General features: G+C 66.8%; 101 protein-coding genes, 4 tRNA genes and 1 rRNA gene (1 of these 106 running past the window's edge). 80 read left to right on the plus strand and 26 right to left on the minus strand.

Annotated features, from left to right (window positions below; all coding sequences use genetic code 11):
* From rrf to B5F70_RS01970, 12 genes are all read left to right on the plus strand, one after another.
* A 5S ribosomal RNA gene (gene rrf / locus B5F70_RS01915) occupies positions 1 to 87 on the plus strand; the annotation flags it as partial.
* Between the two features lie 107 nt (positions 88 to 194).
* The gene (gene coaE, locus B5F70_RS01920; protein WP_087203888.1) at positions 195 to 842 is read left to right on the plus strand and encodes a dephospho-CoA kinase; all 648 of its coding nucleotides are present in this window, start codon (positions 195 to 197) and stop codon (positions 840 to 842) included.
* Positions 832 to 1419: a lytic transglycosylase domain-containing protein gene (locus tag B5F70_RS01925; protein WP_087203889.1), complete on the plus strand. Its 588-nt coding sequence runs from the start codon at positions 832 to 834 to the stop codon at positions 1417 to 1419. The genes coaE and B5F70_RS01925 overlap by 11 nt, the downstream gene beginning before the upstream one ends.
* A gap of 16 nt (positions 1420 to 1435) precedes the next feature.
* Complete coding sequence (gene uvrB / locus B5F70_RS01930) at positions 1436 to 3691, plus strand: excinuclease ABC subunit UvrB (protein ID WP_087203890.1); 2256 nt, start codon at positions 1436 to 1438, stop codon at positions 3689 to 3691.
* A 66-nt stretch (positions 3692 to 3757) separates the two neighbouring features.
* A complete protein-coding gene (locus B5F70_RS01935) occupies positions 3758 to 4411 on the plus strand; it encodes a hypothetical protein (protein ID WP_087203891.1) in 654 nt (217 codons plus the stop codon).
* 80 nt (positions 4412 to 4491) lie between these two features.
* A complete protein-coding gene (locus B5F70_RS01940; protein WP_087203892.1) occupies positions 4492 to 5340 on the plus strand; it encodes an Mrp/NBP35 family ATP-binding protein in 849 nt (282 codons plus the stop codon).
* Between the two features lie 64 nt (positions 5341 to 5404).
* A complete protein-coding gene (locus B5F70_RS01945) occupies positions 5405 to 6715 on the plus strand; it encodes an NAD(P)/FAD-dependent oxidoreductase (RefSeq protein WP_241145870.1) in 1311 nt (436 codons plus the stop codon).
* Positions 6699 to 8387 carry an FAD-dependent protein gene (locus B5F70_RS01950; protein ID WP_087203894.1) on the plus strand — a complete coding sequence of 563 codons (1689 nt, stop codon included), beginning with the start codon at positions 6699 to 6701 and terminating at the stop codon, positions 8385 to 8387. The genes B5F70_RS01945 and B5F70_RS01950 overlap by 17 nt, the downstream gene beginning before the upstream one ends.
* 180 nt (positions 8388 to 8567) lie before the next feature.
* Positions 8568 to 9038 (plus strand): helix-turn-helix transcriptional regulator, encoded by a 471-nt coding sequence (locus B5F70_RS01955; protein ID WP_087203895.1) that lies wholly within the window; start codon positions 8568 to 8570, stop codon positions 9036 to 9038.
* A 4-nt stretch (positions 9039 to 9042) separates the two neighbouring features.
* Positions 9043 to 9384 (plus strand): hypothetical protein, encoded by a 342-nt coding sequence (locus B5F70_RS01960; protein ID WP_087203896.1) that lies wholly within the window; start codon positions 9043 to 9045, stop codon positions 9382 to 9384.
* 69 nt (positions 9385 to 9453) lie between these two features.
* Positions 9454 to 9753 (plus strand): hypothetical protein, encoded by a 300-nt coding sequence (locus B5F70_RS01965; RefSeq protein ID WP_087203897.1) that lies wholly within the window; start codon positions 9454 to 9456, stop codon positions 9751 to 9753.
* Positions 9754 to 9844: 91 nt separating this feature from the next.
* Positions 9845 to 10165 carry a YbjQ family protein gene (locus B5F70_RS01970; protein ID WP_087203898.1) on the plus strand — a complete coding sequence of 107 codons (321 nt, stop codon included), beginning with the start codon at positions 9845 to 9847 and terminating at the stop codon, positions 10163 to 10165.
* Here the strand turns inward: B5F70_RS01970 and B5F70_RS01975 are convergent.
* On the minus strand, positions 10162 to 10797 hold the full coding sequence (locus tag B5F70_RS01975) for a DUF6796 family protein (RefSeq protein WP_087203899.1): 636 nt from the start codon (positions 10795 to 10797) through the stop codon (positions 10162 to 10164). The two genes, B5F70_RS01970 and B5F70_RS01975, sit on opposite strands and share 4 nt — an antisense overlap.
* Before the next feature lie 59 nt (positions 10798 to 10856).
* Positions 10857 to 11612, minus strand: a complete 756-nt coding sequence (gene gpmA / locus B5F70_RS01980) for a 2,3-diphosphoglycerate-dependent phosphoglycerate mutase (RefSeq protein WP_087203900.1) — start codon at positions 11610 to 11612, stop codon at positions 10857 to 10859.
* Positions 11613 to 11780: 168 nt separating this feature from the next.
* On the opposite strand from gpmA, the gene B5F70_RS01985 reads away from it, so the two are divergent.
* The 3 genes from B5F70_RS01985 to hemH all read left to right on the plus strand — a co-directional run bounded on the left by B5F70_RS01985 (position 11781) and on the right by hemH (position 14042).
* Complete coding sequence (locus tag B5F70_RS01985) at positions 11781 to 12518, plus strand: DUF3793 family protein (protein WP_158094902.1); 738 nt, start codon at positions 11781 to 11783, stop codon at positions 12516 to 12518.
* 64 nt (positions 12519 to 12582) lie between these two features.
* Complete coding sequence (locus B5F70_RS01990; RefSeq protein ID WP_087203902.1) at positions 12583 to 13002, plus strand: flavodoxin; 420 nt, start codon at positions 12583 to 12585, stop codon at positions 13000 to 13002.
* A gap of 8 nt (positions 13003 to 13010) precedes the next feature.
* Entirely contained in the window at positions 13011 to 14042 is a 1032-nt protein-coding gene (hemH, locus tag B5F70_RS01995) for a ferrochelatase (protein ID WP_206383477.1), read from the plus strand.
* A gap of 71 nt (positions 14043 to 14113) precedes the next feature.
* Here hemH and B5F70_RS02000 read toward each other — a convergent pair whose 3' ends face one another.
* The 3 genes from B5F70_RS02000 to B5F70_RS02010 all read right to left on the minus strand — a co-directional run bounded on the left by B5F70_RS02000 (position 14114) and on the right by B5F70_RS02010 (position 23063).
* Positions 14114 to 19090 carry a fibronectin type III domain-containing protein gene (locus B5F70_RS02000; RefSeq protein ID WP_087203903.1) on the minus strand — a complete coding sequence of 1659 codons (4977 nt, stop codon included), beginning with the start codon at positions 19088 to 19090 and terminating at the stop codon, positions 14114 to 14116.
* A 365-nt stretch (positions 19091 to 19455) separates the two neighbouring features.
* On the minus strand, positions 19456 to 21231 hold the full coding sequence (locus tag B5F70_RS02005; protein ID WP_087203904.1) for an ABC transporter ATP-binding protein: 1776 nt from the start codon (positions 21229 to 21231) through the stop codon (positions 19456 to 19458).
* On the minus strand, positions 21231 to 23063 hold the full coding sequence (locus B5F70_RS02010; protein WP_241145871.1) for an ABC transporter ATP-binding protein: 1833 nt from the start codon (positions 23061 to 23063) through the stop codon (positions 21231 to 21233). The genes B5F70_RS02005 and B5F70_RS02010 overlap by 1 nt, the downstream gene beginning before the upstream one ends.
* Before the next feature lie 79 nt (positions 23064 to 23142).
* On the opposite strand from B5F70_RS02010, the gene B5F70_RS02015 reads away from it, so the two are divergent.
* On the plus strand, positions 23143 to 24132 hold the full coding sequence (locus tag B5F70_RS02015) for an AraC family transcriptional regulator (RefSeq protein ID WP_087203905.1): 990 nt from the start codon (positions 23143 to 23145) through the stop codon (positions 24130 to 24132).
* A 108-nt stretch (positions 24133 to 24240) separates the two neighbouring features.
* Here B5F70_RS02015 and B5F70_RS02020 read toward each other — a convergent pair whose 3' ends face one another.
* Positions 24241 to 24948, minus strand: a complete 708-nt coding sequence (locus tag B5F70_RS02020; protein ID WP_087203906.1) for an aquaporin — start codon at positions 24946 to 24948, stop codon at positions 24241 to 24243.
* 139 nt (positions 24949 to 25087) lie between these two features.
* A complete protein-coding gene (locus B5F70_RS10970; RefSeq protein WP_275532069.1) occupies positions 25088 to 26386 on the minus strand; it encodes a methylated-DNA--[protein]-cysteine S-methyltransferase in 1299 nt (432 codons plus the stop codon).
* 132 nt (positions 26387 to 26518) lie between these two features.
* On the opposite strand from B5F70_RS10970, the gene B5F70_RS02030 reads away from it, so the two are divergent.
* Both B5F70_RS02030 and B5F70_RS02035 read left to right on the plus strand, forming a co-directional pair.
* On the plus strand, positions 26519 to 26737 hold the full coding sequence (locus B5F70_RS02030; RefSeq protein ID WP_256363442.1) for a helix-turn-helix domain-containing protein: 219 nt from the start codon (positions 26519 to 26521) through the stop codon (positions 26735 to 26737).
* A gap of 36 nt (positions 26738 to 26773) precedes the next feature.
* Positions 26774 to 27691 (plus strand): DUF5131 family protein, encoded by a 918-nt coding sequence (locus B5F70_RS02035; protein ID WP_087203909.1) that lies wholly within the window; start codon positions 26774 to 26776, stop codon positions 27689 to 27691.
* 30 nt (positions 27692 to 27721) lie between these two features.
* On the opposite strand, the gene B5F70_RS02040 is transcribed toward B5F70_RS02035, so the two are convergent.
* The 5 genes from B5F70_RS02040 to B5F70_RS02060 all read right to left on the minus strand — a co-directional run bounded on the left by B5F70_RS02040 (position 27722) and on the right by B5F70_RS02060 (position 32169).
* On the minus strand, positions 27722 to 28426 hold the full coding sequence (locus B5F70_RS02040; RefSeq protein WP_087203910.1) for a GNAT family N-acetyltransferase: 705 nt from the start codon (positions 28424 to 28426) through the stop codon (positions 27722 to 27724).
* Between the two features lie 151 nt (positions 28427 to 28577).
* Complete coding sequence (locus B5F70_RS02045; protein ID WP_087203911.1) at positions 28578 to 29585, minus strand: aldo/keto reductase; 1008 nt, start codon at positions 29583 to 29585, stop codon at positions 28578 to 28580.
* A gap of 46 nt (positions 29586 to 29631) precedes the next feature.
* The gene (locus tag B5F70_RS02050; protein ID WP_206383478.1) at positions 29632 to 30231 is read right to left on the minus strand and encodes a histidine phosphatase family protein; all 600 of its coding nucleotides are present in this window, start codon (positions 30229 to 30231) and stop codon (positions 29632 to 29634) included.
* A 121-nt stretch (positions 30232 to 30352) separates the two neighbouring features.
* Positions 30353 to 31231, minus strand: a complete 879-nt coding sequence (locus B5F70_RS02055; RefSeq protein WP_087203912.1) for an aldo/keto reductase — start codon at positions 31229 to 31231, stop codon at positions 30353 to 30355.
* A gap of 68 nt (positions 31232 to 31299) precedes the next feature.
* Positions 31300 to 32169, minus strand: a complete 870-nt coding sequence (locus tag B5F70_RS02060) for an aldo/keto reductase (RefSeq protein ID WP_158094903.1) — start codon at positions 32167 to 32169, stop codon at positions 31300 to 31302.
* 174 nt (positions 32170 to 32343) lie between these two features.
* Here B5F70_RS02060 and B5F70_RS02065 point away from each other — a divergent pair, with 174 nt between their 5' ends.
* From B5F70_RS02065 to nudC, 4 genes are all read left to right on the plus strand, one after another.
* Complete coding sequence (locus B5F70_RS02065) at positions 32344 to 33189, plus strand: LysR family transcriptional regulator (RefSeq protein WP_087203914.1); 846 nt, start codon at positions 32344 to 32346, stop codon at positions 33187 to 33189.
* A 633-nt stretch (positions 33190 to 33822) separates the two neighbouring features.
* Complete coding sequence (locus B5F70_RS02070) at positions 33823 to 35094, plus strand: ammonium transporter (protein ID WP_087203915.1); 1272 nt, start codon at positions 33823 to 33825, stop codon at positions 35092 to 35094.
* Between the two features lie 56 nt (positions 35095 to 35150).
* A complete protein-coding gene (locus B5F70_RS02075) occupies positions 35151 to 35489 on the plus strand; it encodes a P-II family nitrogen regulator (RefSeq protein WP_087204095.1) in 339 nt (112 codons plus the stop codon).
* A 77-nt stretch (positions 35490 to 35566) separates the two neighbouring features.
* Positions 35567 to 36688: an NAD(+) diphosphatase gene (gene nudC, locus B5F70_RS02080; protein WP_241145873.1), complete on the plus strand. Its 1122-nt coding sequence runs from the start codon at positions 35567 to 35569 to the stop codon at positions 36686 to 36688.
* A gap of 92 nt (positions 36689 to 36780) precedes the next feature.
* Here nudC and B5F70_RS02085 read toward each other — a convergent pair whose 3' ends face one another.
* The 3 genes from B5F70_RS02085 to B5F70_RS02095 all read right to left on the minus strand — a co-directional run bounded on the left by B5F70_RS02085 (position 36781) and on the right by B5F70_RS02095 (position 39716).
* Complete coding sequence (locus B5F70_RS02085) at positions 36781 to 37938, minus strand: iron-containing alcohol dehydrogenase (RefSeq protein WP_087203916.1); 1158 nt, start codon at positions 37936 to 37938, stop codon at positions 36781 to 36783.
* Between the two features lie 87 nt (positions 37939 to 38025).
* Entirely contained in the window at positions 38026 to 38400 is a 375-nt protein-coding gene (locus tag B5F70_RS02090; protein WP_158094904.1) for a nuclear transport factor 2 family protein, read from the minus strand.
* Between the two features lie 278 nt (positions 38401 to 38678).
* Positions 38679 to 39716 carry a calcium/sodium antiporter gene (locus B5F70_RS02095; RefSeq protein ID WP_087203918.1) on the minus strand — a complete coding sequence of 346 codons (1038 nt, stop codon included), beginning with the start codon at positions 39714 to 39716 and terminating at the stop codon, positions 38679 to 38681.
* Positions 39717 to 40002: 286 nt separating this feature from the next.
* Between B5F70_RS02095 and B5F70_RS02100 the strand changes: the two genes are divergently transcribed.
* From B5F70_RS02100 to B5F70_RS02255, 32 genes are all read left to right on the plus strand, one after another.
* Positions 40003 to 40365: a NifB/NifX family molybdenum-iron cluster-binding protein gene (locus B5F70_RS02100; RefSeq protein ID WP_087203919.1), complete on the plus strand. Its 363-nt coding sequence runs from the start codon at positions 40003 to 40005 to the stop codon at positions 40363 to 40365.
* A gap of 77 nt (positions 40366 to 40442) precedes the next feature.
* Positions 40443 to 40982 carry a flavin reductase family protein gene (locus tag B5F70_RS02105; protein WP_241145874.1) on the plus strand — a complete coding sequence of 180 codons (540 nt, stop codon included), beginning with the start codon at positions 40443 to 40445 and terminating at the stop codon, positions 40980 to 40982.
* 8 nt (positions 40983 to 40990) lie between these two features.
* Positions 40991 to 41989 (plus strand): DUF389 domain-containing protein, encoded by a 999-nt coding sequence (locus B5F70_RS02110; RefSeq protein ID WP_087203921.1) that lies wholly within the window; start codon positions 40991 to 40993, stop codon positions 41987 to 41989.
* Between the two features lie 190 nt (positions 41990 to 42179).
* Positions 42180 to 45047 carry an excinuclease ABC subunit UvrA gene (gene uvrA / locus B5F70_RS02115; RefSeq protein WP_087203922.1) on the plus strand — a complete coding sequence of 956 codons (2868 nt, stop codon included), beginning with the start codon at positions 42180 to 42182 and terminating at the stop codon, positions 45045 to 45047.
* Between the two features lie 94 nt (positions 45048 to 45141).
* A complete protein-coding gene (locus B5F70_RS10455; protein ID WP_143753902.1) occupies positions 45142 to 46380 on the plus strand; it encodes a C40 family peptidase in 1239 nt (412 codons plus the stop codon).
* A 14-nt stretch (positions 46381 to 46394) separates the two neighbouring features.
* The gene (ybaK, locus tag B5F70_RS02125) at positions 46395 to 46883 is read left to right on the plus strand and encodes a Cys-tRNA(Pro) deacylase (protein ID WP_087203923.1); all 489 of its coding nucleotides are present in this window, start codon (positions 46395 to 46397) and stop codon (positions 46881 to 46883) included.
* 5 nt (positions 46884 to 46888) lie between these two features.
* Positions 46889 to 48838, plus strand: a complete 1950-nt coding sequence (locus B5F70_RS02130) for a murein biosynthesis integral membrane protein MurJ (RefSeq protein ID WP_087203924.1) — start codon at positions 46889 to 46891, stop codon at positions 48836 to 48838.
* Between the two features lie 144 nt (positions 48839 to 48982).
* Positions 48983 to 50971: an excinuclease ABC subunit UvrC gene (gene uvrC, locus B5F70_RS02135; protein ID WP_087204098.1), complete on the plus strand. Its 1989-nt coding sequence runs from the start codon at positions 48983 to 48985 to the stop codon at positions 50969 to 50971.
* A 286-nt stretch (positions 50972 to 51257) separates the two neighbouring features.
* Positions 51258 to 52868, plus strand: coding sequence for an ABC transporter substrate-binding protein (locus B5F70_RS02140; RefSeq protein ID WP_087203925.1), 1611 nt, complete (start codon positions 51258 to 51260; stop codon positions 52866 to 52868).
* A 139-nt stretch (positions 52869 to 53007) separates the two neighbouring features.
* On the plus strand, positions 53008 to 53973 hold the full coding sequence (locus B5F70_RS02145) for an ABC transporter permease (protein ID WP_087203926.1): 966 nt from the start codon (positions 53008 to 53010) through the stop codon (positions 53971 to 53973).
* Between the two features lie 3 nt (positions 53974 to 53976).
* A complete protein-coding gene (locus B5F70_RS02150) occupies positions 53977 to 56040 on the plus strand; it encodes a dipeptide/oligopeptide/nickel ABC transporter permease/ATP-binding protein (protein WP_087203927.1) in 2064 nt (687 codons plus the stop codon).
* Positions 56041 to 56880, plus strand: a complete 840-nt coding sequence (locus tag B5F70_RS02155; RefSeq protein WP_087203928.1) for an ABC transporter ATP-binding protein — start codon at positions 56041 to 56043, stop codon at positions 56878 to 56880.
* A 191-nt stretch (positions 56881 to 57071) separates the two neighbouring features.
* Positions 57072 to 57992 carry a dihydrodipicolinate synthase family protein gene (locus B5F70_RS02160; RefSeq protein ID WP_241145875.1) on the plus strand — a complete coding sequence of 307 codons (921 nt, stop codon included), beginning with the start codon at positions 57072 to 57074 and terminating at the stop codon, positions 57990 to 57992.
* A gap of 67 nt (positions 57993 to 58059) precedes the next feature.
* Entirely contained in the window at positions 58060 to 59022 is a 963-nt protein-coding gene (locus B5F70_RS02165; RefSeq protein WP_087203929.1) for an ROK family protein, read from the plus strand.
* Between the two features lie 51 nt (positions 59023 to 59073).
* Entirely contained in the window at positions 59074 to 59760 is a 687-nt protein-coding gene (locus B5F70_RS02170) for an N-acetylmannosamine-6-phosphate 2-epimerase (protein ID WP_087203930.1), read from the plus strand.
* Between the two features lie 226 nt (positions 59761 to 59986).
* Positions 59987 to 60922 carry an RNase adapter RapZ gene (gene rapZ / locus B5F70_RS02175; RefSeq protein ID WP_087203931.1) on the plus strand — a complete coding sequence of 312 codons (936 nt, stop codon included), beginning with the start codon at positions 59987 to 59989 and terminating at the stop codon, positions 60920 to 60922.
* Between the two features lie 12 nt (positions 60923 to 60934).
* Positions 60935 to 61858, plus strand: coding sequence for a DNA-binding protein WhiA (whiA, locus tag B5F70_RS02180; RefSeq protein WP_087203932.1), 924 nt, complete (start codon positions 60935 to 60937; stop codon positions 61856 to 61858).
* Between the two features lie 167 nt (positions 61859 to 62025).
* Positions 62026 to 63051: a type I glyceraldehyde-3-phosphate dehydrogenase gene (gene gap, locus B5F70_RS02185; RefSeq protein ID WP_087203933.1), complete on the plus strand. Its 1026-nt coding sequence runs from the start codon at positions 62026 to 62028 to the stop codon at positions 63049 to 63051.
* 148 nt (positions 63052 to 63199) lie between these two features.
* A complete protein-coding gene (locus B5F70_RS02190; protein WP_087203934.1) occupies positions 63200 to 64399 on the plus strand; it encodes a phosphoglycerate kinase in 1200 nt (399 codons plus the stop codon).
* Entirely contained in the window at positions 64389 to 65159 is a 771-nt protein-coding gene (tpiA, locus tag B5F70_RS02195) for a triose-phosphate isomerase (RefSeq protein WP_087203935.1), read from the plus strand. Before B5F70_RS02190 ends, tpiA begins: the two co-directional genes overlap by 11 nt.
* Entirely contained in the window at positions 65159 to 66724 is a 1566-nt protein-coding gene (gene gpmI, locus B5F70_RS02200; RefSeq protein WP_087203936.1) for a 2,3-bisphosphoglycerate-independent phosphoglycerate mutase, read from the plus strand. The genes tpiA and gpmI overlap by 1 nt, the downstream gene beginning before the upstream one ends.
* A gap of 223 nt (positions 66725 to 66947) precedes the next feature.
* Entirely contained in the window at positions 66948 to 67802 is an 855-nt protein-coding gene (locus B5F70_RS02205) for a transposase (RefSeq protein WP_241145876.1), read from the plus strand.
* Positions 67803 to 67965: 163 nt separating this feature from the next.
* Entirely contained in the window at positions 67966 to 68220 is a 255-nt protein-coding gene (gene secG / locus B5F70_RS02210; RefSeq protein WP_087203937.1) for a preprotein translocase subunit SecG, read from the plus strand.
* 326 nt (positions 68221 to 68546) lie between these two features.
* Complete coding sequence (locus B5F70_RS02215) at positions 68547 to 70208, plus strand: ABC transporter substrate-binding protein (protein ID WP_087203938.1); 1662 nt, start codon at positions 68547 to 68549, stop codon at positions 70206 to 70208.
* 234 nt (positions 70209 to 70442) lie between these two features.
* The gene (locus tag B5F70_RS02220; protein ID WP_087203939.1) at positions 70443 to 71480 is read left to right on the plus strand and encodes an ABC transporter permease; all 1038 of its coding nucleotides are present in this window, start codon (positions 70443 to 70445) and stop codon (positions 71478 to 71480) included.
* Positions 71481 to 71492: 12 nt separating this feature from the next.
* Complete coding sequence (locus B5F70_RS02225; RefSeq protein ID WP_087203940.1) at positions 71493 to 72446, plus strand: ABC transporter permease; 954 nt, start codon at positions 71493 to 71495, stop codon at positions 72444 to 72446.
* On the plus strand, positions 72446 to 73573 hold the full coding sequence (locus tag B5F70_RS02230) for an ABC transporter ATP-binding protein (RefSeq protein WP_087203941.1): 1128 nt from the start codon (positions 72446 to 72448) through the stop codon (positions 73571 to 73573). The genes B5F70_RS02225 and B5F70_RS02230 overlap by 1 nt, the downstream gene beginning before the upstream one ends.
* Positions 73574 to 74593, plus strand: coding sequence for a dipeptide ABC transporter ATP-binding protein (locus tag B5F70_RS02235; RefSeq protein WP_087203942.1), 1020 nt, complete (start codon positions 73574 to 73576; stop codon positions 74591 to 74593).
* A 180-nt stretch (positions 74594 to 74773) separates the two neighbouring features.
* Complete coding sequence (locus B5F70_RS02240) at positions 74774 to 76459, plus strand: ABC transporter substrate-binding protein (RefSeq protein WP_143753903.1); 1686 nt, start codon at positions 74774 to 74776, stop codon at positions 76457 to 76459.
* 145 nt (positions 76460 to 76604) lie between these two features.
* Positions 76605 to 76694, plus strand: a tRNA-Leu gene (locus B5F70_RS02245).
* A 113-nt stretch (positions 76695 to 76807) separates the two neighbouring features.
* On the plus strand, positions 76808 to 79213 hold the full coding sequence (locus B5F70_RS02250) for a SpoIIE family protein phosphatase (protein ID WP_087203944.1): 2406 nt from the start codon (positions 76808 to 76810) through the stop codon (positions 79211 to 79213).
* A gap of 33 nt (positions 79214 to 79246) precedes the next feature.
* Positions 79247 to 79981 carry an anti-sigma factor antagonist gene (locus B5F70_RS02255; RefSeq protein WP_087203945.1) on the plus strand — a complete coding sequence of 245 codons (735 nt, stop codon included), beginning with the start codon at positions 79247 to 79249 and terminating at the stop codon, positions 79979 to 79981.
* Positions 79982 to 80122: 141 nt separating this feature from the next.
* On the opposite strand, the gene B5F70_RS02260 is transcribed toward B5F70_RS02255, so the two are convergent.
* Positions 80123 to 80196, minus strand: a tRNA-Cys gene (locus B5F70_RS02260).
* 43 nt (positions 80197 to 80239) lie between these two features.
* Positions 80240 to 80315, minus strand: a tRNA-Gly gene (locus B5F70_RS02265).
* A gap of 138 nt (positions 80316 to 80453) precedes the next feature.
* Between B5F70_RS02265 and B5F70_RS02270 the strand changes: the two genes are divergently transcribed.
* Entirely contained in the window at positions 80454 to 81374 is a 921-nt protein-coding gene (locus B5F70_RS02270) for a putative ABC transporter permease (protein WP_087203946.1), read from the plus strand.
* Positions 81375 to 81550: 176 nt separating this feature from the next.
* Positions 81551 to 81625: transfer RNA gene (locus B5F70_RS02275), tRNA-Val, on the plus strand.
* A 468-nt stretch (positions 81626 to 82093) separates the two neighbouring features.
* On the opposite strand, the gene B5F70_RS10585 is transcribed toward B5F70_RS02275, so the two are convergent.
* Both B5F70_RS10585 and B5F70_RS02280 read right to left on the minus strand, forming a co-directional pair.
* Complete coding sequence (locus B5F70_RS10585) at positions 82094 to 82258, minus strand: hypothetical protein (RefSeq protein ID WP_158094905.1); 165 nt, start codon at positions 82256 to 82258, stop codon at positions 82094 to 82096.
* Positions 82259 to 82277: 19 nt separating this feature from the next.
* Positions 82278 to 83450, minus strand: coding sequence for a helix-turn-helix transcriptional regulator (locus tag B5F70_RS02280; RefSeq protein ID WP_087203947.1), 1173 nt, complete (start codon positions 83448 to 83450; stop codon positions 82278 to 82280).
* 245 nt (positions 83451 to 83695) lie between these two features.
* Here B5F70_RS02280 and B5F70_RS02285 point away from each other — a divergent pair, with 245 nt between their 5' ends.
* The 4 genes from B5F70_RS02285 to B5F70_RS02300 are packed head-to-tail and all read left to right on the plus strand — an operon-like array spanning position 83696 to position 85483.
* Entirely contained in the window at positions 83696 to 83995 is a 300-nt protein-coding gene (locus B5F70_RS02285; RefSeq protein ID WP_087204100.1) for a PadR family transcriptional regulator, read from the plus strand.
* Positions 83992 to 84690, plus strand: coding sequence for a DUF1700 domain-containing protein (locus tag B5F70_RS02290; protein WP_087203948.1), 699 nt, complete (start codon positions 83992 to 83994; stop codon positions 84688 to 84690). Before B5F70_RS02285 ends, B5F70_RS02290 begins: the two co-directional genes overlap by 4 nt.
* Positions 84691 to 84702: 12 nt before the next feature.
* A complete protein-coding gene (locus tag B5F70_RS02295; protein ID WP_087203949.1) occupies positions 84703 to 85008 on the plus strand; it encodes a hypothetical protein in 306 nt (101 codons plus the stop codon).
* 10 nt (positions 85009 to 85018) lie between these two features.
* Positions 85019 to 85483 (plus strand): GNAT family N-acetyltransferase, encoded by a 465-nt coding sequence (locus B5F70_RS02300; RefSeq protein ID WP_087203950.1) that lies wholly within the window; start codon positions 85019 to 85021, stop codon positions 85481 to 85483.
* Positions 85484 to 85544: 61 nt separating this feature from the next.
* Here the strand turns inward: B5F70_RS02300 and B5F70_RS02305 are convergent, their stop codons facing one another.
* From B5F70_RS02305 to B5F70_RS02315, 3 genes are all read right to left on the minus strand, one after another.
* Positions 85545 to 85895, minus strand: a complete 351-nt coding sequence (locus B5F70_RS02305) for a DUF2200 domain-containing protein (protein ID WP_087203951.1) — start codon at positions 85893 to 85895, stop codon at positions 85545 to 85547.
* Between the two features lie 243 nt (positions 85896 to 86138).
* Positions 86139 to 87449: an L-serine ammonia-lyase, iron-sulfur-dependent, subunit alpha gene (locus B5F70_RS02310; RefSeq protein ID WP_087203952.1), complete on the minus strand. Its 1311-nt coding sequence runs from the start codon at positions 87447 to 87449 to the stop codon at positions 86139 to 86141.
* A gap of 144 nt (positions 87450 to 87593) precedes the next feature.
* Positions 87594 to 88436 (minus strand): HAD family hydrolase, encoded by an 843-nt coding sequence (locus tag B5F70_RS02315; protein ID WP_087203953.1) that lies wholly within the window; start codon positions 88434 to 88436, stop codon positions 87594 to 87596.
* A 247-nt stretch (positions 88437 to 88683) separates the two neighbouring features.
* On the opposite strand from B5F70_RS02315, the gene B5F70_RS02320 reads away from it, so the two are divergent.
* The 6 genes from B5F70_RS02320 (at position 88684) to B5F70_RS02345 (ending at position 96358) form a co-directional block, all read left to right on the plus strand.
* On the plus strand, positions 88684 to 89904 hold the full coding sequence (locus B5F70_RS02320) for an argininosuccinate synthase (protein WP_087204101.1): 1221 nt from the start codon (positions 88684 to 88686) through the stop codon (positions 89902 to 89904).
* A 105-nt stretch (positions 89905 to 90009) separates the two neighbouring features.
* Positions 90010 to 91437 carry an argininosuccinate lyase gene (gene argH / locus B5F70_RS02325; protein ID WP_087203954.1) on the plus strand — a complete coding sequence of 476 codons (1428 nt, stop codon included), beginning with the start codon at positions 90010 to 90012 and terminating at the stop codon, positions 91435 to 91437.
* 136 nt (positions 91438 to 91573) lie between these two features.
* A complete protein-coding gene (ndk, locus tag B5F70_RS02330; protein WP_087203955.1) occupies positions 91574 to 91990 on the plus strand; it encodes a nucleoside-diphosphate kinase in 417 nt (138 codons plus the stop codon).
* A 6-nt stretch (positions 91991 to 91996) separates the two neighbouring features.
* Positions 91997 to 94060, plus strand: coding sequence for a TetM/TetW/TetO/TetS family tetracycline resistance ribosomal protection protein (locus B5F70_RS02335; protein WP_087203956.1), 2064 nt, complete (start codon positions 91997 to 91999; stop codon positions 94058 to 94060).
* 435 nt (positions 94061 to 94495) lie between these two features.
* The gene (locus tag B5F70_RS02340) at positions 94496 to 95683 is read left to right on the plus strand and encodes an SLC13 family permease (protein WP_087203957.1); all 1188 of its coding nucleotides are present in this window, start codon (positions 94496 to 94498) and stop codon (positions 95681 to 95683) included.
* A 168-nt stretch (positions 95684 to 95851) separates the two neighbouring features.
* Positions 95852 to 96358 (plus strand): hypothetical protein, encoded by a 507-nt coding sequence (locus B5F70_RS02345; protein WP_087203958.1) that lies wholly within the window; start codon positions 95852 to 95854, stop codon positions 96356 to 96358.
* Positions 96359 to 96406: 48 nt separating this feature from the next.
* Here the strand turns inward: B5F70_RS02345 and B5F70_RS02350 are convergent, their stop codons facing one another.
* Positions 96407 to 97405, minus strand: a complete 999-nt coding sequence (locus B5F70_RS02350) for a VanZ family protein (RefSeq protein WP_087203959.1) — start codon at positions 97403 to 97405, stop codon at positions 96407 to 96409.
* Positions 97406 to 98040: 635 nt separating this feature from the next.
* Complete coding sequence (locus B5F70_RS02355; protein ID WP_241145877.1) at positions 98041 to 99045, minus strand: BadF/BadG/BcrA/BcrD ATPase family protein; 1005 nt, start codon at positions 99043 to 99045, stop codon at positions 98041 to 98043.
* Between the two features lie 122 nt (positions 99046 to 99167).
* Between B5F70_RS02355 and B5F70_RS02360 the strand changes: the two genes are divergently transcribed.
* From B5F70_RS02360 to ruvB, 5 genes are all read left to right on the plus strand, one after another.
* Positions 99168 to 99530: a desulfoferrodoxin family protein gene (locus B5F70_RS02360; RefSeq protein ID WP_087203960.1), complete on the plus strand. Its 363-nt coding sequence runs from the start codon at positions 99168 to 99170 to the stop codon at positions 99528 to 99530.
* 111 nt (positions 99531 to 99641) lie between these two features.
* Positions 99642 to 101594, plus strand: coding sequence for a hypothetical protein (locus B5F70_RS02365; RefSeq protein ID WP_158094906.1), 1953 nt, complete (start codon positions 99642 to 99644; stop codon positions 101592 to 101594).
* 138 nt (positions 101595 to 101732) lie between these two features.
* On the plus strand, positions 101733 to 102257 hold the full coding sequence (ruvC, locus tag B5F70_RS02370) for a crossover junction endodeoxyribonuclease RuvC (RefSeq protein ID WP_087203962.1): 525 nt from the start codon (positions 101733 to 101735) through the stop codon (positions 102255 to 102257).
* Positions 102254 to 102871 carry a Holliday junction branch migration protein RuvA gene (gene ruvA / locus B5F70_RS02375; RefSeq protein ID WP_087203963.1) on the plus strand — a complete coding sequence of 206 codons (618 nt, stop codon included), beginning with the start codon at positions 102254 to 102256 and terminating at the stop codon, positions 102869 to 102871. The genes ruvC and ruvA overlap by 4 nt, the downstream gene beginning before the upstream one ends.
* Positions 102871 to 103941, plus strand: a complete 1071-nt coding sequence (ruvB, locus tag B5F70_RS02380; RefSeq protein ID WP_087204103.1) for a Holliday junction branch migration DNA helicase RuvB — start codon at positions 102871 to 102873, stop codon at positions 103939 to 103941. The genes ruvA and ruvB overlap by 1 nt, the downstream gene beginning before the upstream one ends.
* A gap of 90 nt (positions 103942 to 104031) precedes the next feature.
* Here ruvB and B5F70_RS02385 read toward each other — a convergent pair whose 3' ends face one another.
* Positions 104032 to 104931, minus strand: coding sequence for a nucleotidyl transferase AbiEii/AbiGii toxin family protein (locus tag B5F70_RS02385; RefSeq protein ID WP_087203964.1), 900 nt, complete (start codon positions 104929 to 104931; stop codon positions 104032 to 104034).
* A complete protein-coding gene (locus B5F70_RS02390) occupies positions 104928 to 105545 on the minus strand; it encodes a type IV toxin-antitoxin system AbiEi family antitoxin domain-containing protein (protein ID WP_204557974.1) in 618 nt (205 codons plus the stop codon). The genes B5F70_RS02385 and B5F70_RS02390 overlap by 4 nt, the downstream gene beginning before the upstream one ends.
* Positions 105546 to 105683: 138 nt before the next feature.
* Between B5F70_RS02390 and B5F70_RS02395 the strand changes: the two genes are divergently transcribed.
* From B5F70_RS02395 to B5F70_RS02430, 9 genes are all read left to right on the plus strand, one after another.
* Positions 105684 to 106298 carry a recombinase family protein gene (locus B5F70_RS02395; protein ID WP_087203966.1) on the plus strand — a complete coding sequence of 205 codons (615 nt, stop codon included), beginning with the start codon at positions 105684 to 105686 and terminating at the stop codon, positions 106296 to 106298.
* Between the two features lie 266 nt (positions 106299 to 106564).
* Positions 106565 to 107146, plus strand: a complete 582-nt coding sequence (locus B5F70_RS02400) for a hypothetical protein (RefSeq protein ID WP_143753904.1) — start codon at positions 106565 to 106567, stop codon at positions 107144 to 107146.
* 264 nt (positions 107147 to 107410) lie between these two features.
* Positions 107411 to 107950 carry a transcription termination/antitermination NusG family protein gene (locus B5F70_RS02405; protein ID WP_241145878.1) on the plus strand — a complete coding sequence of 180 codons (540 nt, stop codon included), beginning with the start codon at positions 107411 to 107413 and terminating at the stop codon, positions 107948 to 107950.
* Positions 107951 to 107983: 33 nt separating this feature from the next.
* Positions 107984 to 110023 carry a sugar transferase gene (locus B5F70_RS02410; RefSeq protein ID WP_158094907.1) on the plus strand — a complete coding sequence of 680 codons (2040 nt, stop codon included), beginning with the start codon at positions 107984 to 107986 and terminating at the stop codon, positions 110021 to 110023.
* Positions 110013 to 111068, plus strand: a complete 1056-nt coding sequence (locus B5F70_RS02415; protein WP_087203970.1) for a polysaccharide biosynthesis protein — start codon at positions 110013 to 110015, stop codon at positions 111066 to 111068. Before B5F70_RS02410 ends, B5F70_RS02415 begins: the two co-directional genes overlap by 11 nt.
* A complete protein-coding gene (locus B5F70_RS02420; protein ID WP_087203971.1) occupies positions 111068 to 112291 on the plus strand; it encodes an NAD-dependent epimerase/dehydratase family protein in 1224 nt (407 codons plus the stop codon). Before B5F70_RS02415 ends, B5F70_RS02420 begins: the two co-directional genes overlap by 1 nt.
* A 1-nt stretch (position 112292) precedes the next feature.
* Positions 112293 to 113408 (plus strand): glycosyltransferase, encoded by a 1116-nt coding sequence (locus B5F70_RS02425; RefSeq protein ID WP_087203972.1) that lies wholly within the window; start codon positions 112293 to 112295, stop codon positions 113406 to 113408.
* The gene (locus B5F70_RS10460) at positions 113409 to 114329 is read left to right on the plus strand and encodes a hypothetical protein (RefSeq protein ID WP_143753905.1); all 921 of its coding nucleotides are present in this window, start codon (positions 113409 to 113411) and stop codon (positions 114327 to 114329) included. It abuts the gene before it with no gap.
* Positions 114326 to 115343, plus strand: partial view of a glycosyltransferase gene (locus B5F70_RS02430; RefSeq protein ID WP_087203973.1) — the 5' portion only. 119 nt of this gene lie beyond the right edge of the window; 1018 of the gene's 1137 nt are visible here — the first part of the coding sequence; its start codon is at positions 114326 to 114328; its stop codon lies beyond the right edge, outside the window. The genes B5F70_RS10460 and B5F70_RS02430 overlap by 4 nt, the downstream gene beginning before the upstream one ends.

Genomic DNA, 115343 nt, shown 5'->3' on the forward strand with positions numbered 1-115343 from the left:
CGGACCCGTTCCGAACCCGGAAGCTAAGACCCCTCGCGCCGATGGTACTGCGGGGTGAGCCCGTGGGAGAGCAGGGCGCCGCTGACCGGTGGACGGCACCGGGCCGTCCATATGATTGCCATAAAGGGCCTCTGGTTTCCAGGGGCCCTTTTGGTTTATAGTGGCATGTTGCGCTATCCGTTAGGAGGCTCTCGTTGTTTACCCTCTTCGTTATCGGTAATATCGCCTCCGGCAAGAGTACGGCGGTTCGCTATCTGGCGCGTCAAGGCGCGCGTATCATCGATTTGGACCAGGTCGCAAAAGACCTGTATGTGCCCGGGTCTGCGGTGGTGAACGAACTTCGCGATGCGTTCGGTTCCGCTATCTTGGATGCTGCCGGCGCCATCCGCCCCAAAGTTCTTGCAGACCGCGCCTTTGCAACCAAGGATGACGCGCGTCGCCTTAACGAGATCGTATTGCCGCGCGTACATGAGCGTCTCTCGGCGATGCTCATGCCCTCATGCTGTACAGTGGCGATGCCGTCGAACTGTCTTCTCACCGTGGTGGAAATCTCGCTCGCTGCTTCTTTCACCTATGCGTTCCCACTGGCTGATGAGGTCATGGCTATCACTGCGCCAGTCGAGATGCGTCGGCGCCGCGCCATCGAGCGCGGTATGGACGGTGAGGACTTTGATAGCAGGGCCGCGCTTCAGCCCACGGAGGACGAGCTCTGCGCTCTCGCGTCTGTGGTCATCGACAACACTGCCGCTGATGATTCGTTGTTCTCTGCTCTCGACGCATGGCTGGAGCAGCATGGCCTTCAAGCCGATCAGCCCTCTTTAGGATTAGACGATGCGCAGTAGAATTCGCTTCTTCACCTGGTACCGCATCATCCCTCTTCTGCTCGCTGCCCTTATGGGTGGCATCTCGCTTGCCTACGCGCAGGGGCCAGCGTTTGTCTTTCAGTTGCTGTACCCGCTTGAATACCAGGATTACATCGCTGCCTCGAGCGACCGGCATGGAGTTGATCCCTGGCTTATCGCCGCGGTGATCGATACGGAGTCAAATTGGGACCCGAGTGCGCGCTCGTCTAAAGATGCGCTGGGGCTCATGCAGCTCATGCCCGAGACCGCGCAGGACATGGTTCGCTTCGGCCTTGTTGACGGCACGAGCTTCGATCCGCAAAATCTGGCGGACGCTGAGACGAACATAGAGTTCGGCACGGCATACCTCTCGTATCTCATATCCTATTTCAACGGCTCGACAGACCGTGCCATCGCGGCGTATAATGCCGGCCTTTCCAATGTGGATGATTGGTCCGAAATCGATACGGTCCTGCATAACGCCATCGGCTTCCCTGAGACGCAAGCGTACCTCTTTCGGGTTAATAACGCTTGGACGCGGTATAAAGAGCTTTATGGAGATGCCTTTGGTGCGTGACGTGAGGTGAGCGAACGTGGAGAAGTTTGAGGTTGAGCGCGTCGGCGGCGAGTTGAGACGCTTCGGCGTAGCGGGAGATCCCGTCCAGTTCCAAGTCGTTTCTCCGTTCGAACCCTCCGGAGACCAGCCCCAGGCAATCGCCTCGCTCGTGCAGGGCGTGAACGACGGCGACCGCTATCAGGTGCTGCTGGGCGTCACCGGTTCGGGTAAGACGTACACCATGGCGAAGACCATCGAGGCGCTCGGCAAGCCCACCCTTGTTATGGCGCCCAACAAGACGCTCGCCGCTCAGCTCGCGAGCGAGCTCAAGGAGTTCTTCCCGCACAACGCCGTCGTCTACTTCGTCTCGTATTACGATTACTATCAGCCTGAGGCCTATGTGCCGCAGTCCGACACGTACATCGAGAAGGATGCCTCCATCAACGAGGAAGTGGAGATGTTGCGCCACCAGGCGACGGCCTCTCTGCTCTCGCGCCGCGACGTGATCGTCGTGGCGAGCGTCTCGTGCATCTACGGCATCGGTTCCCCAGAGGACTATGCGGGCCTCGCCCCCAACGTCGACAAGAAGACGCCGCTCGAGCGCGATGATTTCATCCACACCCTCATCGACATCCAATATGACCGCAACGACTTCGACCTGGCGCGCGGGACGTTCCGCGTGCGCGGCGACGTGGTGGATGTGTACCCGCCCTATGCCGAGCATCCGCTGCGCTTCGAGTTCTTTGGTGACGAGGTCGAGCTCATCGCCGAGATCGACGAGGTCACCGGCGAGATCCTGCGCGAGTACGACGCCATCCCCGTATGGCCCGCCTCGCACTACGTGACGGAGAAGCCCAAGGTGACGGCCGCCCTCAAGACCATCGAGGAGGAATGCGAGCAGCGCGTGGCAGAGCTCAAGGCCGCCGACAAGCTGCTCGAGGCCCAGCGCCTGCAGCAGCGCACCGACTACGACCTCGAGATGCTCGAGACCATGGGATTCTGCAACGGCATCGAGAACTACTCGCGCCATCTCGACGGGCGCCGCCCGGGAGAGCCGCCGTTCACACTCATCGACTATTTCCCCAAGGACATGCTCTGCATCATCGATGAGAGCCACGTGACGGTGCCGCAGATACGCGGCATGCACGAGGGCGACCGCTCGCGCAAGGTGACGCTCGTGGAGCACGGGTTCCGCCTGCCCTCCGCCCTCGACAACCGCCCGCTGCGCTTCGACGAGTTCGAGGCGCGCATCCCGCAGTTTATCTACGTCTCGGCAACGCCGGGCGATTACGAGCTGCGCGTCTCGCAGAACAACGTGGAGCAGATCATCCGCCCGACGGGGCTTCTCGATCCCAAAATCGACGTGCGCCCCGTGCGCGGTCAGATCGACGACCTGCTGGAGGAGATCCGTGAGCGGACGGCGCGCCATGAGCGGGTGCTCGTGACGACGCTCACCAAGCGCATGGCGGAGGACCTGACGGACCATCTGCTCGACGCCGGAGTCAAGGTCAACTACATGCACTCCGACACGGCGACGATGGACCGCGTCGACATCCTGCGCGACCTGCGTATGGGTAAGATCGACGTGCTGGTGGGCATCAACCTCCTGCGCGAGGGCCTCGACCTTCCCGAGGTGTCCCTCGTGGCGATCCTCGACGCGGACAAAGAGGGCTTCCTGCGCAACCGCCGCTCCCTCATCCAGACCATCGGCCGTGCAGCGCGCAACGCCGACGGCGCGGTGGTGATGTACGCCGATACCATCACCGATTCGATGCGCGAGGCGATCGACGAGACGAATCGCCGTCGCACCATCCAGATGAAGTTCAACGAGGAGCACGGTGTCGAGCCGAAGACCGTGCGCAAGGCCATCAACGACATCTCGAGCTTTATCGCCGAGGCGACGGAGAACGTGGGCAAGCGCGACCGCAGCCGCGGCGACTCGTTGGGGCACGGGGCGTTCTTCACCCCGGCGGGCGAGGGCGCCGCCGACGAGGCGCCGGGCTCGGTCGTATCGGACGGGCAGCAGCTCGCCGAGGAGCTCGCGAACCTGCCGAAAGACGAGCTCGCACGCATCGTCGCCACCATGGAGGAGGATATGCGGAGCGCTTCGGAGGCCATGGACTTCGAGGAGGCGGCGCGGCTCCGCGACGCCATCGTCCACCTGCGCGCCATGGCGGAGGGGACGAGCGAGAGCGAGGTCATCGAGCTCTTGCGCCGCGATGCGCGCAAGGGGAGCGTCTTCGCCTCCGGTCGCAAACGGCAGGGGGCGCGTGCGAAGCGCGCGAAGCACTGATGGTATACTGGACGGAGGAATAGCGCGCGGACACCCGCCGCGCTCAGGGGAGATAGAGGGGTCCCGATGAACGAAGAGTACATGCCCGCGTACCGTCCGGTGGATATGAAGGGGCTGGCGTCGAAGCTCGCCGGCGCCACATGGAGTCTGATCGCGCTCGCCGCGCTGACGTTCTTCTGGGCGGTCTACATGTTTGTGACGGCGCCCATGGGCGGTGCCGGCGGTCTTCTGCCCACCCCCGTAGAGGGTCCGGACGGTCTCGCCGCGGCCCTCGCGTGGTGGGCCGTCGTCGCAGGTTTCTGCGCCTCCATCGGCTCGCTCGCTCCGCGCGCACCCCGTGCGCTCGGTTGGGTGGAGCCGGTGCTCGGTATCGTGCTGCTGCTGGCGGGGCTCTGGGGTATCTGGTCCACGCCCCTTCTGGGCACGTATGCCGAGATGCACACCATCGCCGGCGTGTATCTGGCCGTCTATCTCGCAGCGGTGGCGATCGAGCTGTATCGTCGTGACGAGCAGAAGTGGTATATCGAGCTCGTGGTGGCCGCGGCGGTGCTCGTCATCGCGCTCGCCGGCGGCGTGAACTTCGCCGCGGCGCCCGGACAGGTGGGCATCTTCGCCCTCGCTTTCTTTGTGGCGGGCTGGGGCTTTGTGTACGGCGCGCTCAAGCTGTCGGGTGCCTCGGCTGCTGCCGAGGGGCACGTCGCCGAGGCGCTTCTCGCCTAACGCCTCGGGTATCATTAGCGCGTACCTATGAGCGAGAGCGCCCAGACGGGGCGCTCTCGATGTGTATGAGGAGGAATCGCATGGCTGAATGCGAACACGCGGCGGCCGCCGGCGGCAAGAAGGCGCCCCAGCAGTTTGAGGAGAACACCCTGTCGGAGGCAAAGCGCGTGATCGCGGTGCTCTCGGGCAAGGGCGGCGTGGGCAAGTCGCTCGTAACGGGTTCGCTCGCCGTCGGGCTCGCGCGCCGGGGGAACAAGGTCGGCATCTTGGACGCCGATATCACCGGCCCCTCGATCCCCAAGATGCTCGGCATGAGCGGGCGGCACGCGAGCGGTATCGGCAACCTGCTGCTGCCCGAGGTCTCCGAGACGGGGATCAAGGTCATGTCCTCCAACCTGCTGCTCGCCAACGAGACCGACCCCGTGCTGTGGCGCGGCCCGGTCATCGCGGGCGCCATCCGCCAGTTCTGGAGCGACACCTCCTGGGGTCCGCTCGACTACCTGCTGGTCGATATGCCCCCGGGTACGGGCGATGTGGCGCTCACCGTCTTCCAGTCGCTGCCGGTGGACGGCATCGTGGTGGTGACGAGCCCGCAGGACCTGGTCTCGATGATCGTGGCCAAGGCCGTCAATATGGCGGACAAGATGCACGTGCCCGTGCTCGGCATCATCGAGAACATGAGCTACATCACCTGCCCCGATTGCGGCAAGAAGATCGAGGTCTTCGGGCCGAGCAAGCTCGACGAGGTCGCGGCGGGTTACGGTGTCGAGGTGCTCGGGCGCCTGCCCATCGACCCGGCCCTCGCCGGTGCATGCGACGCGGGCGCGCTCGAGCAGGCGCTGCCGGAGAACCTCCTGCCCGATGCGGTGGCGGCCTGCGAGGCCGTGGCGCCGCACGAGGGCGAGGGCGCGGCGAAGGCGACGGAGTAGAGCGACGCGGAGGGCGGCCCCGGCGGCATATCGCATGCGCCGCCTTCAGGTGAGGAGGGCCGGCGTGGCGGATGCCGAGGAGCGGACATACGACGTAGCGGTCGTGGGGGGCGGCGCTGCCGGACTCGCGGCGGCGCTCGCCGCGGCGCGGTTGGGCGCGCGCACAGTGGTGCTGGAGAGCGATGTTGCCTGCGGGCTGTCCATCCTCGCAACGGGCAACGGCCGGTGCAATCTCTCGAACAGCGACCTGGACCCCGTGCGGTACCGGTATCCCGACGTCGCGCGCGCCGTGATGGGTCCGCGCCCCGAGGAGGCGCTCGCGGCGTGGTTCGCCTCGCTCGGTCTCGCCACCGCGGAGGAAGAGGGGCGCCTCTATCCGTACAGTCGCCGTGCCGAGTCGGTGCGGGACGCGCTCTTGGCGGCGTGCCTGCGCGCCGGGGTGTCGCTTCGCTGCGGATTTGAGCTCACGGGCGCGTCCCGTGCGGCCGAGGGCGCGGTCTGGCGGCTCTCGGGCACGGTGCCCGCGGGGCCCGTGCGCGCCAAGCGCGGGCACGATGCGCGCGCCGCCCTGCGCGCGCGGCGCCGGGCACTCGAGGCGGCCCCGCGAAAAGATGAGGGTATATCTGCGCGCGCCGTGGTGCTTGCGCCCGGCGGGCGCTCGGCGGCGCTTTGCCGGCTCTTTCGGCTGCCGCACGAGGAGGAGCGGCCCGTGCTCTGCCCCGTGGCGGGAGCCTTTACGGCCGCGCCCGACGCCCTCGGTGCGCTCGATGGGGTCCGCGTCGAGGCAGCCCTTGGGCTCCAGGACGCGCGCGGACGTCATGCGTCGCCCTGGCGCGAGGCGGGAGAGGTGCTCTTCCGTCCCTACGGCATCTCAGGCATCGTCGCGTTCGACGCGTCGCGGCGCGTGACCGCAGGCGACGTGCTCCTGCTCGATCTCTTCCCGTCCTTTTCCGAGGAGGGGCTCGCGGCTCTTCTGGATGCGCGCGCGGCCGTGCTCGGCTTGCCCGCGGCGGGCTCGCTCACCTGGTACGACGGCCTTGTCGCCCGCCCGGTGGCGGCCCTCGTGGACGCGGCGGCGAAGACCCATGATGCCCGCGGCATCGCGCGCGCGGCCAAGCGCCTGCGCTTTGCTGTCACGGGGCTTGCCGACGAGCGCGCCGCGCAGGTGCGTCGCGGCGGTATCCCTTTTGCGGCGGTGGACGAGGCGACGCTCGGGTTGCGCGAGGCGCCCGGGCTCTTTGCGGCGGGCGAGGCGCTCGCCATGGATGCGGATTGCGGCGGCTTCAACCTGGCGTGGGCGTGGCTCTCGGGTATCCGCGCCGGCGGGGCTGCTGCGGCGACGGTGCGAGGGGGAGCGCATGCTCGAGGTCTCTGATGTGCGGTTGCACCTGGACGAGGGGGTCGACGAGGGGGCGTGTCTTGCCGCAGGTCGGCGCAAGGTCGCGCGCCTGCTGCACGTTGCCCCTCGGGAGCTCATGGCAATAGAGCTCAGGAGGCGCTCCATCGACGCGCGCAAGAAAAACGACGTGCACCTCGTCTGCACCTTCCGGGCGGCGCTCGCCGATGCGGTGCGGGAGCGGGAGGTTCTCGCCCGCCTGTCCGACGAGGAGGGGAGGCGGGTGCGTGCGGTGGCCCCCGAGGCGCCGTCCTTCCCCGTATATGCGGGGGCGCGCCCGACAAACCGTCCCGTTGTGGTGGGCGCCGGGTGCGCGGGGCTCTTCGCCGCGCTCGCGCTCGCCGAGGCCGGGCTCGAACCGCTGCTCATCGAGCGCGGTGACGATGCGGAGCGGCGCGGCGCGGCGGTGGCGCGCTTCATCCGCACGCGCAGGCTCGACCCCGAGAGCAATATCCAGTTCGGCCTCGGCGGCGCGGGGACGTTTTCGGATGGCAAGCTCACCACCGGCACGAAGAACCCCGCGCACCGGCTCATCCTGGAGACGTTCGTGGCCGCCGGAGCCTCCCGCGATATTCTGTGGGATGCCAAACCGCATGTGGGCTCAGACGTGCTGCCGCAGGTGGTGACGCATATCGTGGCGCGCATCCGGGCGCGCGGCGGCGAGGTGCGCTTCCGGGCGCGCCTCATCGATATCGAGCGCGCATCAGACGGCTCGCTCCGATCCGTCACGGTCGAGCACCGCGAGCCCGCGCCGGCGGGCGATGCCGGCGCGCCGCCTTCTGAACCCGCGACCGTCGAGCGCATCGCCTGCGACCGGATGATACTCGCCTGCGGGCACTCGGCGCGCGACGTCTTCGAGCTGCTCTCGCGGCGCGGCTTTCATCTCGAGCGCAAGACGTTCGCCATGGGGGTGCGCATCGAGCATCTGCAGCGCACCGTCGACCGGGCCCAGTACGGCGCGGCGGCGGGCCATCCGGCGCTCGGCGCGGCGCCGTACAAGCTCGTTGCCCATCCGCGCGACGGGCGCTCGGTCTTCTCGTTCTGCATGTGTCCCGGCGGAGAGGTGGTTGCCGCCGCCTCGGAGGAGGGCGGGGTCGTCACCAACGGGGCGAGCGAGAGCGCCCGCGCGGGCAGAAACGCCAACGCGGCGCTGCTCGTGAACGTGAACCCCGTCGACCTGCCCGGCTCCTCACCGCTTGCCGGCGTGGAGCTGCAGCGCACGTGCGAGCGCGCCGCCTTTGCGGCGGGCGGCGGCGACTACAGCGCGCCGGCGCAGCTCCTCGGCGATTTTATGGCCGCAAGGCCGAGCACGGGACCGGGCTCCGTGCTTCCCACCTACCCCTTGGGCGTCGCCTGGACGGCGCTCGACCGCGTGCTGCCGCCGTCTATCGCCGACGGCTTGCGGGCGGGCATCCCGCTTCTCGAACGGCGCCTTCGCGGCTTTACCGCCCCCGACGCGGTGCTTACCGGTGTGGAGTCGCGCTCCAGCTCGCCGGTGACCGTGGTGCGCGACCGCACGTGCGCGGCAGAGGGCGCGCCCGGAATCTACCCGTGCGGCGAGGGCGCGGGGTATGCGGGCGGCATCATGAGCGCGGCGACCGACGGCATCCGCTGCGCCGAGGCGCTCATCGCGTCGCTGCGACCTCGTTGACCGTGACGCTCCCAAGTACGCTCGCAGCGGTGCGACCGGCGGCTCTGAGCCGGCTCTGTGCGGGGTGGCCGCGCCGCGGGCAAGCGCATTGGCCGCATTGCCGGCGTATCTGGCGCCCGGGTGCGCGCGTTTTCGGGCACAATCGGGGTGGCGGCATCGCGCGCAAGGGAAGGAGGCCCCATGATCGCAGACAAGCTCGTTGCGCTGCGGCGCAGGGCGGGCATGAGTCAGCAGGAGGTCGCGCGGGCCATCGGGGTGAGCAGGCAGACGGTTTCCAACTGGGAGCTCGCGCAGGGCGCGCCGGCGCTCGACAAGGCGGCTGAGCTCGCGCGCCTGTTCGGCGTGACCATCGACGACCTCGCACGCGACGACGTCGAGATCATGGCCACCCGGGGACCCGCTGCGCCGCGCGACGTCCATGTGCTGCGCGCGCTCGTGGGCAGGACGGCGACGGTGGAGCTCAGCGACCAGGTGCTGAGCGAGGCGACCATCTTGGAGGTCGGCGAGGTGTGGCTGCGCGTCTCCTGCGAGATAAAGCGCGCCGCCTTTGGCCGGCCCAAGGTCGAACGGGCCCGCACGGTGCGCCTGATCGACCTCGGCGAGGTCTGCGCCATCGTGATGGACGGTCCCGATGCCGGTGGGGAGGCGTGACGCCATGGAGAGCTTCTACACCACCATCGCCATCTTGACGTTCGGTCTCGTAATCTACCTCATGTTCTCGATGCCCACCAAAAAGGAGGTGCGCGCCCTTGCCCAGCCGGAGGTAAACCGCCGCCGCATTGCGGCGCTTCGCGAGGAGCTGGCGGCTCGCCTGGGAAAGACCTGCACGCTCAATCTGGACGAGGTGCATGGTGTCGTCGGCGCGGGTGCGCTCACGGGCGAGATCGTGGACGTGGATGACGAATGGGTCCTCGTGCGCGTGCCGGGGCAAAAGGGCTCTCGTCTCGTCGCCATGCGGCTCGGTCACGTCAGCGGACTGGAAGAGCAGGGGGACTGAGCGCGCCCCGCGGGCCGACGGCGTCGTATCATAGAGCGTCGAGATATGCCGAGCCGGAGGGGAGAGCCCGTGGACGAGCGCTATACCGACCTCAACGCCCGCATCATCGATCAGTGGGTCGAGGAGCGCATCATCCGCGGCCTGCCGTTCAACCCGCTGCGCGACCCCGGCCTCATTTCGGAAGAGGAGCTCCCCGACTGGGGCGTGCAGTTCTCGCATACGCTTGATGAGCAGATCCGTGGGCAGATCCAGGCGGGTCTGCGCCTGCTCGATCTGTACGAGGACACCAACGGGGGCGAGAGCCGCCTGCACAGGCTCGGTATCCCCACGTTCTGGGCGACGCTTGCCGAGAAGCCGTCGGAGGTGTGAGGCGAATCCCGAGACACCGGCATCGCGGCGTGCCGTACGGGGTATGCTGCGGGTAGCTATCTGTGTGCCGGACGCGAGACGGGAGGCCCCCATGATCGTCACCACCACCAACTCCGTCGAGGGATATCGGGTCGAGGAATACCTCGGCGTCGTCGCCGGCGAGGTCGTCTCGGGCATCAACATGTTCCGCGATATCGGCGCGGGCTTGCGCAACATGTTCGGCGGTCGCTCAGCGGGCTATGAGGATGAGATGCAGAGCGCGCGGCAGGAGTGCCTCGCCGAGATGGGGCGTCGTGCCGAGGAGCTCGGGGCGAACGCGGTCATCGGCGCGTCGCTCGGCTACGAGACGTTCGAGGGCATGATCATGACGGTGGCCTCCGGCACGGCGGTGCGCATCCGGCGGGACCGCTAGGGGCAGGCCATCGCAACGAGCATGGACGCGAACATGATGGTGAAGACGAGGTTGCTCCAACCGCCGAAGAGCACGCAGCGCGCGGGCTGCGGGGCGTGCATCCAGACAAGGCCCAAGAAGCTGGTCGCTACGGGCGTGAGGACGACGAACCAAGCAGGGAGGACGGTCTGACCGAGTACGATGCCCGCGCCCAGGAAGATGAACCCGGCGTACAGGGGTATCGTTGCCAAGCGCATGACGGTCAAGATGTTGGCGGAGACTTCCTCGTAAAGGTCCTCGTGTCCCGCTTTGGCGATGATGGAGAGGTAGACGTACTGCGCATGATAGGCGCCACCGCAGATGAGCGCGAAGGAGAGGAGCACCGCCGCCGCGATAAGAAGCCAAGCAAACTCGCCCCGCGCGATGAGGGGAAGAGCAAGAAAGCCCGTCACGTACAGAAAAGCGGCAACGGGGCCGAGCGCCCCGCCCGCGCGCACGCGGGCGGTGGGGATATCGCGCATGATGCGCATGTACGGCTTGAGCGTACCGTCCATGTCATAGGCGCCGAGGGTGAAATAGAGCAGCATGTCGCCGGCGAACATCAGGACCGAGCCTATGAGGCCGAGGGCGATGAAGGTGATGACGAGCGGCATGGCATCTCCTTTCGAAGGGGGTGGGGTGTCCGATAGGGGCGGGTGCGGCAAGCGGCGCGCTAGTGCGCCTTCCCCTGGTTCGCCACGGCGTCTATCTTGGCTGCGATGACCGCCGGGTCGCCGAGGTAACGCTTGCCGAGCACGTTCATCTGCGTGTCGAACGTGTAGACGAGGGGTATGCCCGTGGGGATGTTCACCTCGAGAATCTCAGTGGGTGAAAGATGCTCGAAGCGCATGACGAGCGCGCGCAGGCTGTTGCCGTGCGCCGCGATGAGCACGCGCTTGCCGGCGCGCATCTCGGGCAGGATCGTCTCCTCGAAATAGGGCCAGGCACGTTCGACGGTGGTTTCGAGGCATTCGGCAAGTGGGAGCTCGTCTGCCGGCACATCACGGTACATCGCCTGCACATGAGGGTCGCGCTCGTCGCCGGCCTCGAGTGCCGGAGGCATCACATCAAAGCTGCGGCGCCAGATCTTCACCTGCTCGTCGCCGTACACCGCCGCGGTCTCCGCCTTGTTCATGCCCTGGAGCGCGCCGTAGTGGCGCTCGTTCAGCTTCCAGCTCTTCACGACGGGGAGCCAGGAGCGGTCGAGCTCATCGAGCACGATATCGAGGGTGTGGATGGCACGCTTGAGCCGGCTCGTGAAGCAAAGGTCGAAGTCGAAGCCTTCGGCTGCGAGCTCCCGCCCGCCCGCTGCGGCCTCTTTGCGTCCGGTGTCGGATAGGTCGACGTCGGTCCAGCCGGTAAAGAGGTTCAGGCGGTTCCATTCGCTTTCGCCGTGGCGGATAAGCACGAGCTGCATCTGGTCTGACATGGGCTCCTCCAAAAAGATAACCATGGTTAACTAAATTGACTATACCCGCGTTACCGGGGGACGGTGGCCGTATGCGAAAAAAAGATAACTGAGGGTAACTTTTTGCTGCGCGCGAGAAGCAGGTCTGCTATGTTATCCATGGCTAACAGCAAAGGGACGGGAGATGGCATGGAACGGTCGATAACGCGAGGGGAGCTCGAGGCGGCTCTGGTCCGCTCGTGCGCGCCGGTGCTCCTGGGCGTAAAGCCGGCGAATCTCTTCACCTTCTGCGGGTGCTTTGGGTGCGGGGGCGCCGACGGCGACACCTCCTCATGCCCGTCCCCCGTGGCCCCGTCAGACGATGCGCGCTGCGCGCGGCGCCGCGACGCCTTGTCGCGGCTCGTGCGCGACCTTGACGCGACGCTTACGCCGTATGGCATGCGCTGCCGCGTTATCGCGTGGCGCTCTTTTGGAGCGCTGGTCTTAGCGTACCGCCCGACGCTGGTGGAGCGCTGCCTCAAGGATGCGGAAGTGGCCCGGGAGCTCTCCTGCCTGGGCTATCCCGCACGGCTTGGACCGGTATCTGTGGCGTCGTCCCGTCCCTGCGGCCCGCAGGGGCCCGCGCGCGCCGGGGACGCCTTGGACGGCTGCGTCGAGCACCTCGCCAGGCGGTTTGGCGAGCGGGGCGTGCCGCATGAGGTGGGGTACTTCTTGGGCTATCCCGCGGCCGACGTGCGCGGCTTCGTCGAGAACGAGGGGCGCGACTATCTGTGCTGCGGTTGCTGGAAGGTATATGCCGACGTGCGGGGCGCCATGCGGCGGTTCGCCCGCTACAAGCGCTGTACGCGACGCGTGCTGCACCTCTACGGCACGGGAGTTCCGCTGACCGAGCTGGCACGCGATCCGGCGTGCGCGCAAGTCGCCTAAGAGGCGTCAAGCAGGTATCTCAGGTCGGCATGGGGCCGGCCTCCGATAAGAAAGGACAACCGATATGAGCAAGGTGGCAGTGGTGTTTTGGAGCGGTACGGGCAATACCGAAGCCATGGCGGAGCTCGTCGCTGCGGGTGCGCGCGATGCGGGCGCCGAGGCCGAGGTCATCGCCTGCGCGGACTTCTCCTCATCCGACCTCGACGGCTATGATGCCTTCGCCTTCGGATGCCCCGCCATGGGCGCCGAGGAGCTTGAGAGCGAGGAGTTCGAACCTATGTGGGATGACGTCGAGCCGGAGCTCCCGGGGCGCAAGGTCGCCCTGTTCGGCAGCTACGATTGGGCGGATGGCGAGTGGATGGACCTCTGGCGCGAGCGCGCCGAGGCGGCGGGCATCACGATTGCCGACACCGTCATCGCCAAGGACTATCCCGATGAGGACGCGTCGGTCGCCTGTCGCGCGCTCGGCGCCGCGCTCGCATAGGGGGCGCGATGGGTGAGCGCGGCATGGGCCGCGCGGGCGTGCTGATGGTCAACACGGGTTCTCCCGCGGCGCCGACGGCACCGGCGGTAGCCGCCTATCTGAAAACGTTTCTCATGGACGAGCGCATCCGGCCGCTGCCCGCGCCGGTTTGGCGGGCCATACTCGACCACATCATCCTGCCGCGCCGGAGTCCCGCCTCGGCCGCAAAGTATGCCTCGATCTGGACGGAGGCGGGCTCACCACTCATCGTAGGATGTTGCGCGCTCGCCGCCCGCGTCGAGCAGGCGTTGCACGCAGGGGCTGCCGCCACGGAGCCGTGGCGCGACGCAGCGGTCCGCGCGGCCATGGTGTACGGGGAGCCGGGCGTTGAGGCGGCTCTGAGGGAGCTGCGCGCGGCGGGCTGCGGACGGCTCGCAGTGCTGCCGCTCTATCCGCAGTCGGCGTACTCCACAACCGCGGCGGCGCTCGATGCCGTCGCACGCGGGCTCCAGCGGATGGGGTGGGAGCCGCCCCTCACGGCGGTCGAGAGCTATGGCGACGATGCGGGGTATGTGGATGCCGTCGCCGCCTCGATTCGTGCGGCGGGCTTCGACGCGGCCGGGGACTATCTGCTGCTTTCGTTTCATGCGGTGCCGCTTCCCGATGTGGATGCCGGCGACACCTATCCGCAGCAGGTCGGCAAGACGGCGCGCGCGATCGCCGCCCGTTTGGGGCTGGATGAGGGTGCCTGGTCGTTTTCCTACCAATCACCCTTCGAGGACGGCCGTCGCTGGACGGGTCCCAACACGGCGCGCACGGTGCGCGCGCTCGCGCAGCGCGAGCCGCGGCGCCTCGTGGTCGCCTGCCCGGGTTTTGCCGTGGACTGCCTCGAGACGCTCTATGATGTCGAGCAGGTCATGCTGCCGGCGTACCGCGAGCAGCGCGGCGGCGATGCTCCCGGGCTCGTGTACGTGCCCTGCCTTAACGACGCGCAAGACCATGCTCGGGTGCTCGCCGACATCGTCTGCCGCGCCTTGGCAGGCGATGGCACCGTGGGTTAACGCAGCGGGGCGGGCGCTCCAATGAGCGCCCGCCCCGTCTCAGGTTCTCGGGATATCTGCGCTAAGCGCTGCTACGAGCGGCGCCTTATGCGTGCGCCGGCAGCGAGAGCCGACAGGCCGGCGAGCGCCGGGACAAGCGATAGCAGCGCGCTTGCGTCGCCCGTAGCCGGGATGGTGGACGGGTCGTGCCCGGTGCCGTTCCCAGAGCCGCCGCCAGGGGTGGTGCCGCCATCGCCGGAGTTGCCGCCATCGCCCGGCTGCCCGCCACCGGGCTCATCGGGCGGATTGGGCGCCACGTAGTCCGGGTCCTCGGCGCCGCATGCGGCGCAGACGCCCTCTTGGTAGTCATGGCCCTTGGCGGGGACCTCCACCTCGATGCTCGTCGTGTAGTCCGCGCCGTCCAGGTTGACCGTGGCGGTGAGCGTGGCCTTGCCCGTCTCGGTGCAGGTCGGCTCGACCAGGGTCGTGGACGCAACCTGCGCGCTCACCGTGCGCGTGCCGCCGCAGTCGGGGTCGGTGCAGGCGAAGGTCGCCTCAGCCGTGGCGTTGTCGGCCCCCCAAGCCCACGTGGGCTTATCGTTCCATGTGTGCACGTGCACCTTCTCGAGCGTCACTTCGATGGACACATCGTCCTTCACGGTGAGGGAATCGCCCGACGCGAACTCCTCGCCGTTGACCAAGAGGGAGGTGAGCAGATAGCCGTCCTCGGCCGTCGCGCTCACGGTGATGACGTCGCCGAAGGCCAGCGCATCGTCGCCCGGCGTCACCTGCTGGTCCGCGCGCTCGACTACGATCGAGCCGTGCTCGAGGTCGGCGGGGACGGTGAGGTCGAAGCGCTCGATCTCGTTGAAGTAGGCGTCGACCGAGCTCTTGGCGCTCATGGCGATCTGATGGGTGCTCTCGGTGACGAGCTCCTCCTCCACAGGGGTGAACGTCGTGACCGTGCCCTGCGTCACGCCCCATTTGAGGAAGCGGCTGTCTTGGCCCGCGGTGGCCTTGAGGTCGACCACGGTATCCGGTACGAGCCCGGTGCCCGACGCGACCTGCGCGCCGTTCGCCGTCGCCGTGACCGTTCCTGAGCCGCCCGCCTCGCTCACCGCGGCGTACTCGAGCATGTAGAGCACGTCGGGCTCGAAGGCGGCGCCGACGGTCAGGTTATCGAGCACCCGCAGGGTGACGGATGCGAACTCGTCGCCATAGCTCTCGAGGGCATCTGTCCAGCCCACGAAGCGGTAGTACGTGTCCGGCGCGGCCGTGAACGTCAGCTCGGTGCCCCGGACCACCGTGATCGTACCGTCCTCATCGGGCGTGAGGGCCTGCGTTCCGTCCGAGACCGCGACGGAGCCGCCCGTGAGCGCGGGAATCGTCACCGTGCGCGCCACGGAGGGGTCGTCGACGGGCACGAAGACCGCCTCGATTGCGTGCGCGCCCTCGTACGGGGTGAAGGTCAGCTCATTGCCCACGGCGCCGATGGCCTGCTCGCCCGATGCGTTCGTGATGACCCACTCCTTGAGGACATAGCCCTCTTGCGGCGTGGCGGTGAGCTTGATCGGGTTGGACACCATCGTGCCCGCGGCGTCGAGCGGGGTGCCCGCCTCCGTCACCGCCTCAACGGTGCCGATGACGTTGCCGTCCGCATCGGTGACGGTAGAGGTGTAGCTGATCTCGCTTTGGTCGACGACCTTCGCGCTGGTCACCGTGATGGTGGCGTCGTTGACGATGGAGAAGTTGAACGCGCCGTCCGCCATGTTCACGGACTGGGGCTCCTCGCCTACCTGCGTCAGGGTGACATCGGTCACGATGTAGCCCTCGCGCGGGGCGACCTCGATGTAGACGATGGTCTCCTCGGGGACGCTCTCCCCGCTCTGGATGGGAACGTTGCCGAGGTGGGTCGCTGTGACCTGGACCTCGTCCGCGTTGAAGTCGAGCGTGAGGGGCACCATGCGCTTGGGCGTCGTAATCGTGGCCTCGTTGGACCAGACGCTCTCCGTGCTCCCGCTCACCGAGGTGACGACGAAGGTGTAGGCGGTGTTGGATGCGAGTCCGTCGACCTGGTATTCGAGCGTGTCCTTAGGCAGGGGGCTCTCCGTCAACTTACGGTAGGTCCCGTCCGCCTCCTTCTGGTAGACGTGATAGCCGTCGATAGCGGTGCGTCCGGCAGCCGAGGGATCGCTCCAGGTGAGGGAGGCGCTCGCCTCGCTGTCAACGGTCGCCTCAAGGTCGCCCACCGCCGGGGCGGGCGCGCCGATGTTGGACACGTTGTAGCCCACGACGAGGGCGTTTCTGCCCGCAAGGCCGAGGTCGACCTCGTCTTTGCCGAGGGTCCACGTGAACCCGTAAGAGCGCGTGACCGCCTCGGGGATGCCGTACTCCTCGCTCAGGTACTTCGCATCGAGATCCTGTACCGTGCCGCTCGTCTCCGTCTCGCTCGAGGTGGTCTTGGAGGTGCTGTGCCCGCTCATCTCCTCGAGACTGTAGTTGACGCCGGCCATCACGGAGAACATGCCGAGGTTGGCGCCCGTCGTCGCGGAGATCTCAAACGAGAAGCCCGTCTCCTGCTCGATGGTCTCCGTCGTCGCCTCGCCGCTCGTGCTCGCGCTCGACGTCTCGCCGCCGTTGTAGCCGAGCTGGTAGGTGTTGAGGCTCAGCTGGTCCATATCGCTGGCGTAGCCCCAGGGGTTGCCCTCCTGGCCCAGGTAGCCGAGGTTGAGCTTCTTCATGGCGGTGAACGTGTCGTCCGTGCCCGCCGTCTCCTCCGCCATCATGGCGTTGTAGACGTCGACGAAGTTGTTGTAGTCGTCCACGGACATCTGCACGTAGGTGGGTGTCTTGGGCACCGAGATGGTGAGACCCGCCTCCTCGAGGTCGACCCACTGCGTGCCGTCCTCGCTCATGAGCTGGTAGTTGTAGTTGAAGACGGGCGTGCGGTAGAGCACCACGCTGTCATAGGCCTTGGCGGTGAAGCTGTCCGTGACGGAGCGCGTGAGCGTGTTCTCGAAGCTCCGGGTCCAGCTGTTGGCGTAACCCGCCTCGACCTCCACGTTGACGGCGGGGGTCTCCACGCCAAAGGCGCCGCCGATGCTGTAGGACTTGCTCTCGGAGGTGCCCTCCGTGTACTCGTAGGTGCGCGTGAAGGCGTAGGTGGTGGCGCCGGCGTCGTTGCCGATGTCGATCTCGTCGAAGTAGGGCGCCATCTGGAGCACCGTGAGCACCTGCGGGTCGGCGTATACGTAGGACTTGCCCGTGTAGCGCGCCATCACGCCGTCGTCGTCGCGGTCCATGGGCGTGATGACGAGGTTGGTGTGGTAGCCGCCGCCCGTGTTGGAGATCAGAAAATCGCTGGTGACGTCGAAGAAGCGCGTCTGGTCCGTGCCACCCTGGCTTCCCACGGGACCGCCCTTGCCGTCGTAGTTGGCGCCGCCGATCATGCCGAGGCGGTAGTAGTAGTCGTTCTGGTGCCGGTCCTTCATGACGATCACGTACATGACCTGCTCGTAGCCCCACTCGTTGCCGTCGAAGTTCCCGGCCACGACGGACTGCACGTAGTGCTCGTCGACTACTTGGCTGCCCACTCCGTCATCGTCCTCGTTGAAGACGCCGGGGGTGTGCAGGCGCTCCGGCGTCGATGTGCTCAGGTCGAAGAGCGCACCGCCCATGAAGACGTATTCGGCGGCGCCCCCTCCGTTCATGGCCACGCACTCGACATCCAGTGGGGAACGGCGCTTCTCGCCTCCCGTTCCGCCGGCGAACCACGCGTTGGAGCCCACCTCAGAGAGGTTGGTCGTGCTCGCATCCTCTCCCGGATGTGCGAACGAGCCGTCCTCGCGGGCGTTTAGCGTGATGATGACCCAGTTGTTGCCATCAATGTCCCATTGGTGGTCCACATCCACGTCGTAGGAGTTCGACTTGGACGTGATGGTGTTCTTGGACCCTGCGACCACGATCTCGTCCACGCCGTCCCCGTCGATGTCGCCGGCGGCAATGCCCGGCGCGGCAGGAGCGGTCATCTTATAGCGATCGCCGTCGCGATCCTCGCGCCGGAGTTGGCAGAAGCCGCTCTTTTGGTTGTCAAAGACCGTGCCGCCATCGCTCGCGCCGTAGGCAACGTTCAGCATCGGGAAGTAATAGGCGCAGTCCCAGCTTCTGCCCCTCGCTCCGCCGTTTATGTACGACACGACGGCGAGGTCGTCGATGCCGTCGCCGTTGAAGTCCCCGGTGGCGAGGTCGGCGGACATCTTGTCATGCTCATAGGTGCTGTCGTCGAGCTCGTGACCGTGATTCTCCTCCACGTACTTCCAGTGCAGGAGAGACTTGTCCCGCTCACTCATGCAGGAGATCGTGTTCGAGCCCGCGTCGTAGGAGAGCTGTGCCAGGCCGTACGTGTCGCCGTTGGTCAGCACGTGCGCCACGAGCGTCTCGCGTCCCGAACCGTCGTAGTCGCCGGCGGTGATGGCGATGTAGTTTCCACCGGTCCAGGCTTGGATCCCGCTCAGCCAGCCGGCGTTGTCCTCAAAGCGGTACGTGGCACTCTCGTTGCCCTGCGTGGTGTCGACAACCACGATGACGATATCGTCCTCGCCGGTTGCGTCATGGCCGATGTAGGCGACGTGGTCCTTGCGCCCGCTGCCCGTGGGGTCAAAGGCCACCGACTCGACGTGGTACAGCTCCTTGAGCACGTTCACCGCGCTATCGCCGTAGAGCCCCGTGCTCTCAAAGCCGTTCGCGTCCTTGCCGTCGACCCCGAGGTTGAGGCCGCTGTCCACCCGCGTGTCGTACCAGCCGAGGTCGACGGTGTTCCCGTTGTCCTTGTTGCGGTACACCATGAGCTCGCTCTCGGCGTTCAGCAAAAACGGCTGGTTCAAGAGCTGCCCATAGGGGTTCTCGGTGCTGTTCTCGTCAAAGCCCGCCGGTTTGACCCGATCCATCTCCAGGATGGAGTCAAACCGGCCGGCCCCCTCGTCCGCCAGGGCGGGCGCGGCCGCAAAGGCCGTGAGGGGAAGCGCGAGCAGTAGGGCCAGTACCGCCGCGCGTGCAAAGGGCCTCCTCATATCTCACCTTTCTCTCGGAAGCGCCCGATATCCGGGCGCTAAACCCCTCAAGTCTTGCTTGAATCAAGCGATTTGCCATCAGCCGTTTGCGGGGAAAAATGGGTGAGGTGCGAGGCAGAAAACCGGCCGGAGATGCCGCGATAGCGGGTGCGGTTGCGGGTTTTGACGGCGTTTGATGCCGCGATGGTGCACTGGGGACGGGTCGGGGGCCCGTTTGCCGTCGGCGATGAGTGCTCTGCGGTGCGGAATTCTATTCGCGCTGGCGAACAGTTTGAGGGAGGCCACGTGTGCCCCGATGCCGCGATATGCGCCCCCGGCGCGCCCCAATTCCGGGCGCGCCGGGGTCCTTCCTGCGAGCCGCAGCGCTACAGCGTCCAGGTGGAGGACTCCGCCTGGAGGCGCACCATGCGTGCGAAGAGGCCTCCTTGCGCCAGCAGCTCGGCGGGCGCGCCCTGCTCGACGACGCGGCCCCCGTCGAGCACCACGATCTTGTCGGCCGCTTGCACGGTGCGCATGCGGTGGGCGATCACAATGACGGTCTTGCCGGCGAGCAGACGGGACAGCGCCCGCTGCACCTCCGTTTCATTCTCGACGTCAAGCGATGCGGTCGCCTCGTCGAGGAGCACGATCGGCGCGTTCTTGAGCAGGGCGCGCGCGATGCTGATGCGCTGGCGCTCGCCGCCGGAGAGCTTGGATCCGTTCTCGCCGATGAGGGTGTCGTAGCCCTGGGGCAGGCGGCTCACGAACTCGTCGCAGTTCGCCGCCCGGGCCGCGGCGAGTACCTCCTCGTCGGTCGCATCGCGTCGACCAAGGCGGATATTGCCCATCACGGTGTCGTCGAAGAGCGTCACGTCTTGGAACACGACCGAGAAATCCCCGAGCAGCACCTCGGGGTCCACCGTCGAGACGTCGACGCCGCCCACCGTCACGGTGCCGGAGCTTGCATCCCAGAGCCGGCAGCTGAGCCTCGCGCAGGTCGACTTGCCGGAGCCCGACGGCCCCACGAGTGCGGTAACCTCGCCCTCGCGCGCGATGAAGGAGACGTCCTCGAGCACCTTCTCGCCGCCGCGTTCATAGGAAAAGCCCACGTGCTCGAACACCACGTCGTGACCGACGGGGTCGTACGCCGCGCCACCCACCGCCAGGGGCTCATCGAAGAAGCTCTTCATGCGCGCTGCCGCGGTGCGTGCCGAGAAGAGCTCGGCGATGAGCATGAGCGCCTGGTCGAAGGGCGCGTAGATGCGACTCACCACCAGAAGGAAGCAAAAGAGGGTGAGAAAGTCACATGTGCCCTCGAGCACCAGCCCGGCGCCCGTGAGCAGCGTGGTGGCAAAGCCCAGGCGCAGCACGATCTGCGCGCCGTTGACGGCGAGGCCGCAGGCGAGCTCGCCGCGGATGGCGGTGCGCTCCGCCGTGTCGACGCTCTCGTAGATGTGCTCGAGATAGCGCTCCTCCTGATTGGTGGCGCGCACCTCGCGTACGCACTCGAGCGCCTCCTGGATGAACTCTGAGGTGCGAAGTCCGGCCATGCGCGTCTTGTGCATGAGCGGCTGGAGGCGGGAGCGCACCCCGAAGAGCATGAGCAGCGCCACCGGCCCCGACCACATGGATGCGACCGCGAGCCGCCAGTCGAAGGCAAGCAGGCACGCGAAGGCGATGGCCATGGTGGCGTAGGCGCCGTAGAGTTCGGGCAGCACGTGGCTGTAGGCGTGTTCGGTGGTCTTGACGTCACCCATGAGCGTTTCGGTAAGGTCGGCGAGATCGCGCCGCCCAAAGAACGAGAGCGGGAGCTTGCGCAGGCGCTCGGCCAGCGCGATGCGCTGCCTTCCGCTCTCTTTGTAGATGACGCCGTACTGGTAGTAGTAGGCCAGCCGTTCGCACGCAAAGAGGACGGCAAGGTAGACCGCGATTGCGGCCGCCCAGCCCGCAGGGTGGACCGCAAGCGGGTCGAAGCGGAGCTCGCCCCAGGGGCCCAGCTCCGCCGTCCCACCGGTGAGCCGCGCCGCGATCGCGCTCATGATGACGTAGGTGAACCCCACGCTCGCAAAGACCACGAGGTTGGAGACGGTGGTCCAGATCGCCCCCAAGCGCACGTTTCTCACGCCCTCGTCGGTGAGGGCGTACTTCTCCTTGATCGACATCAGCGCCCGCTCCCTTCGGTGCTCTTGATCTTCCAACTTACGGCCTGCTCGTAATCGGCCCACATGCGGGCGTAGAGGCCGCCTGCGGCCAGCAGTTCCTCGTGCGTGCCCTGCTCGACCGCGCGCCCGCGGTCGAGGACGATGATCCGGTCGGCGCGGCGGACGGTCGAGAGCCGGTGGGCGACCATGAGCACGGTGCGCGACGTACCGTCCCTCCCGCGCGCGAGACGGCCGAAGGCCGCTTGGATTTTTGCCTCGTTCTCGGGGTCGGCGAACGCCGTGGCCTCGTCGAGGACCACGATGGGCGCGTCCTTCAAGATGGCGCGGGCCAACATGAGCCGCTGCGCCTCGCCTCCGGAGAGGTGCGCGCCCGCCGCGCCGTACACGGTGTCCACGCCGTCGGGCAGCTTCTCGATGATGTCCTGGCACTGCGCCGCCTCGAGTGCCGCCATCACCTCAGCGCGCGTCGCCTCCGGACGCGCCGCGCGCACGTTTTCGAGTATCGATTGCGAGAAGAGCCGGTTCGTCTGGAAGACGAAGGCCACGCGGTCCATGAGGTCGGCGGGATCCATGTCGCGGACGTCCACGCCGCCCACGAGGACGCGCCCCGCGCTCACGTCCCAAAACCGGGGCACGAGGCTCGCCGCCGTGGTCTTGCCGCCGCCGGAGGGTCCGATGAGCGCCACCGTGGAGCCGGCGGGAATCTCGAAGCTCACCTGGTCGAGCGCGGGCTCGTCGGCACCTGTGTAGGTGAAGCTCACGTTCTCGAAGCGGATGGCGTTGTCCCGTGGGACCCGCGGCGTCGCGGGCGCCTCGATCACCGGCGCGGCGAGCACCTCCTCCACGCGCGCTATGGCGTCGGCTGCCGACTGGAACGCCTCGGACATGAACATCACACGGGTCATGGCCGTGGGGATCACCGCCGAGAAGATCGCGTAGAAGGCGAAGTTCGCGGCGAAGCGCGCAAGGTCATGCTCCCCCGGTGCGAACAGCACCGCCACCGGCACGAGAAATGCCGCCGCCGCGCTGATGACGGTGAGCGAGAGCGACTGAGGGGTCTGACACCACTTCACGGCGTAGTCCTGTGCGAGTCGCGTGAACTCCTCGATGGCGTCGTGGAACGCGCGGAACGAGTAGACCGTCTGCTGGAACACCTTGACGACGGGGATGCCGCGCACGTACTCGGTCCCGGTCTTGTTCATCTTCACGAGCGAGCCCATGTAGCGCGTCATGAAGTCCATGCCGCGCCCTCCCATCATGTAGAACATGCATGCAAGGGAGATGACGACGGGGATGAGGCACGCCGTGCCCAGCCGCCAATCGAAGAGGAAGAAGAGTGCGAGCATCCCGACGATCATCGCTACCGAGCCGGCCGTGTCGGGCAGTTTGTGGGCGAGCAGCCCCTCGGTTTCGAGGGCGCAGCCGTCCACCACCCGCCGGAGCGCACCCGAGGCGTGCGTGTCGAAGTAGCCAAGACTCGTGTGCATCAGATGCTCGACCGCACGCTTGCGCATGGCGGATGCGCAGCGGAAAGCTGCCAAGTGCGTGCACATGAGGCCGGCGAAGTAGAGCGCGATCGACCCCACGGCGAGGCCGAGAGCCCACCATCCGTACGAACCCACCGCGGTCGCCTCGCCCCATCGGGGTGCGACGGCGATCAGGTCTCGGGCGACGAACCAGATGCAGATATACGGCCCAAAGCCGACGAGCATCGAGGCGGCGGAAAGGGCGCAGCCCAGATACGTGAGGCGGCGCCTGGTGCCGGCGAACGCGAGCAGGCGGGCGATGGGGTGCGGTGCGCGGACGGAGCCGTCCCCGGAATCGGTTTCCATGAGAACCTCCTAACACTTGTTCCGGTACGCCGGCTACCGTATCATACGAGTAATCCAAGGCTAACTATTGGAGGGGAGTTTGGGACGAATTCGAAACGCTGCCGCGCACGATCCGCTGAGCGACCTGTACCTGCCCCAGATCGAGCAGTTCCGCATTCCTCTCGTCGAGCGAGGCGCCGCGCTGACGGGCTCCGCATCGCACGAAGACGCCGACGCCCGGGTGGTCGTGTACCGCATGGACGCCTTCGGGGTGGTGACCTCGCACCGTATCCGCGTCAAGCGCGCCATGCCGTTTGTGGAGCGCGGCGTCCCGGGCCTGTGCGTGACCACGCTCTCGGCAGACAGCCTTGCGCTCTGCCCCGTGGCGCGGTCCGGACGCCCCCGAGCGGCGGGCAACGTGGCCGTGTTCGGGCAGGAACGGTATGAGCGGAGCTGCCCGTTGCGTGCGGGAAGCGTGCAGGATGCCGTGTCGGTCACCCTGCTGCCGGATTGGTTTCGCCGATGGGAGGGCCCCTCGGAGGCGGCGGCGCTCAGGCTGATAGAGACCGCCGCCGAAACCTGCGTCAACGGGCCGGAGCGCTCGCTCGATGCCCTGTTGCGCTCGGTGACGCCGCTCTTTGGCGGCGCGCTCGCCGACGAGCGCAGGCTATTCCGGTGTGTGGAGAAGGTGGCGGCGCTCACGGTCGCCTGGTATGTGGAGCGCGAGCGCGCTGAGGCGGCTTGCGGCACACTCGGCCAGGCGCGGCTGGTCCGTGCGGCGCGCCATCTGGTGCTGCAGCATCTGCAAGAGGACCTCTCGCTCGCGCGTATCGCCCACGACCTCTTGGTAAGCCGGACCCGGCTTTGCGAGGCGTTTCGTCGCGAGACGGGGGAGGGGCTGGGGTCCTACGTGAAGCGGGCGCGCATGGAGCGGGCGGAGGCGTTGCTCGCGGTGGGGGCCGTGCCCGTTGCCGAGGTGGCTCGCGCGGTCGGGTACGGCCGCACCGCAAGCTTCACCGTGGCCTTCGAGCGCGCCCACGGCTGCTCTCCGAGTGCGTGGCGGCGCTCTTCACGTGTCGTACGGCCGTAGCGCGCCCGATCGGCACCATAAAGCGGCCCCGACCGCAGGTGCGATCGGGGCCGCTTGTCGGCGCTGCGCGGTGCGAGACGGTTGTCCGCGCGATGCTGTTCGGTGCGGTTAGGCGGTCTTCTTCTTGAAGAAGGAGAAGATGCCGGCGGCCAGGGCTGCGCCCGCGAGCGGGACGGCGATGAAGACCCAGACCTGGCCCATGGCGGCGGCGTCACCGCAGAGGGCCATCACGAGCGCGGGGCCGAAGCTGCGCGCGGGGTTGACGGAGGTGCCGGTCAGCGGGATGCCCATGATATGCACGAAGGCGAGGGTGAGGCCGATGATGATGCCGGCGTAGGGCGCGGTCTTCTCGTTGGCGGTGGATCCGAGCACCGAGAGGACGAAGACGCAGGTGAGGATGACCTCCACGATCACGGCGCCCACGGCGGTGAGGCCGGTGGAGGAGAGCTCGCCGTAGCCGTTGCACCCGAGGCCCGTGGCGAGCACGCCGCCGAGGTCGGCGAGGTCGATAACGAGGGCGAGCGCCGCCGCGGCGACGATGGCGCCTGCGAACTGCGCGAACCAGTAGCCGATGAACTCCTTCTGGCTCAGGCGCTTATCGAGAAGAAGGCCGAGCGACACGGCGGGGTTGATGTGGCAGCCCGAGACGTCACCGATGACGAAGGCCATGGCGATAATCGATAGGCCGAAGGCGAAGGCGATGCCGAGGTTGCCGAGCGCCGCCCCGGCGACGGCGGCGCTGCCGCAGCCGAAGAACGTGAGGGTGAAGGTGCCGAGCGCCTCGGCTGCGTACTTCTTGAGAGAGCTTGCTTCCATGTACATCCTTTCGTAGGCAAACCCAGCGGCAGGCGCATGTGCGCCGCCGCACACAGGGTTGCTATCGTACGTAAGGACGCGGGCGATGTCATCGCTTTCGCCCGGCTCTCAATGAACCGTTGAGGCCTCTGCTCGAGGGCTACGAGGCTTCTTTGCGCCCCTCGAGCGCAAGCAGCGCCCGCTTGCGCTCGAGTCCGCCCGCGTAGCCGGTGACGGCGCCGTTTGCGCCGAGCACCCGGTGGCAGGGGACGATGATGCTGAGCGGGTTGCGCCCCACCGCCCCGCCGACGGCGCGCGCCGAGGTGCGCGTGCCGAAGCGCTCCTCGAGCTCATGGGCGAGCGCTCCGTAGGTGGTCGTTCCCCCGTAGGGGATGGCACGCAGGAGCTCCCACACGCGCTGCTGAAACGGGCTTCCCAGAAGGTGGAGCGGCGGCAAGGGCGGCAGCGCCTCCGGTGACGTGCCGGCAAAGTAGGCGTCGAGCCAGGCGCGCGCCGCTTCGAGCGCGCTGCGGGCCGCGTCCACCGTGCCGTTTCCCGTTGTCGGGGCGGCCTCGGTGCGCTCGGTGTCGCCGAGTGCGCGCCGCGTCGACCCGAACTCGCCGAAGTGCGCCTGCCCCTCAAACCATGCGCCGGCAAGGCCCTGCTCGTCGGCGGCGAGCACGAGGGGGCCCAAGGGGGATGGGTAGGTTGCGGTAATCACGGGTCTCTCATCTGTCTTCTTCTGGGCCTTCGGGCTCGTCTCGGTGCGCGCGCCGGCTTTGCCGGGGGCGCCGGCGCCGCGCGCGGAGGGGCGCTTCTTTGGGCTTGCCGGCGCTCGGTCGATGAGGTCGGGCAGCGCGCCGCCCGCGATGGCCCACAGGTAGAGGCTCGCCGTGCTGCCAAAGGGGGAGTAACGGCGCCGGTACCGGGCGAAGAGCCGGGGCGTGATGCGGCGGTGGTGGTAGAGCATGCGGAGGCCCCGCTGGATGGCGAGGTCGTCGTAGGAGAGGACATCCGGCCGCTCCAGGCAGAAGAGCAAGATCATCTCCGCGGTCCAGCGGCCGACGCCGCGGATGGTCATCAGCTGGGCGATGGCCTCGTCGTCGGGCATCTGGCGCACCGCCTCGAGGTCGAGGGCGCCCGTCGCCGCGCGCTCCGCGACATCGACGAGATGGTCCGCCTTGCGATACGTCATGCCGAGCTCCTGGAGCGCGTCGCGCCCGGCGCCGCGGACCGTCTCGGGCGTGACCTCGCCCAGGCGCTCCCGCATGCGCGCCCAGATGGTCGCCTGCGCTTTGGTGGAGATCTGCTGGCCGATGATATGGTGCACAACCGACGAGAAGAGGTCGGGGTCGACGGTGCGCCGCACGGGGCCGATGCGGTCGATGGCGTCGGCGAGGCGCGCGTCGCGCGAGCGCAGGTGGGCGAGCTCGCGTTCGCCATAGGTGAAGTACGCCACGGTCTGCTCCTCACAAGCGGGTGCCCATGGTTGAGATGGCGTCTTCATCATAATCGTTTGCCGGGGCGCCCCGTGCGCCGGCGGCCCTAACCGAGCGCGCCGATCACGGCCGCGGCGTCGCCGTCAAGGAGGATCGGGGAGCTGCAGCGAAGCGTCGGCCATGTGTCGCAGAAGGTGCTCACGAGCCAGCTGCGCGCCATGGAGGCGGACGGTCTCGTGCACCGCGAGGTGTTTGCCGAGGTGCCGCCGCGCGTCGAGTACTCGCTCACGCCCCTGGGGCGGAGCCTCGAGCCCGTTATCGAGGCCCTCAGGGTGTGGGGCGAGGGCTTCAAGGCCCGCATGGGCGCGTGAGGCCCCGGGGCAACGAGCATAGCCGGGGGTAACCGCATGCACGATATCTGGAACCCGTGGCACGGCTGCACCAAGGTGAGCGAGGGCTGCGACCGGTGCTACATGTACACGATGGACCGCGCCCGCGGTCTCGACGGCGCCCTCGTCCGCAGGAACGCGAGCACGTTTCGCTATCTGCTTGCAAAAAACCGCGACGGCAGCTTCAAGGTGCGCGCGGGCGAGCTCATCCGCATCTGCATGACGTCGGACTTCTTTGTGGAGGAGGCCGACCCGTGGCGCGCCGAGGTGTGGGACATCATCCATGCGCGTCCTGACGTGCGGTTCTTCATCCTGACGAAGCGTCCGGAACGCATGGCGTCGTGTCTGCCCGCGGATTGGGGCGCGGGCTGGAAGAACGTGATGCTGAACGTCACGGCCGAGAACCAGCGCCGGGCCGAAGAGCGCATCCCCATCCTGCTCGCCACGCCCGCTCGCCATCGCGGCATCATGTGCGCGCCGTTTCTGGGACCCGTCGACGCGGAGCCCTACCTGGCGACAGGTAAGATCGAACAGGTCATCTGCGGAGGGGAGAATTACGACGGCGCGCGGCCCTGCGACTTCGCATGGGTGCAGGCGCTCTCTCGGCAGTGCCGTGCGCACGATGTGACGTTCGCCTTCATCGAGACGGGAAACGTGCTGGTAAAGGACGGGCGCACCTACCGGTTGCGCGGCAAGGCGCTGCAGGCGGAGCAGGCGTACAAGGCAGGTGTCGCGCACCGCGGGCGCCCCATCGTCTGGGAGCTCACCGATCCGTTGGGTATGCCCGTGCCGGAGGAGGAGCTCTACCGGCCGCGCTACCGGGCGCGCTGCCGCCTGTGCGGGAGCCGTCTCATCTGCAACGGCTGCGCCAACTGCGGGCAGTGCGGCGAGGCAGCCGTCCCCCTCATGACAGAGGAGGAGCTGGCGCAAGCGTAGCGGCCCCCGCCCTTCGCACGCGGTGAGGCGCTATCCGCGGTCGCGCGCCGCGAGCGGCACGCGGTAGACGTACATCTCGGTCGGCAGGGCGGCGAGGTCCCGGGGGCCGCGGCGGTGGGCGGCGACGCGGGCGAGCCCCAGGCGCTCGTAAAAGGGCCAGTCGCAATCGGTGTCGGTGCAGAGGAACGCGTGCGCGGCCCCGCCTTGGGCAAGGAGCGCCTCCATGCGGCCGAGGAGCTCCCGGCCGATCCCCTTGCCGCGCGCGGCGGCGCCCACGGCAAGGAGCACGACCTCGGCCGCTCCGGCAAGGCCCGCTTGGGCGATGAGCGCGCGGTTGATGTCCTCCGCGGCGCGCCGATAGGCGTCCCATCGCGCCGCCGCCTCAGGATCGAGCCCGCTGAGCGTGCGGGCCGCCCGCTCCGCCTCGGCATGCCAGGGCCCCGCCGGGGCGGGCGCACCCGTGCAGCCGCAGCAGACGCCGACGGGTGCGCCGTCAAGCGTCGCCACCAGATGATGGGTCGAGCGGTCGAGGCAGCACAGCACGTCGTGCAGCCCCTCGAGGTGCGCATAGGCGCCCGCCGGGGCATCCGTGTGCCAGAGGTCGCGCAGGATGTCGGCGAGCGCGGGGAGGTCGGCGGCACGGGCCGGCCGCAGCTCGAGCGCGGCGGCACCGTGCGTCCCGTGGATAAGGGCGGGGATGCGGGGCGCCTCGTTTGTCCGGGCGGAGTGTTCCATGGTCCCTCCTGTGGTGCGGGTGCCGCGACTATAGCAGCAAGCGCGCAGCCGCGGCAAGTGCGCGGCCGCGCGCCGTGCGCGTTTAGGTATTGAGCATCAGAACGCGGGGCGCCTGGTGGAGGTCACGAGGGCGACTGGCGCGCTTCAGGCGTCAGCGGTTCCAGTTGCGCATGCCGTCGCCGTCGAACTCCACAAAGCCGCGATGCCCGGCGACGGGGAGCGCACCGAGCGTCCGCTCGAGGTCGGCGAATTCAACGTCGGTGAGCTCGACATTCCAGGCGCCGAGGTTCTCGAGGATGCGCTCGCGGCGCTTGGAGCCGGGTATGGGCACGACGTTGTCCCATTTCCTGAGCATCCAGGCGAGCGAGATCTGCGCGGGCGTGGCGCCCTTGGCGGCGGCGACCTCCTGGAGGAGCTCCACGATGGGGCGGTTCGCCGCGATGTTCTCGGCACTCAGCTGCGGGACGAACTGCCGCACGTCATCCACCTTCTCGAAGGCGGTGTCGCTCGTGACCTTGCCGGAGAGCAGCCCGCTCGCGATGGGCGAGAACGGCACCACGCCGATGCCGTGCGCGGCGCAGTAGGGGATGACGCGCTCCTCCACCCCGCGCTCGACCATCGAGTAGATATTCTGCACGGCGGTAAGGGGCGTGACCGCGTGCGCGGACGCGATGGTGTCCACGTCGACCTGCGAGAGGCCCCAACCTCCAATGAGGCCCTCGTCGATGAGACGCCCCATGGCGGCGGCAACGTCTTCGACGGGGATGGCGCGGTTCACGCGGTGGAGGTAGTAGAGTTCCACGCGCTCTGAGCACAGGCGCTCGAGCGAGGCCTCGAGATGGGCGCGGATGGTCCCGTAGAGGCCGTCTTGCGCGACCTCGTCGACGTCAAGGTGGAGTTTCGTGGCGATAACGACACGGTCGCGCACGTCCGCGAGCGCCTCGCCGAGCAGGCGCTCGTTGTGCCCGCGGTTCTCGGGCACGAGGTTGGGGCCGTAGGCCTCGGCTGTGTCGAAGAACGTGCAGCCATAATCGTAGGCGGCGCGGATGGCCGCGATGCTCTCGTCGTGCGCGGGAATCTGCCCGTATCCGTGGGAGAGCCCCATGCACCCCATGCCGATGGGCGACACCTCGAGCGTGCCCAGAAACCGGCTCTTCATGGCATCCTCCTTCTGCCCGCGATGCCGTCTGCCCCGCGGGCGCAGTCTATTCGTTGGGATTTATGAGCTCGAGCGCCTCGAAGCGCCCGGTGGCGGCGTCGAAGTCGTAGACGGTGATGCCGCAGTTCCCGATGCGCCGCCCGTCGCCGCGGAGGCGCTGCTCCGCCTCGGGTCCCTGCGCTCGCAGGAACTGGGCGACTGCGGCCCCATGGCTCGCCATAAGCACGTACTCGTGCCCCGGGCGCCGCATGAGGTCGGTGATGGTCGTGACGAGGCGTTCCCGGAACGCCATCTCCCCCTCGCCGCCGAAGGGCACGTAGAAGTCGCCGTAAGGAAGCGGCGGGTTCACGTCCTCGGTAAGACCCTCAAACGTACCGAAGTTCCACTCTTTGAGGCCCCGCACCCGCTCATAGGGGAGGTCCGCCTGGCCGCCCTCGGCAAGGACGAGCTCCAGCGTGTCGACGGCGCGCTCCGAGGTCGAGCTGTACGCGTGGTCAAACGTCACGCCGTGCTCTGCAAACCATCGGCCCGCCTCGCGTGCCTGCGCGATGCCGGCCTCGGTTAGGGGCGAATCGCACCAGCCCTGCTTGCGTTTGAGTACGTTGAAGAGCGTCTGCCCATGACGCATGAGATAGAGTTTTGCCACGGTTCCGTTGCCTTTCAGTCATCGCGGTCGGTTGAGGGGCATGGCGGGCCTCCCCCGGAGACGATTCCCGGGCGATGTCGGGGGATGCGCCCCCGGAGGCCCCGCCTCCCCGTTACGCGCGCTAGTATAGCGTACCGCCGCCGAGCTGCTGTTTCTTTACGAGCTCGCCGAGCAGCCAGCCCACGGTGCTCGGGTCGAAGTGGTCGAAGATGCGCGGGAAGCTCGGGTCCTCGAGCGTGGCGAACGCGGCCAGGTCGTCGGCGTCGAGCGCAAAGTCGAAGACGTCGAAGTTCTGCTCTACGCGGTCGCGGTGCACCGACTTGGGGATGACGACGACGCCCTTCTGGATGAGGGCGCGGAGCGTCACCTGCGCGGGGGTCTTGCCGTATTTGGCGCCGATCCGGGTGAGCACCTCGTTGGTGAAGATGCCGTTCTGACCCTCGGCAAACGGGCCCCACGCCTCGTGCACCACGCCGTAGCGCTCCATAACCTCGTGCGCGGCGTCCTGCTGGCGGAAGGGGTGCGTCTCGATCTGGTTGACGGCGGGCACGACCTCGGCGAGGGTGCAGAGGTCCACCAGGCGCTCCGGATAGCAGTTGGAGACGCCGATCGCGCGGATCTTGCCGGCGCGGTAGGCGTCTTCCATGGCGCGGTAGGCCCCCGGGTAGTCGCCCATCATCTGATGGAGCAGCATAAGGTCGATGTGGTCGGTGCCGAGCTTTTCGAGCGACTCGTCGATCGAGGCGGTCGCGCGCTCGTAGTTCATCTGGGAGACCCAGACCTTGCTGGTGATGAAGACCTCGTCGCGCGGGACGCCGCTTTGGCGGATGCCCTCGCCCACGCCCTCCTCGTTGCCGTAGGCCTGGGCGGTATCGATCAGGCGATAGCCCACCTGAAGCGCCTCGGTGACGCATCGCGCCGTCTCCTCCGGCGGCGTCTGGAACACGCCGTATCCGAGCATGGGCATCTCGACGCCGTTGTTGAGCCTTACAAACTCCATGGTGCTTCCTTTCTGCGCTCTGCGGTGCACGGTGGCGGCAAGACGGGCCCGGCCCGCCTCGCCGGGGGCTACGCCTGCTGGGAGTAATCGTTGGTGGCGAGCACGAACGCCGGCGCCTGCTCGGGCACGTGGTAGTAGGGGTGCTGCGGCAGCGCGTTCACGCGCGCCATCTCGTCCGCGGTGAGCTCGAAGTCGAAGATATCGATGTTGTCGCGCATGTGGTCGGCGTTGAGCGTCTTGGGGAACGTGACGTTGCCCTCCTGGTAGCTCCAGCGCAGGATGACCTGTGCGGGGGTCTTGCCGTACTTCTGGGCGAGCTCCGCGAAGAGGGGCTCGGCCATGAGGTTGGCGTCGCCGTGGCCGAGCGGGTACCAGCCCTCGAAGACGACGTCGCCAAGACCGCGCTCAGCGAGCGCCGCCTTGAGCTCGTGCTGGTTGCAGTACGGGTTGATCTCTACCTGCAGCACGGCGGGCTTGATGGTCGCGACGGCGAGGATCTCGCCGATCTTGTGGATGGGGAAGTTCGAGAGACCGATGGCGCGCACTTTGCCCGCGCGCACCGCCTCCTCCATCGCCTTCCAGCCGGAGACGTAGTCGCCGTAGGGCTGGTGGAAGAGCAGGAGGTCGACGTAATCCATATCGAGGCGCTGGAGCGTGGCATCGATGTCTCGCCCGCACTGCTCGTAGGGGTAGCTCTGCGGGAAGAGCTTCGTCGTGACGAAGAGGTCCTCGCGCGCGACGCCGGACGCCTTGATGGCGCGGCCGACCGCGACCTCGTTGAAGTACGCGTTGGCGGTGTCGATGTGGGTGTACCCCGCGGCGAGCGCCTCGGGCAGGTGCTTCTCGACCTCGGCGGAGGTCATCTGGAAGACGCCGTAGCCCATGGCGGGGATCTCGGTGCCGCTCGTTAAGGGGAAGGTCGGTACGTTGGTGGACATGGTCGATCCTTTCTCGTGCGCGCCCGGGAAAAGCGCTTGCGTCTGTATGTGCATAGCATTGCATCCAAAACCGAAGTTGTACAATGCAAAGGGAGGTAAGTTATATGCATGTCATGCATATAGGGAGCGGCTATGAGAAGCGCGGTCCGCTGTCGGCCGCCTGAGGGGGTAACCGTGGAGTTAGAGCAGATGCGCCAGCTCGATGCGATCGAGCGCTTGGGCACGATGTCGGCCGCCGCCGAGGAGCTGCACATCTCGCAGCCCGCGCTCAGCCGTTCCATCCAGCGGCTCGAGGCGGAGCTCGGCTGCGCGCTTTTCGAGCGGGCGGGGCGACGCGTCGCGCTCAACGATTGCGGGCGCGCGGCAGTTGAGGGGGCGCGGGCGATCCTTCGCGACGAGCGCGTGCTGCACGCCAATGTGGCTGCCATCGCCGAGCGCGCCCGTGCGCTCCACGTCTCGACGGTTGCGCCGGCGCCGCTCTGGCGCCTGACGGCGCTCGCCATGGAGCGCTTCCCGCGGGAGACCCTTACCTACGAGACGGTTGAGGAGCGCGAGGCGCTGCGCCAAGTGGTCGCGGGGGCGAGCGACTTCGCCATCACCTGCGCCGACCCGCGCCGGCCCGGCCTCGCGTCTTGCGAGCTCATGCGCGAGAACCTCGCCGTCACGCTGCCGCCCAACCACCCGCTCGCCGCGCGCAGGGAAGTCTCTTTTGCCGACCTGGCGGGCGAGACGTTTCTCATCATGACCAACATCGGCTTCTGGCGCGGTGTCGTGGACCGCGCCATTCCGGGGGCCACCTTCATCGAGCAGGCGGACCGCATGGTGTTCTCGCAGCTGGCGCATGCCACCCCGCATTGCACGTTTGTGACCGATGCGCCGTTTCAGCGCGATGCCATGCCCGGACGCGTCGTTGTGCCCATAACCGATGCGAGTGCCCATGCGGTGTTCTACCTCACGATGCGCGGTGACGCGGGCGGCCTGACGGCGCAGCTCTACCGCTGGGTGCGCGAGCACGCTTAGGGAAACGCTGCTTTTCTGGTCCGGCCGCCCGGATACCCTTCCGCGGCGCCCCGCGGTCCGGCGCCCCGCGCCGCCGTACATCACCGCGTACATTGCGAGGCCTTTTGCCGGGCCCTCCGTACATAATTCCGCGCCATGAACTCGGAAATGCGCTGTAGGGGCATAATCCGGCCGACGGGCACATTGAAAGAGAAAATGTACGGGCCTCTACCTGCCCTTTTCCCGACTGCGCATTCGCTGGTTCATTGCCGGGTTCATTGCCGCGAGAAATGTACACCGCTCCGGGCAAAACACGCCGCAATGAACCCGCTGATGCGCTAAGCCGCAGCGCGGCTGATGCCCGGTGCGGCTGCGGCGGGGCGCCCGCGCGCGGGGCTCAGTCCGCGGGCGCCCGCGCGCGGCAGCCGGGGCCCGTGTTTCCGGGACGTTGAATGCTTGTTTCCTGCTTGCATACGGCCGTTTTCCTATCCGTTGCAAGGCGGTTTCCGATGTTTCGACCGCGTTGAGGGTCGGTTAACCGCCGCCGCGGCGGTGCTTCCTGCGTCAGGTGCCGCCTACCATGACCGTGTTCCGGCCCGCATCGGCACCAAGCGGGGCCGGAAAGGTCTGAAGGTGCCACGTAGGGGGTGTGCAATGTATGACTCCGGTTCGACGGCGTTCATGATGGTGAGCACCATGCTCGTGCTGTTCATGACGCCCGGTCTCGCCTTCTTTTACGGAGGCCTCTCGCGCAGGAAGAACGTTATCAACACCATGCTCATGAGTTTTGCGGTCATCGGCATCGTGGGGCTCACGTGGGTGGTCGCCGGCTGGTCGATCGCCTATGGCGGCGATGGGACCGACCCCGTCATCGGCGGATTCGACCAATTCGGCCTTTCCGGTGTGGTCGCGGGGATGCTCTCGGAGAGCGCGGGCGACGGGGCGGTGTACCCCTCGCTTGTCGACATCACGTTCCAGATGGCCTTCGCGCTCATCACCTGCGCCATCGTGACCGGCTCGGTCGCCGGGCGCATGCGCTTCGGCGCGGTGGCGACCTTTATCGCCGTGTGGTCGCTTGTGGTGTACGCGCCGCTCGCCCATATGGTCTGGGGCGGTGAGGGCTCGCTCATCGGCGGCATCATCGGCGCCCTCGACTTCGCCGGCGGCGATGTGGTCCATATCAGCTCGGGCGTCACGGGCCTTGTGCTCTGCCTTGCGCTCGGCGCCCGCAAGGGCTTCGGCCTCAAGACGTACCGCCCGCACAACGTTCCCTTTGTGGCTCTGGGGGCGGGCCTGCTCTGGTTCGGTTGGTTCGGCTTCAACGGCGGGTCGGCGTTTGCAGCCGACGGCGTGGCTGCCCTCGCGATCCTGAACACCGTGGCGTCGTCTGCCGCCGGGCTCGCGTCGTGGATGGTCGTTGAGCGCGTCGCAACCGGCAAGCCCACGCTGGTGGGCGCCTGCACCGGACTGGTCGCGGGACTCGTGGTGGTCACGCCGGCGGCGGGCTTCGTCGAGCCGTGGGCCGCGGTCGTCATGGGGCTCATCGTCTCGCCCGTGTGCTATCTGGCGATCGCGCGCCTTAAGACGCGCTTCGGGTACGATGACGCGCTCGACGCGTTTGGCTGCCACGGCATCGGCGGCATCTTGGGCGGCGTGCTCACGGGCGTCTTCTGCCTGCCGGAGCTCTCGTGGACGGGACACGGCGGCCTCATCTACACGGGTGACGCCACGCTGCTCGCGAGCCAGGTGCTCGGCATCGCGGTGACGCTTCTCATCGTGCTCGTGCTCGATGCGGTGCTGATCGCGGCGGTGCGGGCGGCGTTTGGCGGCCGCCTGCGGGTGACGGATGCCGAGGAGGCGCTCGGCCTCGACGTGGCGACGCACGGCGAGAGTGCGTACCCGGCCTACACGGGGCTCGACGCGTAGCGGCGGCGGTTATGGACGCATGGCAGCAAGAGGATACGGGGAGGAACCCTATGGCGATGAAGCAGATTACGGCAATCGTGAGGCCCGAGATGCTCGAGCCCTTGAAGGACGCCCTGGTCGAGGCGGGGGTGACGGGCATGACCATCGCGGAGGTCCAGGGCTTCGGCAACCAGCACGGCTGGCGGGAGTACTACCGGGGGACCGAGATCCTGCTCAACATGGTGCCCAAGGTCAAGGTCGTGCTGGTCGTGGAGGACCGCGCGGTGGACGCGCTCATCGACGTTATCTGCGGCGTGGCGCAGACCGGCGAGGTGGGCGACGGCAAGATCTTCGTGTCGCCGGTCGAGGAGGCGGTGCGCATCCGCACCGGGGAACGCGGGGCGACGGCGCTCTAGGGGCGGCGCGGCGGCGGGGTGCGGCGCGGTATGATAGGCGCGATGCACCCCTGCCCCGCGTGAAAGGAGCCCGAGCGATGGACACGGGCGAGATGGTCCCTGCCGCCCCGACGACGTTTATGGACCGGTTGCTGCTCGCGCAGACGACGGTCGATTACGATGTGGCGCGCCGCGGGGAGGAGGGCCTGGTCGAGCGATTGCTCGAGGACGCGGCGACGCGCGTCATGCTGGTGAACCACGGGCTCGTGGCGGTGCCCAAAAGGAGCGGCGCCGATGCCCCGGGCGCGCTCGTCTGCGCCGACGACCCGGCGGCGCCCCGCCCCGACGCGGCGGCGCCGACCGGCCCCTTGGCGCTGGCGCTCCTCTCCGCCGAGGCGGTGCGCGAGGAGGCCCGCCGCCCGGGCTGTATCGCCATCTACCTCGGTGTCGACCGCACAGCCGAGCCTAAGACGCCGTATATCGCCCTCGACATCACGCGGGCTGCCGAGGGTCCCGCCGCGCCCCGGTCGGAGGCGCGCGCCCATGTGGACGCGGACCTCGGGCGCTCCGACGGCTCCTTCGCCGTGCGGGCGCTCCGCGACTTCGACTGGATCGAGCTCCGGTCGTTCGCCCCGTGCGCGACCCCGCGCGACGCCGGACTCGCCACGAGCGCGGTCTCCGTCGCCATGTGGCACGCGCACCAGCGGTTCTGCCCCTCCTGCGGCGCCCCGGTGCGCCCGGCGCTCGCCGGCTGGGCGCAGGTGTGCACGGGTGAGGCGGACGGGCGGCGCCTGCTCTTCCCGCGCATCGAGCCGGCGATCATCACCGCCATCGTCGACGATCGGGACCGCATCCTCCTCCAGCACAACACCGCGTGGCGTCCGCGGTTCTACTCGGTCTCGGCCGGTTTCGTCGAGACGGGGGAGAGCCTGGAGCACGCCGTGCGCCGCGAGGCGGAGGAGGAGACGGGCGTCGTGCTCGATACGGTTAGCTACCTGGGGTCCCAGCCGTGGCCGTTTCCCGCGTCGCTCATGCTCGGCTTCACGGCGCACGCCGCGACGACGGCGATCGCCGTCGACCACGACGAGGTGTCGGACGCGCGCTGGTTCACGCGCGATGAGCTCGCCCGCGCCATCGAGCGCGATGGCCTCGAGCTCCCCGGGCGCGCCTCTATCGCGCGCCACCTCATCGAGCACTGGTACGGCGCGCAGCTGGGATAGCGCTTGCTCCAAGCAGCGAAACGCAAAAGCCGGTGCCCGCGTCATGGCTCGCGGGGCACCGGCCTCTGTCGCAGATGTAGGTGCACCGCAGGTTAGCGGCACTCGGTCAGAATCTGGAAGATCTCGTCGCGCTCGAGCTTCTTGACGCACCCGCCGGTGAGGATGGCGGTGTCGGCCACCTTGCGGAGCGTGTCGTCGGAGGCATCGGACTCCATCTCGGCGAACGTGGTGGGAAGCCCCATCTCGGCGGTAAATGCCTGGAGGGCGTCAATGCCCTCCCGTGCGGCGGCAAGGTCGTCCTCGGCGGTCGCGCCCCACACCTCGCGCGCCCAGCGGGCAAATTGCGCGGGCGCCTCCGGCGCCAGATGACGGTAGAGCGCCGGATGGATGACGGCGAGGCCGAATCCATGGTTGGTATGGGTATAGGCACCGTACTGATGCTGGATCATATGCGCCTGGAAGTCGGTGACCTTACCGATCTTGAGCATGCCGTTCTCGGCCATAGCGGAGTCGTACACCAGCTCCGAGCGCGCTTCGAGGTTCTGGTCGTCGGCGGCGATAACGCGCATGTTGCGGATGACGTTCCGTTGGATAGCGAGGTTCATGTCGTCGGTCACGTTGGCCTCGCGCGGCGTGCCGAAGAAGCTCTCCATGCAGTGCGAGAGCGTGTCGTAGGCGCCGCTCATAAACTGCGCGTGCGGTACCGTGAGGGTGAGCGCCGGGTCGAGCGCGGCCCAATCGGCAAGCGCGCCCACAAAGGGGCCCTTCACATGCGTGGCCTCGTTGGTGATGACGGCGCCGTTGTTCTGCTCGGCGCCCGTGCCGGAGAGCGTCACGATGCAGCCCATGGGGATGAACTCGGTCGGCACCTTGCCCTGCACGTGCTCGTAATGGTCGATGTCCTCGCTAAGCTTCGCCTGCGCGGAGATCACCTTGCAGCAGTCGAAGACCGAGCCGCCGCCCACGGCGAGGACGAAGTCAACGTGCTCGTGGCGGGCGAGCGCGGCGCCCTCGAGGCACTTCTCGTAGGTGGGGTTGGGCATGATTCCCGCGAAGTCAACGACGGTCTTGCCGGCGCCCTTGAGGGCCTCGACGACCTTGTCGTACACGCCGGCGCGCTTCACGGAGCCACCGCCGTAAGCGAGCATGACGACGGAGCCCATGCGAGGCATCTCTGCCGCGAGCGCCTGCTCGACGGCGCCTGCGCCAAAGTAGTTCTTGACCGGATAGTCGTACGTAAACGATTGCATGGTATGTGCCCTTCTCTTGTGGCAGCCAATGGCGCCCGCCGAAGGAGCGTCGCGGTATGCCCCGACTGCTCCTTCCGGCTCAGCTGCTTAGTAGACGAGCGCGGTGAACGAGAACGTGACGAGTTTCCAGGCATCGTCTACGCGGTTGAAGACCTCGGTCACGGCAAAATGGTGCGTCGTCTCCTTACCGTCGAGCAGAAGGGCGTAGTCGCAATCGGTGATGACGACGCCCGTATCGCCGAAGACGCTGGGGGTCTGGCTGTGGAAGACGATGCTCGTGGGTTGGAAGGCGCCGGAGGTATAGAAGCCGATCTCCTGGTCGAGCGGTGCGGTGATGCCGATGTGCACGAAGGTGCACTCAGGGTCGGCGACGGCGCGCATGCCCGCCTCGTCGGCGTGCTCCATGGCATCCCAGAAGCGCTGGCTGGTCTCGATGAGTTGGTCGTTCAGCTGGTCGGACATGGTATCTCCCATCACTTGGGTGTTTGTAGACGCTTTGGCGGCGCATGCGCCGGAACGCTCGGCGTTCGCGGGGCGGCACTGCGGGGCGCTAGGCGACGAATGCCCCGTTGAGCCTCCCTCTTATTGTGCCCGCCAAGGGAAGGGTCGCGTCATGCGTCGCAACCGTATTTGTATGCGGCTGGCGCATATAAAGCATGTGCCTCCCACGTACGCTGGATTGCAGGCGGGAGGCACAGGGAAGGGGTGCGCGATATGGGTGCAGGTGGTGGTGACACGTGCTACACGATGAGGGCAAGTCCCAGGTAAGCCACGTAGAGCACTACGAAGACGACGCCGTTGGCGCGGCTCATCTGGTGCCGGGCGCCCATGAAGGCGAAACCGGCGAGCACGGCGGTAAAGAGCGCCAGTAGGCCGAAGTCCAGGTTATAGGACGTTGCGTAGGGCACCGCGGCGACCAGTGCCGGTGCGCCCATGACCAACAGCACGTTGGTGACGTTGGAACCCACCACGTTGCCCACAGCCAGATCGGTGTTGCCGCGGAAGGCGGCCACGATGCTCGTGATGAGCTCGGGCAGACAGGTGCCGAGCGCGATGACCGTGATGCCGATGATGCGCTCGGAGATGCCGACGGACGTGGCCACGATGACGCTGTGGTCGATGACGAGGTCGGCGCCCACCTTGAGGAGCGCGATGCCGCCGGCGATGAAGACGAGGGCGCCCAACGGGTGCGCGGGGAGCGCGCTCGCGATGGCCTTGATGCGGCCGAGGGCGTCGAGCCCGTCGTCTGCCGCCGTGCCGGCGCCATCTCCGGTTTTGGTGGCGACAGCGCCATCGGCCCCTTCAGCCACCGCAGTATCGGCGCCCTCTTTCAGCCCCACGAACACGGTGTAAGCCATAAAGGCGGCGAAGCCGACGAGTAGCACCGCGCCCTCTGGCGCCGTAAGGACGCCGTCCGTATTGGCGAACAGCGCCAGGGCGCCGATGGCGGCAAGTGAGGCGGGAATCTCGAAGCGGACGGCGCGCCGCCCGAGCGCCATGGGCGTGATGACCGCGGAGAGGCCGAGGATGAGCAGGAGGTTGGCCATGCAGCTGCCGGCGACGTTGCCAAAGGCCATATCGGCGTGGCCGTCGAGGGCGGATGTGATGCCCACCACGAGCTCCGGGGCGGCCGTACCCACGGCCACGACGGTGAGGCCGGTCACGCGGTCGGGGAGTCCGAGGCGCCGCGCGATACTGCAGGCGCCGTCCACGAGTGCGTTGGCGCCCACGATGAGCAGTGCGAAGCCGCAGGCGATGAGGATGAGGTTGATGAGCATGTCGCCCCCTTTGCACACGAAGAGGGACACGCGCGCGGTGCGATGCCGCGCGGCGCCCCTGTGGTCTGTCGGTACCTCCATCCTACCCAACGGCCACCGCCCGCCGCCCGTCTGCTTCCCGGTGACGCCCGGAACCATGAGGCGCCCACAAATGGCACCAAAGAAGAACCAATTACGGCGCCGCCGTTCGCGGAAAACGCGGTGCATAGCGTGGCGCGCTTAAGGGGAAAACTATCGGTTAGCACGACGAGGCGCCCGGAAGGCGCCGGATAGAGAGGAAGACCGCATGAAGATCGCTATCCCTACCCTCGGTGCGGGCGGGCTCGACTGCGAGCGCTCGGGCCACTTCGGCCATTGCGACTGCTTTACCGTCGTGACGGTTGAGGACGGTCGGGTCACCGGCACCGAGATCATCGATAACCCGCCCCATGAGGAGGGCGGCTGCCTGCGTCCCGTCGGTCTGCTCGCCGATGCGGGCATCGACGCCATCGTCGCCGCCGGGATGGGCATGCGCCCCCTGGCGGGCTTTGCGCAGGCGGGCATCACCGTGCTCTACGACGCCGAGACCCCGAGGGTGGGCGATGTCGCCGCGAGGGCGGCGGCGGGCGAGCTTCCCGCTATGGGCGAGGAGCACGCCTGCCATCACTAGGGCATCCTGCGCCCGGCGCCCGGGCATCCGGCGCGATGGGGCGGGTGCACGCGCCTATCGGTAGAGGAGGTTCGACGGTGCGCGAGAAGATAGACGCGCTGGAGCGCGCGGGCGAGATCCTGGGGGCGCTCACACCGGGCGCGCTCGTCACGGTCAAGGTCGACGGTGCGGTGAACCCGATGACCATCGGCTGGGGCATGCTCGGTATCGAATGGCGCAAGCCCGTCTTCATCGCCTATATCCGGCAGGACCGCTACACGCACGAGCTGCTCGAGCGCGCCGACTGCTTCACGGTGAACGTGCCGGTGCCGACAGGCGATGACGGAGCCGACCGGCGCGTGCGGCGCATCCTCGGATTCTGCGGCTCCAGAAGCGGACGCGATACCGATAAGGTCGCCGAGCTCGGGCTCACCCTGGTCGACGGCGAGACCGTGGACGCGCCCGCCATCCGCGAACTGCCCCTCACGCTCGAGTGCCACATCATCTACCGGCGCGATCAGGACACCTCCCTCATGTCCGCCGGGCTCCGCGACGGCATCTACGGCACCGCCGCCGCGGAGGGCCTCTGCCACACCGCCTATTATGGCGAGGTGACGGACGCGTATCTCCTCAGGTAGGACGAGCCATGACGTGGTTTGCCAGGATTCTGCTCGGAGGTCCGCTCGAGCCCGATGTCGTGATCGCCGCAGAGCGCGCGGGGTTCGTGCGGGTCGACGAGCCCCTGCGCCAGTACTCGTCGTTTTTCCTGAGGCTCGTCACCGCGGCCGTCATCGCCACGGCGGGCGTGGCGGCGGACTCGGCCACGACCATCATCGGCGCCATGCTGGTGGCGCCCCTGATGTCGCCCATGCTCGGGACGGCCCTTGCCGCCGCCCTCGGCCGGCCCCTCAAGACGCTCCAGACGTTCGCCCTCACGCTCGTCGGCATGGGCGTCGTCATCCTCGTGGCGGTCGGCGTGACCGCCATCATCCCCGTCGCCGTCGACATGAGCACCAACACGCAGGTGCTCGCGCGCACCTCGCCGCGACTCGTCGACCTCATCATCGCGCTCGCCTCGGGCTTCGTGGCGGCGCTCGCAAGCGTCCGGCGCGATATCCCCGATGCGGTGCCCGGCATCGCCATATCCGCCTCCATCGTGCCGCCGCTCTGCGTGACGGGCGCGGCGCTCCTCGAGGGCGCGAGTGCCGCGGCCTGGGGGTCGTTTCTGCTGTTCGTGACCAACTACGTGGCCATCCAGGTCGCCGGCGCCGCCGTGTATCTGATGGCGGGGCTGGGGCGCCGTGAGTTCTCCGTCATCGAGGGCAGGGCGCGCGAGCTCTGGTATCTCGGCGTGGCGCTCATGGCGCTCGTGGTCGTCGGCTCCCTGGCGACGACGAGCTTCGGTATCGTGCGCGCCAACGACGAGCTCCGCCGCGCGCAGGAGGCGGCGAGCGCCTGGGTCGAGGGGACGGAGTACCGCATCGCCCGCTTCGAGCTGGAGGACGGCGAGCTGCGGCTCGAGATCGCCGGGGCGGGCCGCGCGCCTCGGGCGGAACGTCTCGCGCGCTCGCTGAGCCGTGCCGGCCTCGAGCTGGACGAGCTTTCGGTCGCGGTGGTGGCGGAGGAGCGCATCGAGCTCGATTAGGGCCGCGGCCGCGGTGGGTGCGGTCGAGGGGCGCCGCGCGGAAACCCGCCGAACAAGGATTGAATATCCCGTGACGGAACGATGTGCGAACACCTGTCCGCTTATAATGGCGCTACACTGAAACGCCAGCCGGCCACGCGCCGGTGCGATGCAACACGTTGTGCACCCGATGAACCGAAAGGGGTCATCTGTGTCCGATTCCTCCATCGTCATCCGCGGGGCGCGCGAGCACAACCTGCGGGATATCGACGTCACCATCCCGCGCGACAAGCTCGTCGTCATCACGGGTCTCTCAGGCTCGGGCAAGTCGAGCCTCGCGTTCGATACGATCTACGCCGAGGGCCAGCGCCGCTACGTCGAGAGCCTCTCGAGCTACGCGCGCCAGTTCTTGGGGCAGATGGACAAGCCCGACCTCGACTCCATCGACGGCCTCTCGCCGGCCGTTTCCATCGACCAGAAGACGACGTCGAAAAACCCGCGCTCCACGGTGGGCACCGTGACCGAGATCTACGACTACCTGCGCCTGCTCTTTGCCCGCATCGGCACGCCGCACTGCCCGGAATGCGGACGCGTCATCGAGCGGCAGACGACCGACCAGGTGGCAGACAAGATCCTCGAGGCGGGGGAGGGCCGCCGTGCCTTCGTGCTCGCTCCGGTGGTGACGGACCGCAAGGGCGAGTTCGCCAAGCTTCTCGACGACCTTCGGCGCGAGGGGTTCTCGCGCGTGCGCATCGATGGCGACGTGCGCTCGCTCGACGACCCCATAGAACTCGACAAGAAGTTCCGCCATACCATCGAGGTCGTCGTCGACCGCATCGTCATACGCGGTAACTCCGTCGGCCGCATCGCCGAGGCCGTCGAGCAGGCGACCAAGCTTGCCCACGGTCGTGTGGCCGTGTACCTCTTGCCCGACCGCGACGCGCCCGAGGGCACCGAGGGGGAGCTCCTCACCTATTCGCTCGCACTCGCCTGCCCCGAGCACGGTCACTCCATCGACGACCTGCAGCCGCGCGACTTCTCGTTCAACGCTCCCTACGGCGCCTGCCCCGCGTGCGACGGACTGGGCTTCAAGAAGGTCGTCGACGCCGAGGCCCTGATCGAGGACCCCGCGCTCTCCATCGAGGACGGCGTCTTCGGCAGCTTCTTCGGTAAGTCGAACTACTACCCGCAGATCTTCCGCGCGCTCGCCAAGCACCTGAAGGTCGATTCCGCCACGCCGTGGCGCGACCTGCCGCCTCGTGTGAAGAAGGTCTTTCTGGACGGTCTGGGCGACAAGAAGATGCGCGTCGACTACCACACGCAGGACGGTCGCGACACACACTGGTTCACAAAGTACTCCGGCGTTCGCAACATCCTCTACGAGCGCTATATCGAGACGACGAACGAGAACACCAAGGCGCGCCTCGAGAAGTACATCCGCGAGGAGCCCTGCCGCGCATGCCACGGCGCACGCCTGCGCCCCGAGATGCTCGCCGTCACGGTGGGCGACAAGTCCATCTACGACGTGTGCTGCCTGTCGTGCCGCGAATCGCTCGAGTTCTTCGAGGCGCTCGAGCTCACCGAGCGCCAGCAGTTCATCGGCGGCCGTATCGTGAAGGAGATTGTGGAGCGCCTGCGCTTCTTGGTCGACGTCGGCCTCGACTACCTCACGCTCGACCGCGCCTCCGCCACGCTCTCCGGCGGCGAGGCGCAGCGCATCCGCCTGGCGACGCAGATCGGCGCCGGCCTCATGGGCGTGCTCTACATCCTGGACGAGCCCTCGATCGGCCTCCATCAGCGCGACAACGAGCGCCTCATCGCCACGCTCGAGCGCCTGCGCGACCTCGGCAACACCGTCATCGTGGTCGAGCACGACGAGGACACGATCCGTGCGGCGGACTACGTGATCGACATGGGCCCCGGCGCCGGCGAGAACGGCGGGCGCGTGGTGTGCGCGGGCACGCCGGAAGAGATCATGGCGTGCCCCGATTCGCTCACCGGCCAGTACCTGACCGGCGCGCGCATGGTCGAGCTGCCCGCCGAGCGCCGCCGCCCCGGCCGCGGCGCGCTCACCATCACGGGGGCGCGCGCCAACAACCTCAAGAACGTTACGGCAAAGATCGAGTTCGGCACGTTCACGGTGGTGACGGGCGTCTCCGGCTCGGGCAAGTCGAGCCTGGTGACCGACACCATCGCGCCCGCGCTCACCAACGCCATCCACCGCTCGGGCCGCCCCGTGGGTCCGTATAAGAAGCTCGAGGGCATCGAGGAGATCGACAAGGTCATCGACATCGACCAGTCACCCATCGGCCGTACGCCGCGCTCGAACCCGGCGACCTACATCGGTCTCTGGGACGACCTGCGCGCCCTCTTTGCGAGCGTGCCGGAGTCCAAGGCGCGCGGCTACTCGCCCGGGCGCTTCAGCTTCAACGTCTCGGGCGGCCGTTGCGAGGCCTGCAAGGGCGATGGCCAGATCAAGATCGAGATGCACTTCCTGCCCGATATCTACGTGCCGTGCGAGGTCTGCGGCGGCAAGCGCTACAACCGCGAGACGCTCGAGGTGACGTACCGCGGCAAGAACATCTCGGACGTGCTCGACATGTCCGTGACCGAGGCGCTCGCGTTTTTCGGCAGCATCCCGCAGATCAAGCGCAAGCTGCAGACGCTCTACGATGTGGGCCTCGGCTACGTACGGCTGGGCCAGCCCGCCACGACGCTCTCCGGCGGCGAGGCGCAGCGCGTGAAGCTCGCCAAGGAGCTGCACCGCAAGCAGACGGGGCGCACGTTCTACATCTTGGACGAGCCGACGACGGGCCTGCACTTCGAGGACGTGCGCCAGCTCATCGACGTGCTCCAGCGCCTGGTCGACGCCGGCAACACCGTGCTCGTCATCGAGCACAACCTCGACGTCATCAAGGTGGCGGACCGCATCATCGACCTCGGCCCCGAGGGCGGCGTGCGCGGCGGGCGCATCGTGGTCTCCGGCACGCCCGAGCAGGTCGCCGCCTGCCCCGAGAGCTACACGGGCAAATTCCTCGGTCCCATCCTCGCACGCGACCGCGCGCGGATGGAGGCGTAACCTTACCGCATTGTGGAGTGTTCCTAGGGGCGGCGATTCGCTGATAAGATGGGGGGTACCGTGTATGCCCCCCATCTGGTAGAAAGGCATCGGTATGAAGCTCAATCGCAGCCGCCTCTCCGCCCGCGCAGCCCTGCCCTGGGCCCGTCGCGGCATCGTCGTCGCGCTCTCCGCGGCCATGGTGGCCACCCCCTTAGGCCTTGCCCCCGCCATCGCCCGGGCAGATGACGAGGCGAGCACCTCCTCTGAGCTCGAGGCAGCCAAAGAGCGCCTGACCGAGCTCACCCGTCAGCTCGAGATGGCGCAGGCGACGGCCGCGACCACCGAGCAGGAGCTCGCCGACACCCAGGCGCGCATCTCCGAGCTCGAGACGGAGGTCGCCCAGACCGCCCGCGAGCTCGCGGGCGCCCAAGACGAACTCGCCCAGCAGGTGACGGCCGACTATAAGAACGGCGGTGTGTCGCTCGCCCAGGTGCTGCTCTCGTCCGCCTCGTTCGATGAGCTCACGTCGCGCATGTTCTACGCGGGCAAGGTGGCCGACGCCCAGTCCGCGCGCATCGACGGCGTGCGCGAGCTGCAGGCGAGCCTGGAGGAACAGCAGTCCGAGCTCTCCGACCGTGAGGCCGAGCTCACCGACCTGCTCGCCCAGCAGACGGCGAGCGCCGAGGAGCTCGCCTCGTCCCAGTCAGAGGCCGAGTCGTACGTGAACGGTCTCTCCAGCGAGCTCCAGGCGGCGCTCGAAGCCGAGCGCGCCCAGGCCGCCGAGGAGTCGCGTCGCGAGCAGGAGGAGGCGCAGCAGGAGGCGCCCTCCGCGCCCGACAACGGCGGGTCCCAGACGAATCCCCCTGCCGGCGACAACACGGGCGGTGGCGGCAACACCGGCGGCGGCAGCGACACCGGCGGTGGCGGCAATACCGGTGGCGGTGGCTCGACGGCTGGCAACGGCAATCTGAGCCAGGCGGCGCGCTCGACCATCGTGTCGGTCGCCAACTCGCAGGTGGGATGCGCCTACGGCTGGGGCGCCATGAGCCCCGGCGTCGCCTTCGACTGCTCCGGCCTCACCACCTACGCCTACAGCTGCGCGGGCATCAGCCTCGGCCGCACTGCGCAGGCGCAGTACAACCAGGTGGTCGCTGCCGGCAACCTCAAGACCGATCCGAGCACGTTCGTCGCGGGCGACCTGGTGTTCTGGGGTTCCCCCGGCAGTATCTACCACGTAGCTGTATACATCGGCGGCGGCAGGATCACGCACGCGAGCGATTACAGCACGGGCGTCATCACCACGAGCGTCACGTACGGCGGCATGCCGTGCGGCGGCGGCAGCCCGGTGTAGTCGCGCGGCGGCCCATGGCAGCGGCGGTAAAGAAAACCAACGCCATGCGCGAGCTCGAGCGCGCGGGCATCGCCTATACCGTGCACACCTACGTGCACGACGACGATGACTTCTCCGGCGCGCGCATCGCCGCGCAGCTTGGCGAGGACCCCGACCAGGTCTTCAAGACGCTCGTGACGGTCTCGCCTGAAGGCGCGCACGTCGTGTGCTGCATCCCGGTCGACCACGAGCTCGACCTCAAGCGCGCCGCCAAGGCGGCGGGGGTGAAGGCGCTCTCGATGCTGCCGCTGCGCGCGCTCACGCCCACGACGGGCTACGTGCGGGGCGGCTGCTCGCCGGTGGGGATGAAAAAGCGGTTCCCCACGGTCATCGATGAGACCTGCCAACTGTTCGACACGATCATGATCTCGGGCGGCAAGCGCGGGCTTCAGCTCGAGCTCGAGCCGGATGCGCTCGTTGCGTTCTGCGGGGCGCGCATCGCCGCCATCACGCAGGAGGGATAGAAGCTATGGGCGAGGTATCCGAGGGGCGGCCCCGGGGGCGGCATTTCAAGACGGCGGAGGCCGGTGCCGCGCCATCGGCGCCGACCGCGCAGGTCCCGTCGGCCGCCGCGGCGCCTCGGCCCGACGAGACGGCGATCTTCATCGCCGCCGCGGCGCGCGCCCACGCCGGTGCCTCCGACGCCGCCCGCAGGCCCGCACCTGCCACGCACCTGGCGCCGCAGGCGCCCGTCTCGCCCGGGGCGACCGCAGGCACATCCCCGGCGCAGGGCGCGCCCGCCGCCGAAGACGTGCGCGCGGGGGACGCCGTGGACGCGGGCGAGGACGATTTCGCATCCGCCGGCGACTACGCGAGCGTCGGCCGCTCCGCCGGCCTCATGACCGGCCTCATCATCGTCTCCCGCATCACCGGCTTCGTGCGCACGTGGGCCATGGGCCTCGCCTTCGGCGTGTCGTTCATCGCCTCGTCGTACAACATCGCCAACAACCTGCCCAACATGCTCTACGAGCTCGTGGTGGGCGGCATGCTCGTCACCGCGTTTCTGCCGGTCTACATGGAGGCGCGGCGCGAGGGAGGGCGCGTGGGCGCCAACGCCTACGTGTCCAACCTGCTGTCGATCCTGCTCGTGCTTCTGGGCGCCGTGTCCGTTGCCGCGATCGTGTTCGCCCCGGGCCTTATCTGGACGCAGGCGTTCATGAGCGCGGGCGAGGAGCTCGACGTCGCGGTCTACTTCTTCCGCATCTTCGCGATCCAGATCCTGTTCTACGGCCTGGGCTCGGTGTTCTCGGGCGTGCTCAACGCGCACCGCGACTACTTCTGGTCCAACTTCGCGCCCGTCTTGAACAACGTCGTTGTCATCGTGAGCTTCCTGCTCTTCCCGGTGCTGGAGCCCGTCAGCAGCGGGCTCGCCATCACGGTGGTCGCCGTCGGCACCACGCTCGGCGTCTTCGTGCAGATGGCCTGCCAGATCCCGGCGCTCGGCAAGTTCGGTATCCGGCCGCGGCTGCGCATCGACCTTAGGGACCCCATGCTCAAAAAGACGCTCGCGCTCGGGGTCCCCACGGTGCTCGCCGCCATCTGCACGCTGGTTACCGCGTCGGTTCAGAATTCCGCCGCGCTCGCGGTGCAGCCCGAGACCGGCGCGTCGGTCGCCGCCTACGCCCGCCTGTGGTACACCCTGCCCTACGCCCTCATCTCGGCATCGCTCAACACGGCGCTCTACACCGAGCTCGCGCGCGACGCAGCTGCCGGCGACCTCGCCGGCGTGCGGCGCGGCATGGCCGACGGCATCGCCGAGCAGTTCTTCCTGCTCATCCCGTTCGCTTGCTACCTCGTGGTGTTCAGCTTCCCGCTCAACATGATCTACTGCTCCGGCAAGTTCGACGTCGCGGGCGTCGAGCTCGTGAGCGAGTACCTGCGCTTCCTGGCGCCGAGCCTTCCGCTCTACGGGGTGAGCATGCTCGCCCAGAAGGGCTGCTCGGCGCTGCGCGACATGCGCCCCTATGCGGCGTTCGTGCTCCTCGGCGCCCTCGCCGAGATGGCGTGGGCGCTCGGCCTCGGCGTGGCGGCCGGCGGCGGCATGCCGCAGATCGCGCTCTCCATGCTCGCCTCCTATGGCGTCACGGCCGCCGCGGCGCTCATCTGGATGCGCGGGCGCCTGGGCGGGCTGCACCTCAAGGTCATCATGCGCGGCGTCGTGTGCGGCCTGGGTCTCGGCGTGCTCGGCGCCGCCGCGGGCGCCGGGGTGCTCGAGCTCTTGCAGACGTTCGTCGCGCCGCTCGTGAGCTTTGCGGCGGACGGCACGGTCACCACGGCACCTATCATCCAGACGGTCGCCTACGTCGCCCTCGCCGGCATCGTCTCGCTCATCGTGACGTTCGCGCCCGCGGTGATCGCCAAGCTGCCCGAGGCGGCGGTTCTCACCTCCCTCGTCAGCCGCTTCGCCGGCAGAAGGTAGGGTGGGACCGTGGCGGAGGAGAAGGGGCGGTATCGCACCGAGGGTGCGGACCGGCACGGAGACCGGGCGGACCGCGCGGGCGCCCGCGTCCCTGCAGATGCCGAGGTGCCCGTCGAGGGGGTGCCCGCCGGTCTCGACCGCGCCCTGCCGGGCAGCGCCGCGGCAGCCCGTGCGGCGGTGAGCGCCGAGGGCGTGGAGCCGAGCCTCGTCGAGCAGGTGGCGCTCGTCCCCACGAGTCCCGGCTGCTACCTCTGGAAGGATGCCGAGGGCACCGTCATCTACGTGGGCAAGGCCAAGAACCTGCGTGCCCGCATGCGCCAGTACGTTCAGCTGACCGACGATCGGCAGAAGATCCCGCTCATGATGCAGCTGGTCCGGAGCTTCGACTATATCGTGGTCGAGAGCGAGCACGAGGCCCTCGTGCTCGAGCGCAACCTCATCGGGCAGTATCACCCGTATTTCAACGTCGACTTCAAGGACGACAAGAGCTACCCCTTCATCGCGCTCACCAAAGGGGACCTCTTTCCCGCCATCAAGTACACCCGCGAGCGGCATAAGCCGGGCACGCGCTATTTCGGCCCCTATACCGACAGCCGCGCCGCCCGCGACACCATCGACACGATCCGCAAGGTCATTCCCATCTGCATCGCCACGTGCGCGGAGTGGAAGCGCTGCCGCCGCCTGGCGGAGGCGCACAAGGGCGACGAGGACATCCTCGGCCTCATCATGGCCGAGAAGGGGCGCCCCTGCTTCGATTACCACGTGGGGCGCGGGCCCGGCGCGTGCGTGGGCGCCGTCACGCCCGAGGAGTACGCGAGAAACGTGCGCCGGGTGGAGCGCTTCTTATCCGGCAAGCGCAGCGAGGTGACCGGCGAGCTCAAGGCGGAGATGGCCGAGGCCGCCTCGGATCTCGATTTCGAGCGGGCCGCCCGCATCAAGCGCCGTCTCGAGGTCATCGATGGGCTCGACGACCGCCAGCAGGTCGTCTTCCCCTCGCGCGTCGACATCGACGTCATCGGCTTCTACCGCGAGGAGACCATCGCCGGCGCGTGCGTCTTCGCCGTGCGCGAGGGACGCACGGTCCGCAGCTGCGAGTTCATCCTCGACAAGGGGCTCGATGTGGACGAGGAGGAGCTCGTCGGTGGCTTTATCAAGCGATATTACGATGAGACGGCGGATATCCCCGCTGAGGTGGACGTGGCCATCGACCTGGCCGACGCCGCGGTCGTAGGGGAGTGGCTCGCCGGCAAGCGCGGGCGCGCCTGCCAGATCCACCGCCCGCAGCGCGGCGAGAAGCGCCATCTGCTGGAGATGTGCGAGCGCAACGCCCGGCACGCCCTCATGCGCTACATGATGCGCACCGGATACGCCGACGACCGCACGAACCAGGCCCTGCTCGAGCTCGAGAGCGCGCTCGCGCTGCCGGCGCCGCCGCTGCGCATCGAGTGCTTCGACATCTCCACCATCCACGGGCGCTTCACCGTGGCGTCGATGGTGGTCTTCACCAACGGCAGGCCCGACAAGTCCCAATACCGGCGCTTCCGTATCCGGAGCGTCACGGGCGAGGCCAACGACTTCCTCTCCATGCAGGAGGTGCTCGGCCGCCGCTACGCGCCGGAGCGTATGGCGGACGAGCGCTTTGGCAGCCGTCCGGACCTGCTCGTGGTGGACGGCGGCAAGCCCCAGCTCACGGCGGCGCTGACGCAGCTCGGCGAGCTGGGGCTCGACATCCCCGTGTGCGGCCTCGCCAAGGCGGACGAGGAGGTCTTCGTCCCCTGGGACGACACGCCCGTGGTGCTGCCCAACGGCTCCGCCTCGCTCTACCTCATCAAGCAGGTGCGCGACGAGGCGCACCGCTTCGCCATCACGTTCCACCGGGAGCTGCGCGACAAGGCGATGACCGTATCGGTGCTCGACGAGGTGGAGGGCGTGGGCCCCACGCGCAAGAAGGCCATCATGCGGCACTTCGGCTCGATGAAGCGCCTGCGCGCCGCCAGCGCGGAGGACATCGCGAGCGTGAAGGGCGTGCCGCGCGAGGTGGCGCAGGCGGTGTTCGACACGCTGCGCGCTTGGGATGCCGAGCGGGGCGCCGGGCATCATGCCGGTGCGGGCACCGGGCAGCGGGACGCATAACGCGCAACGATATATTTCGTGCAAGTAGCAGGTAATACGAGTCGTGTCAAGGTAGGCGGCGGTCCAACTGGTTGTACGGATGCGATGCCAACTGGTATCAGAAGAGAAGATACCAGTGCGATTGTCAACTTAAATAATTGATTTACCTGCAGATACCGTTCATGACGGCAATACCCCCTCTCGCCGAGAAGCCCGTTTGTTAAGTGGTTGTAACAAGTATGTTAATAACAACCTAAGCGCGCCCGCACAGCATGGTCGGGTGCGCGCCCTGACGATTGGAGTTTCCATGCGCGAACTGATGAGTAGAAGCCTGTCCCGTCGCACGTTCCTCGGTGCCGCCGGCGTCACCGCCGCGGTCGCCGGCCTCGGCCTGGCGGGCTGCGGTGGGGACACCACGTCGGGCGGCAGCACGGCGGGCGGCGGCACCGAGGGCGGCGGCACCATCACCGCCGGCTCCGCGTACGCTCCGTCGGATTACAACCCGACCTCGACCTCCTCGGCGTTCTGCCTAGGCGCCAACTGGCATGTTCTCGAGGGCCTCTACGGCACCGACCCGCATGACTACAGCACGTTCAACGAGCTCGCCGCGGGCGACCCCGAGCAGACCGACGACACGCACTTCACCATCACGATCCGTGAGGGCGCCAAGTTCTCCACCGGCGACGACGTGACCACCGAGGATATCGTGGAGTCCTTCGACCGCACGAAGGCCAACGCCACCTACGCGGCGTTCCTGACCCCGATCGAGTCGCTCGAGGCGACCGACGACACCACCATCACCGTCACCACCACCATCGCCAACTTCTCGCTGCTGAAGGAGCGCCTGGCGCTCGTCCGCGTCTTCCCGGCCGGCACCACGGACGACGAGCTCGCCGACACCCCCGTCGGCTCCGGCCCGTGGATGTACGACGCGATCACCGACAACACGGTCGACCTCGTCCCGAACCCCGACTACAACGGCGATTACCCGGCTGAGGACGCGGGCCTGCACTACGACATCCTGACCGACGCCACCGCCCGCATGACCGCCCAGCAGCAGGGCACCACGCTCGTCATGGAGTCCGTCACCGCCGACGCCATCGACACCATCGAGGGCGAGGGCTGCAAGGTCGACAAGGTCCAGGGCTTCGGCACCCGCTTCATCATGTTCAACACCACCAAGGCGCCGTGGGACAACGTCACCGCCCGCAAGGCCGTGATGTACGCCCTGAACACCGATCAGATGATCGAGAACATCTTCACCGGTCTCGCCACCGCCGCCAAGTCCTACATCCCGCAGGACTTCCCGAACTACCAGGAGGCCGCCACGGTCTACACCTATGATGTCGACCAGGCCAAGTCCCTGCTCACCGAGGCCGGCGTGACGCCCGGCAGCCTCGTGATCCGCACCACGGACAACACGCAGGCCGAGCAGATGGGCATCCAGGCCCAGCAGGACCTCGAGGCCCTCGGCTTCTCCGTCGAGATCCGCACCGAGACCTCGCAGGCCACCTACGCCGCCATCGACGGCGGTTCGGATGACTTCGACATCCTCATCGCCCCGGGCGACCCGAGCTGCTGGGGCGCCGACCCCGACCTGCTCCTCAACTGGTGGTACGGCGACAACGTCTGGCAGCAGACCCGTACCGGTTGGGGCGAGTCCGCTGAGTTCGCCCAGATCCGCGAGCTCATGAACACCGCTCTCGGCCAGTCCGGCGACGAGCAGCAGGCAACCTGGAAGCAGGTCTACGACATCATCGCGGACAACTGCGTCCTGTACCCGCTCGTCCACGTCCAGACGGTCACCGCTTCCTGGGCCGACCCCGCGACGGCGCCCAACGGCACCGCCATCGAAGGCTTCGAGGGCATCGGCACGACCGGCATGAGCTTCATCGGCTGCAAGACGGTTTCGGCCTAACCCATGTCGATGGTCGTCTCCCAGCTGTACCGGCGAATGCGTCTGCAACTGAGGAGACGCTGAGGCGAAACAGGGCCCGGGCACATCAGGTATGCCCGGGCCCTTCCATTCGCAAGGGAACATAGGAGAGGGGAGAGCTATGAATAACCTGTTGCGCCTTATCGGCCGACGCCTCATCGCGTTGCCGATCATGGCCTTGGGCGTCACCCTGCTGGTGTTTTTCCTCATGTCCTTCACCGACCCGTCCATCCCGGCGCGCACCGTCCTCGGCGAGGGTGCGTCCCCGGAGCAGGTCGAGCAGTACATGGATGAGCACGGCATGAACGACCCGTGGCCGGTGCGCTACGTCGACTACATCGCCGGTCTCGTCCAGGGTGATCTGGGCACCTACGGCAGCCGTCAGACCCCGGTGGCCACCGCCATCGCTTCGGCGCTGCCCATCACGATGCAGCTCACGTTCTTCGGCCTGCTTCTGGCGGCCGTGTTCTCGTTCACGCTCGGCGTCATATCGGCCCTGTACAGAGACCGATGGCCCGACCAGATCATCCGCGTGATATCGATCGCGGGCATCGCGACGCCGTCGTTCTGGCTCGCGGTCCTGCTCATCCTCGCGGTCACCCTGGGCGGGCTCACCCGCGTGTTCCCGTCTTCGGGAGCGCTGCCGGACCTGTTCGCCAATCCGGCGGGTTACTTCGGCCGCATGCTCATGCCGGCCATCGCACTGGCGTTCCCCGTCATCGGCCAGATGACCCGTATCGTGCGTACGGCGATGGTCGAGGAGCTCGATAAGGACTACGTCAAGACCGCGCGCGGCGGCGGCATCCCCGAGAACATCGTCATCGCCCGCAACGTGCTGCGCAACGCCCTCATCACGCCCATCACCACGCTCGGCCTGAAGATCGGCTACCTCATGGGCGGCGCCGTGGTCATCGAGGTCATCTTCGCCCTGCCCGGCATGGGCACGCTCATCCAGCAGGGCATCACCGGCGGCGAGATCATGCTCGTCCAGGGCGTCGTCGTCGTGGTGGCGTTGGCCTTTGTCATCATCAACATCGTGGTTGATATGCTCTACCTGCTCATCAACCCGCGCATTAGGACGGTGTAGGCCATGGTTAAGATTCGTGAGAACAAAACCGCTCAGCTCGAGCAGGCCGCCGCGAAGGGCGCGAGGTTCGCGGGCTTCAAGAAGATGAGCACATCGAGCAAGATCTCGCTCATCCTGCTCGTCCTCGTCGCGCTGTCGGCCATCCTGGCCCCGGTCATCGCGCCGCATAACCCGCTCGAGATCACGCAGGCGTACCAACCGCCCAGCGCCGAGCATATCTTCGGTACGGACAACACCGGCCGCGACATCCTGTCGCGCATGCTCTACGGCGGCCAGTACTCGCTCATCATCGGCTTCGGCGCCACGCTCTTCGCGCTGGTGTGCGGCTCCATCATCGGCGCTATCGCTGCGGTGTCGCGCAAGTGGGTATCCGAGGTCATCATGCGCGTCCTCGACGTCGTCATGTCCATCCCCGGCATCGCCCTTGCGGCCATCCTGGTGCTCATCCTCGGCAACTCCGTGCCGGCCATCATCTTCTCCATCGGCTTCATGTACACGCCGCAGATCGCGCGCATCGTGCGCGCCAACGTCGTATCCGAGTACGGTGAGGACTACGTCCGCGCCGTCATCGTCTCCGGCGCCCGCGCGCCGTGGATCCTGATGAAGCACGTGCTGCGCAACTGCATCGCGCCCATCATGGTCTTCACCGTGACGCTCGTCGCCGACGCCATCATCTTCGAGGCGTCCCTCACCTTCATCGGTGCCGGCATCGCCGAGCCCACCGCCACGTGGGGCAACATCCTGTCCTCCGCGCGCGACGGCGTGCTGCTGGGCCGCTGGTGGCAGGCGCTCTTCCCGGGCCTCGCCATCATGATCACGTGCCTCGCGCTCAACATCCTCTCCGAGGGCCTCACCGACGCCATGGCCGCCGCGCCCGGCGCCGCGAAGCTCGATGAGAGCGAGGAGGACGCCGAGCAGCGCCGCGCCGACGACATCCTCGCGGCCGACCCGGTCCGCGCCTACAAGGAGCAGGCACCCGCTCTCGCTCGCCGTCTGGCGGCACTCCGCGAGGTCGAGCTCAAGCGCCACGACCGCCACATCCCCGACCACTCGGTCGAGCCCCTGCTCTCGGTGCGCAACCTCTCGATCGGCTTCGAGCACCACGGCGATGTGAAGGTCGTCGACGGCGTCTCGTTCGACGTGCGCCCCGGCCAGTGCATGGCGCTGGTGGGCGAGTCCGGCTGCGGCAAGTCCATCACCACCAAGGTCATCATGAGCCTGACCGATGCCGACGAGCACGTCTCCGGCGAGGTCCTCTTCAAGGGCACCGACCTGGTGAAGCTCACCAAGGAGGAGCACCGCAAGCTCCTGGGCCACGAGATCGCGATGGTCTACCAGGACGCCCTCTCCTCGCTCAACCCCTCGATGCTCATCTCCGCGCAGATGAAGCAGCTCACGAGCCGCGGCGGCACCCGATCCGCCGAGGACCTGCTCGAGCTCGTGGGCCTCGACCCCAAGCGCACGCTCGAGAGCTATCCGCACGAGCTCTCCGGCGGTCAGCGCCAGCGCGTCCTCATCGCCATGGCGCTCACGCGCGACCCGTCGCTCGTTATCTGCGACGAGCCCACCACCGCGCTCGACGTGACCGTGCAGAAGCAGGTCATCAAGCTCCTGAACGACCTGCAGTCCAAGCTCGGCTTCGCCATGATCTTCGTGAGCCACGACCTCGCCCTCGTCGCCGAGGTCGCGAGCGAGATCACCGTCATGTACGCGGGCCAGATCGTGGAGCAGGCGCCCACGGTCGAGCTGCTCACCAACCCGATCCACGAGTACACGCGCGGCCTTCTGGGTTCGGTTCTCTCCATCGAGGAGGGCGTGCAGGAGGGTACCCGCCTGCACCAGGTGCCCGGCTCGGTGCCGAGCCCGGCGGACTTCCCGCGGGGCGACCGCTTCGCGCCGCGCTCGAGCCATCCCACGATCGGCATCGACGTGCATCCGGTTCTGAAGTCGCTCCCCGGCCCCGTGTTCCACCGGTACTCCGAGCTTCCCGACGACTACCTCAAGCAGAACGGGCTCAAGCCCTATCTTGAGACGCTTACCACCACGACCGCTCAGGAGGTGAGGTAGATGAGCGAGAAGACGGCTGCGTCCCGGGGGAGTGAGCCCATCATCTTCCTCGATGACATCTGCGTGACATTCAAGACGCGTACGGGGTCGCTCTTCAAGCCCAATCTCGTGCACGCGGTGAACCATGTGACGCTCAAGCTCATGCCGGGCGAGACCATCGGCATCGTGGGCGAATCCGGCTGCGGCAAGTCCACCACGGCCAACGTCATGTGCGGCCTGCAGTCGCCCACCTCGGGCAAGGTGTTCTTCAAGGGCGTCGACGTCACGAAGCGTACCGCCGAGGAGCGCCGCCAGATCGGCCGCGTCGTATCGGTGGTCTTCCAGGACCCGTCGACCGCGCTGAACCCGCGCATGATCGTGCACGACCAGCTGCTCGACCCGCTGCTCGTGCACGAGGTGGGGAGCCCCGAGGAGCGCGAGAAGCGTATCCGCGAGCTCGTGAGCCTCGTCGGTCTGCCCAAGAGCGCCTTGAACGTGCTGCCGGGCCAGCTGTCGGGCGGCCAGCGCCAGCGCGTCGCCATCGCGCGCGCCATGTCGCTCAACCCCGACGCCATCATCGCCGACGAGCCCACCTCGGCGCTCGACGTGTCGGTGCGCGCGCAGATCCTGAACCTGCTCACCGACCTCAAGCGCGACCTCGGCCTCTCGATGATGTTCATCAGCCATGACATTCAGACGGTCCGCTACATTTCCGACCGGATCGTCGTCATGAACGGTGGCCAGATCGTGGAGGAGGGCCCGGCCGCCCAGGTCTTCAACGAGCCGAAGGACCCCTACACGAAGATGCTGCTCGGTGCCGCCCCGTCGCTGCTCCATCCCAAGCTGGGGGAGAGCGCGTAAACGACGGTATCGCTTGCGCAGGGGCGCGCCCTCAGGTGGGCGCGCCCCTCTTGAGAGGCTTCGTGTAACCTCCCGTTGTAGCCCGCCTTCGCATGCGGGGGCGCTACCATGGGATGCCGGTGCGGCGAAGAAGCCGCGCCATCTGTCAGGGGCGCAGGCACCCGGCCCGCGCCACAGCTAAAGGAGCAATCGTGGACAACAAGCGTTTCAGCGGCGTCATCCCTCCCGTCGTGGTGCCGCTCACCCAGGACCGTCAGCTCGACGTGCCCTCGTTCGAACGCAACATCAACCGCATGATCGAGGCTGGCGTCGACGGCCTCTTCATCCTGGGCTCGTCCTCTGAGGTCGTGTTCTCGACCGACGAGCGCCGCACCGAGATCATCGAGAACATGGTCCGCATCGTCGACCACCGCGTGCCGGTGCTCGCGGGCATCATCGACACGGAGACCGAGCGCATGATCGAGCACGGCAAGCGCGCCGAGCAGATGGGCGTCGACGCCCTCGTGGCGACCTGCCCGTTCTACGCGCTCCAGGGCATCAACGAGATCGAGTGGAGCTTCCGCTGCCTGCACGATGCGCTCGACCTGCCCATCTTCGCCTACGACATTCCCGTGTGCGTCCACAACAAGCTCGACGTGGACATGCTCATCCGCCTCGGCGTCGACGGCGTGCTCGCCGGCGTGAAGGACTCCTCGGGCGACGACGTCTCGTTCCGCCGCCTCATCATCAAAAACCGCGACGCGGGCCATCCGCTCCAGCTCCTCACCGGTCACGAGGTCGTCGTCGACGGCGCCTACCTCGGCGGCGCGGACGGCTCGGTGCCCGGCCTCGCCAACGTCGAGCCCTACGGCTACGTGCGCCAGTGGAAGGCCGCGCAGGCCGGTGACTGGGAGACCGTGCGCGACGAGCAGGACCGTCTCGCCCGCATCATGGAGATCACCTCGGTGACCTCCGGCGTGCAGGGCTTCGGCGCGGGCGTCGGCGCCTTCAAGACGGCGCTCAAGCTCATGGGCATCTTCGAGACGAACCAGATGCCCCGCCCGGTGCACTCGCTCAAGGGCGAGAACGTCGAGGCCATCCGCCGCGTGCTCGAGGAGAACGGCCTGCTGTAAGCGATAGGGGCGGCGAGCGCTGGCGCAGCCGCCCCCTTTTTTCGGCAGGGGGAGAGGAGAGTGTGAGATGAGCGATCGCTACGTATGCTCCGTTGACATCGGCGGGACGAAGATCGCCTGCGCCATCATGGCGTTTCCGGCGGACGGCTCCCGTCCGCACTCGGTGTACGAGGCCGAGGTGGCGACCGATGCGGCCGAGGGCGGCGAGGCCGTCTACGCCCGCGTCGCCGCAGCGGTGCGCGCCGCCCTCGATGCGTTCGACGGCGAGGTGCTCGGCGTCGGCATCGGGTCGGCGGGGGTGGTCGATCCCAAGACGGGCGGCATCGCCTACGCCAACGAGATCATGCCCGGCTGGGGCGGCATCGCCCTCGGCCCGCGCCTGGCCGAAGAGCTCGATATGCCCGTCGCGGTGACGGGCGACGTGCACGCGCACGCCCTCGGTGAGGCGCGCTGGGGCGTCGGCCGCGGCTACGAGTCCGTCCTCTGCCTCGGCATCGGCACGGGCATCGGGGGCGCCTTCGTGATGGACGGCCGCGTCATGCGCGGCTCCCACGGCGCCGCCGGCCACATGGGGCATATCGAGAGCACGGCTGCGGCGGGGATCCCGTGCGCCTGCGGGCGCTCGGGCCATCTCGAGTCCGTGGCGTCGGGCACCTCCATCGGCCGGATCTTCGAGGAGCGCTACGGCCGCGTCGACCCGTCGCGCCCGACGGTCGGCCGCGACGTCAACGACCTGGTCGCCGCTGGCGACCCGCGCGCGATCGAGGTCGTCTCCGAGGCGGGCCGCGCGCTGGGCGCGAGCCTGGGCACCTTGGCCAACATCCTCGATCCCGCGGTCATCGTGCTCTCGGGCGGCGTCATCCACGAGGGGACGGGCTGGCGGAGCGAGACGTGGCGCGCCTCGGTCGCCGAAGGCTACCGCTCCCAGGCCCTCGACCCGCTTGAGGACACGCCCATCTTGATCGGCGTGCTCGAGGGCGAGGCCCCGCTCATCGGCGCCGCCGAGAACCTGCTCGACACCCTGCGTTGACATGAGGGGAGGGGCCAGGTGGGCCCTCCCCGTGAAAGAAGGGAAGCATCCATGGCGATCGATCCTGTCATCCAGTCGCTCAAGGGCAAGCTCATCGTGAGCGTCCAGGCCTACCAGGGCGAGCCGCTGCGCCGCCCCGAGATCATGGCCACCATGGCGCGCGCCTGCGAGCTCGGCGGTGCGGCGGCCATCCGCTGCCAGGGCCTCTCCGACATCGCGGCCATCAAGGGCCGCGTCGAGGTGCCCGTCATCGGCCTGTGGAAGGAGGGCCACGAGGGCGTCTACATCACGCCGACGCTGCGCCATGCGCGCGCCTGCGTCATGGCGGGCGCCGACATTGTCGCCATCGACGCCACCGACCGCCCGCGCCCTGACGGGAAGACCGTCGCCGACACCTTGGAGCCGCTCAAGGCCGAGGGCGTGCTCACCATGGCGGACTGCATGACCATCGACGACATCCGCCGCGCCGTCGAGGCGGGCTTCGATATCGTGTCGACCACGCTCTCCCACGGCGTCGCCGCCATCGACTGCACGATGGCAGACGGACCCGACCTGCCGCTCTTGCGCCAGGCCGCCGAGGAGTTCCCCGGCTTCCCCGTCGTGTGCGAGGGCCGCGTGCACACGCCCGATGAGGCGCGCGCCGCCATCGATGCGGGCGCGTGGGCGGTGGTCGTGGGTACGGCGATCACGCATCCCACGAGCATCACGAGCTGGTTCAAAGCCGCGCTCGACGCCTAGGGCCCCGCGCGGGCGGTGCCCTGAGCCGCCCCGTCGCGCTGCCGGCGCCCGCAGCGCCCGCGCCCTCTGCACCGTGAGCCGCCCAAACGGCCCGAGGCCCTCCTCGTGACCGTTTGGGCGGTCTTCTCGTTCGCATGCGGGTTTCTTGGCGTGCGGGCGCCGGCGGCACGGCGGCGCGCGGGCGTGCGGGTATACTTGGAAGAGGGCACACACGAGGAGGTTTTCCATGGCGAGCGACGAGGCCATCCACACGCGCGAGAGCGCCGACCGCGTACCGGATATCGTGATTATCACCGGCATGTCCGGCTCCGGTCGCACGCAGGCCATGCACGTCTTCGAGGACATGGGCTATTTCTGCATCGACAACCTCCCCCCGCGCCTCATCCAGCAGCTCGCCGAGCTCGTGGGCATCAACGCGGGCGTGGGGCGCCACCTCGCGGTGACGTGCGACCTGCGCAGCCAGGGGCTCTTTGACGAGCTCATGGACGTCGTCGCGGCTCTCGAGGAGCACGAGATGTCCGTCGACCTCGTCTACCTCGACGCCACAGACGAGGTTCTCATCCGCCGCTACAGCGAGAACCGTCGCCGCCATCCGCTCGCCATGGTGGGCGAGAGCACCGCCGACGCCATCGCGCGCGAGCGCCGCCAGCTCGCCGGCATCCGCGACCGCGCGGACATGGTGATCGACACCTCGCGTCTCTCGACATCGACGCTGCGCACCATGCTGCGCGCCGCCTTCTCCGAGCTCACGGACCAGCAGCTGATGGAGGTGCGCGTCTTCTCCTTCGGGTTCAAGCACGGGCTGCCGAGCGAGGCGGACATCATGATCGACGTGCGCTTTTTGCCGAATCCCTTCTACGACCCCGAGATGCGCAGCCTGACCGGTCTCGACGAGAAGGTCGCGAGCTTCGTGCTCGACCACCCCAAGACGCAGGAGTTCTGGCGCGCGTGGTGCCAGCTGCTCGACGCCGTCATGCCCGGCTACATCGCCGAGGGCAAGCCGCAGCTCTCCATCGCCGTGGGCTGCACGGGAGGGCAGCACCGCTCCGTCGCCATCGCCGAGGCGACGGGCCGCTACCTCATCGGCCAGCAGTACCGCGTGACCGTCTCCCACCGCGACCTCTCCCGGGCGAACCGTACCGCCACGGGCGAGGCGCACTGATAGGGGAGGGCCATGTCGTTTACCGCCGAGGTCCGCGACGAGCTGTCGCGCTGCGAGCCCGTGTGCGAGTACTGCAACCTCGCCACGCTGGCCGCGCTCGTCCGCGTGAGCGGGACGCTCTCCATCACGGGCGAGGGGCGCCGGCTCGCCGTCACGACGGAGACGGGCGCCGTCGCGCGCACGATGATCAACCTCACCCATACCGTCCTGAAACTCAAGACGACGCTCACGCCGCGCCGCTCCGTCCTGCACAAGGTGCGCAACTACCTCATCACCCTGCCTGAGCAGCCCGGTCTCGACAAGGCGCTCGTCCTGCTCGGCATCCTCGACCGCAAGGGGCGCTTGGTGGCGGGCGTGCCCAAGCACATCGTGGCGCGCCCGTGCTGCCGGCTCGCCTACCTGCGCGGGGCGCTTATCGCCGGCGGATTCGTGGCGGATCCCAAGGGCGACTTCCATCTGGAGATCGCCGTCTCGGGCGAGGAGCTCGCCCGGGGCCTCGCGCGCCTCATCGAGGAGGTGGGGGTCCGCGCCCGCGTGAATCCCCGTCGCGGCGCCTACGCCGTCTATATCAAGAGCGCCCCGGACATCTGCCGCCTGCTCACGGCGCTCGGCGCCGCCCGGAGCGTGGCGGGCGTGGAGGACGCGCGCGCCATGAAGCAGGTCAAGAACAACGTGAACCGCAAGGTCAACGCCGAGTTCGCCAACCAGTCGCGCACGGCCGACGCCGCCCAGCACCAGGTGGAGCTGATCGCCCGCGCGCATGCTCTCGGGATCTACGACACGCTGCCGGAGGCGCTCCGATCGTTTTGCGATCTGCGCGCGGCCCATCCCGACCTGTCGCTGCGCGACCTGGGCGAGATGGCGGACCCGCCGCTTTCTAAATCGGCTCTCTACCATAGGGTCTTGCGCCTCGAGAAGCTGGTGGGCGAGAGGTAGCCGCCCCCGCGCCCGGCTGACCCCCGGGTGCCAACATCAGCTTTCGGTCAAAAACTCGCCAATGACGCGAATGCAATTTTGAAAAAACGGTACACTGAGTAAGTGGTTTGTCTGTGGACCTCGACAGCGGGCACCCGTCCGCGGGGGTCTAACGAAAGGAGACACGAATGGCAGTAAAGGTTGCGATTAACGGCTTTGGCCGCATCGGTCGTCTCGCGTTCCGCCAGATGTTCGGGCACGAGGGCTCCGAGATCGTCGCCATCAACGACCTCACCTCCCCGGATATGCTCGCTTACCTGCTGAAGTACGACTCCACGCAGGGCAATTACTCCCGCGATCACAAGGTCGAGGCCACCGAGAACTCCATCATCGTTGATGGCAAGGAGATCACCATCTACAAGGAGGCCGACGCCAACAACCTCCCGTGGGGCGAGCTCGGCGTCGACGTCGTCCTCGAGTGCACCGGCTTCTACACCAGCAAGGACAAGGCTCAGGCCCACATCAACGCTGGCGCCAAGAAGGTCGTCATCTCCGCTCCTGCCGGCAACGACCTTCCCACCATCGTCTACAACGTCAACCATGAGACGCTGACGGCCGAGGACAACATCATCTCCGCCGCCTCCTGCACCACCAACTGCCTCGCCCCGATGGCCAAGGGTCTGAACGACTTCGCGCCCATCGTGTCCGGCATCATGACCACCATCCACGCTTGGACCGGCGACCAGATGCCGCTCGACGGCCCGCAGCGCAAGGGCAACAAGCGCCGCAGCCGCGCCTGCGCCGTCAACATCGTCCCCAACAGCACCGGTGCCGCCAAGGCCATCGGTCTGGTGCTCCCCGAGCTCAACGGCAAGCTCATCGGTGCCGCCCAGCGCGTCCCGACCCCGACCGGCTCCCTCACCAACCTCTACGCCGTGGTTGACAAGGTCGTCACCAAGGACGAGGTCAACGCCGCTATGAAGGCCTACGCCGAGACCATCTCCGAGACCTTCGCCTACAACGAGGACGACATCGTCTCCACCGACATCATCGGCGAGACCCACGGCTCGATCTTCGACGCCACGCAGACCATGTGCTCCGATCTGGGCAACGGCCAGACCCTCGTGCAGGTCACCTCGTGGTACGACAACGAGAACTCCTACACCTCGCAGATGGTCCGCACCATCAAGTACTTCGAGAAGTTCGTCGCCTAAGTTGAGCTTCGCGAGCACAGCGCGATAAGCGTCTGAGAGGGGCGCGGCCTTTGGGCTTAGGTCCCAGAGCCGCGCCCCTTTTCGATGGGGCGCCCGGCGCCCTGTCGGCAGATAGGTTCAATCCACCAGGTAAGAAAGGTAGATGCACATGGCTTTCACCAAGAAGACCGTTCGCGACATCGATGTCGACGGTAAGCGCGTCCTCATGCGCGTTGACTTCAACGTGCCGCTGAAGGACGGCGTCGTGACCGATGACACGCGCGTGCGCGCCGCCATCCCCACGATCCAGTACCTGAAGGAGCACAACGCCAAGATCATCCTCATGAGCCACCTCGGCCGCCCCAAGGGCGACGGCCCCGAGCCCGAGCTCTCGCTCAAGCCCGCGGCTGACAAGCTCGCCGAGCTCACCGGCTATGAGGTCAAGTTCGTGGACGACACCTACGGCGAGAAGGCCAAGGCCGCCGTCGACGCCCTCGAGGCCGGCGACATCCTCGTCCTCGAGAACGTCCGCTTCGATAAGCGCGAGAAGAAGAACGACCCCGAGATCGCCAAGACCCTCGCGTCCTACGGTGACGTCTTCGTGCTCGACGCCTTCGGCACCGCGCACCGCGCCCAGGGCTCCGTGGTCGGCCCCGCCGCCTACCTGCCCGCCGTGGCCGGCTTCCTGCTCGAGAAGGAAGTCGACACCCTGACCGGCATCTTCGCTGACCCGGAGCGCCCGTTCGTCGCCATCGTCGGCGGCTCCAAGGTGTCCTCCAAGATCGGCGTGCTCGATCACCTCATCGACTCCGCCGACACCCTCATCATCGGTGGCGGCATGGCCTACACCTTCTTCCTCGCCAAGGGCTACAAGACCGTCGGCACCTCGCTCAAGGAAGAGGACTGGGTCGAGCGCGCGGCCGAGATGCTCAAGAAGGCCGAGGACAAGGGCGTGAAGATCCTGCTCCCGATCGACAACGTCGTTGCCGATCACTTCGGTGAGGACGCCGAGGGCGAGATCGTCGCCTCCGACGCGATCCCCGAGGACCGCATGGGCATGGACATCGGCCCCAAGACCGAGCAGCTCTACGCCGACGCCATCGCCGGCGCCAAGACCGTGTTCTGGAACGGCCCCATGGGCGTCTTCGAGTTCGACAACTTCAGCCACGGCACCAAGGCCGTCGCCGAGGCCGTCGCGGCCAACACCGAGTGCACCTCCATCATCGGCGGTGGCGACTCCGTGGCAGCCGTCAACAAGTTCAACCTGGCCGACAAGATGTCCTGGATCTCCACGGGTGGCGGCGCCTCCATGGAGCTCGTCGAGGGCAAGGCCCTTCCGGGAGTGGAGGCTCTGAACGATGCCGAGTAAGCGTACCCGCCTCATCGCAGGCAACTGGAAGATGAACAACGACGTGGCAGGGGCCGCGAAGCTCGCCGACGAGCTCGCCGAGGCTCTGCCCGAGGTTCCCGAGGGCGTCGAGGTCGTCGTCTGCCCGCCCGCCGTCGACCTGTCGACCGTGAACGACCGTATCCAGGCCGCTCCGATCGCTCTCGGCGGTCAGAACGTCTACTGGGAGGAGAAGGGCGCCTACACCGGCGAGACCTCCTGCGCCATGCTCAAGTCCGCGGGTGCGACCTACTGCATCATCGGCCACTCCGAGCGCCGCGATTACTTCCACGAGACGGACGAGGACGTCAACAAGAAGGCGAAGGCCCTCATGGCCGCCGGCATCGTGCCGATCAGCTGCTGCGGCGAGTCGCTTGAGGTCCGCGAGGCCGGCAAGCACGTCGAGTTCGTCGTCGACCAGATCAAGAAGGACACCGAGGGCCTCGAGATCACCGACCCCTCGAAGTATGTCATCGCCTACGAGCCCATCTGGGCCATCGGCACCGGCAAGACCGCCACGGCCGATGACGCCCAGGAGGTCTGCGGCGCCATCCGCGCCACGCTCACCGAGATCTTCGGTGAGGAGACCGCCAGCGGCATCCGCGTGCTCTACGGCGGCTCCGCCAAGCCCGAGAACATCGCCGGCTTCCTCGAGAAGGAGGACGTCGACGGCGCGCTCGTGGGCGGTGCCTCGCTCGTGGCCGACAGCTTCTCGGCCATGGTGAAGAAGGCGGCTGAGTAATGGCAGAGAACAAGCATCATCTGCCGGCGCTCCTCGTGATCATGGACGGCTTCGGCCTCGCCCCCGCGGGCGATAACAACGCCGTCTACAAGGCCAACAAGCCGTTCCTCGACAAGCTGTGGGAGGAGTACCCCCACACCACGCTCGGCGCCTCCGGCGAGGACGTGGGCCTGCCCGAGGGCCAGATGGGCAACTCCGAGGTCGGCCATCTGAACATCGGCGCCGGCCGCATCGTGTTCCAGGAGCTCAGCCGCATCAACAACGCCATCAAGGACGGCTCCATCCAGGAGAACGAGACGCTCGCCAAGGCTATGGACGACGTCGCCAAGACCGGCGCGACCCTGCACCTTCTGGGCCTCGTCTCCCCGGGCGGCGTGCACTCCATGCAGCGCCACGGCGAGAACCTCTGCGCCATCGCCGCCATGCACGGCGTGGAGCGCGTGCGCTTCCACTGCTTCATGGACGGCCGAGACGTGGACCCGCACTCCGGTGCCGGCTACATCGAGACCCTGAAGGAGAACCTCGAGGCGCTCTCCAAGTACACCGGTGTCGATGCGCGCATCGCCACGGTGTCCGGCCGCTACTGGGCCATGGACCGCGACAACCGCTGGGAGCGCGTCGAGCGCGCCTACGATGTCGTCACCCTGCCGGCCGAGACCGAGTGCGACCCGGTCGAGGGCGTGAAGGCGTACTACGAGAAGGACGATCGCGGCGACGAGTTCGTCGAGCCCTTCGCCTGCCATAACGAGGGCGTGCACGACGGCGACGCGATGGTGTTCTTCAACTTCCGTCCCGACCGCGCCCGCGAGATGACCCGCGCCTTCACGGAGCCCGATTTCGACGGTTTCGAGCGCAAAGTCGCCCCGAAGCTCAGCCACTTCGTCACCATGACGGAGTACGATGACACGTTCAAGAACGTCGAGGTGGCCTTCCCCAAGACGTTCCCCGAGAACGTGCTCGCCGATGTCATCGCGCAGAACGGGCTCAAGCAGCTGCACACCGCCGAGACGGAGAAGTACGCCCACGTGACGTTCTTCCTGAACGGTGGCGTCGAGGAGCCGAAGGAGGCCGAGGAGCGCGTGCTCGTGCCCTCGCCCAAGGTCGCCACCTACGACCTGCAGCCCGAGATGAGCGAGCCCGAGGTCACCGAGAAGCTCGTCCAGGCCATCAACGAGGACCGCGCCGACTTCTACATCGTGAACTACGCGAACTGCGACATGGTGGGTCACACGGGTGTCTTCGACGCGGCCGTCAAGGCCGTGGAGGCTGTCGACGACGGCCTCTCGAAGGTCATCCCCGCGATCCTCGCCAAGGGCGGCTTCGCGCTCATCACGGCCGACCACGGCAACGCCGACCACATGTACGACGAGGACGCGTCGGGCGAGAAGCACCCGTTCACCGCCCACACCACCAACCGCGTGCCGTTCATCGTCGTCGATCCGGCGGCCAAGCTCACCGGCATCGAGGACGGGCGCCTGTCGGACATCGCACCGACGATGCTCACCCTCGCCGGTCTCGAGCCCTCCGCCGAGATGACCGGCCGCGTCCTCGCCGTCGAGGAGTAGCGCATTTGGGGACGGGTTCGTTTTAGCCCATCCCGATACAGAGGGGGCAAGGCGCGGTGTTGCCTTGCCCCCGCCCCACAACGAAAGACCATCTGCTTGCAACGGCGGATGGTCTTTTGCGTATCTGGGGACGGGGTCGAAGCATGCTCGGCCAATGGCGGAGATCGAAGTCGATGCACGCAAGCGCGCCGGCGCCGGAGTTGTGCGCAGAGGGGGAGCTAACATGCCGAGAGAGCCGCGCGTACATGCGGAATCGGGGTTCTATCATGTCATATTGCGGGGAAACGGAAAGCAGCTGCTGTTCGAGAACGATGATGATCGCCTTCATTTTCTCAAGTTGCTGCGCGGCAAGACGCAAAGCGGCGGCGTGTCCGTACTCGCCTGGTGTCTTATGAGCAACTATATCCACCTGTTGCTGAGCGACCCGCAAGACAACTTGAGCTGCGTCATGCACGGTTTGGCAACCGCCTACTCGCGCTACTTCAACAGTGCGTCGGGACACATCGGGGCGGTATTTCAAGGTAGGTTCACCAGCGTTCCCATCAAAAGCGACCGCCAGCTGCTCCAGGCGCTGCGCTATATCCACGACAATCCAGAGAAAGCGGGCGTTGCGCCCGCGGGGGAGTACCGTTGGAGCAGCTATGGGGAATACCTCGTAGGGGCGCAGCTGGTAGACGATGGCGTGGTCCTCGACCTTATCGGTGGAAGGAGCCAATTTCCGACGTTTTGCAATGATGGGCGGTATGCGGCCTACTTTGTGCGCGCCGGGAAGCGTGTCGCCGACGAGGACGCCATGGTGCTGGCGCGCGAAGTCCTAGCAGGCGCCTCTCCCGCGGAGCTTACGTCTCTGCCAAAAGAGCGGCGCGACGATGCGCTGCGCGCACTGCGGCGCGCCGGCCTGATGGTCAAGCAGATCGAGCGGTTGACGGGAATCGGTGCGAGCACCATCTCCCGCGTGACGGCTCGATCCAGACGGTTGATAGACGGCGATTCAGACGAGGTGTCGAGCTCCTCGGTAGAGGTGATGGCTGAAAAGGGGGATGGCGCGAACGCGTGCAGGGGAGATGCTGTTGGGTGACGGGGGAGTGCGATGCGCGGGGTGGTGAAAGGTTGGCGATTTGCGTCGTTTTTGCCCCCAACTTGCCCAGAGAAGCTCCCGTGCGGTAAAGTACTGAACGATATGTATGTAAGGGGCTGAGACTCACGAGACACCAGCCCCCCGTGTCAACGAGAGGTGACCCATGGGTCCGTTCCAGATCATCATCTTCATCGTGTGGGCGCTCTCCACGATCGCGCTCATCGGGCTCGTCCTCATGCACTCCGGCAAGGGCACCGGCGTGTCCGATATGATCGCGAGCTCGCTCTACAACGCGAGCGCGGCGACCGGCGTGATGGAGAAGAACCTCGACCGCCTGACCGTCATCGTGGCGATCGTCTTCGCGCTGTGCATCGTGCTCTGCATGTTCTTCTTCCCGCAGGGCATCGTGGGCATCTAGGCCATGGTTCTCGCACGCTGAGAGGGGCCTCCGTCCAGACAGACCTGTCGGACGGAGGCCCCTTTCTCATAGCGGCGGTAACAACTTCGAAACAATAATGGCCATAAGGAGTTGCCTGCAGGCAAAAGAAACCAGCTCACGGCCCCCGACACTCCACTTTGGCAGAGAATGTCCAGCGGAAAGGTCAAAAAACTTGGTGCCGCTACCTGCAAAATCGGGTAACGTTATGCATTACGCGCCCATAACGCATGCCTATGTTTGCGTGACTTGGGTGAAGACGGTGTAAAGGATGCGCAAAGGCGCATCCACATCCGAAGGAGGAATGCATGGCAGGCATCAACATGAATCGTCGCCAGTTCGTGGGCAGCGCCCTTGCGGCGAGCGCCCTGGCTGCGCTCGCGGGCTGCACCAACAACGGCGGTGGCACCGGTTCGACCGGCTCCGCTTCCGCGGCTGCCCCCACGGTCGGCGAGAACTACATGACGTTCTACCTCTCCGAGCCGGCGTACATCGACCCGTACAACGCTCAGGAGAACCAGGGCACCGCGGTCGTGCGCGCGTGCTTCGATGGCCTGGTGACGTGGGACTGGAGCGTCAACGAGCCCGTGCCGGTGTGCGCCACGGAGCTCCCGACCATCTCCGAGGACGGTCTCACCTACACCTTCACCCTGCGTGAGGGCATGACCTTCCACAACGGCGACCCCGTGGACGCCGCTTCCTTCAAGCGCGGCTGGGAGCGTCTCGCCGACTCCACCATGGCCGCCCCGTCCGAGATCGGCTACCACCTCGCACCGGTCGCCGGCTACGCCGAGATGGCCGCGGGCGACGCTGACGAGATCTCCGGCCTCGTCGCCGTCGACGACCTCACCTTCCAGGTCACCCTTACCGCGCCGATGGCCGACTTCGTGGCCGTCTGCTGCCACCCGGGCCTCGTCCCGGTGCCCCAGGCCGCTCTCGACGATCCCGCGTCGTTCCTCGAGCAGCCCATCGGCAACGGCCCCTTCCAGATGGCCGAGGCCTGGCAGCACAACCAGTACATCCTGCTGGACAAGTTCGCCGATTACTACGGCGAGGCGCCTAAGATCGACGGCGTGTACATGTCCATCCAGGCCGACCCGGACACCGCCTACCGTGAGTTCCAGGCGGGCAACATCGACTTCGCGATGATTCCGACCGGCCAGATCCAGGACAACGTCGACCAGTACGGCCTCTCCGAGGACGGCTTCACCGTCACCCCGGGCAAGCAGGCCCTGACCGGCACCGAGCTCTCGACCTACTACCTCGTCGTGAACCTCAACGACCCGACGCTCGCCGATCCCGCGGTCCGTCACGCCATCTCGCTCGCCATCGACCGTCAGAAGATCGTCGACACCCTCTTCGAGGGCTATCGTGAGCCGGCTAACTCCATCATGCCGCTGTCCATCGACGATAACGAGCAGAACGTGTGGACCTACTGCGCTTACGACCCCGATCAGGCCAAGCAGATCCTCACCGATGCCGGCTACGCCGAGGGCGACGTCCAGGTGGCCCTCAACTACAACGGCGACGGCGGCCACGAGGACATCATGTCCTCCATCCAGGCCGACCTCGAGGCCGTGGGCATCTCCTGCACGCAGGACACCACCGAGTGGGCCACCTACCTCAACAACCTGTCCGCCGGCGAGTTCTCGCTCGCCCGCCTCGGTTGGACGGCCGACTATCCGACCATGGACAACTTCCTGTATCCGAACTTCTTCAGCACCGCGGACAACAACTACGGCCCGTACAACAACCCGGATGTCGACGCCGCGCTGCTCGCTGCCCGTCAGATCCAGGATGAGGAGGAGCGCAAGGCCGCGTACCGCACGATCTGCGCTCAGATCGGCGAGGACCTGCCGGTCATCCCCATCATGTTCTACGCGCACAACTACGTGGGCTCCGAGCGTCTCGCGAGCTTCAACTACGACGCGCAGACCATCCCGCACTTCGAGACGGCCGAGCTTGCCTAACAGGTTGCGGATCTGATGGTTAGCTCCTGCTGAGAGAGCAAACTGCCAGGGAAGGGCGCCGATATCCGGCGCCCTTTCGTTTGTGTATCGGACACTGAGGCCAACAGGGCCTTACGTGCAGGCTCTGCATAATTTCAGCCAATTTTGTTGTGAGTCTTGCATATCCGGTATACTCAGACTTTACGGCCCTAAAGTGCCACGTTTCTGTAAGCCAGACAAGGGGAGGGTATCGCTGTGATCCAGTATATCGTCAAGCGAATCCTACAGTTCATCCCTGTCTTCCTCGGCGTCACGCTGATTCTCTTTATCATGCAGAACGTCGTGCCCGGCGACCCGATTAAGCTGATCGCCGGCGAGAGGAAGCTCGATCCGCAGACGGAGATGAACATCCGCGCCGCCCACGGCCTCATCGAGACCGATGCCGACGGCAAGATCATCTACGACGAGAACGGCGACACCATCGAGACGCCCATGTGGAAGCGCTACGTCACGTATCTCACCGACCTGCTCCAGGGCGATTTGGGTACGTCCTATCAGCGCGGCACCGAGGTCTCGAGCATCATCTTGCAGAAGTACCCCTACACGGTGCAGCTGGCCTTGGTGGCTATCGTCATCGAGGCGGTGGTCGGCATCGGCGCCGGCATCATCTCGGCCATCAAGCGCTACTCGTTCTGGGACATCTTGGTGACACTCGTCACCTCGCTTTTGGTCGCCATGCCCGCCTTCTGGTTCGGCATGCTGCTACAGCTCTTCTTCGGCGTGTGGCTGCCCGGCCTCACCGGCGGCGCGCTGCAGCTCCCCATCTCCGGTGTGGCGGGCCCCCTCGCCCGTTACCCCGAGTGGATGTACTACATCCTGCCCGCGTGCACGCTCGCGGCGGTGTCGACGGCCTACACGGCGCGCATCATGCGCTCGCAGCTGCTTGACGTCATGAACCAGGATTACATCCGCACGGCGCGGGCCAAGGGCCTCTCCAAGGGAGCCATCATCCGCAAGCACGCGCTCAAGAACGCCCTCATCCCCGTCGTCACGTACGTGGGCATGGACTTCGGCGCGATGCTCGCCGGCGCCATCCTGACCGAGACGGTCTTCTCCTGGCCCGGCATCGGTCGTGAGACCTACATCGCCATCACCCAGCGCGACTGGCCCATCGTCATGGGCTCGGTCACGGTGATCGTGCTCGTGGTCATGATCATCAACCTTATCGTCGACGTGAGCTACGCCTTCCTGGATCCGCGCATCCGCCTCGGCAGCTCCAAGAACGAGGGCTAGGGGGCAACGCACATGATTTATCCTTCGCCGCTTGACCATCAGGCGCATCAGGCCGTCGCGGAGACCGCGGTCGCCGCGCGCGCAAATGCAGACGAGGGCGCTTCCCGCACCCTCTGGGGCGATGCCTTCGGCCGCTTGAAGAAGAACAAGCTCGCCGTCGTCGCAGCCATCTGGATTCTCTTCATCATCCTGGTGGCGGCCACGGCCGACCTGTGGGTCCCGCAGACGCTCGGCGACCCCAACGCCACCGGCGCCAACATGGCCGCCGAGTCCCGTCTCCCGCCCTCGCTCGAGCATCCCTTCGGCACCGACACGCTCGGTCGCGACGTGCTCTCCCGCGTCATCTACGGCGCGCGCATCTCGCTCACCGTCGGCGTCGTCGCCACGGGCATCTCCACCATCATCGGTCTTGTGATGGGTGCCATCGCCGCGTACTACGGCGGTATCTGGGACACCATCATCATGCGCCTCGCCGACATCTTCCTGGCGTTCCCGTACACGCTGTTCGTCGTCGCGATGATCGCGGTCATCGGCAACGGCATCCAGAACGTGTTCATCGCCATCGGCATCCTCGGCTGGCCGAGCATCGCCCGCGTTTTCCGCTCGGCGATCCTCTCGGTCAAGGAGAACGACTACGTCGATGCGGCGCGCGCCATGGGCGCCTCCGACGTCCGCATCGTCGCCCGTCACATCTTCCCCAACTCCGTCGCCTCCATCGTGGTGTACGCGACCATGAACATCGGTGGCGCTATCCTTACCGAGAGCGCCCTGTCGTTCCTCGGTATGGGCGTCGTTCCGCCCGACCCCTCGTGGGGCACCCTCATCCAGTCCGGTCAGCAGTATCTGCAGACCGAGCCCTGGCTGATGATCCTGCCGGGTCTCGCGATCCTCTCCACGGTGCTCGCCTTCACGCTTCTGGGTGATGGCCTGCGCGACGCTCTCGACGTCAAGATGAAGGATGCATAATGGCTAAGCGCGCAAAGAACCACGTCGATCTTAAGGAGCAGCCCATCCCCGAGGGGAGCCACCTGCTCGAGGTCGATAACCTCAAGATGTACTTCCATACGCAGGACGGGATCGTCCACGCGGTCGACGGCGTGTCCTACACGCTCGACCGCGGTGAGACGCTCGGCGTCGTCGGCGAGTCGGGTTCCGGCAAGTCCGTGACCCACATGACCATCATGGGCCTCATCGAGATGCCTCCGGGTAAGATCGAGGGCGGCGACATCCGGTACCGCGGGCGCTCCCTGTTGGAGATGTCCGAGGAGGATATGCAGCACATCCGCGGCAACGACATCGCCATGATCTTCCAGGACCCCATGACCTCGCTCAACCCGGTCTACAAGATCGGCCGTCAGGTGGGCGAGGGCCTGCGTCTGCACCGCGGCTACTCCAAGCAGGAGGCGCTCAAGCGCGCCACCGAGCTTCTCGACCTCGTGGGCATCCCCGAGCCCGAGAAGCGTGTGAACGAGTACCCGCATCAGTTCTCCGGCGGCATGCGTCAGCGCGTCATGATCGCCATGGCGCTCGCCTGCGACCCGGATATCCTCATCGCCGACGAGCCCACGACGGCCCTCGACGTGACCATCCAGGCGCAGATCATCGAGCTCATGCAGGAGATGCAGCAGAAGAACGGCAACGCCATCATCATGATCACGCACGACCTCGGCGTGGTTGCCGATATGGCCGATAAGATTATGGTCATGTACGCCGGCCGTCCGGTGGAGTTCGGCTCCGCCGAGGAGATCTTCTACGACCCGCGCCATCCGTACACATGGGGCCTCATCCGCTCCATCCCGGATCACGGCATGGACGAGAAGAAGGAGCTCACGCCCATCGCCGGCAACCCGCCGTCGCTCGTGAACCTCCCCACGGGATGCCCCTTCGCCCCGCGCTGCCCGTATGCGGTCGACATCTGCCACGAGAAGCTGCCGGAGCACATCACCACCGAGACGGGTCATTACTCGGCCTGCCATTTTGCCGACGACCCTGCGTTCCTCAAGATGGCGCCCGAGAACTCGCGCACCCGCGCCGACCTTGCCGCGCGCAAGGCGCAGGGCCAGAGCGCCTCGTCTGAGAAGAAGGAGGCATAAATGGCAGACAAAGAGCCGCTGCTCAAAGTCGAGCACCTCTCCAAGGAGTTCCCGGCGGAGTCCGGCATGCTCATGAGCCGCTTCGCCAAGAAGGTCTCGGCCGTCAACGACATCAGCTTTGAGATCTACCCCGGCGAGACCCTGGGCCTCGTGGGCGAGTCCGGCTGCGGTAAGTCCACGACGGGCCGCTCCATCATGCGTCTCACGCGCCCGACGGCCGGCCACGTGTATTTCGAGGGCCGCGACGTCGCGACGATGAGCCACAAGGAGCTCAAGAGCCTCCGCCGCGAGATGCAGTTCATCTTCCAGGATCCGTACGCCTCGCTGAACCCCCGTATGACGATCGGCGAGATCATCTCGGAGCCGCTGCAGATCCACGGCGACGGCCGCACCGCCGCCGAGCGCAACAAGTACGTGCGCGAGCTCCTCGATGTCGTGGGCCTGAACCCCGAGCACATCAACCGCTACCCGCATGAGTTCTCCGGCGGTCAGCGCCAGCGCATCGGCATCGCCCGCGCGTTTGCCCTGCACCCCAAGCTCATCATCTGCGATGAGCCCGTCTCGGCACTCGACGTGTCGATTCAGGCGCAGGTGCTGAACCTGCTGAAGGACCTGCAGAAGCAGTTCGGCACGGCGTACCTCTTCATCGCGCACGACCTCTCCGTCGTGCAGCACATCTCCGACCGCATCGCGGTGATGTACCTCGGCAAGATCGTCGAGCTCTCCGACTGGAAGAGCCTCTACGCCGAGCCGTTCCATCCCTACACGCAGTCGCTGCTCTCCGCGGCCCCCATTCCGGACCCGGACCTTATGAATACGCGCCGCCGCATCATCCTCGCGGGCGACCCGCCTTCGCCCATCGACCCGCCGACGGGCTGCCGCTTCCATACGCGCTGCCCGATTGCCAAGGCCCGCTGCTCCTCCGAGCAGCCTGAGTTCCGTCAGGTCGAGCCGGGTCACTTCTGCGCCTGCCACTTTGCCGAGCCGTTCCCCATCAAAGAGTCGAGCGTCGAGCTCTAGCGCGAGGGCGCACGGCAAGCCATGCATGAGAAAGGGAGTCTTTCGGGGCTCCCTTTTGCGTAGGCCCCGTCCCGGGCATGCGGCGAGTTTATGCGCTCGCGCGCCTTGGCGGTGGACGGGTGGCGGGCGTTGCCGTATCGTCATCTCATACCTATCGATTGTCCCGTACAGGAGCTCGCTATGGACGCACGTGTCCCTCAACCCCAACTCATCTCGCGCCGGGGCCTCATCGGCGCGGCTGCTTTGACGGCCGCCGCGCTCGCGGCAGGCTGCACCGTGCCGGGCACGGAGGAAGCGGCATCTGAGGCCGAGGCGCGCGAGCTCGCCGTCGGCATCACCCGTCCGCGGGCGCTCGATCCCTTCGAGGTGGAGGGTACGGCGGCCGAGGCCGTGGCTTCGCTCCTGTTCGAGCCTCTGGTGCGCTACGATTACGCGGCAGGGGAGCTCGTGGGTGCGGCGGCATGGCGCTTCGAGGTGTCGGACGATGCGCTCACCTGCACCTTCCATCTGCGCGAGCAGACGTTTCACACGGGCGAGCCCGTCACCGCGGCGGATTTTAAGCGGTCGTGGGAGCGCCTGATCGATCCCCGCGGCGCCGCGGTGCAGGCGCTGGGAGCCTCGCCCAACGCCTATCGGCTCGCTCTCGTACAAGGCTACGCTGAGCTCGCTGCGGGAGACGCGGCCGAGCTCTCGGGCGTCGCCTGCCCGGATGACGCGACGCTCGTCGTGACCCTGACCGAGCCGTACGCCGAGTTCGCCCACATACTCGCGCATCCGTCCCTCGCCGCTGTGCCGGCGTCTGCCGATGCCGACCTCGCCGCCTTCGGCTCGAGCCCGCAGGGCGCCGGCCCCTTCGCCATGGAGGGGTCGTGGGGCGAGAACTCCACGGCCATCCGCCTAGCGCGTTATGAGGGGTACGCGGCGGTCGATGATGCGCTGCCGAGCGTCCGCTTCGTGCTGTACCCGTCGGTCGCGAGCGCCTATCAGGAGTTCCTCACCGGCACACTCGACGTCGCCGCCTGCCCCGTCGACGAGCTCGAGGGCGCCATAGCCCGCTACGGCGTCGCCGCGGACGGCCTTACGGCGTCGGCCGGTCAGCGCCTGGTGGAGAGCGCACGGCTCGCGGTGAGCTACCTTGCCCTCAACACCACCGCGGCACCCCTCGATGACCCTGCGGTGCGGCGGGCGCTCTCGCTCGCCATCGACCGCGAGGGCCTGGCGAGCCGCGTGTACCGCGATATGCACCTGCCGGCGAGCGGTGTCGTGCCGTCGTGCGTCGAGGGCTACCGCGAGGGCGCGTGGCCCTATGCGCTCAACGACCCGCGACAGGCCGAGACGCTGCTCGACGGTGTGCTCCCGCGCGATGAGGAGGGCTTGCGCGGCGAGACGTTGAGCCTTATCTTTGCGGGGCGCGGCGGGCACGACAACGCCATGGACGAGATCGCGGCGGCCTGGGAGGACCTCGGCTTCACCTGCGAGCCCGAGGAGCTCGAGGAGCAGGATTTCCGCGAGCGCGTGCGCACCGGCAACTTCCAGGTCGCCCGCTTGGACGCGGTGAGCGACCGCCCCACGGCCGAGAGCTTCCTCTTCCCGCTCTTCCACAGCCGGAGCGCGGGCGGTGGCAACGTGACGGGTTTCGCGAGCGAGGAGGTCGACAACCTTCTCAACCTGGCGCGCGCAGTGACCGGCGACAGCGAGCGCATGAGCGCGCTCGAGCAGGCCGACGAGCTCGTGGCGGCAGATGTGCCCGTCATTCCGCTGACGTACCCCCTGCAGGTGATAGCGGCGGGCGAGGCGGCGGACGGGCTCATCATCGACCCGCAGGGCTATCTCAACGTCGAGGGGATGACGGCGGGGGAGGAGTGAGCCCTCGCGCGGGGTAGCGCCCGCGCGCGCCGCCGCGAGGGGGCGCGCGGCCGTGCGGATGGCTGCGGATAGCGTCCGCGCAAACTTTTTTAAAATTACCCCTTGCGCGGACTCCGTGGTATGGGTAATATACTCTTCGTTGCTTGTCGGAGTGGCGGAATTGGCAGACGCGCTAGCTTGAGGTGCTAGTGACCACATTTCGGTCATGCGGGTTCAAGTCCCGCCTCCGACACCATCGCGTGTCAGGGCCTCCTTCGGGAGGCCTTTTTCATATGAGTTCCGCCGATGTCCGCATCGGGGCATCCGGGGTATGCTTAGGGGTGCACCCACGACCGCAAGGGAGGCGGCATGCCGAGCGACGCGCGCGAAGAGTTACCCAAGATTGCCCAGCTGGTGGAGCTGACGAGCGATGCGGTCGCCGTCTGCGGCCATGACGGGACCATCGGCCACGTGAACCGCCGCTTCTGCGAGCTCGCCGGCAAGAACCGCCGCGCCCTCGAGGGGGCGGACATCAAGGACCTGCTCTTCAGCGATGCCTTCGAGCGCGCGGCGGACCATCGCCTGCCGTTTCCGCTCTCGGGCGATCCCGTCGCGCTGCGCCTCAAGCTCGCGGACGGCTCGTTCATCCCCGTCGAGGTGCGCGCCACCGCTCCCTCTGCCCGCTCGGGAGACCTCCGCAACAAAATCGTCCGTCGCCTGCAGCCGCGCGAGCGCGTGCTCGTCGTTGTCCGGAGCCTGGCCGAGCAGGTGGCCCGCGACCGCCAGATGCGGCGCGTGCTCTCGGAGCTCCAGGCGGCCAACAAGCGCCTTTCCGGCACGCTTTCGGTCATCATGGCCACCGTGGGCGCCGAGGACCTTACCGGCCTTCTGGACTCCGTCCTGAACAAGCTCGTCGATGCGCTCGACGCCGACGGCTCGACCATGTACTTCGCCGAGAACGGCGGATTCAAGCTCCGCGGGGTCTCGCAGGGGCTGGTGCGCTCGTACGTGCCGGAGTTCGTCCCCTTTGGCGCGGGGATCCCCACCTACGTGTTCCGCGCCGCGCGCGCCTGCCGCATCTCCGTCGTCCCGGCGGACGAGGGGATTGCCGCAAGCGGCGTCTTCTACGACCTCGACAAGCGCGTCACCCGTCAGCTGCGCGTGCAGGACGCGCCGCCCTTCAAGACCCTCATCGCCGTGCCGGTGTTCTTCGGCCGGCAGATCATGGGGGTGATGGAGCTCGGCTGGCGTCGCCCCTGCATGCCGCGGACCTATGACGTCAACGTGCTCGAGGTTATCTGCGACTACCTCTCCATCGAGCTCGTGAGCCTCATCACGAGTCTGCGCTCGCGTCGGTCCGCCGAGCTCACGCGCTCGCTCAACAACGTGCGCGACACCGTCTTCACACTCGAGGGCGACCGCAACACGGCGTGGGCCGAGGTCTCGGCCGAGGTGCGCCGCGTGCTCGGCTGCCATATCTGCCCGGTGCGCTATGACCCGGAGCGTTCGTGCTACGTGCTCGATTTCGAGGGCGGGAGCCAGGTGGTGCTCCCCGGGGGCGCCGAGTGGTTCGATGCGGGCGGTACCGCGCCGGCCGCGCAGGTGAACCGCGCTGTCAGCGATTACTTCGACAACGCCCGCCTCGCGACCGAGGTGCCAGACGAGCTCGAAGGGGCGCGGGTGACGCGCATCGACCGCCTCTCGCGTGCGGGCGAGTGGCTGCTCGCGCACGGCCTTCCCAATCACGGTGCCTTCGTCGAGTTCGGCCCCGCTGAGGCCTCGAGCGACGCGCCCGCTCCCGAGGCGGTGGACGGCGCGCTCATGACGCGCGCCCGAGCGCTCGCCCTCTCCAACCTCGTCCTCATCTTGCGCGACAACTCCCAAGAGCCCATCGCCGACGTGGAGTACGACTACCTTGTACGCCTCACGCACGAGTTCGAGATGCTCTTCAGGCGCGAGGCGCAGCAGGCGGAGGACGCGCACATCTCCCAGGCGCTCCAGGCGGGCATGCAGAGCTCGCTCGGACAGGTGCCGGGCATCACGTCGGATGCGCTCTACTCCTCGGCGACCAAGCAGGCGCTCGTCGGCGGCGACTTCTACACGCTCATCCGCCTGCCGGACGACCGCGCCGTCATGATTCTGGGCGACGTCTCGGGCAAGGGCGTGGAGGCGGCCTCCATGTCGGCCCTCGTAAAGACCGCGCTCACCGCCTATGCGTGGGAGGGTGCGAGCCCCCAGCACATGGTGCGCTCGCTCAACAGCATGCTCATGAGCTTTTCGCGCGTGGAGACGTTCGCCACCATGTTCGTGGCCAAGCTCGACCTGAGGCGCGGGAGCGCGCTCTACTGCTCCGCCGGCCATCCGCCCTCGATGCTGCTGCGCCGCCGTCCGCTCGGGGCCGATCCTGCCGCAACCGAGGCGACCGAGATAGAGCTCCTGAGCACCCAGTCGGGCGTGGTGGGTGCCTTCGAGGGTATGGCGTTTCGCACGGGCTCGTTCCGGTTCGCCCCGGGCGACGTGCTCTTCATGTACACCGACGGCGCCATCGAGGCGCGCAACGCCGCCGGGGAGTTCTTTGGCGAGCAGCGCCTGCGCGACGTGCTTCTCGCCTCTATCGGCAGCGGGGTCCACGGCCTGTGCCAGCGCGTGCTCGACGAGCTCGACAGCTTTACCGACTCCGCCCTGGAGGACGACATCGCAATGGTGGCGCTCCGCTTCGACACGGGCGTCGAGACCGTCCGCCCGCCCGGTGCCGCCGCCCGGCGCGCCGCGTGATTAAGCCGCACCGCCCGCGGGAACCATAAGCGCATGCGTGAATGGATGGACATAGCCGTGTTGGCGCCCGCGCGCGATATCGATATCGCCTCGGTGCCGGGACTCCGCGACGAGGTGGACGCCCTCATCGCCGCGGGGCGCCGGCGGATACTCGTCAACTGCGAGAACGTGACGTTCATCGATTCCACGGGCGTGGCGTTCCTGCTGTCCCGGGCGCGCCGCCTCATGCGGGAGGACGGGCTGCTCTCGCTCGTCAACGTGTCGGCGGAGGTGTCGCGCTTTCTGCAGATCGCCCGCTTGGTGGACGTCCTGCACGTCACGGGCCGCGAGAAGCCGCCCGTGCCGCTGCTCTCGCCGGGGACGCTGCCGCTGTGGAGCCGGAGCATATCGGTCGCCGAGGGCGTCGAGCATCTCGCGCTCTACCGCCACCGGGTGGTGGAGCTGCTCGAGACGCTGCCGCTCGGCCGCGACGCCATCTACGACACGGCGCTCGCCGCGGGAGAAGCGCTCGGCAACGCGTACGACCACGCCGGCGCGGCGGGCTGCGTGCTCAACGCCCGCGCGTACCCCGATCGCGTGGTGATAGAGGTGTGCGACTGCGGCGGCGGCTTCGAGCTTGCGCCGGGGGAGGAGGTCGCGGCAAGCGAGGAGCGCGGCCGCGGCATCACCCTCATGAGGATGCTCGTCGATAGCGTGGAGGTGCGCCGCCGCGTGGACGTGCAGGGGACGATGGTGCGTCTCATCAAGCTGTTCGACCAGCACGCGTAAAGCTGGGCTTTTCCCGTCTGAAAAGCCCGCTATACAATCCGCCTATACAATCTGGGGCTTTTGTCCCTCGGCATGCGGACATACAATCCGGGGAGCTGTCGATATGAAAAGAGCGCCGTTGCCGGCGCTCTCTAACAATCATGGAGGCGACGCCCAGATTCGAACTGGGGGTAAAGGCTTTGCAGGCCTCTGCCTTACCACTTGGCCACGTCGCCGATGAAAAAGGCCGAATGTCTTCATCCGGCCCTTGACATGCGATGGAGCGGACAACGGGGCTCGAACCCGCGACCCCAACCTTGGCAAGGTTGTGCTCTACCAACTGAGCCATGTCCGCTTGCAAGGAGATACTATACGGGAGTGGGTGCGCAATTGCAAGCATTGTTTTGAAAAAAATTGCTGGGGTAGAATGATGGCTGTATTGACGGAACGTCTGCCCAGTTCAACCGCCTGTCTTCTCTAGGTAAGGATTTCCGTGCTCACTATCTCACTGCTCATCATCTTGGCCTTCCTTCTGGCCCGGTTCGTGATGGGGAGCGTCCAGCGCTATCTCGAGGGGCGTGCCCGCGGGCGGGCGTTTAACCGCATGCTCAACCAGGGCAGGCTCGATGCCGGCGTGTATGCCGATGCGCTGTGGTCCGCCACGACGACGGGCGCCCGCAAGGTCCGCAACCGCGTCTCCAACGAGCAGCGCAACGCAATCCTACAGGCGCGCCTCGAGATGCGCGATGACTTTCTGGACGATACCAAGCCCGGTCTCTACCAGTACATCATCATCTTCCTCGTCGCGTCGGTTCTGGGCCTCGTCATCGAGACCGTGTACACCTTCATCGTCTTCGGTATTCTCGAGAGCCGCGTCGGCCTCGTGTGGGGTCCGTTCTCTCCGCTTTACGGGTTTGGTGCCGTGCTGCTCACCATGGTGTTGTGGCCGCTGCGCAAGGAGCCCGTGTGGAAGGTCTTTATCATCTCGGCGGTGGTGGGGAGCCTGCTCGAGCAGACGGCCGGCTGGAGCATGGAGCACTTCGCCCACCTGCAGTCGTGGACCTATCTGGGGCTGCCCGACCACATCACGCAGTGGATCGCATGGCGCTTCGTCGTCATGTGGGGGCTGCTGGGCGTGGTGTGGTGCCGCGTCATCATGCCCGAGATGATGTACCGTATCGGCGAGCCCACCTCGCGCCGGCAGGTCATTCTGGTGACGTTGCTCGCTGCGTTCATCACGCTCGACGTGGTGATGACGATCGCGTGCTTCTGGCGCGCGGGCCAGCGCTTCGAGGGCGTGCCGCCGCGCAACGGCTTCGAGGTCTATGTCGACACGCATTTTGACGACAAGTTTATGGCCGAGACCTTTGAGAACATGAAGATCGGCGAGGACATCGTTCCTTCAAACAAGTGACGTGCGGACCGTGAAGGCGGTGGCCGCTGCCTGCGAGAAGTCCCATGCAAGCGGGTTTCCAAAGGCGCTGAGGGGGCGCCTGGGGCGGGGGAGTCTCAAACTTTTTCAAAGTTTTGCTTTACACGGCGCCGAGGCTTCGGTATATTATCCCTTGCGCTTACGAGCGCACCCTGAACGGGCGTTTAGCTCAGGGGGAGAGCGCTTCCCTGACACGGAAGAGGTCACAAGTTCAAATCTTGTAACGCCCACCAGAAAACACGAGGTCAACGGCTTAGGCGGTTGGCCTTTTTTCTTACAGGAACAAAATCGGGAACATAATAGGAACAAAATGTTTCCGAAGCTCGTTCAACATTCGACTCCATGGCCTTTTCGAACTATTCACTTGTGGTGGATTGATGCAGCCGCGAAAAAAGAAGCGAGGCCGTTTCCCGATTCGATGGTCGGGGCATGCCTCATCGCTATAGAGCGCATAGCGCGAGGAGACCCCGTTCCTCTTCAGGGCCGGAGCCTCCCCGACACGGCTGCGACTCGCCTGTGAGCTAACCCAGGAGTCGCGGCCTCGTTGCTATCGTACCACGGCGTGCGGACATTTCTTCATCCCGTCCGCATCGTCCGAATAATGCAGAATAGCAGCCACGTGAGCGGGTCGCAGGCGCTTCCCCGGTACCTCGTAAGGGGAACGCCGCCAAATGGCCGCGCGCGAGGCCCTGCGCCGCCCTCTATGCGCCGCCCGCGCACTTCCGCGCCGCCGCTATCCCCATCATGTCCACCCAATCGAGGCCCGCGTAGGTGCTGTGCCTGGCGTGCTCCGCCGACACGCCCAGCGCGTAGCCGACTTGCTGCCACATCATGAGGTCGAGGAAATGCGGGCGAGCGGCGGGCATGTTTCCGCTCGCCCTTCTGTCAGCGTTGGATGGATGCGCAGATGTCGAGATAGCGCGGATCGCTTCCCGCAAATGTCCGCCATGCGGGCGACGCCGCCTGCTCTGCGACCGCCTGCCGCATCAGCTCTGCCGCCTTGTCCGTTTGGCGCGCCTTGTGCTCGGCCCATGCGGAGCCCGCGCGACCCGGGTCCGCCCTCTTCTCCATGCGGTCAAAGAAGGGGGACCGCGCGGGGTCGGGCGCCTGGGGCTCGGTTGATCCCGCTGCATGCGCTGCAAACGCCAGGGCGTCGAGCGCCTCCTCCTTCTCGCCTGCCCGACGCAGTGCCTCAGCCTTCTCGAGCCCCATCGTTACGGGATACCACGGGTTGACCGCCCCCATATCCAGCGCGTCGAAGATCGCTGACGCCGCTGCGGCGGCTTTGCGCGCGAACGCGGGGTCGTCCCGCATGCTCACCTCCTGCACAAGCGACGACAGTACGTAGTTTGTCGCGCGAAGGCGCTCCGCCTGAAGAAGCTCAAGAGCGTCCTCATCGCGGCCGAGCCTCCGGTAGGAGGAGATAAGGAGCATCGTCGCGGCGCCTGCATCTGGCCGGCGCACGAGCGGCTCCAAGAGGGCTGCGACCTCCTCGTGGCGTCCCGCCTGGAAGAGCGTCGTAGCCTTCTGCTGCTGTGCGAGGAAGAGGGTTGACGGATCCGCCGTCACCTCGAGCACGCGGTCGAGCAGGGCAAGCGCTTCATCGGTGAGCGCATCAGCGCTGGGCAGGCCCCTCGCGCCGCCGCTCCGCTCGGCTGGCGCCGCAAAGGGCGTCGCCATGCCGGCCGCCCAAACCGTGAGGAGGGATGCCAGCATAAGGAGCAGGTTCGCATCCGAGTAGTGCGCGGTGGCGAGTGCGCGCAGCCGCTCGTGCGCGGCGGCGGGGTCCTGCTCGGCGAGTGCGTAGACCTCGGCGTAGAGCGCGGCGGATTCCGCTTCGCTCAGCTCGTCGCGCCAGTCGAAAAGCTCGTCTAGGGTGAGGGAGAAGTACGCGGCGATGCGCGGCAGAAGGCTCACGTCCGGCAGGCTCTGCTCCAGCTCCCATTTGGACACGGCGGCCTTTGAGACGCTCAAGTGCGAGGCGAGCTCCTCCTGCGTGACGCCCTTGCGGCGCCGCTCGCGCGCTATCGTGCGTCCGATGTTGATGGTTGCGCTCATCATGGCTCCCTTGACGTGGTGAACTGAAGGCTGCCGGCCGCCATATCCAGTATGGGGTCGAACGGAGGTGGAATCAAAGGAGCATTGGTTGATGTTTCGCGCACGATGTCAACCAGGCCTCGACATCCCATCGGGATGCCGGCGATCAAGGGTCCGCTAGCATGGTTGTTGACATAACATACTATGCGACATATAGTGTATGTCACACAGTATTCAAGGAGAGGAGGTGTGCGGTGGAGGCTCAGATGAAGCGAGGCTTTCTCGAGGCCTGTGTGCTTGCGGCTGTCTGCGGCGAGGAATCGTACGGCTACCGAATCGTGGAGGATGTTCCCGCGAGCATGGGGCTCACGGAATCTACGCTCTATCCGTTGCTCAAGCGGCTCGAGAAGGCGGGTTGTATTACCGTGCGCACCGCCGAGCATAACGGGCGGCTGCGCAAGTATTACCGCATCACCGAGGCCGGGCGGGAGCGTATCGAGGAGTTTCTGGCCGCTTGGCCATCCGTGCAGGAGATCTACCGCTACGTTGAGGAGGCCCAATCATGACGCGCGATGAGTTTCTGGACCGGCTCGGCAAGCTTCTCGCCTGCTTGCCGGCGGACCAGGTGGAGGAGACGAGGCAGTTCTATGCGGAGGCTATCGCCGACCGCATGGAGGACGGAATGACCGAGGAGGAGGCCGTAGCCGCCATGGGCGCGCCGGGTGCCGTTGCCGAGGCCATCCTCGACGGCCTGCCCGCCGTGCCGCGCGCGATCGCCAAGACGCGCCGTCGCAGCACCGCCCTGCTTTGGGTTCTCGCCATCGCGGGATCGCCCGTGTGGCTGCCGCTGTTGCTTGCGTTTGCCGCCATAGCCATCACGGTGTACCTCTGCATCTGGATATTGGCGCTTTGCGTGTGGATCGTAACCGTCGCTATCGGTGGTGTGGGCGTGGTGGAGCTTGTGTTTGCCGTATCCGGCATCGTCATCGGGCATGTTCCGTATGTGCTCGCCTCTGCCGGCGTGGGCCTCGCGTTTCTCGGGGCAGCGCTCCTTATGGGCGCGGGCGCCTGGACCGTCTCCAAGCAGATTGCGCGCCTTTCGGCGCGTTGGGCGCAAAAGGCGGTTTCGCCGTTCTGGAACGACCGCGGCAAAGGGCCGGACAGCGGATTCCCCGCTGCGCCGGGGAAAGATTGCGGAGCGCGTCGAAGCGGTGGGGTGCGCACCGCCCGCGGCATGCGCCTCGCCATATCAAATGAGTAGGAGGAGTGCATCATGACGAGCATCAAGAAGACCTATCTCGCCGTGGCGGGCGGTCTTGTGGCGGCGGGCATCGTGCTCGCGGGCATAGGGTTCATCGCCTCCGGTTGCAATCTCGCCGTGTTTGGCACGCAGATCGATCTGCGCGATGACACCGTCGTCCTCGGTGGCGTTACGGTCGACGACCCGACGGGGCTACCCCTTATCGAGCAGCTTGCCGCGGTCGGCGAGGTTGACACCGCGGGCATCGCCGCTCCCGCCGCTCCGGAGGCGCCGTCGCGCCCGGGTAGCGGCGGGGACAACAGTCCGGCTCGGTCGTAGGGGGTCGGTCATGGACGGTCGGCTGCGCACTATCACGGCATCCGAGGTGGAACGGCTCGAGTTGCTCTATCGGGAGCTCGCGCGCCACCACAATGAGGTCTCCCTGCATTTCGGAGGCGACTTTCCCGCTGTGCCGATTGAGAAACAACTGAGCGAATGCGCCGAGGATCTCTCCAAGGGTAAGGCTGTGGTGGCGGTAATCGAGGTGCGGGGCGAGCCGGTTGCCTTCTGCAAGGTGGATGTCGTCGGTGAATGCGGTTACGTCGACGAGCTCGCCGTCATGCCCGAGCAGCGCGGTCGGGGGCTCGGCTCCCGTCTGATGGACTGGGCCGACGCTCTGTTTCGCAGCTATGGCGTGCGTCAGGTTGAGCTCCGCGTGGTGATAGGCAACGAGGGCGCACGGCGCTTCTACGAGAGGCGCGGGTTTTTGCCCTCGGTGCTGGAAATGAGACGGCTTCAGCGGTCTGAGCAGTGAGCATTGCCGAAGGGACCATCTCCACGGAGTGGGTCGTCAGGCCTATCCAGCCAAATAACCCTTATGCGCGCAGGACCTTCTCGAGGGCGCGCCCGCGGGCGAGCTCGTCCACGAGCTTGTCGAGGTAGCGTGCGTTCTGCTCGACCGGATCCTCTATGGCGGAAACGTCCACGCCGCAGATCTTGCCTGTGATGAGCCGGCGGTTGGGGTTCAGCGCCGGCGCCTCGGCAAAGAACGTCTCGTACGTGAGGTCGCGCTCGAGTTGGCTGGCGAGCTCCTCGGTGCTATAGCCGGTAAGCCAGCAGGTAACGGCGTCGACCTCGTCGCGCGTGCGCCCCTTGCGCTCCGCCTTTGCGACAAGCAGCGGGTAGATCTGGGTGATGGACATCTGGGCGATGGGTTTGCAGGCCATGGTCTCCTCCGCGGGGTAAAGGTGCAGGGGGTCGCACCCATGCTACCGCATGATGTGCGGGGCATGTTTCCGCGATGGGGACGGCAGAGGAATCTAGTGCCTAGTTCAGCCGGGTTGTGCGAAGTAGCCCGAAAGGACGGCAAGGCTTCTACCTGCACCTTTTGTAACCTTCCGGTGCGCGTATACTCGCCGGGGAGCCCGCAAACTAGGCACTAGATTGTTTGCGCCGTCTGGAGCGCGAAGCTAGCAGCACGCCACGTCCGTCTTGCCGATCATGATGTTCAGAATCTCGACGTCGGTCGGCTTCATGCCGACGCGTCCCACGTAACCCATGCTTGCGATGGTCTCCTCCAGCGTGCCGCGCACCAGGCCCTCGCCCGCGTGGAACCCGTTGCCGCTGCGCGCCATCTCGAGACCCACGAGCGCCGCGTCCACCGCCGTCGAGATCTTGGCGGCGCAGCTCGATTTGGCGCCGTCGCACACGATGCCGCCCACGTTGCCGATGGTGTTGATGATGGTGCCGGCCACCACGTCGTAGCCGCACCCCTCCATCCACGCGATGCCGGCGCCCGCTCCCGCCGCCGCGCACACGACGCCGCAGAAGGCAGAAAGGCTCCCGATGTAGCTCTTGAGGTGCACGGCCGTGAGGTCGGAGACGGCGAGCGCGCAGAGCAGACGCTCGCGGTCGACGCCGGTGGCCTCGGCGTACTCGAGCACGGGCAGCGCGCAGGTGATGCCCTGGTTGCCGCTGCCGCAGTTGATGACGACGGGTTTGGGGCAGCCGTTCATGCGCGCGTCGGAACCGGCCGCGGCGCGCGCCCGGGCGCGGACCGAGGGGCTCTCCCCAAAGTGGGCGATGAGCGTGCGGCCGACCTCGGCGCCCCAGGGGTTGTCGAGCCCCTCGCGCGAGATGGCGTCGTTGAGCATGAGCTGGCGCTCGAGCACCTCGCGCGCGTCGCCGAGCGCGCCGGCGTCGGCGAACGCGAGGATGCCCTCGATGGTGAGGAGGTCGTTTGCTGCCTGCGCGTCGGCGGGGTCGGGCGCGCCCTGCGTCGTGCCGGCGCGGTAGAGCTCCTCGCCGTCGCGCTCCACCAGGGCGACGTCGGTGTGGTGCTCGGCGATGACGACGCGAGCCGTATGGCCCGCCGCCTCGGCGGTGATGTCGATGTAGAGGTTCGGGACGTCCTCGACGAGCTCGACCGTGCAGTACGCGGGGTCGGCGGCGAGCTCGCGCGTGCGCGCGATGTCGGAGGAGGTGACGCTTTCCAGCACCTCGAGCGCGCTCTCGGCATTGCCGCCCACGGCACCGAGGGTCGCTGCCGCCTCGATGCCGTGCATGCCGTCCGAGTTGGGGACGGTCACGCTCTTGACGTTCTTGATGATGTTGCCCGAGCACCCGGCAAGCAGGCGGGTGGGCTCGGCGCCGAGGACCTTGCGGGCGAGCGCCGCGGCATAGGCGACGGCGATCGGCTCGGTGCACCCCAGGGCGCAGACGAGCTCGCGCTTGAGAACCGAGCGGTAGGCGGAAAACGTGGCGGCGGTGTCGTGGTCCATGCGGGCTCCCGGGGTACGGCGCGCCGCCCGCAAGGGGCTGCGCGGCTGGTTGCATCGTATAGCGTAAAGTATCGCACACGGGCGTACCCACCGGGTGGGGAAGCAAGCTGGTAACGTCTCCGTTTACCGGGCCGGCGCCGCCGCTTACCCGAGATGCGCGCCCTTGGCGGCGAGGATGGCGTCGATGAGGACGGCGACGCCGCGATCGTTGTTGCTCGGCAGCTCGAAGGCGGCGTGCTCGCGCATGTCCGGGGTGGCGTTGGACACGATGAAGCTGTGTCCGGCGGCGTCGAGCATCTCGGTATCGTTGTACGTGTCGCCCACCGCCGCGGTGTCAGCCATGTCGATGCCCAAAAGCTCGGCGAGGTGGGCGAGCCCCGCGCCCTTGTTGACGCCGACGTTCATGAAGTCAATCCACTCGATGCCCGCGCAGGCGACCGAGAGCGCATCGCCGAATGCCGGCGCGAAGACCTCATCGTACCAGCGCTTGCTGTCGTTGGTGGGCACCAAGACGGTGAACTTGTTGGCCTCGACCGTCACCTCGGCGAGGTCCTCTACATAGATGATGTCATGGTAGTAGACGGCAAGGGCGTCGTGGTGGGCGCGGCCAAAGGTGGGCACGTAGGCCCGGTCGAAGGCGCAGAGCACCGGCACGCCCGCCCCGCTTGCGATCGTCGTGCGGGCGAGCTCGTGGTAGAGCGCGGGGTCGAGGAGGCTCTTGTAGATAAGCTCGTCGCGGTAGGTGATGGCGCCGCCGTTGTCCGCGATGAACGCCATCTGGGCGGCGTGCTCGGGAAACATCTCGCGCAGGGTGGGGCCGGGCCGGCCGCTCGCGGGGCAGAAGGGCACCCCCGCCGCGGCGAGGGCGTCGATGCGCTCCGCCATATGGGGCGGCTGCGACTTGTCGTCCGCAAGCAGCGTGCGGTCCATGTCGCAGGCGATCAGGCGGATGGAGGCGAGGTCGGTGTCGGCGGTGTAGGCGCGCATGCGGGGGCTCCTTGCTGGTAGACGTAGCGTGCGGCGCATCGATGGGGCACCGCGGCATTGATTGTATCAGCAGCGCATGCGCGGGCGGCGTTTACCGGACGGAAACATGGGGCCCTACATTGTGTCTGATTGGAGAATATGCGCGCCGACCGTCAGATATTCGTGTAATATACAAACCAGCGCGAAAGGATGCGCCATTTATGCATAATTTCGCATAATGTATGCGATCGAGAGCGGAGGGAGCTCCATGGCTGAGAAGGAGAAGGTCGTCCTCGCCTATTCGGGCGGTCTCGACACGTCGGTCTGCATCAAGTGGCTGCAGGTTGAGAAGAACCTCGACGTCATCGCCATCTGCGGCAACGTCGGGCAGGATGAGAAGGATCTCGAGTGGATTCGCCAGAAGGCGCTTGATATGGGCGCCATCGCGAGCGAGGCCGTGGACATGCGCGCCGAGTACGCGGCGGACTTCCTCTCCAAGGCCATTTGGGCCAACGGTAAGTACGAGGGCGTCTACCCGCTGCTCTCGGCCCTCTCGCGCCCGCTCATCTCCAAGCACCTCGTGGACCTCGCCCACAAGTACGGCGCCAAGTACGTGGCGCACGGCTGCACGGGCAAGGGCAACGACCAGGTGCGCTTCGAGACCTCGATCCGCGCGCTCGACCCCGACCTCGAGATCATCGCGCCGGTGCGCGAGTGGGACCTGACCTCCCGCGAGTCCGAGATGGAGTGGGCCGCGGCGCACGACGTGCCCGTGCCCACCACCAAGAAGAAGCCCTACTCGATTGACGACAACCTCTGGGGCCGCGCCATCGAGTGCGGCGTGCTCGAGGACACGTGGAACACCCCGCCGGCGGACATCTGGACGATGACCGCGGCGCCGGAGGACTGCCCGGCGGAACCCGAGACCGTCATCATCGGCTTCAAGGGCGGCGTGCCGAGCTCCATCAACGGTGAGGAGCTGCCGCTTCTCGATCTCATCATCAAGGCGAACGAGATCGCCGGCCGCAACGGCTACGGCCGCCTCGACATGATCGAGGACCGCGTGGTGGGCATCAAGAGCCGCGAGTGCTACGAGTGCCCGGGCGCGCTTCTGCTCATCGAGGCGCACAAGACGCTCGAGACGCTCTGCCTCGACTACGAGACCCTGAAGGAGAAGGCCAAGCTCGACGTCGAGTGGGCGAGTGCGGTCTACCGCGGCCTCTGGTACAGCCAGAACCGCCACGCCATCGACGCGTACAACGCCTACACCCAGAAGTACGTGACGGGCGAGGTGCGCTTCAAGCTCTGCCGCGGCGGCATCTTTATGGACGGCGTGCGCAGCGACTACAGCCTCTATAGCAAGCCGCTCGCGACCTACGACGAGGGCGACATCTTCCCCCACGAGGCGGCACCCGGCTTCATCGAGCTCCACAGCCTGCAGTCGCGCACGTGGTCGCGCATGCAGGGCCCGGGCTCGGGCCTCGCGTAAGGGGCCGCGGGGCGCCGTTGGGCGCCACCGAGGTTTCGCGTATAGTTAGAAAGCGCGGTCCGCTTGTCCCGCGGGCCGCGTTTCTCGTATTGAAGGAGGTTGTCCATGGCGCTTTGGGGCGGCAGGTTTGAGGAGAACGTCGCCGAGGCGACGCAGGAGTTCGGCGCGTCGCTGCCGGTGGACCGAGCGCTCTACCGACAGGATATCGCGGGGAGCATCGCGCATGCGCAGATGCTCGCGCACCAGGGCATCATCTCGGAGGAGGACGCACGCGCCATCGAGCGCGGCCTCACCGAGATCGAGCGCGACATCGATCAGGGGAACTTCGCCTTCGACATCAACGACGAGGACATCCATATGGCCATCGAGGCCGAGCTCACGCGCCGCATCGGCGAGGCGGGCGCGCGCCTGCACACCGGCCGCAGCCGCAACGACCAGGTCGCGACCGACACGCGCCTCGCCGCGAAGGCCCTCGCCCGCGAGCTCATGCAGGCGAACCTCGGCCTTCGCCGCGCGCTCGTCGCCGCCGCCGAGGACGCGGGCGACACGGTGCTCCCCGGTATGACGCACCTGCAGCACGCCCAACCCGTGCTCTTCGCGCACCATCTGCTCGCCTACGCGTGGATGCTCGCGCGCGACTACACCCGTCTCGCGGCCGCCTTCGACGCCGCGGACGCCTCGCCGCTCGGCGCGGCGGCGCTCGCCGGCACGAGCTACCCGCTCGACCGCGGCGAGACGGCGCGCGCCCTCGGCTTCGCCCGGGTGATCGAGAACTCGATGGACGCCGTCTCGGACCGCGACTTCCTGCTCGACCTCGAATACGCCTGCAGCGTGATGGCCGTGCACCTCTCGCGCCTCTCCGAGGAGATCGTGCTGTGGTCGAGCCAGGAGTTCGGCTTCATCGCGCTCTCCGACGCGTTCTCCACGGGCTCGTCCATCATGCCGCAGAAGAAGAACCCCGACTTCGCCGAGCTCATCCGCGGCAAGACCGGCCGTGTGGTAGGCGACCTGGTGCAGCTGCTCGTCACGGTGAAGGGGCTGCCGCTCGCCTACAACAAGGACCTGCAGGAGGATAAGGAGGGCGCGCTCGACGCGGCGCACACGCTGCTTTCGTGCCTGGGCGTCATGCGCGGCATGGTGAGCACGTGGACCGTACGCCCCGATCGCATGCGCGCCGTCATGCACCGCGGGCACCTGGCGGCCACCGACGTGGCGGACTACCTCGCCAAGCGCGGCATGCCGTTTCGTGAGGCGCACGCCGTGGTGGGGCGCCTCGTGCTCGAGGCCGAGAAGCGCGGCGTCGACATCGCCGACCTGCCGCTCGAGGCCTTCCGGGCGGCGAGCCCGCTCTTTGAGGAGGACATCGTGGGCGCGCTCGACCTCGACGCCGTGGTGGCGGCCCGCACGACGCGCGGGGGGACGGCGCCCGTGCGCGTGGCGGAGCAGCTCAGGTGCGTGACGGAGGGCATCGAGGCGGACGAGGCCGCGCTTGGCGCCCTCACGCCCGTGGTGGAGATGGGGGCGGGCGCATAGCGGCTGGCGCCCCGCCCGACGCGGCGCCGACCGGGAGCCCCGCCCGACGCAGCGCCCGCCGCGCCGCCGGCGTTATGCCATACTGATGGAAGGCAATCGGCGGGCCTTGCCGCCCGCTCACGCGAAAGGAGCCCTCATGGCCGACATCGAGAGAACCTACATCATGATCAAGCCCGATGCGGTGCGCGACCGCAAGGTCGGCGAGATCATCACCCGCATCGAGCGCACGGGCCTTACCATCGAGCGCCTCGACATGGCGACGCTCGACGCCGACACGGTGCGCGAGCACTACGCCCATCTGGCCGACAAGCCGTTTTTCGCCGATCTCGTCGCGTTTATGACGAGCGGCCCCGTCGTCAAGATGATCGTCTCCGGCCTGGGCGCCATCGGCAAGATGCGCACGATCATGGGCGCCACCAACCCGCTCGACGCCGCGCCCGGCACCATCCGCGGCGACTTTGCCATCGACGTCAACTCCAACATCATCCACGGCTCGGACGGCCCCGATACGGCCGCCATCGAGATCCGCCGCTTCTTTGGCGAGGACGCGTAGGGCCCGGTGACCGCCGCAACCGATGCCGTGGTGGGGCTCGTCGCCCCGGTCGACGCGGGCAAGACCACCCTCGCCGAGGCGCTGCTCTTTCGCGCGGGCGCCATCCGCCGGCAGGGCCGGGTCGACCACGGCGACGCGCACCTCGACACGCACGCGCTGGAGCGCGAGCGCGGCATCACCATTTTTGCGAAGCAGACGGCGCTCGACCATGCGGGCGCCCATCTGATGATCGTCGACACACCGGGGCACGTGGACTTCTCCGCCGAGATGGAGCGCGTGCTCCCGGTGCTCGACTACGCGGTGCTCGTGGTGAGCGCGACCGACGGCGTGCAGGGCCATACCGAGACCCTGTGGGAGCTGCTCGCGCGCTACCGCGTGCCCACCATCCTGTTTATCAACAAAATGGACCTGGCGGACGGGGATGCCGCCGCCGTGCGGGGTGTCCTGGCGCGCCGTTTGGGCGCGCCGCTCGTGGCGGGGGAGGGCCTCGCCGCGGTGTGCCGCGCCGCCGATCGCGCGCCCGCCGCCGCGCTCGAGGACGCCGCTGCAGGCGCGCCCGCCGCCGCGCTCGAGGACGCCGCGGCCACTGATGAGCGCGCTCTCGACGAGTACCTCGAGACGGGGACGCTCGCCCCGGCGACGGTGCGGCGCCTGGTGGCGGAGCGCGCCGTCTTCCCGTGTTTTGCGGGCGCCGCCCTCAAGGGCGAGGGCGTCCCTGCGCTGCTCGACGGCATCGCGGCGCTCGTGCGGCAACAGATGTGGCCCGCCGCCTTCGGTGCGCGCGTGTACCGCGTGAGCCGCGGCCCGCGCGGCGAGCGGCTCGCATGGCTCAAGGTGACGGGAGGCGAGCTCCGCGCCAAGATGCCGCTTGCGGGCGTGACGCGCGGCGAGGCGTGGGAGGAGAAGGCCGACCAGGTGCGCCTCTACGACGCCGACAGCTACGAGATCGCCCAGGCTGTTCCCGCCGGGCGCGTCTGCGCGGTTTCGGGCCTCACGCGCGTGATGCCCGGAGACGGCATCGGGGCCGAGGCCGCCGCCGCGCCACCCGCGCTCGTGCCCGTGCTCTCGTACCGGGTCGACCCCGGCGAGGCGGACATCACCCATCTGGTGCGGGCGCTCCGCGAGCTCGCCGACGAGGAGCCGTTGCTCGGGGTGCGCTGGGAGGAGCAGCTGGGGGAGGTCCATGTACAGCTCATGGGCGCCGTGCAGCAGGAGGTGCTCGCCGAGGAGCTGCACCGGCGCTTCGGCCTTTCGGTGACGTTCGGGACGGGCGGCATCCTCTACCGCGAGACGCTGACGGCGCCCGCCTGCGGCGTGGGGCACTTCGAGCCCCTCAGGCACTATGCCGAGGTGCGGCTGCTCATCGAGCCCGGGCCGCGGGGCTCGGGCGTGGTCGCCGGGTCGCGCGCGAGCGAGGACGATCTCGATCGCAACTGGCAGCGCCTTATCTTGACGCACGTGCTCGAGCGCGACCATCCGGGCGTGCTCACCGGCGCGCCCCTGACCGACGTGCGCGTCACGGTTCTGGGCGGCCGTGCGCACCTCAAGCACACCGAGGGCGGCGACTTTCGCCAGGCGACGTACCGTGCCGTCCGGCAGGGGCTTATGGAGGCCCGCACGGCGGGCGCGTGCGAGCTGATGGAGCCCTGGTACCGTTTTCGCCTCGCGGTCCCGTCCGACAAGGTGGGGCGGGCGCTTGCGGACGTGCAGCGCATGGCGGCGGTATTCGACCCGCCCGAGGTCGCGGGCGACCGGGCGCGCCTCACCGGCATCGCGCCCGTGTGCGAGATGCGCTCCTATGCGCTCGAGGTCGCGGCCTATACGGGCGGCCGCGGCCACCTCTCGCTCGAATTCGCCTGCTACCGGCCGTGCCATAACGCCGAAGAGGTCATCGCGGCGGGGGCCTACGACCCGGCGGCGGATCTCGCCAACACGCCGGACTCCGTCTTCTGCGCGCACGGTGCGGGCTATACCGTCCCGTGGGACGAGGTTCCGGCGCATGCCCACACGGTCATCGAGCCGGCGCGCCTGCGCCCGTGGCGCTCTGCCGAGGAGGTCTTCGGCTCGTGAGGCCCGCGATGCGCGGCGCGCCGTGCTCGCGAAATGGCTGCCCGCTAGGGGGTTATTCATTCTAGTGTATAGTTCAGAGCGCCCCTCTTGAGTAGAGCCAAAATCGCTCAAGCCCTCTACCTGCGTATCTGTTGCGACTGGTGGGCCGGTGTGCGTTCGAGGCCCCGCCTGAAATAGGCACTAGAATAAATGACCCCCCAAAGAGACGTCCTGAGCGCCCCCGGGGACGCTCGAAACCGCGCCCTGAGCGCCCCGGGGACGCTCGAAATCGCGCTCCCGGCGCACCCATTCCGCGCCATATGCGCGGCGGCGCGTCCAAATCCTCAGCGAAGGTCGGTCTCGCGCTATACTCAGACGCTTGTGGGCCGTCGCGGGGACGGACTGCTGCAGAAGATCGGCCTTGGCGGAGAGCGGGCCGCGTGAAGGGGAGAGGGTATGCCGGATATCGTGCATCGCAGACCGGATCTGAGAGAGTTCGTGCGCAGGGACCCGGTGCTCGTCATCGCATGCGCGCTCGCGCTTCTGTCGTGCGCGGTGGTCCCTCCAGATGCCGGCTATCTCGGCTATGTCGACCTGCGCACGCTCGGCCTCCTCTTCAGCCTCATGACGGTGATGACGGGGCTCACGCGCCTGGGTGTGTTCCGCGCGGCGTGCCGGGCGCTGCTCGCCGTCGTCCGCGGGCCGCGCTCGCTCGCGCTGGCGCTCACGCTGCTCGCGTTCTTCTCGAGCATGCTGATCACCAACGATGTCGCGCTCGTCACCTTCGTGCCGCTCGCGCTCCTTTCCCTGGGGCATCTGGGGTCGCCGCGCCTCACGTGCTTCACAGTGGTGATGATGACCATCGCGGCGAACCTGGGGAGCATGGCCACGCCCGTCGGGAATCCCCAGAACCTGTATCTCTACTCCGCCTCGCACCTGCCCCTGATGGATTTCATATTGCTCATGCTGCCCTATACGGCGGCGGCGCTCGCGCTGCTTGTGGGGGCTATCGCGCTTTTCGGACGCGCCCTGGGCGCTCGGCCGGCCCTCGCGCCCGCGTCCCGCGCCCCGCGGGGAGCGGAGCCTGACACCGCGCTGGACGATGTGGAGGGGCCCGTCCGCGTGCCGCTCGCCCGCACCGTCCCCTGGGCGGTCCTGTTCGCGCTCGCCCTCGCCGCCGTGGCGCGCGTGCTGCCGTATCAGGTCCCCGTAATCGCGGCCGTCGCCGTCGGGCTGGCGTGCGACCGGCAGGCGCTTCGCCATGTGGACTACGCGCTGCTGCTCACCTTCGTGGCGTTCTTCGTCTTTGTGGGCAACATGGGGCGCATCGGCGCCGTCGATGCGTTTATCGCGCAGGTGGTGGCGGGCAACGAGCTTCTGGTCTCCATCGCGGCGAGCCAGGTGCTCTCCAACGTGCCCGCGGCGATTCTCCTCTCGGGCTTCACGAGTGCCTGGCCCGCCCTCATCGTCGGCACCAACGTGGGCGGCCTCGGCACCCTCATCGCCTCGATGGCGAGCCTCATCTCCTACAAGCAGGTGGCGCTCGTGCTGCTGCACGAGAAGGGTCGCTACCTCCGTCTCTTCACCCTCTGGAACGTGGCGTTTCTGCTCGCGCTCACCCTGCTCGCGCTTCTCATCGGGTAGGGCGGGGGCCTGCCGGCGCCGTTTCCTGTGGAGGTTTCGCGACCCGGTGCGCGCCGGGTGCTACCATGGGGCCCTTGCAACGCGCTGCGGAAGGCATAAGTCCAGTTGCCCTCCGCAGCGCGTTGCGTGCGTTTTGAGGGAGCTGGGCACGAAGGGGGATCCTGCCTCATGCCCACCACGTTTCGCCAGCGCTGCGTGTTCTCCGTCCTCATGGCGTTCGCCATGGTGTACGGGATGGAGCTCTACAACCAGGTTCTTCTCGCGGGCGGCCTTTCCACCCGCCTCTTTCTCGCCCCGTTTGTCGACATACTGCCGCTCATGGCGGCCGTGATAGCGCTCGAGGCGCTCGTCGGAGGGCGCGTCGCGCACCGGCTCACGTTCCGCCTGCTCGATGCGACGAAGGTCCCGCCGCTTATCGTCACCGTCTTCATGGGGGCGTTCACCTGCTGGACCATGTGCCCGCTCATGAGCCTCGTGGCGACCGTCGCCTTCAAGCAGCCGCCGGCGGGCGAGCTCGTCGCGGTGTGGGTGCAGACGGTGGCGACCAGCTTTCCCATGGCCATCTGCTGGCAGCTCTTCGCGGCCGGGCCCGCCGTGCGCGCCGTGGCGCGGATGCTCTACCGCCTGCCCGTGCTCGCGGGCGGCGAGGACGGCCCGCGTCGCGCGAGGCTGTAGGGCGCACGCGCCGCGCCTGTGCGGGGCCTGCGCGCCGGCACCGTGGGGTCACACGAGGTCGTAGGGCATCCGGCGGGCGATGAGGTAGAAGAGGCCAAGCACAGGCCAGGCGAAGCCGGGCATGAGGTAGGCGACGGCCAGCGTGGCGAGCCGCGCGGCGTAGAACGCGACGCGCCTCCCGCCCGTGCGCTCGCGCGTCTCCGCGCTCATGCGGACAAAGGCACCGCCCGGTGTCGATCCGCCGTGCCGCCAGGGCACGACGCCCTCGACCCAGATAAACGCCGCTGCGGCGATGACGAGCGGCCATGGCCCGTCGCCCCAGCGCGCGTCGCCCGGCAAGGCGGCGAGCACCACCGAGCAGGCACCCGCCGCCACCACCGCGATGATCCCCATCAGCAGCGTGTCGAGCCAAAACGCGACGAAGCGGCGGACGAAGCCGGGCGCGTGCGTGACGGCTTCCTCCTCGGCGAGGGCGCCGGGCGGCAGCACGCGGGCGAGCGCCGCCGCGCCGAGCCATCCGAGCACCGCGCCCGCCGTGTTGTAGATGAGGTCATCGACGTCGGCCGTGCGGTAGGCGTAGGGGTAGAGCCCGAAGAGCCCCGTGCCCTGCGCGGCCTCGATGACGCACGACGCGGCGAGCCCCAGCAGCGCCGAGGGAAGAAGGCCCAGGCGCAGCAGGCGCCCCGCGATGAAGCCCAGGGGGATGAAGAACACCACGTTGAAGGCGATCTGCGGCAGGGCCGACAGGCCCTCGCGGGAGAGGTCGCCCACAAACGCGAGCGGGTTCGTCTGCCAGGGGATGCCGTAGGTGATGCCGGGGCCGCTCTCGCCCGCGGGCAGCGGCCAGAGCGTGAAGCACCCGAGGCCGAGCACGTAGAGCACGGCCAGGTAGGTCGAGACCACCGAGGCGAAGCGCAGCCGCCCGTCGCGGTGGTACAGCCAGGCGAGCAAGGGCAGCGTGAGCACCGCCGAGGCGACGGGCCACAGGGCGAGCGCGAGCAGGAGGTTCTCGCTGTATCCGGCAAGAAAGCGCTTGAGGATGGTCATCGTCCACCGTACCTTGGTGTCGTGGGGCGGAAAAGGGGCGCACCGGGTGGGACGCGGCGGCCACGCCGCGGCACGCGCTGCGGTGCGGGCGCCCGCCGCGTTGCGGTGCCTGTTCCATGGTGCGCGCATCGGCGCGCCGGTGCCATCGAATTGCCTTACGGCACGGTGACACTTTGGTAAGGATGGTTATGAACGGCTTATGGCCGTCGCGTCACCTCCGCGTCTGCCTTACGACGAACGGTCGCAAGGCGAGTGGCAGGGCCGCGCGTTTTCGGGTGGGGAGAAGCGGCGGACGGCATATCGGGATTAGGCGAGGAGAAAAGAGACGGATTGCATGTCCTCGCCGTGCGGGGAGAAAAGCCGCAGATTGTATGTTCAGGGACCTGGGGGAGATATGCCGCAGATTGTATAGGCAGATTGTATAGCCCGAATTCTGAACGTCAAAATCCCAGCTCAGCGATGTGCAAAGATGGGGCGGATTGTATAGAAAGATACAATCCGCCCCATCTTTTCCCGCCACAACATACAATCCGCCGCATCTTTCCCATTTCACCCGGGCATGCAATCCGGCGTCTTCATCCCCTTTGTGCCAAGGCGCAACGGCGGCCCTCGGGCCGGTTGCCGCGCCCGCGCCCTTAGCGCGCTTCGCCCGGCGCGCCGCCCTCCTGCGACATGCGCCGGCGCAGCAGCAGGCAGGCGCCGAGGGCGGGGTCGTGCGCCGGTGCCACCAGGCGGCAGCGCGCGGGGAGCGCCCGGGCGAGGGGGTCTAGGATGAGGGCGCCCGCGCGGAACGTGCCGCCGACATAGGTGACGGGGATGGCCGCATCGCGTCCGCCGGGACCCTCATCGCGTCCAGCGCGGCCCTCATCAGGGCGAGATGCGTCGTCTGTGGGGAAGATCTGCCGCACGATGGTGGCGACCATGGCCGCCTCCTCGCGCGCCGCCCGGGCGAGGATGTCCCGCGCGCAGGCGTCTCCCGCCTCGGCGGCGCGGGTCACGAGCGGTGCGAGCCGGGCGATGCGGTCGCGCTCCGCCATGTGCCGCTGGGCAAAGCCGATGAGGTCGAAGTCGTCGGCAAGGCCGAGTTCCTCCCGCACGAGGTCGAGGATCGCGCCGGCGGGCGCGCGCCCGTCGCTCTCCCGCGTGAAGGCGTAGAGGAGCTCCTTGCCGAGCCAGCCGGCAGAGCCCTCGTCACCCAGCTCGTAGTCCCATCCGCCCACGCGGAGCGACCTGCCCCGGCAGACGCCGTAGGCGATCGAGCCCGTGCCGGCAATGATGACGATGCCGTCGGCGAGGTCGAGCCCGGCGGCCCAGGCGGCCTCCACGTCGTTGACGAGCACGTAGGGGTGGCCCGCGCACACGCGCCGGACGATGTCGTCCAGCCGCCGCGTGGCATCCGCTCCCTCGCCGTAGCCGCAGATGCCGAGGCCGATGCCCCACTCCTCGCCGAGGGCGCCCGTTGCGGCGGCGCGCGCGATGCCCTCGGCGAGCACGCGCTCGGCCCCGTCGAACCCCGCTTGGGCGTAATGGCACGTACCGAGCTCGAAGCGCTCGAGCACGCGCAGGTCCTCGTCCAAAAGAGTGAAGGCGGTCTTGGTGCCGCCCCCGTCGATGCCGAGCGTGCGCATGCGTGTGGCCATACTTGAGAATCTCCTAAGGTCGGGGCGGGGGGCGGCGCCCGGTGTCTACCGCGCGCCGTGCGCGGGCATAATAGGCCCGATTATAGGTCAAGCCCCAAGCGAGCTTTAGAGAGGAGCCCCCTATGGCAGTGTTTTTTAAGGATGCGAACGGTAACTTCTTCACCTCGGTCAAGGCGGGCGTGGGCGCCCCCGAGGGCTTCGAGCCCGTCGAGGCCAACTCCGTCGACGCCGCTAGGGAGAAGCATGTGCCCGCCGTCGACCTCGAGCGCGACGGCCACATCATCCACGTGCAGGTGGGCGAGGTCGCGCACCCCATGGAGCCGGAGCACTATATCGAGTGGATCGCGCTCGAGGCGGACGGCCGCCTCGAGGTCCACGCGCTCAAGCCCGGCCAGACCCCGGCCACGTTCTTCGCGGGCGGCGTCAAGAGCGGCCGCGTGTACGCGTACTGCAACCTGCACGGGCTGTGGGTGAAGGAGTTCTAGCTCCGCTCGGCGCCGAGTACCTGCCGGCGCTTCGCTATACTGATAGATACGATTGGCTGGATGAGGGCCGCCTGCGGGCGGCCCTCTCCCCATACGAGGGGGAGAAGGGGTATGAGGATCGCGCTTGCGCAGATAGACATGCGGCTGGGCGACATCGAGGGCATCTGCGCCCGCATCGAGAGCCAGGCGCGCATCGCCCGCGACCAGGGGGCGGACCTCCTCGTCACGCCCGCCCCGCTCTTTGGCGGCACGGCGCCCGGCGGGCTCATCGAGGAGCGCAACTACGAGCACGCGCTCCTCAGCGCGCTCGCCGATCTCGCCGGCAGGCTCGCCGCGCTCGGCATCGACGCCGTGGTGCCCGCCCCCGTGTCGGTGGAGCACATGCCCGTGCTGGAGGCCTTCCTGCTGCGCGAGGGGCGCACCGTCCCGCTCCGGAGCCTCTACGCGTCGCGGCGCACGGGCAGCCTGGAGGAGATGTGGTTCCCGCCCGTCTTCGAGGTCGCGGGAACCCGCATCGCCGTCACGTACGACCCGGCGCGCGATATGCCGGTGCTCGCCCCCGGCTGCGACCTGGTGCTCTTTCCGCTGGCGTCGTCGTTCGACGCGGCGGACGAGGCCACGGCCGCCGTGGCGTCGCTCGCCGACGGCCACACGGTGGGCCTTGCGCGCGAGAAGGGCGTCTGGCTCGCCTGCCTGGCGCCCGTGGGCGCCTTCGACGAGGCCGTCTTTCTGGGCGGCTCGTTTGTGCTCGACGACGCCGGCCGCTGCGTGGCTGCCGCGCCCCCGTTTGAGGAGGCGCTGCTCGTGCAGGATATCGAGCGCGGCAAGACGCTGCCGGCGCTCGAGCCGCTGGAGCTCCCTCACTACCGCCGCGAGGCATGGACGTGGGAGGCGCTCCGCCTGTACGTGCGCGACAGCGTCGACGCCCTCGGGTCGACGGGCGCGGTCCTCACCCTGGCGGGCGACCTGCCGAGCTCGCTTGCCGCCGTGCTCGCGGTCGACGCGCTGGGTCCCCGCAACGTCACGGGCCTTCTCATCGGCCGCTCCGACATGCGCACCCCCGCGCTGGAGACGCTCGAGGTCGAGCGCACCGAGCGCGCCCGCACGCTGGCGCAGACGCTCGGCATCAGGCTTATCGAGCGCGCCCCGGCGGACGCCGCGCGCCTCATCGACCGCGACGCGCCCGCCCTCGGCTCCGCCCTCGCGCGCGAGCGCTTGGAGGGCCTCTACCTCGAGGACGCGGCGTTCGAGCTCGGGGCGGTGGCGGTAAGCGCCCTCACCAAGACCGACTTCGCCCTCGCCGCGCCGCTCGCCGCGGGCGGCTACACGGGCGCCATCGCGCCCTTTGGCGACGTCTATCTCACGCAGCTCGAGTTCCTGGCGCGCGAGCGCAACCGCGCCGGCGCCGCGGTGCCCGCACCGCTTGTGACGCTCAACGCCGTGGAGGACCGCATGGCCGCCATCGTGGCTGCGGCCCTTGCCGGCGCGCCCGCGTCGGCGGCGTACCGCGAGCGCATGGCGCACCTCATGGCGCCGCTCGAGCCCGCGCAGATCGACGGCGTGCTCGAGGCGCATCTGGAGCGCTCGCTCGCGCTCGACGAGATCCCGCTCGCCGCGACCGCGCCCGACGCCGTGGCGCTCCTGCTCATGATCGTGCGCGCCGGAGAGGCGGCGCGCCGCCGGCTCCCGCCCGCGCCCATGGTCTCGGCGGCGCCCTTTGCGGAGCGCCGCTGGCCCTGGCAACTCGCATGGTCGGATACGGGCGCGGGTGCCGAGGAGCCCCTCACCTGCGCCGCCCTGGTGGAGGCGGAGGGCGAGCGCTTCGCCGAGGCGGGGGAGGAGCACGGCCGGCTCGTGCGCAGCGAGATCATGGGGCTGGTCGCCCGCATGCTCGGCATCCCGACCGACGACATGGATGCCGACGACGTGGAGGGCGAGCTCATGCGCCGCATGCAGCAGGCCTTCGAGTCGGCTGCCGAGGAGGGGCACCCGCCGTTTTCGGGCGGGCACCCGCAGGCGCCCGGGGGCAGGCCGCAGGGCTTCTCGTTCTTTTCGGACAACTGAGGCCGGGCACCGTCGCTCGCAGGGGCGCCCGCGGCGTGCCCGCCGCGCCCCAATCCGCCCTTGCGCCGGCGCCCCCGCACGGGTATAGTAGAACACATGTTCTAACTATGTCGGCATGCGGCGGGAGAGAGGAGGCGCATGGTCATCTTGGGTATCGACCCCGGGCTCGCCAACACGGGCTGGGGGATCGTCGAGGAGCGCCGCGGCGAGGTGCGCTGCCGCGCGTACGGCTGCATCCATACCGGCGCGGACGAGCCGCTCGACCAGCGCCTGCGCGCCATCGTGGACGACCTCGCCCGCGTGGTGGGGCGCTATGGGCCGGACGCCGCGGCCGTGGAGGGCGTCTACTTCGGCGCCAACGTGCGCTCTGCCATCCCCACGGCGCACGCCCGCGGGGCGGCGCTCGTGGCCTGCTCGCTTGCCGACGTACCGGTGGGCGAGTACACCCCCATGCAGATCAAGCAGGCGGTGGTGGGAACCGGCGCGGCCGATAAGCGGCAGGTCACCTTCATGGTGCGGAGCCTGCTGCATCTCGATCACGACCCCAAGCCCGACCACGCGGCGGACGCCCTCGCCTGCGCCATCTGCCATGCGCACCTGGCCCGCACCGAGGCACTCACCCATGGCACGTACGTCCAAGAGAAAGGCGACCCCTACTCATGATCGCGCAACTTTCAGGCACGCTTCTGGAGGCCACGCCCACCCAGGCGGTCGTCGATGCGGGCGGCGTGGGCTTCGAGCTCGGCATCTCGGGCACCACCGCGGCGGCGCTGCCGGCCCCGGGCGGCGCGGTGAGCCTCTACACGCGCTTTCGCCTCGCCAACGACGCCATGGCGCTCTACGGGTTCGCCACGCGCGAGGAGCGCACGATGTTCGACCGGCTCATCGCCGTGTCGAGCGTGGGGCCGCGCATGGCGCTCTCGGTGCTGTCGCGCTTCACGGTGGGGGAGCTCTACGCCGTGGTGATGGCGGAGGACGCCAAGGCCATGGCCACGGTGCCCGGCGTGGGCAAGAAGACCGCCCAGCGCCTGATACTCGAGCTCAAGGGCACGCTCGCCAAGGACGCGAGCCTCGCCGGCACCGCCGTGCCCGTGGCGGGCCAGCTCCCGCTTTCCGCCGCCGGCGCCGACGTGCTCGGCGACGCCCGGGCGGCGCTCCTCTCCATGGGCTTCAGCCCGCAGGAGGCCGAGCTCGCGCTCGACGGGTATGATGGTCAGAGCATGCGCGTCGAGGAGCTCCTCGGCGCCGCCCTCAAGCGACTGGGGATGGAGGCATGATGTGGGAGGCCGATGACTCGCGCGACCTGTGGGACGACACGCCCCAGGCGCACGCCCCGCGCGCCCCGAGGGGCGACCGCTTTGTGACGGGCAACTTGACGACGGACGACCTCGACGTCGAGCGCTCGCTCCGCCCCCAGAAGCTCGACGACTACTGCGGTCAGGACCATATCAAGCAGAGCCTGCGCATCCTCATCGAGGCGGCGCAGAGCCGCGGCGAGTGCCTCGACCACGTGATCTTCTCGGGCCCGCCGGGCCTCGGCAAGACGACGCTCGCCACCGTGGTCGCCAACGAGCTCGGCGCGCAGATCAAGACCACGTCGGGCCCCGCCATCGAGCGCACGGGCGACCTCGCGGCCATCCTCACCAACCTGCAGCCGGGCGACGTGCTCTTCATCGACGAGATTCACCGCCTCAACCGCTCGGTGGAGGAGATCCTCTATCCCGCGATGGAGGACTTCGCGCTCGACATCGTGATCGGCAAGGGGCCGGCAGCGCGCTCCATCAGGCTCGAGATACCGCACTTCACCCTCATCGGCGCCACCACGCGCTCGGGCATGCTCACCGGCCCTCTGCGCGACCGCTTCGGCATCTCGTTTCGGCTCGACTACTACGCCATCAAGGACCTGGCGCAGATCGTGCTGCGCTCGGCCTCCATCTTGGGCGTCTCGGTGGACGAGGACTCGGCCCAAGAGATCGCCTCGCGCTCGCGCGGTACCCCGCGCCTCGCCAACCGCCTGCTCAAGCGCGTGCGCGACTACGCGCAGGTGCGCGGCACGGGCGCGGTCGACATCGCTATCGCGCGGGAGGCGCTCGAGTTCTTCGAGATAGACGAGCTCGGGCTCGACTGGATGGACATCCGCATTCTGGAGCGGCTGGCCAAGACGTACCACGGTCGTCCGGTGGGCCTCACCACGCTCGCGAGCGCCGTGGGCGAGGACCCCTCGACGCTCGAGGACGTCTACGAGCCCTACCTCCTGCAGCGCGGCCTCATCGTGCGCACGCCGCAGGGACGCCAGGCGACGCTCGCCGCCTTCGAGCACCTGGGGGTCGAGCCGCCGCGCGCATAGTGATTTACGTTCGAGGGGCGGAGCTACCATCGTGGACGGCTCCGCCCCTCGCGAATTGCTCACTGCCTTACGTAATGGATACCGTTGTCGCTACATATGGTTGTTGCGCCAACACATATCATGAGGGTTCCACGTTGGGTGTTGATGGACGGGAAGGAGTGCGGGTGCGAAGAGCGTCCTCGCTAGCTGTTGGGCGCTAGATAAGTCAGGGGCCACTTGATCCAGCCTCGCTTGGTGCGCCAACCTTCTATAGGTCTGTTCATAGTTTTGGAACCAGAACTCCGGAATCGCAAATGTCTCCGGGAGTTTGATTTTTCGAGCAGCTGCCTCCTTCGCTACTTCGAATGCGAGCAACTCTCCGTCAACGGTGCATGTCTTTGCGAGGATGATGATGTCGACCAGGTCTTTAACGCGTGAAGAAGGCTTGTCGTTGTGAGTTTCGATGATGGCGAGAAACTTGTCTGCCAGCGCAGACTCGGCTCGGCAAACGGAATAGTCGAACACGGGGAGTCCCTCTACATCGAGCCTGTCAGCAGGGGTAATTCTTTCAGGTTTCAGACCGGCAACCTCATCGATAACGAGGTCTATGGAGATTGGCTGGGCGGTTTTGCTTCCAAATAGCGGCGTGAACCATACTTTCATGCCGCAGCGATATTCATCGTCAGACTTGATGGCTTCTACTCGGTCGAAATGAAAGGCGATAAAGTCTCCAAGGTCGAGGGAGGCGAGGCGCGTCAGTTCTTCAACGGCGGAAAGAAGGGTATCCTCTTGAGAAACAAGATCGATGTCTCGTGTGGCTCGTGCGTCAATGGTTCGCGCGAGCATGCTCATTCCTCCCTTCAAAACGAATGGCGAATCCTCGCTACTGAACACTCGACACAACAGCCGATGAAGGTAGAAAGCTGACATTGCTCGACCGGTGTCGAGCGGCGATGCCTTAGCAGCGGCTTTAACAGCCATCTCCAAGGCGGCAGGGGTTCGGTATCTCATGAGTTTCGCTCCTCTCGCGCAGCGAGGATGTGCTTCTTCAGCGGCATAAGCAGTCTCTTCTTTTGGGGAGTCTTCGCGATGCCCTGCACAAGGTCCTCGAGTCGGTGAAGGTCGAGCCCTCTGGCGGAGGCGTCGCGAAACGCATTGCCGATAAGGGAAGGGTCTTCGAAGTCGAGGCAAAGATCCACGAGGGTCCGTTCGGGTCGTGTGACGGGGAGCCCCAGCATCCACGAGACGTCTTGGCGGTCAATGGCCCGGATGCCGAAGCTTGTCGATATGAGCCGAGAGTTGATTCTTGCTGGCGAGAATATACGGTAGGGCGTGGAGAAAAAGTCTCCTATGCCTAGTAGGCAGGCGGCGGTGTGGCCGCCAATTGCGATGCCATCCCACGTGCGCTGTCGCTCCCAAGTAAACAGTGAAGGCTTAGTGAGCTTCCAGATGGCGGTCAGCTCATCGGTTTCAAGTGCCGGTGTTCCCGTGAGGCGGTAAGCACCATGGCAGATGCGCTCGGCCCTTCCAACGGCGCAGGCGTGGGCGAGGGCGTTGCGCGTGATGCCGAGCCGCGCCGCCTGTGCCGTGGTGAAGACGCCTTCTGATGCTGACAGCTCGTTCATAGAGGAAATGTGATTCGCATACATCATGTTGCAATTGTACAAAATAATCAAACGATTGCAACATGAACATAGCCAGAAGCGAATCGACGGCAGCAACGGCGGCCTTTACGCATGCGATAGGAAACGGGGTGCGGCTCAATGGCGGGGCGGGTGTTTGGATACGCGCGGGTGAGCACGCGCGAGCAGAATCTCAACAGACAGATCGATGCGCTCAACGCGTTTGGGGTGGACCGGATCTTCGCCGACCGCGCGAGCGGCCGCGACTTCGACCGGCCCGCCTGGCGCGAGCTCCTCTCCGCCATCGAGGGCGGCGACGTGCTCGTGGTCAAAAGCATCGATCGGCTCGGCAGGAGCTATGAAGAGGTCATCGACATGTGGCGCACCATAACCAAGGAGCGGCGCGTGGCGGCGGTGGTGCTCGATATGCCGCTGCTCGACACACGGCAGGAGACCCAGGGCATAACCGGTACGCTCATCGCCGATATCGTGCTCGAGCTTCTTTCCTATGTGGCGCATGTCGAACGTGAGAATATCCGGCAGCGTCAGGCCGAGGGCATCGCAGCGGCCCATCGCCGGGGCGTGCGCTTCGGCCGTCCGCGTAAGGAGCGCCCGGGTGCCTACGGGGAGATCGTAAATCTCTACGGGGCGGGCCAACTATCCCGCAAAGAGGCCGCCTGCCTGCTCGATGTGAGTGTGAGCACGTTCGATAGGTGGCGCAAAGAGGATCTGCTGGCAGGGTTGACTGAACGGTAGCCCGAGAAAACCGCTGGTGAGGGCGGAGTGACCTGCTGCAAAAGGTACAGGTTTTAACCCTCTAACTCCGGCCACCTACTATAAGGCACCCCTACGCCATATTTTAAACAAATCGGGATTTTCATAAGGCTCTGACACTGCCTTTACCTAGCGCCGACCGGTTGTGACATCAAACGCGCCGGTCGTGTCAAAACCTGTACCTTTTGCACCCTTCCAGCCTACGGGGATGCAAGAGGAGCAGGTGACCGGGGAAGGAGGAAGCGTTCATGGCCACATCGGTTTTGCAGCCGCGACACACCGCGCTTCGCCTGCCTCAAGGTCGTCGCGTGCCCCGCGGCAGCACCCGGTGGTATGCGCTTACCGTTCCCGAGGGGCGTGAGGAGAGCATCGCACGCGACTTGCGCAAGCTCGTACCCGCAGATCTTCTCCATGACGTCTTCGCTATCCGCAAGGAGTATTGGGTCAAGCGCGGAGGTGCATGGAGCCTCAACTCAAAGATTGCCTATGCCGGTTATCTCTTCGGGCAGACGGCTGATCCCGCTGGACTCCAGAAGGCGCTCGCGCAGCTCACGCTGCCGGTGGTGCTCGTCGGCGCGCACGGGCACGCATGGGCGCCGCTTGCGCCCGAGGCGGAGGCATGGCTCAAGCGCGCGCTCGATGTCGGGCACGTTCTCCGTTCGAGCACGGCTCTGGTGGAGGACGGCAAGCTCCGCATTGTCTCAGGTCCGCTCCGAGGCATGGAGGGGCGCCTGCGTGACGTAGACAGCCACCGACGGCGCTGCATGGTCGACATCGCCGATGCCGACGGCGGCTTCAGCGAGCTCATGCCGCTCGAGGTGCGCAAGTAGGCACGCAGTTGTTTGCGCGCGCCCCAGCGGCCGCATGGATGCCGGGGCGCGCGCAGCCAACTGGGATGCTGGGAAACCGGTGTCCGCTGCAGAACATACCTTTTCTCCGGATGGGTGGAGCCACGTTGCTGACCTGCTCGGGTTGGGGGAGTGCATAGGCCGGGTGAGAACCTGCCCCATGGGCAGGATGGGCGAAGCCGTAGCCGCATCCCCCCAACCCGGCCGTGCCACCCCCGACTCGTCATGCAGGAAGCGGTGGTAGCCGTGTGGTACGTCATCCAGGTCATGCACGGGCGCGAGGACGCCATGGCCCGTCTCATCGGGCGCGTCGTTCCCGCTGAGGTCATGGGGGAGTGCTTCAGCCCCACGTTCGAGACCGAGACCAAGGTCAAGGGCGAATGGGTGCGCGTAAAGCGCCAGATGCTCCCCGGATACCTCATCGCCGTCACCGACGAACCGCGCCGCCTGGCAGATGCGATCGCACCCCTTCCGGAGTTCTGCCGGGTGCTCATGCAGGGCGGTAGGTTCATCCCGCTGGGGCGGGATGAGGTGGAGCTCATCGACGGCTTCACGCGGACGGGGGCGCGCTGCGTGCCCATGTCCGTCGCCGTCAAGGAGGGCGACCGCGTGGTGGTGACCGAAGGGCCGCTCAAGGGCCATGAGGCGCTGATTGCCGAGGTCAATCGCCATAAGTCGCTCGCCTATCTGGAACTCGACATCTGCGGCCGTCGCGTGCGGACGCGCGTGGGGTTGGGTGTGTTGAGCGCCAAGCGCGCCGAGGAGCGTGCGGCGGAGTCTCGATAGCGTAATGCTTGTACGATTCAAAGGATGGGATACATGCTTGGGGGAAGAAGCTCCTCATCCGCCGGGGAGGTTGTAATCGATACCGGAGGCCTGCAGGATACGCCAAGCGAGACGCCCGGGATCGTTGATGAGCCCGATGATGGGCGAGAGGCGTATGCGGACCTTCGCGAGGCCGAGGAAGCGGCGGACAACGATTGCCGGCTTGCCCAGAAATCGTTCCTGCTCTTCAAACGAAGCTCGGATATCGTGCTCGCTTCGGCGGGGCTTGCGGTGCTTTCGCCGGTGCTGCTCGCCACGGCAATTGCTGTCAAGGTAACGAGTCCTGGGCCCATTATCTTCAAGCAGTTGCGCTTCGGTAAGAACAAAAGGCCATTTGTTTGCTACAAGTTCAGATCAATGCGTACAGAGGCGCCGGACAACCTGCCCACAGCGCTTATGAACGAGGACAAGAACTGCCTGACGCCCATCGGGGCGTTCATACGCAAGACATCACTTGATGAGTTGCCGCAGCTAGTGAACATCATTAAAGGAGACATGTCCGTTATCGGTCCGCGTCCCATGATATTGAGCGAGTATCGGCAAATCGAGATGCGTGACGCCTACGGGGCGAATGATATCCAGCCCGGTCTTACTGGCTTGGCGCAGGTCAACGGACGAGATTTTGTAACGCCCGGGCTCAAGGCACGGATGGATGGTGTGTATCGCCATAACCTGAGTGCCCATCTGGATGCGGTGTGCTTTATAAAGAGCATCGAGGTCGTATTGTCGCGGCAGGGTAATGCTGCCGACAGCGGCGTTGGTAAGTCAGTTAAAAAGACGGAACCCGCACCGCTCACGCTCCCCAAGAAGCGCACGAAGATCTTGGTGGTCAGTCAGCACTACTGGCCCGAGCCCTTCAATTTCGCCGAAATATGCGAGGAGCTTGTTCAGCGCGGGTACGACGTCACGGTGCTCACGGGCCTGCCCAACTACCCCGAAGGGGCGATCTATCCGGGATACGAAGGCGGAAAGAACCGGTATCAGGTACGTAACGGCGTGCGCATCATCCGCTCTCCTTTGATACCGCGTGGCACATCGACGGTACAGCGCGTGGTGAACTATTTCAGCTTTAGTCATGAGGCGACCAAGATGACGGCGGGCTTGGAGTCCGACTTCGATGTCGTGCTTGCGTTCCAGACCTCTCCCGTCATGATGGCGGAGCCCGCTCTCGCCTATGCCAAGCGTACGGGCGTGCCGGTGTTGCTGTGGTGCATCGATATCTGGCCGGAATGCCTGACGGCGGGCGGTATCCCCGCGGGAAGCGCGCCCTACAACCTATTCAAGTTGATTTCTAAACGGATTTATCGCTCGGCGGATAGGCTGGCGGTCACATCCCCTCTGTTCAAAGAGTACTTGCACGACATGTTTGGAATGAACACGTCTGAGCTGATTGATTTACCGCAGTATGCGGAGGATCTCTTCACCGACGAGGCGGAGGATATTCCCGAGGGGTATGACCGAACGAAGATTAACCTCACCTTTGCGGGAAATATCGGTTCGGCGCAGTCTGTCGAGACGATTATCGAGGCAGCGCGCCTCGTGAAGGAGGAGGAGCGCCTGCTGTTCCATGTCGTGGGTTCGGGATCATCCGAGCAGACATGCAGGGATTTGGCAAAACAATATGGCCTGAACAACGTGGTGTTCCATGGGCGACATCCTCTGGAGGAGATGCCCGCGTACTACCAGGCGTCTGATGCGATGCTGGCGACCTTTGCAGATAACCCCGTACTGGGGTATACACTGCCGCGCAAGATCCAATCGTATCTTGCCGCCGGCAAGCCCATCATCGGGACGGTGACCGGTGAAGCGGCACGCGTCATTAACGAGGCGCCTTGTGGCTTGGCATCGGCGCCGGAAGATCCCGTTGGGCTCGCCGCCAATTGCCTGGTGTTCGCTGAACAGCCTGACAGTATTCGGGTGGCCCTCGGCAGACGCGGCAAAGCGTATTACGAGAAACACTTCACCAAGCAGGCATTCTACAGCCGGCTTGAGAAAGAACTGAATGATTTGAAGGGAAAGAAACATGGCGCATGAGGCGTTCGGCGGCAAGACGCTGATGATCACGGGGGGCACGGGGAGCTTCGGCAACACCGTGCTCAAGCACTTCCTGGAGAGCGACGTCGGGGAGATCAGGATCTTCAGCCGCGACGAGAAGAAGCAGGACGACATGCGGCACGCGCTGCAGGCGCGGCACCCGGGGCACGCCTCCAAGGTCCGCTTCCTCATCGGCGACGTGCGCGACGCGCGGTCCGTGCGAGACGCCATGCGCGGGGTCGACTACGTCTTCCACGCGGCGGCGCTCAAGCAGGTGCCCTCCTGCGAGTTCTTCCCCATGGAGGCGGTCCGCACCAACGTGATCGGCACCGACAACGTGCTCCACGCCGCGATCGACGAGGGCGTGGACAGGGTCGTGTGCCTCTCCACGGACAAGGCGGCCTACCCCATCAACGCCATGGGCAAGTCGAAGGCCATGATGGAGTCGGTCATCTACGCCAACGCCCGCAACGGCGCCGGCAGGACCACCATCTGCTGCACGCGCTACGGCAACGTCATGTGCTCCCGCGGCAGCGTGATCCCGCTCTTCATCGACCAGATCCGCGCCGGGCGCCCCGTGACGGTCACCGACCCCTCCATGACGCGCTTCCTCATGAACCTCGACGAGGCGGTGGACCTCGTGGAGTTCGCCTTCCTGCACGCCGAGCCGGGCGACCTCTTCATCCAGAAGGCGCCCGCCTCCACCATCGGCGACCTCGCCGAGGCGGTGCAGGAGCTCTTCGGCAGGACCGGCACCCGGGTCATCGGCACCCGCCACGGGGAGAAGCTCTACGAGACCCTCATGACCCGCGAGGAGCGCCTGCGCGCCGAGGACATGGGGGAGTACTACCGCGTCTCGTGCGACTCCCGCGACCTCAACTACGACCGGTTCGTGGTCGAGGGCAGGGTAGAGACCCAGGCGGACGAGCCCTACACGAGCCACAACACGCGGCGGCTCGACGTCGCCGGGACGGTGGAGAAGATCAAGACCGCCGAGTACGTGAGGCTCGCCCTCGAGGGCCGCGAGCACGAGGCGGTGCAGTAGTGAAAGTTCTGGTTACGGGAGCCAAGGGCTTCGTGGGCCGCAACCTCTGCGAGTCGCTGAAGAGCGTCCGCGACGGGAAGGACAGGCGGGAGAGGTATAGGCCTCTCCTGCCCCTGACCGTCTGGGAGTGCGACGTCGAGACCCCGCGCGAAGAGCTCGACGCCTGGTGCGCGGGGGCCGACTTCGTCTTCAACCTCGCCGGCGTGAACCGCCCCGAGGACCCCGCCGACTTCATGGCCGGCAACTTCGGGTTCGCCTCGGAGCTGCTGGGGCTCCTCGAGCGCCATGGCAACCGCTGCCCCGTCATGCTCGCGAGCTCGGCGCAGGCCTCCCTCGTCGGCCGCTACGCGGGCTCCGCCTACGGCGAGTCCAAGCGCGCGGGCGAGGAGCTGTTTTTCGATTACGGCAAGCGCACCGGCGCCCCCGTCCTCGTCTACCGCTTCCCGAACCTCTACGGCAAGTGGTGCCGCCCCAGGTACAACTCCGCGGTCACGACGTTCTGCGACGCCATCGCCAACGGCCGCCCCTACACCGTCAGCGACCCCTCGGTCGAGCTGGAGCTCCTCCACATCGACGACCTGGTGGGGGAGATGCTCTCCGCCCTGCTGGGGGAGGAGCACCGCTGCGGCTACGACGGCCTCGAGCCCGTCCCCGACCCGGGGGGGCGCTACTGCCACGTCCCGGCGACGGACCGGGCGACCCTCGGCGAGATCGTCTCCCTGCTCGAGTCCTTCAGGAGGAGCCGCGGGGACCTGTCCGTGCCCGACCTCACCGAGGGGTCGCTCTCCAAGAAGCTCTGGTCGACCTTCGAGAGCTACTACGGCGCCGGCTCCCTCGCGTACCCGCTGCGCGCGAACCGCGACGGCCGCGGCTCCTTCACTGAGTTCCTGCGCACCCCGGACCGCGGGCAGGTGTCCGTGAACGTCTCCAAGCCCGGCGTCACGAAGGGCAACCACTGGCACCACAGCAAGTGGGAGCGCTTCCTCGTCGTCTCCGGCGAGGCGCTCATCCGCCTGCGCCGCGTCGGCGTCGACGCGGAGGGGAGCCCGTACCCGGTGGAGGAGTACCGCGTCTCCGGCGCGGAGCCCACCGTGGTCGAGATGGCGCCCGGCATGACACATTCAATAACGAACCTCTCGGACACGGACGACCTCGTCACCGTCATGTGGGCCAGCGAGCCCTTCGACCCCGAGAGGCCCGACACGTATTTCGAGGAAGTGTAGCGTGACGGTATACGCACACATCAATACCGTGCCTAATGGTTCCACGGGTGGGATTATGATAAAGGAGCATAGTGAGCTCCTTTCGCACGGGAAGGATTCGTATGCCTTTTGGGGTCGAGGCCGCGAGGCTCAAAACGACCATGAGATGAAGTTCGCTACAAAGCCCGAAGTCTATCTTGATGCCCTGCAAACTCGTTTGGACGGTCGTGCAGGATTTCATTCGAAGACGGCTACGAAGCGTTTGCTAAGGCGCCTGGATGAAATAAAGCCAGATGTCGTTCACTTGCATAATCTGCACGGGTACTACATCAATATCGAAATGCTGTTCAATTGGCTGGCTGCACAGAATTGCAAGGTCGAATGGACCTTGCATGATTGCTGGGCATTTACAGGCCATTGCGCGTATTTCACATATGTGAAGTGTGCGCAATGGCAATCTCATTGCGCGTACTCAGATAAATGCCCTCAGCTCAATACCTATCCCAAGACGATTTGTAAAAAAGCCTGCGCGCGGAACTTCGATGAAAAGCGTCGTCTCTTTGCAAGCATTTTACCTGAGAGGATGAAACTCATCACTCCCTCTCAGTGGCTTGAGGGGTTGGTCAAGCGGAGTTTCCTCGGGACTTATCCCATCGAGGTTCGTCACAACACCATCGATACAACCGTTTTCAAGCCAACTCCAAGCGACTTTCGCGCGCGCTACGGTATCGGTGATCGTTTCATGATTCTTGGCGTCGCCAGCCCGTGGACCGAGCGGAAAGGACTGTCAGATTTCATTCGCCTGGCAGGAGAGTTCGGCAACGAGGGGTTTGCGTTCGTCCTCGTTGGGCTAGACAAGAAGCAGTTTCGGTGGTTGCCGAGGGGCATTATCGGCATCCCCCGCACTGATTCTCCGCGGGAGCTTGCGGGAATATATTCTACGACTGACGTGTTGTTCAACCCGACGCATGAGGACAATTTCCCCACGGTAAATCTAGAGGCCGAAGCTTGTGGCACATCTGTTGTGACGTATGACGCGGGAGGTTGTAGCGAAACGCTATTGTCGGCGACATCCTGCTCGGTTGCTGGTTACGAGCAGGCAAAGATTGCGATCATGCGACTATCTGGAAGGAATTAATTGAAAGCGATAGTGGAAAGCGTTGCTTGGGATAACGCGAAATCGAGCGGCGCTAACATTGGGGCAAAAGGATCGAGGGCATACTTTGAATCTGCAGCGGTTTCGCTTTGGTCTGTTAAGAGAACAAATCCTGATTGGGAAGCTCTATTAGTAACGAACACTGAAGTCCCTAGCGATGTGCGCGACATTCTAGATGGTTTTGGGGCGATAGTCATTCACCAACCGTTTGAAAAGTTTTCATTTCCATTTGACGTGCCTTGGCATCTTGCATACTACAAGCTATGCGCTGTCGACTCTGTGCTTTCCTCTGAATCATACCAATACGTTTGTATGCTTGATACAGATACTTGGGTTAGGGGTTCTCTCGAAGAACTATATGCTTCTTCGAGGGGGGGGGTATCGATGATTGATCTGCATGCGCCTTTAGCCGACAGAGATCGAAGGGCGATGGAGACAGATCTCAAGCACATCGGTATTGAAAAACCGGAATGTTTCTTGCCCTTCTATGGCGGCGAGCTTCTGTGTGGCGGTGTGTCTGAGCTTCGCTTGGTTTTGGATGCGTGCTCATACGTTCACAGAAAAATGGTTTCTCACGGGTACGTTTCCAAACGAGGTGATGAATTTCTGCTGTATGCATCCACGGCTCTTGGATCTTTGCCAACTGTAGTGTCGGCGAACGGGTACGCCACGCGCTGCTGGACGGGTCGCTACTATTCCGTTCCTAGATGGGAAGACTTAGCCATACTCCATTTACCTGCTGAGAAAGTTTACAGCTTTCCTCGTGCTTTTAAGAAACTAAATCACATGGGTCAGATTGATCCGGCATGGTTCGAACGGTCGTGTGGCTTAAGGCAGTCAAGGCGTCCAGTTTCCCCTCTGTGGATGGCTAAGAGATCGCTTGATAAGGTGTTGAAGCGATGAGGCTCACCTTTTTTTCAAATTACTTCAATGCGCATCAACTGCCCTTGGCGCTTGAGTTTTGTGCCATGGAGGGGGTCGATTATACCTTTGTATCCCTTATGCACACGGAAGGTGCCGTGGGACGGGACTCTCTCGACGCGATTTATCCCTTCGTATTGCGTGAGTATGAGGGGACTGATCAAGCTGATGAAGCCATGAGGCGCGCTATTGAGGATGATGTTGTCGTTTTTGGCGACATGGCCGGTAAAGAACAGTACGTTCGAGCTAGGGCGAAGACGGGCAAGATGTTCTTTCGCTATGCCGAGCGTCTTCTCAAGCGCGGTGACTGGTGGCGCTTTGTGCCTCCTAAACGTTATAGAACGTGGGATCGATTCGGACGATATAAAAACTCAAACATGCATGTTCTCTGCGCAAGCGCATATACGGCTCGCGACCTCTCCATGTTCGGCTTTCCCCGGAGCAAGTGTCTAAAATGGGGGTACTTTCCACAGGTTGCGACAAACGATGCACAATATGCTCTTCTGAGTTCACAGAAAAGTCGATGTGCGAACACCGTCTGTAGCGTACAGCGGCTTATTCCATTAAAGCGCGTCGATATGCAACTCCAAGCACTCGGTCTCCTCAAACAGGAAGGGTTTGACTTACATCTTCGTATAGCGGGAGATGGTCCTGAGAGGCATCGTCTTGAGTGCCTCGCTATAGATTTGGGAATATCTGATCGCGTTCATTTTTTGGGAGAGCGTTCTCATGAGGAGGCCCTTTTGCTCATGAGCGACAGTTCCATTTTTCTTGCCACCAGCAACCGAAGCGAAGGATGGGGGGCAACGATTAATGAAGCCATGGCAATGGGGTGCTGTGTTATCGCAAGCAGCGAAATGGGCAGTGTTCCGTTTCTGATTCGTGACGGAGTTAATGGCTTATCCTTTGACGGTGGCTGCGAGTCCCTGACATCGAAGCTGAGGTTTGTTGCTACTCATCTTGATGATCTTCGTTTGATGGGGAAAAATGCAGTCG

Origin of the sequence: Collinsella sp. An268 (assembly GCF_002159765.1) — a bacterium.
Lineage (GTDB): Bacteria > Actinomycetota > Coriobacteriia > Coriobacteriales > Coriobacteriaceae > Coprousia.

Excerpts from the sequence above, each read along its gene's own strand:
- B5F70_RS02100 (WP_087203919.1), top strand. The coding sequence starts at position 40,003 with ATGAAGATCGCTATCCCTACCCTCGGTGCGGGCGGGCTCGACTGCGAG.
- B5F70_RS02385 (WP_087203964.1), bottom strand. The coding sequence starts at position 104,931 with ATGAGATACCGAACCCCTGCCGCCTTGGAGATGGCTGTTAAAGCCGCT.
- B5F70_RS02170 (WP_087203930.1), top strand. The coding sequence starts at position 59,074 with ATGGCGATCGATCCTGTCATCCAGTCGCTCAAGGGCAAGCTCATCGTG.
- ybaK (WP_087203923.1), top strand. The coding sequence starts at position 46,395 with ATGGCAGCGGCGGTAAAGAAAACCAACGCCATGCGCGAGCTCGAGCGC.
- B5F70_RS02295 (WP_087203949.1), top strand. The coding sequence starts at position 84,703 with ATGACGAGCATCAAGAAGACCTATCTCGCCGTGGCGGGCGGTCTTGTG.
- B5F70_RS02280 (WP_087203947.1), bottom strand. The coding sequence starts at position 83,450 with ATGAGCGCAACCATCAACATCGGACGCACGATAGCGCGCGAGCGGCGC.
- B5F70_RS01985 (WP_158094902.1), top strand. The coding sequence starts at position 11,781 with ATGGAACGGTCGATAACGCGAGGGGAGCTCGAGGCGGCTCTGGTCCGC.
- gap (WP_087203933.1), top strand. The coding sequence starts at position 62,026 with ATGGCAGTAAAGGTTGCGATTAACGGCTTTGGCCGCATCGGTCGTCTC.
- B5F70_RS02250 (WP_087203944.1), top strand. The coding sequence starts at position 76,808 with ATGCCGAGCGACGCGCGCGAAGAGTTACCCAAGATTGCCCAGCTGGTG.
- B5F70_RS01925 (WP_087203889.1), top strand. The coding sequence starts at position 832 with ATGCGCAGTAGAATTCGCTTCTTCACCTGGTACCGCATCATCCCTCTT.
- ruvC (WP_087203962.1), top strand. The coding sequence starts at position 101,733 with ATGGTCATCTTGGGTATCGACCCCGGGCTCGCCAACACGGGCTGGGGG.
- B5F70_RS10455 (WP_143753902.1), top strand. The coding sequence starts at position 45,142 with ATGAAGCTCAATCGCAGCCGCCTCTCCGCCCGCGCAGCCCTGCCCTGG.
- secG (WP_087203937.1), top strand. The coding sequence starts at position 67,966 with ATGGGTCCGTTCCAGATCATCATCTTCATCGTGTGGGCGCTCTCCACG.
- B5F70_RS02045 (WP_087203911.1), bottom strand. The coding sequence starts at position 29,585 with ATGAAGAGCCGGTTTCTGGGCACGCTCGAGGTGTCGCCCATCGGCATG.
- B5F70_RS02190 (WP_087203934.1), top strand. The coding sequence starts at position 63,200 with ATGGCTTTCACCAAGAAGACCGTTCGCGACATCGATGTCGACGGTAAG.
- B5F70_RS02205 (WP_241145876.1), top strand. The coding sequence starts at position 66,948 with ATGCCGAGAGAGCCGCGCGTACATGCGGAATCGGGGTTCTATCATGTC.
- B5F70_RS02055 (WP_087203912.1), bottom strand. The coding sequence starts at position 31,231 with ATGGAGTTTGTAAGGCTCAACAACGGCGTCGAGATGCCCATGCTCGGA.
- B5F70_RS02310 (WP_087203952.1), bottom strand. The coding sequence starts at position 87,449 with ATGGACCACGACACCGCCGCCACGTTTTCCGCCTACCGCTCGGTTCTC.
- B5F70_RS02340 (WP_087203957.1), top strand. The coding sequence starts at position 94,496 with ATGCCGGATATCGTGCATCGCAGACCGGATCTGAGAGAGTTCGTGCGC.
- B5F70_RS01990 (WP_087203902.1), top strand. The coding sequence starts at position 12,583 with ATGAGCAAGGTGGCAGTGGTGTTTTGGAGCGGTACGGGCAATACCGAA.
- B5F70_RS02320 (WP_087204101.1), top strand. The coding sequence starts at position 88,684 with ATGGCTGAGAAGGAGAAGGTCGTCCTCGCCTATTCGGGCGGTCTCGAC.
- B5F70_RS02345 (WP_087203958.1), top strand. The coding sequence starts at position 95,852 with ATGCCCACCACGTTTCGCCAGCGCTGCGTGTTCTCCGTCCTCATGGCG.
- B5F70_RS02360 (WP_087203960.1), top strand. The coding sequence starts at position 99,168 with ATGGCAGTGTTTTTTAAGGATGCGAACGGTAACTTCTTCACCTCGGTC.
- B5F70_RS10585 (WP_158094905.1), bottom strand. The coding sequence starts at position 82,258 with ATGCCCGCCGCTCGCCCGCATTTCCTCGACCTCATGATGTGGCAGCAA.
- gpmA (WP_087203900.1), bottom strand. The coding sequence starts at position 11,612 with ATGTCAGACCAGATGCAGCTCGTGCTTATCCGCCACGGCGAAAGCGAA.
- B5F70_RS02230 (WP_087203941.1), top strand. The coding sequence starts at position 72,446 with ATGGCTAAGCGCGCAAAGAACCACGTCGATCTTAAGGAGCAGCCCATC.
- B5F70_RS01955 (WP_087203895.1), top strand. The coding sequence starts at position 8,568 with ATGATCGCAGACAAGCTCGTTGCGCTGCGGCGCAGGGCGGGCATGAGT.
- B5F70_RS01975 (WP_087203899.1), bottom strand. The coding sequence starts at position 10,797 with ATGCCGCTCGTCATCACCTTCATCGCCCTCGGCCTCATAGGCTCGGTC.
- B5F70_RS02040 (WP_087203910.1), bottom strand. The coding sequence starts at position 28,426 with ATGGAACACTCCGCCCGGACAAACGAGGCGCCCCGCATCCCCGCCCTT.
- B5F70_RS02130 (WP_087203924.1), top strand. The coding sequence starts at position 46,889 with ATGGGCGAGGTATCCGAGGGGCGGCCCCGGGGGCGGCATTTCAAGACG.
- B5F70_RS02390 (WP_204557974.1), bottom strand. The coding sequence starts at position 105,545 with ATGAACGAGCTGTCAGCATCAGAAGGCGTCTTCACCACGGCACAGGCG.
- B5F70_RS02150 (WP_087203927.1), top strand. The coding sequence starts at position 53,977 with ATGGTTAAGATTCGTGAGAACAAAACCGCTCAGCTCGAGCAGGCCGCC.
- B5F70_RS02395 (WP_087203966.1), top strand. The coding sequence starts at position 105,684 with ATGGCGGGGCGGGTGTTTGGATACGCGCGGGTGAGCACGCGCGAGCAG.
- B5F70_RS02285 (WP_087204100.1), top strand. The coding sequence starts at position 83,696 with ATGAAGCGAGGCTTTCTCGAGGCCTGTGTGCTTGCGGCTGTCTGCGGC.
- B5F70_RS01970 (WP_087203898.1), top strand. The coding sequence starts at position 9,845 with ATGATCGTCACCACCACCAACTCCGTCGAGGGATATCGGGTCGAGGAA.
- B5F70_RS02140 (WP_087203925.1), top strand. The coding sequence starts at position 51,258 with ATGCGCGAACTGATGAGTAGAAGCCTGTCCCGTCGCACGTTCCTCGGT.
- B5F70_RS02215 (WP_087203938.1), top strand. The coding sequence starts at position 68,547 with ATGGCAGGCATCAACATGAATCGTCGCCAGTTCGTGGGCAGCGCCCTT.
- B5F70_RS02145 (WP_087203926.1), top strand. The coding sequence starts at position 53,008 with ATGAATAACCTGTTGCGCCTTATCGGCCGACGCCTCATCGCGTTGCCG.
- B5F70_RS02235 (WP_087203942.1), top strand. The coding sequence starts at position 73,574 with ATGGCAGACAAAGAGCCGCTGCTCAAAGTCGAGCACCTCTCCAAGGAG.
- B5F70_RS02070 (WP_087203915.1), top strand. The coding sequence starts at position 33,823 with ATGTATGACTCCGGTTCGACGGCGTTCATGATGGTGAGCACCATGCTC.
- B5F70_RS02255 (WP_087203945.1), top strand. The coding sequence starts at position 79,247 with ATGCGTGAATGGATGGACATAGCCGTGTTGGCGCCCGCGCGCGATATC.
- argH (WP_087203954.1), top strand. The coding sequence starts at position 90,010 with ATGGCGCTTTGGGGCGGCAGGTTTGAGGAGAACGTCGCCGAGGCGACG.
- B5F70_RS02085 (WP_087203916.1), bottom strand. The coding sequence starts at position 37,938 with ATGCAATCGTTTACGTACGACTATCCGGTCAAGAACTACTTTGGCGCA.
- tpiA (WP_087203935.1), top strand. The coding sequence starts at position 64,389 with ATGCCGAGTAAGCGTACCCGCCTCATCGCAGGCAACTGGAAGATGAAC.
- B5F70_RS02365 (WP_158094906.1), top strand. The coding sequence starts at position 99,642 with ATGAGGATCGCGCTTGCGCAGATAGACATGCGGCTGGGCGACATCGAG.
- B5F70_RS02005 (WP_087203904.1), bottom strand. The coding sequence starts at position 21,231 with ATGTCGATCAAGGAGAAGTACGCCCTCACCGACGAGGGCGTGAGAAAC.
- B5F70_RS02350 (WP_087203959.1), bottom strand. The coding sequence starts at position 97,405 with ATGACCATCCTCAAGCGCTTTCTTGCCGGATACAGCGAGAACCTCCTG.
- B5F70_RS02300 (WP_087203950.1), top strand. The coding sequence starts at position 85,019 with ATGGACGGTCGGCTGCGCACTATCACGGCATCCGAGGTGGAACGGCTC.
- B5F70_RS02290 (WP_087203948.1), top strand. The coding sequence starts at position 83,992 with ATGACGCGCGATGAGTTTCTGGACCGGCTCGGCAAGCTTCTCGCCTGC.
- ruvA (WP_087203963.1), top strand. The coding sequence starts at position 102,254 with ATGATCGCGCAACTTTCAGGCACGCTTCTGGAGGCCACGCCCACCCAG.
- B5F70_RS02090 (WP_158094904.1), bottom strand. The coding sequence starts at position 38,400 with ATGTCCGACCAGCTGAACGACCAACTCATCGAGACCAGCCAGCGCTTC.
- B5F70_RS01960 (WP_087203896.1), top strand. The coding sequence starts at position 9,043 with ATGGAGAGCTTCTACACCACCATCGCCATCTTGACGTTCGGTCTCGTA.
- hemH (WP_206383477.1), top strand. The coding sequence starts at position 13,011 with ATGGGTGAGCGCGGCATGGGCCGCGCGGGCGTGCTGATGGTCAACACG.
- B5F70_RS02035 (WP_087203909.1), top strand. The coding sequence starts at position 26,774 with ATGCACGATATCTGGAACCCGTGGCACGGCTGCACCAAGGTGAGCGAG.
- nudC (WP_241145873.1), top strand. The coding sequence starts at position 35,567 with ATGGACACGGGCGAGATGGTCCCTGCCGCCCCGACGACGTTTATGGAC.
- B5F70_RS02020 (WP_087203906.1), bottom strand. The coding sequence starts at position 24,948 with ATGGAAGCAAGCTCTCTCAAGAAGTACGCAGCCGAGGCGCTCGGCACC.
- gpmI (WP_087203936.1), top strand. The coding sequence starts at position 65,159 with ATGGCAGAGAACAAGCATCATCTGCCGGCGCTCCTCGTGATCATGGAC.
- B5F70_RS02010 (WP_241145871.1), bottom strand. The coding sequence starts at position 23,063 with ATGGAAACCGATTCCGGGGACGGCTCCGTCCGCGCACCGCACCCCATC.
- B5F70_RS02075 (WP_087204095.1), top strand. The coding sequence starts at position 35,151 with ATGAAGCAGATTACGGCAATCGTGAGGCCCGAGATGCTCGAGCCCTTG.
- B5F70_RS02400 (WP_143753904.1), top strand. The coding sequence starts at position 106,565 with ATGGCCACATCGGTTTTGCAGCCGCGACACACCGCGCTTCGCCTGCCT.
- B5F70_RS02305 (WP_087203951.1), bottom strand. The coding sequence starts at position 85,895 with ATGGCCTGCAAACCCATCGCCCAGATGTCCATCACCCAGATCTACCCG.
- rapZ (WP_087203931.1), top strand. The coding sequence starts at position 59,987 with ATGGCGAGCGACGAGGCCATCCACACGCGCGAGAGCGCCGACCGCGTA.
- B5F70_RS02165 (WP_087203929.1), top strand. The coding sequence starts at position 58,060 with ATGAGCGATCGCTACGTATGCTCCGTTGACATCGGCGGGACGAAGATC.
- B5F70_RS02095 (WP_087203918.1), bottom strand. The coding sequence starts at position 39,716 with ATGCTCATCAACCTCATCCTCATCGCCTGCGGCTTCGCACTGCTCATC.
- B5F70_RS01940 (WP_087203892.1), top strand. The coding sequence starts at position 4,492 with ATGGCTGAATGCGAACACGCGGCGGCCGCCGGCGGCAAGAAGGCGCCC.
- B5F70_RS02415 (WP_087203970.1), top strand. The coding sequence starts at position 110,013 with ATGGCGCATGAGGCGTTCGGCGGCAAGACGCTGATGATCACGGGGGGC.
- B5F70_RS02240 (WP_143753903.1), top strand. The coding sequence starts at position 74,774 with ATGGACGCACGTGTCCCTCAACCCCAACTCATCTCGCGCCGGGGCCTC.
- B5F70_RS02000 (WP_087203903.1), bottom strand. The coding sequence starts at position 19,090 with ATGAGGAGGCCCTTTGCACGCGCGGCGGTACTGGCCCTACTGCTCGCG.
- B5F70_RS02155 (WP_087203928.1), top strand. The coding sequence starts at position 56,041 with ATGAGCGAGAAGACGGCTGCGTCCCGGGGGAGTGAGCCCATCATCTTC.
- B5F70_RS02110 (WP_087203921.1), top strand. The coding sequence starts at position 40,991 with ATGACGTGGTTTGCCAGGATTCTGCTCGGAGGTCCGCTCGAGCCCGAT.
- B5F70_RS02410 (WP_158094907.1), top strand. The coding sequence starts at position 107,984 with ATGCTTGGGGGAAGAAGCTCCTCATCCGCCGGGGAGGTTGTAATCGAT.
- B5F70_RS02355 (WP_241145877.1), bottom strand. The coding sequence starts at position 99,045 with ATGGCCACACGCATGCGCACGCTCGGCATCGACGGGGGCGGCACCAAG.
- ruvB (WP_087204103.1), top strand. The coding sequence starts at position 102,871 with ATGTGGGAGGCCGATGACTCGCGCGACCTGTGGGACGACACGCCCCAG.
- ndk (WP_087203955.1), top strand. The coding sequence starts at position 91,574 with ATGGCCGACATCGAGAGAACCTACATCATGATCAAGCCCGATGCGGTG.
- B5F70_RS02225 (WP_087203940.1), top strand. The coding sequence starts at position 71,493 with ATGATTTATCCTTCGCCGCTTGACCATCAGGCGCATCAGGCCGTCGCG.
- B5F70_RS02060 (WP_158094903.1), bottom strand. The coding sequence starts at position 32,169 with ATGTCCACCAACGTACCGACCTTCCCCTTAACGAGCGGCACCGAGATC.
- B5F70_RS01950 (WP_087203894.1), top strand. The coding sequence starts at position 6,699 with ATGCTCGAGGTCTCTGATGTGCGGTTGCACCTGGACGAGGGGGTCGAC.
- B5F70_RS01935 (WP_087203891.1), top strand. The coding sequence starts at position 3,758 with ATGAACGAAGAGTACATGCCCGCGTACCGTCCGGTGGATATGAAGGGG.
- whiA (WP_087203932.1), top strand. The coding sequence starts at position 60,935 with ATGTCGTTTACCGCCGAGGTCCGCGACGAGCTGTCGCGCTGCGAGCCC.
- B5F70_RS02315 (WP_087203953.1), bottom strand. The coding sequence starts at position 88,436 with ATGCGCGCCTACACCGCCGACACCGACCTCGCCTCCATCCGCCTGATC.